Annotated in this window: 90 protein-coding genes, 4 tRNA genes, 2 rRNA genes and 2 pseudogenes (1 of these 98 running past the window's edge); 51 read left to right on the top strand and 47 right to left on the bottom strand. The window is 41.6% G+C overall.

The window, feature by feature from the left end; translation table 11 throughout:
• From KJK34_RS05125 to KJK34_RS05145, 5 genes are all read left to right on the top strand, one after another.
• Positions 1 to 108, top strand: a 23S ribosomal RNA gene (locus tag KJK34_RS05125); the annotation flags it as partial.
• Positions 109 to 297: 189 nt separating this feature from the next.
• Positions 298 to 406: ribosomal RNA gene (gene rrf / locus KJK34_RS05130) — 5S ribosomal RNA — on the top strand.
• A gap of 248 nt (positions 407 to 654) precedes the next feature.
• Positions 655 to 3,915 (top strand): T9SS type B sorting domain-containing protein, encoded by a 3,261-nt coding sequence (locus tag KJK34_RS05135; protein WP_223052797.1) that lies wholly within the window; start codon positions 655 to 657, stop codon positions 3,913 to 3,915.
• A gap of 184 nt (positions 3,916 to 4,099) precedes the next feature.
• Positions 4,100 to 4,318: a hypothetical protein gene (locus KJK34_RS05140; protein WP_223052798.1), complete on the top strand. Its 219-nt coding sequence runs from the start codon at positions 4,100 to 4,102 to the stop codon at positions 4,316 to 4,318.
• A gap of 176 nt (positions 4,319 to 4,494) precedes the next feature.
• Positions 4,495 to 5,841, top strand: a complete 1,347-nt coding sequence (locus KJK34_RS05145) for a sigma-54-dependent transcriptional regulator (protein WP_223052799.1) — start codon at positions 4,495 to 4,497, stop codon at positions 5,839 to 5,841.
• 413 nt (positions 5,842 to 6,254) lie between these two features.
• On the opposite strand, the pseudogene KJK34_RS05150 reads toward KJK34_RS05145, so the two are convergent.
• Together KJK34_RS05150 and KJK34_RS05155 are read right to left on the bottom strand one after the other, a co-directional pair.
• A pseudogene (locus KJK34_RS05150) lies at positions 6,255 to 8,252 on the bottom strand (ATP-binding protein); the annotation flags it as partial.
• Positions 8,253 to 8,322: 70 nt separating this feature from the next.
• Positions 8,323 to 8,658, bottom strand: a complete 336-nt coding sequence (locus KJK34_RS05155) for a helix-turn-helix domain-containing protein (protein ID WP_223052801.1) — start codon at positions 8,656 to 8,658, stop codon at positions 8,323 to 8,325.
• A 307-nt stretch (positions 8,659 to 8,965) separates the two neighbouring features.
• Here KJK34_RS05155 and KJK34_RS05160 point away from each other — a divergent pair, with 307 nt between their 5' ends.
• Entirely contained in the window at positions 8,966 to 9,310 is a 345-nt protein-coding gene (locus tag KJK34_RS05160; protein WP_223052802.1) for a hypothetical protein, read from the top strand.
• A gap of 12 nt (positions 9,311 to 9,322) precedes the next feature.
• Here KJK34_RS05160 and KJK34_RS05165 read toward each other — a convergent pair whose 3' ends face one another.
• A complete protein-coding gene (locus tag KJK34_RS05165; RefSeq protein ID WP_223052803.1) occupies positions 9,323 to 10,465 on the bottom strand; it encodes an acyl-CoA dehydrogenase in 1,143 nt (380 codons plus the stop codon).
• An 87-nt stretch (positions 10,466 to 10,552) separates the two neighbouring features.
• Here KJK34_RS05165 and KJK34_RS05170 point away from each other — a divergent pair, with 87 nt between their 5' ends.
• Positions 10,553 to 11,626, top strand: a complete 1,074-nt coding sequence (locus tag KJK34_RS05170) for an anhydro-N-acetylmuramic acid kinase (RefSeq protein WP_223052804.1) — start codon at positions 10,553 to 10,555, stop codon at positions 11,624 to 11,626.
• On the opposite strand, the gene KJK34_RS05175 is transcribed toward KJK34_RS05170, so the two are convergent.
• The gene (locus KJK34_RS05175) at positions 11,623 to 12,303 is read right to left on the bottom strand and encodes a response regulator (RefSeq protein WP_223052805.1); all 681 of its coding nucleotides are present in this window, start codon (positions 12,301 to 12,303) and stop codon (positions 11,623 to 11,625) included. The genes KJK34_RS05170 and KJK34_RS05175 overlap by 4 nt on opposite strands.
• Before the next feature lie 107 nt (positions 12,304 to 12,410).
• On the opposite strand from KJK34_RS05175, the gene KJK34_RS15310 reads away from it, so the two are divergent.
• From KJK34_RS15310 to KJK34_RS05205, 6 genes are all read left to right on the top strand, one after another.
• Positions 12,411 to 13,136, top strand: a complete 726-nt coding sequence (locus tag KJK34_RS15310; RefSeq protein WP_223052806.1) for a LytR/AlgR family response regulator transcription factor — start codon at positions 12,411 to 12,413, stop codon at positions 13,134 to 13,136.
• Between the two features lie 190 nt (positions 13,137 to 13,326).
• Positions 13,327 to 13,491 (top strand): hypothetical protein, encoded by a 165-nt coding sequence (locus tag KJK34_RS05185; protein WP_223052807.1) that lies wholly within the window; start codon positions 13,327 to 13,329, stop codon positions 13,489 to 13,491.
• 68 nt (positions 13,492 to 13,559) lie between these two features.
• Entirely contained in the window at positions 13,560 to 15,596 is a 2,037-nt protein-coding gene (locus tag KJK34_RS05190; protein WP_223052808.1) for a tetratricopeptide repeat-containing sensor histidine kinase, read from the top strand.
• A 69-nt stretch (positions 15,597 to 15,665) separates the two neighbouring features.
• Positions 15,666 to 16,892 (top strand): Glu/Leu/Phe/Val dehydrogenase dimerization domain-containing protein, encoded by a 1,227-nt coding sequence (locus KJK34_RS05195; RefSeq protein ID WP_223052809.1) that lies wholly within the window; start codon positions 15,666 to 15,668, stop codon positions 16,890 to 16,892.
• Between the two features lie 59 nt (positions 16,893 to 16,951).
• Positions 16,952 to 18,166, top strand: coding sequence for a bifunctional folylpolyglutamate synthase/dihydrofolate synthase (locus KJK34_RS05200; protein WP_223052810.1), 1,215 nt, complete (start codon positions 16,952 to 16,954; stop codon positions 18,164 to 18,166).
• 94 nt (positions 18,167 to 18,260) lie between these two features.
• Positions 18,261 to 18,335 (top strand) — tRNA-Val (locus KJK34_RS05205).
• Positions 18,336 to 18,419: 84 nt separating this feature from the next.
• Here the strand turns inward: KJK34_RS05205 and KJK34_RS05210 are convergent.
• Complete coding sequence (locus KJK34_RS05210; RefSeq protein WP_223052811.1) at positions 18,420 to 18,743, bottom strand: nuclear transport factor 2 family protein; 324 nt, start codon at positions 18,741 to 18,743, stop codon at positions 18,420 to 18,422.
• Positions 18,744 to 18,764: 21 nt separating this feature from the next.
• Entirely contained in the window at positions 18,765 to 19,547 is a 783-nt protein-coding gene (locus tag KJK34_RS05215) for an SDR family oxidoreductase (RefSeq protein ID WP_223052812.1), read from the bottom strand.
• 136 nt (positions 19,548 to 19,683) lie between these two features.
• Here KJK34_RS05215 and KJK34_RS05220 point away from each other — a divergent pair, with 136 nt between their 5' ends.
• The 3 genes from KJK34_RS05220 (at position 19,684) to KJK34_RS05230 (ending at position 21,519) form a co-directional block, all read left to right on the top strand.
• The gene (locus KJK34_RS05220) at positions 19,684 to 20,040 is read left to right on the top strand and encodes a winged helix-turn-helix transcriptional regulator (RefSeq protein WP_223052813.1); all 357 of its coding nucleotides are present in this window, start codon (positions 19,684 to 19,686) and stop codon (positions 20,038 to 20,040) included.
• 139 nt (positions 20,041 to 20,179) lie between these two features.
• Complete coding sequence (locus KJK34_RS05225; protein ID WP_223052814.1) at positions 20,180 to 20,914, top strand: helix-turn-helix transcriptional regulator; 735 nt, start codon at positions 20,180 to 20,182, stop codon at positions 20,912 to 20,914.
• Between the two features lie 71 nt (positions 20,915 to 20,985).
• Complete coding sequence (locus KJK34_RS05230) at positions 20,986 to 21,519, top strand: dihydrofolate reductase family protein (RefSeq protein WP_223052815.1); 534 nt, start codon at positions 20,986 to 20,988, stop codon at positions 21,517 to 21,519.
• Positions 21,520 to 21,762: 243 nt separating this feature from the next.
• Here KJK34_RS05230 and KJK34_RS05235 read toward each other — a convergent pair whose 3' ends face one another.
• Positions 21,763 to 22,224 (bottom strand): GNAT family N-acetyltransferase, encoded by a 462-nt coding sequence (locus KJK34_RS05235; RefSeq protein WP_223052816.1) that lies wholly within the window; start codon positions 22,222 to 22,224, stop codon positions 21,763 to 21,765.
• A 40-nt stretch (positions 22,225 to 22,264) separates the two neighbouring features.
• Positions 22,265 to 23,146, bottom strand: coding sequence for an ACP S-malonyltransferase (gene fabD / locus KJK34_RS05240; RefSeq protein ID WP_223052817.1), 882 nt, complete (start codon positions 23,144 to 23,146; stop codon positions 22,265 to 22,267).
• Positions 23,147 to 23,260: 114 nt separating this feature from the next.
• On the opposite strand from fabD, the gene KJK34_RS05245 reads away from it, so the two are divergent.
• Complete coding sequence (locus KJK34_RS05245; protein WP_223052818.1) at positions 23,261 to 24,895, top strand: hypothetical protein; 1,635 nt, start codon at positions 23,261 to 23,263, stop codon at positions 24,893 to 24,895.
• A 28-nt stretch (positions 24,896 to 24,923) separates the two neighbouring features.
• Here the strand turns inward: KJK34_RS05245 and KJK34_RS05250 are convergent, their stop codons facing one another.
• The 5 genes from KJK34_RS05250 to KJK34_RS05270 all read right to left on the bottom strand — a co-directional run bounded on the left by KJK34_RS05250 (position 24,924) and on the right by KJK34_RS05270 (position 29,852).
• Positions 24,924 to 25,583, bottom strand: a complete 660-nt coding sequence (locus KJK34_RS05250) for a YiiX/YebB-like N1pC/P60 family cysteine hydrolase (protein ID WP_223052819.1) — start codon at positions 25,581 to 25,583, stop codon at positions 24,924 to 24,926.
• A 35-nt stretch (positions 25,584 to 25,618) separates the two neighbouring features.
• A complete protein-coding gene (locus KJK34_RS05255) occupies positions 25,619 to 26,122 on the bottom strand; it encodes a DUF4878 domain-containing protein (protein WP_223052820.1) in 504 nt (167 codons plus the stop codon).
• 77 nt (positions 26,123 to 26,199) lie between these two features.
• Complete coding sequence (gene purT / locus KJK34_RS05260; RefSeq protein ID WP_223052821.1) at positions 26,200 to 27,369, bottom strand: formate-dependent phosphoribosylglycinamide formyltransferase; 1,170 nt, start codon at positions 27,367 to 27,369, stop codon at positions 26,200 to 26,202.
• A gap of 171 nt (positions 27,370 to 27,540) precedes the next feature.
• Positions 27,541 to 28,728 carry a pyridoxal phosphate-dependent aminotransferase gene (locus tag KJK34_RS05265; RefSeq protein ID WP_223053201.1) on the bottom strand — a complete coding sequence of 396 codons (1,188 nt, stop codon included), beginning with the start codon at positions 28,726 to 28,728 and terminating at the stop codon, positions 27,541 to 27,543.
• Between the two features lie 29 nt (positions 28,729 to 28,757).
• On the bottom strand, positions 28,758 to 29,852 hold the full coding sequence (locus tag KJK34_RS05270; protein ID WP_223052822.1) for a fatty acid desaturase family protein: 1,095 nt from the start codon (positions 29,850 to 29,852) through the stop codon (positions 28,758 to 28,760).
• A gap of 111 nt (positions 29,853 to 29,963) precedes the next feature.
• Between KJK34_RS05270 and rsmG the strand changes: the two genes are divergently transcribed.
• Positions 29,964 to 30,593, top strand: a complete 630-nt coding sequence (rsmG, locus tag KJK34_RS05275; protein ID WP_223052823.1) for a 16S rRNA (guanine(527)-N(7))-methyltransferase RsmG — start codon at positions 29,964 to 29,966, stop codon at positions 30,591 to 30,593.
• A 511-nt stretch (positions 30,594 to 31,104) separates the two neighbouring features.
• Here the strand turns inward: rsmG and KJK34_RS05280 are convergent.
• The 4 genes from KJK34_RS05280 to KJK34_RS05295 form a co-directional block, all read right to left on the bottom strand.
• Positions 31,105 to 31,491, bottom strand: coding sequence for a DUF1801 domain-containing protein (locus tag KJK34_RS05280; RefSeq protein WP_223052824.1), 387 nt, complete (start codon positions 31,489 to 31,491; stop codon positions 31,105 to 31,107).
• Between the two features lie 66 nt (positions 31,492 to 31,557).
• Entirely contained in the window at positions 31,558 to 33,183 is a 1,626-nt protein-coding gene (pruA, locus tag KJK34_RS05285; protein ID WP_223052825.1) for an L-glutamate gamma-semialdehyde dehydrogenase, read from the bottom strand.
• Positions 33,184 to 33,295: 112 nt separating this feature from the next.
• Positions 33,296 to 33,682, bottom strand: a complete 387-nt coding sequence (gene apaG, locus KJK34_RS05290) for a Co2+/Mg2+ efflux facilitator ApaG/CorD (RefSeq protein WP_223052826.1) — start codon at positions 33,680 to 33,682, stop codon at positions 33,296 to 33,298.
• 102 nt (positions 33,683 to 33,784) lie between these two features.
• Positions 33,785 to 35,056: a type IX secretion system plug protein gene (locus KJK34_RS05295; RefSeq protein ID WP_223052827.1), complete on the bottom strand. Its 1,272-nt coding sequence runs from the start codon at positions 35,054 to 35,056 to the stop codon at positions 33,785 to 33,787.
• A gap of 161 nt (positions 35,057 to 35,217) precedes the next feature.
• On the opposite strand from KJK34_RS05295, the gene KJK34_RS05300 reads away from it, so the two are divergent.
• Positions 35,218 to 38,025, top strand: coding sequence for a M16 family metallopeptidase (locus KJK34_RS05300; protein WP_223052828.1), 2,808 nt, complete (start codon positions 35,218 to 35,220; stop codon positions 38,023 to 38,025).
• Here the strand turns inward: KJK34_RS05300 and KJK34_RS05305 are convergent.
• Genes KJK34_RS05305 through KJK34_RS05335 form a run of 7 tightly spaced genes read right to left on the bottom strand, consistent with a single transcriptional unit; the run spans position 38,022 to position 45,243 of the window.
• Entirely contained in the window at positions 38,022 to 38,789 is a 768-nt protein-coding gene (locus tag KJK34_RS05305) for a class I SAM-dependent methyltransferase (RefSeq protein ID WP_223052829.1), read from the bottom strand. The two genes, KJK34_RS05300 and KJK34_RS05305, sit on opposite strands and share 4 nt — an antisense overlap.
• A 28-nt stretch (positions 38,790 to 38,817) precedes the next feature.
• Entirely contained in the window at positions 38,818 to 39,207 is a 390-nt protein-coding gene (locus KJK34_RS05310) for a GxxExxY protein (protein WP_223052830.1), read from the bottom strand.
• A 53-nt stretch (positions 39,208 to 39,260) separates the two neighbouring features.
• Complete coding sequence (gene map, locus KJK34_RS05315; RefSeq protein WP_223052831.1) at positions 39,261 to 40,079, bottom strand: type I methionyl aminopeptidase; 819 nt, start codon at positions 40,077 to 40,079, stop codon at positions 39,261 to 39,263.
• 42 nt (positions 40,080 to 40,121) lie between these two features.
• The gene (locus KJK34_RS05320) at positions 40,122 to 41,519 is read right to left on the bottom strand and encodes a TolC family protein (protein ID WP_223052832.1); all 1,398 of its coding nucleotides are present in this window, start codon (positions 41,517 to 41,519) and stop codon (positions 40,122 to 40,124) included.
• Positions 41,520 to 41,522: 3 nt separating this feature from the next.
• Positions 41,523 to 42,896 (bottom strand): HlyD family secretion protein, encoded by a 1,374-nt coding sequence (locus KJK34_RS05325; RefSeq protein WP_223052833.1) that lies wholly within the window; start codon positions 42,894 to 42,896, stop codon positions 41,523 to 41,525.
• A gap of 5 nt (positions 42,897 to 42,901) precedes the next feature.
• Positions 42,902 to 44,563 (bottom strand): peptidase domain-containing ABC transporter, encoded by a 1,662-nt coding sequence (locus KJK34_RS05330; protein ID WP_223052834.1) that lies wholly within the window; start codon positions 44,561 to 44,563, stop codon positions 42,902 to 42,904.
• Positions 44,560 to 45,243 carry a TetR/AcrR family transcriptional regulator gene (locus KJK34_RS05335; RefSeq protein ID WP_223052835.1) on the bottom strand — a complete coding sequence of 228 codons (684 nt, stop codon included), beginning with the start codon at positions 45,241 to 45,243 and terminating at the stop codon, positions 44,560 to 44,562. The genes KJK34_RS05330 and KJK34_RS05335 overlap by 4 nt, the downstream gene beginning before the upstream one ends.
• 150 nt (positions 45,244 to 45,393) lie before the next feature.
• On the opposite strand from KJK34_RS05335, the gene KJK34_RS05340 reads away from it, so the two are divergent.
• Positions 45,394 to 46,668: an acetyl-CoA hydrolase/transferase family protein gene (locus tag KJK34_RS05340; RefSeq protein ID WP_223052836.1), complete on the top strand. Its 1,275-nt coding sequence runs from the start codon at positions 45,394 to 45,396 to the stop codon at positions 46,666 to 46,668.
• Positions 46,669 to 46,834: 166 nt separating this feature from the next.
• Here the strand turns inward: KJK34_RS05340 and gpmI are convergent, their stop codons facing one another.
• On the bottom strand, positions 46,835 to 48,352 hold the full coding sequence (gpmI, locus tag KJK34_RS05345) for a 2,3-bisphosphoglycerate-independent phosphoglycerate mutase (RefSeq protein ID WP_223052837.1): 1,518 nt from the start codon (positions 48,350 to 48,352) through the stop codon (positions 46,835 to 46,837).
• A 5-nt stretch (positions 48,353 to 48,357) separates the two neighbouring features.
• Entirely contained in the window at positions 48,358 to 50,748 is a 2,391-nt protein-coding gene (locus tag KJK34_RS05350) for a DUF5916 domain-containing protein (protein ID WP_223052838.1), read from the bottom strand.
• Positions 50,749 to 50,985: 237 nt separating this feature from the next.
• On the opposite strand from KJK34_RS05350, the gene KJK34_RS05355 reads away from it, so the two are divergent.
• Positions 50,986 to 51,696, top strand: coding sequence for a murein L,D-transpeptidase catalytic domain family protein (locus tag KJK34_RS05355; protein ID WP_223052839.1), 711 nt, complete (start codon positions 50,986 to 50,988; stop codon positions 51,694 to 51,696).
• Positions 51,697 to 51,700: 4 nt separating this feature from the next.
• Here the strand turns inward: KJK34_RS05355 and KJK34_RS05360 are convergent, their stop codons facing one another.
• The gene (locus KJK34_RS05360) at positions 51,701 to 52,138 is read right to left on the bottom strand and encodes a GNAT family N-acetyltransferase (RefSeq protein ID WP_223052840.1); all 438 of its coding nucleotides are present in this window, start codon (positions 52,136 to 52,138) and stop codon (positions 51,701 to 51,703) included.
• 129 nt (positions 52,139 to 52,267) lie between these two features.
• Here KJK34_RS05360 and KJK34_RS05365 point away from each other — a divergent pair.
• Positions 52,268 to 52,340: transfer RNA gene (locus tag KJK34_RS05365), tRNA-Gly, on the top strand.
• Positions 52,341 to 52,437: 97 nt separating this feature from the next.
• On the opposite strand, the gene KJK34_RS05370 is transcribed toward KJK34_RS05365, so the two are convergent.
• Positions 52,438 to 53,826, bottom strand: coding sequence for a dipeptidase (locus tag KJK34_RS05370; protein ID WP_223052841.1), 1,389 nt, complete (start codon positions 53,824 to 53,826; stop codon positions 52,438 to 52,440).
• A 145-nt stretch (positions 53,827 to 53,971) separates the two neighbouring features.
• Here KJK34_RS05370 and KJK34_RS05375 point away from each other — a divergent pair.
• Positions 53,972 to 54,053: transfer RNA gene (locus KJK34_RS05375), tRNA-Leu, on the top strand.
• 33 nt (positions 54,054 to 54,086) lie between these two features.
• On the opposite strand, the gene KJK34_RS05380 is transcribed toward KJK34_RS05375, so the two are convergent.
• Positions 54,087 to 55,097, bottom strand: coding sequence for a helix-turn-helix transcriptional regulator (locus tag KJK34_RS05380; protein ID WP_223052842.1), 1,011 nt, complete (start codon positions 55,095 to 55,097; stop codon positions 54,087 to 54,089).
• 181 nt (positions 55,098 to 55,278) lie between these two features.
• Here KJK34_RS05380 and KJK34_RS05385 point away from each other — a divergent pair, with 181 nt between their 5' ends.
• The 3 genes and pseudogenes from KJK34_RS05385 to KJK34_RS05395 all read left to right on the top strand — a co-directional run bounded on the left by KJK34_RS05385 (position 55,279) and on the right by KJK34_RS05395 (position 60,420).
• Positions 55,279 to 56,661 carry an RtcB family protein gene (locus KJK34_RS05385; protein WP_223052843.1) on the top strand — a complete coding sequence of 461 codons (1,383 nt, stop codon included), beginning with the start codon at positions 55,279 to 55,281 and terminating at the stop codon, positions 56,659 to 56,661.
• A gap of 201 nt (positions 56,662 to 56,862) precedes the next feature.
• Positions 56,863 to 57,636 (top strand): annotated as a pseudogene (locus tag KJK34_RS05390) (BspA family leucine-rich repeat surface protein); the annotation flags it as partial.
• A gap of 216 nt (positions 57,637 to 57,852) precedes the next feature.
• A complete protein-coding gene (locus KJK34_RS05395; RefSeq protein ID WP_369075503.1) occupies positions 57,853 to 60,420 on the top strand; it encodes a BspA family leucine-rich repeat surface protein in 2,568 nt (855 codons plus the stop codon).
• Positions 60,421 to 60,488: 68 nt separating this feature from the next.
• Here KJK34_RS05395 and KJK34_RS05400 read toward each other — a convergent pair whose 3' ends face one another.
• The gene (locus tag KJK34_RS05400; protein WP_223052846.1) at positions 60,489 to 61,313 is read right to left on the bottom strand and encodes a ferritin-like domain-containing protein; all 825 of its coding nucleotides are present in this window, start codon (positions 61,311 to 61,313) and stop codon (positions 60,489 to 60,491) included.
• A 26-nt stretch (positions 61,314 to 61,339) separates the two neighbouring features.
• Entirely contained in the window at positions 61,340 to 62,098 is a 759-nt protein-coding gene (locus tag KJK34_RS05405) for a ferritin-like domain-containing protein (RefSeq protein WP_223052847.1), read from the bottom strand.
• A gap of 430 nt (positions 62,099 to 62,528) precedes the next feature.
• On the opposite strand from KJK34_RS05405, the gene KJK34_RS05410 reads away from it, so the two are divergent.
• Positions 62,529 to 63,551 (top strand): LacI family DNA-binding transcriptional regulator, encoded by a 1,023-nt coding sequence (locus KJK34_RS05410; protein WP_223052848.1) that lies wholly within the window; start codon positions 62,529 to 62,531, stop codon positions 63,549 to 63,551.
• 40 nt (positions 63,552 to 63,591) lie between these two features.
• On the opposite strand, the gene KJK34_RS05415 is transcribed toward KJK34_RS05410, so the two are convergent.
• From KJK34_RS05415 to KJK34_RS05425, 3 genes are all read right to left on the bottom strand, one after another.
• A complete protein-coding gene (locus KJK34_RS05415) occupies positions 63,592 to 64,911 on the bottom strand; it encodes a serine hydrolase domain-containing protein (protein WP_223052849.1) in 1,320 nt (439 codons plus the stop codon).
• Positions 64,912 to 64,957: 46 nt separating this feature from the next.
• Positions 64,958 to 67,789, bottom strand: a complete 2,832-nt coding sequence (polA, locus tag KJK34_RS05420) for a DNA polymerase I (protein ID WP_223052850.1) — start codon at positions 67,787 to 67,789, stop codon at positions 64,958 to 64,960.
• A 64-nt stretch (positions 67,790 to 67,853) separates the two neighbouring features.
• Entirely contained in the window at positions 67,854 to 68,432 is a 579-nt protein-coding gene (locus KJK34_RS05425; RefSeq protein WP_223052851.1) for a flavodoxin family protein, read from the bottom strand.
• Positions 68,433 to 68,620: 188 nt separating this feature from the next.
• Here KJK34_RS05425 and KJK34_RS05430 point away from each other — a divergent pair, with 188 nt between their 5' ends.
• Both KJK34_RS05430 and KJK34_RS05435 read left to right on the top strand, forming a co-directional pair.
• On the top strand, positions 68,621 to 69,850 hold the full coding sequence (locus KJK34_RS05430) for a metallophosphoesterase (RefSeq protein ID WP_223052852.1): 1,230 nt from the start codon (positions 68,621 to 68,623) through the stop codon (positions 69,848 to 69,850).
• Positions 69,851 to 69,924: 74 nt separating this feature from the next.
• On the top strand, positions 69,925 to 70,221 hold the full coding sequence (locus tag KJK34_RS05435; RefSeq protein ID WP_223052853.1) for a thioredoxin family protein: 297 nt from the start codon (positions 69,925 to 69,927) through the stop codon (positions 70,219 to 70,221).
• On the opposite strand, the gene KJK34_RS05440 is transcribed toward KJK34_RS05435, so the two are convergent.
• From KJK34_RS05440 to KJK34_RS05450, 3 genes are all read right to left on the bottom strand, one after another.
• On the bottom strand, positions 70,218 to 70,859 hold the full coding sequence (locus KJK34_RS05440; protein ID WP_223052854.1) for a polysaccharide deacetylase family protein: 642 nt from the start codon (positions 70,857 to 70,859) through the stop codon (positions 70,218 to 70,220). The two genes, KJK34_RS05435 and KJK34_RS05440, sit on opposite strands and share 4 nt — an antisense overlap.
• Positions 70,860 to 70,930: 71 nt before the next feature.
• Positions 70,931 to 74,212 carry a glycosyltransferase family 117 protein gene (locus tag KJK34_RS05445; RefSeq protein WP_223052855.1) on the bottom strand — a complete coding sequence of 1,094 codons (3,282 nt, stop codon included), beginning with the start codon at positions 74,210 to 74,212 and terminating at the stop codon, positions 70,931 to 70,933.
• A gap of 91 nt (positions 74,213 to 74,303) precedes the next feature.
• Positions 74,304 to 77,576 carry a glycosyltransferase family 117 protein gene (locus KJK34_RS05450; RefSeq protein WP_223052856.1) on the bottom strand — a complete coding sequence of 1,091 codons (3,273 nt, stop codon included), beginning with the start codon at positions 77,574 to 77,576 and terminating at the stop codon, positions 74,304 to 74,306.
• A gap of 146 nt (positions 77,577 to 77,722) precedes the next feature.
• Between KJK34_RS05450 and KJK34_RS05455 the strand changes: the two genes are divergently transcribed.
• Positions 77,723 to 77,793 (top strand) — tRNA-Gln (locus tag KJK34_RS05455).
• A gap of 51 nt (positions 77,794 to 77,844) precedes the next feature.
• On the opposite strand, the gene KJK34_RS05460 is transcribed toward KJK34_RS05455, so the two are convergent.
• A complete protein-coding gene (locus KJK34_RS05460) occupies positions 77,845 to 78,690 on the bottom strand; it encodes a universal stress protein (protein WP_223052857.1) in 846 nt (281 codons plus the stop codon).
• A gap of 183 nt (positions 78,691 to 78,873) precedes the next feature.
• Between KJK34_RS05460 and rimP the strand changes: the two genes are divergently transcribed.
• The 3 genes from rimP to infB are packed head-to-tail and all read left to right on the top strand — an operon-like array spanning position 78,874 to position 83,491.
• Complete coding sequence (rimP, locus tag KJK34_RS05465; RefSeq protein WP_223052858.1) at positions 78,874 to 79,338, top strand: ribosome assembly cofactor RimP; 465 nt, start codon at positions 78,874 to 78,876, stop codon at positions 79,336 to 79,338.
• Between the two features lie 17 nt (positions 79,339 to 79,355).
• A complete protein-coding gene (gene nusA, locus KJK34_RS05470) occupies positions 79,356 to 80,597 on the top strand; it encodes a transcription termination factor NusA (protein ID WP_223052859.1) in 1,242 nt (413 codons plus the stop codon).
• Between the two features lie 53 nt (positions 80,598 to 80,650).
• The gene (gene infB, locus KJK34_RS05475) at positions 80,651 to 83,491 is read left to right on the top strand and encodes a translation initiation factor IF-2 (RefSeq protein ID WP_223052860.1); all 2,841 of its coding nucleotides are present in this window, start codon (positions 80,651 to 80,653) and stop codon (positions 83,489 to 83,491) included.
• Positions 83,492 to 83,556: 65 nt separating this feature from the next.
• On the opposite strand, the gene KJK34_RS05480 is transcribed toward infB, so the two are convergent.
• Positions 83,557 to 83,940, bottom strand: a complete 384-nt coding sequence (locus KJK34_RS05480) for an SPOR domain-containing protein (protein WP_236937595.1) — start codon at positions 83,938 to 83,940, stop codon at positions 83,557 to 83,559.
• A 212-nt stretch (positions 83,941 to 84,152) separates the two neighbouring features.
• On the opposite strand from KJK34_RS05480, the gene KJK34_RS05485 reads away from it, so the two are divergent.
• From KJK34_RS05485 to KJK34_RS05525, 9 genes are all read left to right on the top strand, one after another.
• Positions 84,153 to 85,490: a c-type cytochrome gene (locus KJK34_RS05485; protein WP_223052861.1), complete on the top strand. Its 1,338-nt coding sequence runs from the start codon at positions 84,153 to 84,155 to the stop codon at positions 85,488 to 85,490.
• A 33-nt stretch (positions 85,491 to 85,523) separates the two neighbouring features.
• On the top strand, positions 85,524 to 88,577 hold the full coding sequence (locus tag KJK34_RS05490; RefSeq protein WP_223052862.1) for a TAT-variant-translocated molybdopterin oxidoreductase: 3,054 nt from the start codon (positions 85,524 to 85,526) through the stop codon (positions 88,575 to 88,577).
• Positions 88,578 to 88,612: 35 nt separating this feature from the next.
• Entirely contained in the window at positions 88,613 to 90,034 is a 1,422-nt protein-coding gene (nrfD, locus tag KJK34_RS05495) for an NrfD/PsrC family molybdoenzyme membrane anchor subunit (RefSeq protein ID WP_223052863.1), read from the top strand.
• 6 nt (positions 90,035 to 90,040) lie between these two features.
• Positions 90,041 to 90,565, top strand: coding sequence for a DUF3341 domain-containing protein (locus KJK34_RS05500; protein ID WP_223052864.1), 525 nt, complete (start codon positions 90,041 to 90,043; stop codon positions 90,563 to 90,565).
• Between the two features lie 6 nt (positions 90,566 to 90,571).
• On the top strand, positions 90,572 to 91,117 hold the full coding sequence (locus KJK34_RS05505; protein ID WP_223052865.1) for a c-type cytochrome: 546 nt from the start codon (positions 90,572 to 90,574) through the stop codon (positions 91,115 to 91,117).
• Positions 91,118 to 91,143: 26 nt separating this feature from the next.
• Positions 91,144 to 92,628, top strand: a complete 1,485-nt coding sequence (locus KJK34_RS05510) for a quinol:cytochrome C oxidoreductase (protein ID WP_223052866.1) — start codon at positions 91,144 to 91,146, stop codon at positions 92,626 to 92,628.
• 19 nt (positions 92,629 to 92,647) lie between these two features.
• Positions 92,648 to 93,832, top strand: a complete 1,185-nt coding sequence (locus KJK34_RS05515; RefSeq protein ID WP_223052867.1) for a cytochrome c oxidase subunit II — start codon at positions 92,648 to 92,650, stop codon at positions 93,830 to 93,832.
• A 30-nt stretch (positions 93,833 to 93,862) separates the two neighbouring features.
• Positions 93,863 to 95,671, top strand: coding sequence for a cytochrome c oxidase subunit I (locus KJK34_RS05520; RefSeq protein ID WP_223052868.1), 1,809 nt, complete (start codon positions 93,863 to 93,865; stop codon positions 95,669 to 95,671).
• Between the two features lie 87 nt (positions 95,672 to 95,758).
• A complete protein-coding gene (locus KJK34_RS05525; protein ID WP_223052869.1) occupies positions 95,759 to 96,061 on the top strand; it encodes a GNAT family N-acetyltransferase in 303 nt (100 codons plus the stop codon).
• A 2-nt stretch (positions 96,062 to 96,063) separates the two neighbouring features.
• Here the strand turns inward: KJK34_RS05525 and KJK34_RS05530 are convergent, their stop codons facing one another.
• Positions 96,064 to 96,633 (bottom strand): DUF1287 domain-containing protein, encoded by a 570-nt coding sequence (locus KJK34_RS05530; protein ID WP_223052870.1) that lies wholly within the window; start codon positions 96,631 to 96,633, stop codon positions 96,064 to 96,066.
• A gap of 96 nt (positions 96,634 to 96,729) precedes the next feature.
• Here KJK34_RS05530 and radC point away from each other — a divergent pair, with 96 nt between their 5' ends.
• The 6 genes from radC to KJK34_RS05560 all read left to right on the top strand — a co-directional run bounded on the left by radC (position 96,730) and on the right by KJK34_RS05560 (position 101,448).
• Positions 96,730 to 97,428 carry a RadC family protein gene (radC, locus tag KJK34_RS05535; protein WP_223052871.1) on the top strand — a complete coding sequence of 233 codons (699 nt, stop codon included), beginning with the start codon at positions 96,730 to 96,732 and terminating at the stop codon, positions 97,426 to 97,428.
• Positions 97,429 to 97,542: 114 nt separating this feature from the next.
• Positions 97,543 to 98,172: an ABC transporter ATP-binding protein gene (locus KJK34_RS05540; protein WP_223052872.1), complete on the top strand. Its 630-nt coding sequence runs from the start codon at positions 97,543 to 97,545 to the stop codon at positions 98,170 to 98,172.
• A complete protein-coding gene (locus KJK34_RS05545; RefSeq protein WP_223052873.1) occupies positions 98,169 to 99,527 on the top strand; it encodes an ABC transporter permease in 1,359 nt (452 codons plus the stop codon). Before KJK34_RS05540 ends, KJK34_RS05545 begins: the two co-directional genes overlap by 4 nt.
• On the top strand, positions 99,520 to 100,014 hold the full coding sequence (locus tag KJK34_RS05550) for a hypothetical protein (protein ID WP_223052874.1): 495 nt from the start codon (positions 99,520 to 99,522) through the stop codon (positions 100,012 to 100,014). The genes KJK34_RS05545 and KJK34_RS05550 overlap by 8 nt, the downstream gene beginning before the upstream one ends.
• Complete coding sequence (locus tag KJK34_RS05555; protein WP_223052875.1) at positions 100,014 to 100,703, top strand: YjjG family noncanonical pyrimidine nucleotidase; 690 nt, start codon at positions 100,014 to 100,016, stop codon at positions 100,701 to 100,703. Before KJK34_RS05550 ends, KJK34_RS05555 begins: the two co-directional genes overlap by 1 nt.
• Before the next feature lie 4 nt (positions 100,704 to 100,707).
• Entirely contained in the window at positions 100,708 to 101,448 is a 741-nt protein-coding gene (locus KJK34_RS05560; protein ID WP_223052876.1) for a hypothetical protein, read from the top strand.
• Between the two features lie 29 nt (positions 101,449 to 101,477).
• On the opposite strand, the gene KJK34_RS05565 is transcribed toward KJK34_RS05560, so the two are convergent.
• The gene (locus tag KJK34_RS05565) at positions 101,478 to 102,755 is read right to left on the bottom strand and encodes a replication-associated recombination protein A (protein ID WP_223052877.1); all 1,278 of its coding nucleotides are present in this window, start codon (positions 102,753 to 102,755) and stop codon (positions 101,478 to 101,480) included.
• Between the two features lie 97 nt (positions 102,756 to 102,852).
• Here KJK34_RS05565 and KJK34_RS05570 point away from each other — a divergent pair, with 97 nt between their 5' ends.
• Entirely contained in the window at positions 102,853 to 103,725 is an 873-nt protein-coding gene (locus KJK34_RS05570; protein WP_223052878.1) for a hypothetical protein, read from the top strand.
• A 49-nt stretch (positions 103,726 to 103,774) separates the two neighbouring features.
• Entirely contained in the window at positions 103,775 to 104,596 is an 822-nt protein-coding gene (locus KJK34_RS05575; RefSeq protein ID WP_223052879.1) for a rhomboid family intramembrane serine protease, read from the top strand.
• 1 nt (position 104,597) lies between these two features.
• Here KJK34_RS05575 and rlmB read toward each other — a convergent pair whose 3' ends face one another.
• Positions 104,598 to 105,335, bottom strand: a complete 738-nt coding sequence (gene rlmB / locus KJK34_RS05580; RefSeq protein WP_223052880.1) for a 23S rRNA (guanosine(2251)-2'-O)-methyltransferase RlmB — start codon at positions 105,333 to 105,335, stop codon at positions 104,598 to 104,600.
• A gap of 288 nt (positions 105,336 to 105,623) precedes the next feature.
• Between rlmB and KJK34_RS05585 the strand changes: the two genes are divergently transcribed.
• Positions 105,624 to 108,362, top strand: a complete 2,739-nt coding sequence (locus KJK34_RS05585; RefSeq protein WP_223052881.1) for a fibronectin type III domain-containing protein — start codon at positions 105,624 to 105,626, stop codon at positions 108,360 to 108,362.
• A 73-nt stretch (positions 108,363 to 108,435) separates the two neighbouring features.
• Here KJK34_RS05585 and KJK34_RS05590 read toward each other — a convergent pair whose 3' ends face one another.
• The 5 genes from KJK34_RS05590 to KJK34_RS05610 form a co-directional block, all read right to left on the bottom strand.
• The gene (locus KJK34_RS05590) at positions 108,436 to 108,942 is read right to left on the bottom strand and encodes a lipid-binding protein (RefSeq protein WP_223052882.1); all 507 of its coding nucleotides are present in this window, start codon (positions 108,940 to 108,942) and stop codon (positions 108,436 to 108,438) included.
• 13 nt (positions 108,943 to 108,955) lie between these two features.
• Entirely contained in the window at positions 108,956 to 109,711 is a 756-nt protein-coding gene (locus tag KJK34_RS05595; protein WP_223052883.1) for a BT_2262 family domain-containing protein, read from the bottom strand.
• An 18-nt stretch (positions 109,712 to 109,729) separates the two neighbouring features.
• Positions 109,730 to 111,220 (bottom strand): SusD/RagB family nutrient-binding outer membrane lipoprotein, encoded by a 1,491-nt coding sequence (locus KJK34_RS05600; RefSeq protein ID WP_223052884.1) that lies wholly within the window; start codon positions 111,218 to 111,220, stop codon positions 109,730 to 109,732.
• Between the two features lie 11 nt (positions 111,221 to 111,231).
• Positions 111,232 to 114,384 carry a SusC/RagA family TonB-linked outer membrane protein gene (locus KJK34_RS05605; protein WP_236937596.1) on the bottom strand — a complete coding sequence of 1,051 codons (3,153 nt, stop codon included), beginning with the start codon at positions 114,382 to 114,384 and terminating at the stop codon, positions 111,232 to 111,234.
• Positions 114,385 to 114,525: 141 nt separating this feature from the next.
• Positions 114,526 to 115,343 carry the end of a BamA/TamA family outer membrane protein gene (locus KJK34_RS05610; protein ID WP_223052885.1) on the bottom strand. 850 nt of this gene lie beyond the right edge of the window, so 818 of the gene's 1,668 nt are visible here — the last part of the coding sequence; its start codon lies off the right edge, out of view; its stop codon occupies positions 114,526 to 114,528.

The raw sequence follows: 115,343 nt of genomic DNA on the forward strand, positions 1-115,343 counted from the left end.
ATGAGATTTCTTTTAAGGGTCGTGGAAGATGACCACGTTGATAGGCTACAGGTGTAAAGGCCGTAATGCCAAAGCCGAGTAGTACTAATAACCCGTAAGCTTATGTACGCCTTTCCTGCCCCGCAAGGGGCAGGGAAACACTTTCTACAGCAACAAAACACTTTATTCTTTATCGCAGTATGTTAACATATTAGCCATTAGTAAACAGGCAAGAGGCAATAGCCACAAGCCGGATACTGATGGACAAAGCAAAGAGTACTGCTGCCTGTTGGCAAATGGCTCTTGCCTTGAAAAACTTAAGGTGATTATTGCGGCGGGGCTCACCTCTTCCCATCCCGAACAGAGAAGTTAAGCCCGCCTGCGCAGATGGTACTGCATCTTGTGGGAGAGTATGTCATCGCCTTTCTTTTGAAAACCCTATCCAGTACGGATAGGGTTTTTTGTTTTTAGGCTTACCTGCATTGCCTAAAGCCTCAGTTTATTTCGTCTTTTAGCAAATCAAATTATATTATAAGATTTCAATGTTTCAACTTATCCTATGCTATTTAACGATTTGATAAGCTAACATGACGATATTTTGATACTATCGCTATAACTCTTGCGTTAAAGTTTTATAAATTTGCTAAATTTAAATTTGGTAACGGTTAAGGGGGAATGATAAAAAAATGGTTTGTATCAGTATTTATACTGCTAATGGGTTTAAACTCATTCGCACAGCTTGACGACTTTAGTTTAGATGTTGCTGTAGCTGATGAAACCTGCGATGATAATGCATCACTCACCTTTACAATTACAGGTGCTACGCCGGGTTCAACTTTTCTTTACACGGTATATAAATTACCAGATGTGGTAAATCCTGTAGAGGTTACTAATGCAGATACTGTTACCAATCTAGACTCGGGAACCTACCTTGTTGTTGCTGAACAATCTCTAAACGGGGAATCTCTTTCTGTAGAACAGGAAGTAGTTATAGAGAATGCAATAGAACCACTTACCTACACCATATCATCTTTTAGCCAAAACTGTACAACAGGAGGTGTTGTAACAATAACAACAACATCGGGTACGGCTGCTGAATATGAAATCATCTCCGGGCCTGAAACAAGGCCGTTACAAACATCAAATGTTTTTCAGGATTTACCTGAAGGGACATATAATATAAGGGTTTTTGATGTATGCGGCCAGGGTGTGGTAACTACTTACACACTTGTTTTAGAGGCTGCAACTCCCGTAGTTTCTGCGCCACAGTTTGAAGATGTAATTACAACCGGCTGTACATCGGCTATTATAACAAACACAATTAGTTATCCGGAAGGTGTTGCAATTAGTTATCCATTAACGGTAACCTACACAATTTATCCACCAGACGGAACTGAAATAACAGATACTGTTATCTATAATGAAGGTGTCCCGAATTTACTGGAGTTGGAATATCAACTTGATCTGTACCCGGGAGAACAATTTACCTACGATATCTCTATTACAAATAGCTGTGGTAACCAGTATGGTAATACAGGTATGGTGGTTAATCCGCTGCCCGAAATTTCAAATAATTTAGTATCACTGCCGTGTGGCGAATATTATCTGACACTTAGTGTGCTTCATTATTCTCCGCCATTTACTATAGACCTGCAGTCTGATGCGGAAGGTTTTAATCCTGTAAGTTATAATCCGGCTCATCCCGGCCCCTTTAATGAAGGCTCTTTAACTTATGGAGGTGAGGGTAACCCCATACCCGAAGGCAACTATACAGCTACTATTACAGATGCCTGTGGCAGGACGGCAAGTTTAGAATTTTCTGTTGATGTTGAGAATCCCGTTATATCAGCTACAGGCAGGAATAATGGTTGCTTCTCCGAATTTGGGCGTATCATAATAGGAATTGCTTCACGGGAAATTGTTTCAGCTGAAATAATTGAAGGGCCTCCCGCTTATATAGAGCAAAACCCGCAGCCTTTTCCGCATGACGTCTCTCCATCAATAAACTCTGCAGGGAGGCTGGTTGTAAATAATCTGCCTGTAGGCGACTATATTGTCCGGATAACAGATGATTGCGGGCAGGTGCATGAAGTACCTGTAAGTGTTCCCGTTTTTGTGGAAAGGGATTTTACAGGAACTACACAGGCTGATTGTACCATTGGTTTTGGTTCCTTAGAAGTATCAAGTGGCAACGGCGCGCTAACAGCAATAACACTTATTGATGCACCGGATGAATATGAACCCGATACACCTGTAGATATATCTGAAGCAATAAATTCTGTTACGGGAGATTTATACCTTGACAGCCTGCCGGAAGGTATTTATGTATTTGAAGGTACAGACGTTTGCGGAATAGTGCGTACGGTAACTGTAAATGTAGTTGGTTACCAGCCTGATGACACACCATTTACTTTTGATCCTAATTGCGGCTCTTTTGATATACTGATGTCTGATACAGATAATATTTCGGTATCACCTACCTATTGGCTCCAGGAGCTAAATACAGAAACAGGCGAGTGGGGACATCCTGCTACAGGCGTGCCCTATCCTGAAGGCACCATACCTACAGAGGATAATTCGTTTCCTCTGGCGAACAACCAGACTACATTTAATTTAACTTTTGCGGGAGATTTCAGGATTATTAAGGCGTTTGAAAGTTTTGGCAACGGTAACCAGGCAAAAAACTGTATAATAGAACTCGGTGCTTTTAATTACCTTAACAACCCGCGTATAAACAGTTTCTTTAAACTTAACTGTAGTGGTAACCCAGACGATATTTATATAGATGCTGATGGAATAGCACCACTAAATTACTTTTTGATTGACCCCGACACAAACCAGATACTACTGGATAATGGCACTAATAATATATTTTCGGGGCTTGCACCGGGTACATATACATTTCAGGTAGAAGATGATTGTGGTAATGTATCTACTAAAACACAGAATATAAATATTCTTCCCGATCTTGTTACTGCAAATCAGCCCGCTAACCTTTTTGAATGTGTGGAGCCGGGAGAGGAACTCAATTTTGAATTTGACCTTTCGCAGCAAAATGAAGCTATACTCGGAAACCAGCCCGCGAACTCTTATACTATTACATATCACTTAACGCTTGCTGATGCAGAAAATGGCACCAATGCCATTTCTGAACAGTTTGAACTCACACAACCTTCTGTTACGATATATGCGAGCCTTGTGCATAATCGTATAACGGTTTGTAATGATGTAGTTTCCTTTACACTAACAATAGCGGAAAACCCTGAGCTTGATATAGAACAGGAATATTATTTGTGCGAAGGCAGCTTTGTAACGGTATCTGCAGGAAACGGATATGATTCTTATTTGTGGTCAACTGGAGAAACATCTTCTTTTATACTTGTGACTGAACCCGGAGAGTATAGTGTTACTGTTACCAATAATAACTGTTCGGCTGCTGCACAGGTTGTTGTAACGCTTTCGGAACCTGCTACATCTGTATGGGTAGATACAGAAGATTGGACTGTAAACAATAATAGTATAAATGTTTCGGCTGCCGGTAATGGGCAGTATGAATATTCGCTTGACGGTATAACATATCAGGCAGTAGGCACATTTACCGGCCTCGAACCCGGTATTTATACTGTTTATGTTCGCGATATAAACGAATGCGGAATTATTGAACAGGAGGTAGTACTGCTAAACTATCCTAAATTTTTTACACCGAACGGAGACGGTATCAATGAAACATGGAGGATACCTTTTTCATGGTTTGAAGAAAATCTTACAGTTGTTGTATTTGACCGCTTCGGCAAGGTAATAACTTCTTTTGATTCTGAAAGCCCCGGTTGGGATGGAACTTACAACGGCAGGCGTCTTCCTTCTACCGACTATTGGTTTTTGGTAACACGTGAAGACGGGCGTGTACACAGAGGCCATTTCTCAATGGTGCGATAGTGTGGAATTTCTACACATTTAATGTTGATTTTATAAATTTCTCTACAGTTTAAAAATTGTCAATCTATTTCACAATGCTTTGTTATCTGTTGATATATAAGGTATTATCATCATTTTAAATAATGATGTATGTATTGGTATGGTTGTTTCATATACTTAAGCAAATCACCTGACAATTTGTTTTATGAAAAGTATATTGATAACCGCAACACTGATTTTTGGCATTTCTGCAAACGCTGCACGAATGATGATGACTGCTAACCCTTTAAACATCAACACAAGAAAGCAGCGTATGCTGGTAAAGATGAATGCCTACCAGGTACCCTCAAATCTGCTGAAATATTTAAATATAAACAGCCACATGTTTTCAGTTTCTGAAATCGTGGCGACTAACCGGGTGTGAGAACCCATTTATGTAACAAAAGAACCATTAGAATTAAAGTTGGATGTAAGCATATAGTAAGGTGATGAGAAGAATTTTTATTCTTCGACAAGAGGAGACGTAACAGTCTCCTTTTGTTTTTATTAACATACCGAACGATGTAAAACGCTTACATTTGCATATAATAAAATTTCCCTATGAGTGCCGAAATACTGGTTATTGACGATGACACCGCTTTTTGTGTTATGCTGAAAACTTTTTTACAGAAAAAAGGTTTCGCCGTAACCAATGCTTTTAGTGCAGGCGAGGCGCAGGAAATTATCAGCAAGAAAACATTTGATGTAGTGCTTACCGACATCCGTATGCCTGATAGCAGCGGCTTGGAAATACTTAAACATGTTAAGCACAATGCACCCGCCACTCAGGTAATTTTAATGACAGGATATACCGATATTAAAACAGCTGTGAATGCTATGAAATCGGGTGCGTTTGATTATGTGGGCAAGCCTATAAACCCCGATGAAATATTGCACACCATTAAGCAGGCATTGGGTAAAAACGAAACTAAGGTCACTGCAACACCACAGGCAGGTAAAAAACCTTCGAAAGCAGCAGCCGAACTTCCATACGTGAAAGGGATAAGCCGGGAAGCGGAGCGTTTATACGAACATATATACCTTGTTGGGCCAACAAATATGTCGGTACTTATAATTGGCGATAGTGGTACTGGTAAGGAATATATAGCCCATTCTATACACAAGCAAAGCAGGCGGGCCGATATGCCCTATATAGCCGTTGATTGCGGCGCCATACCCAAAGACCTTGCATCAAGCGAATTCTTTGGGCACATTAAAGGCTCGTTTACGGGGGCTGTTAATGATAAGACAGGGCATTTTGAAGCTGCAAATGGCGGAACGCTATTTCTGGACGAAGTGGGCAACCTGTCTTATGAAGTGCAGGTGCAGTTACTGCGTGCCCTCCAGGAACGTAAAATTAAGCCTGTAGGCAGTAATAACGAGCTAAGTGTAGATATACGTGTAATTGCGGCAACAAACGAAGATTTGGCAGAAGCTGTAAAGCGGGGCGATTTCAGGGAAGACCTTTATCACAGGCTTAACGAGTTTTGCATAAGGGTGCCACGCCTTGCCGAGCGCACAGATGATATTATGATATTTGCCCATTACTTTTTATCTCAGGCGAATGAAGACCTTGAAAAAGAGATAGAAGGATTTGACAGCGAAGTCGAGGAGCTTTTCCTAGCGTATGACTGGCCGGGTAACCTGCGTGAAATGAAGAACATTATAAAACGCTCTGTTTTACTGGAAAGAGGCAGGCAAATAACACTTGCCGTGTTACCGCCCGAAATGCAGGAAGCAGCCAAAGCGGCAAGCTCTCTTGCAGGCTACAGTAAGGCTAATGAAGAGCAGGCTATAATGGAAGCATTAGAGAAAGCCAACTACAACAAATCTAAAGCGGCAAGATTACTTGATATTGACAGGAAAACGCTTTATAATAAGCTCAAGCTATACAATATCGACCTTTAGGCCACTTCTTCCTGAAGCATAGCCAGCAGCTCATTAATCTTTATTTCAGCTTTTTGTATAAGGGTTTCAATTTGCCCTATTGGCATTTCCTGTGCGTTATCTTCTATAGGTATAAGCAGCCCTGCAATAGCGTTAGCTTCCATCTGCCTTAGCATTGGTATCATTTTATGGGCCGTTTCACCAAGAGATTGCCGGTTGTTATCGGCAGCTGCTTTCTTTAGCGTTTCAATATTCTCTTTTGCACTATCGCTAAAGGTTTCCAGTATGGCTTTTAAAGATTCGTTGTCATCTCCGGTAAATTGGCGCAGGCTTTTAAGGTTATATAATGGGCCGTTGTCGTCATGGTGGCGTAGCTGTTTTTTAGCGGCAGGAATTGCTTTATTTCCAAAAATATTAGATATAAGGGCTAACAAAGTTTCAAGCTGCACCGGTTTAGGGTGGCTTGCGGTAAAACCTTTTCCAGTAAAGTCATTCTCAGTTAGATCACGCTTTCCGGAAAGCGCAATTACAGGCATTGTGGCAATGGTTCTATTATCGTGCTGCCTTACCAGCTTCACAAGATCGAAACCATTCATTTGTGGCATCTGTATATCAGTAAGCAGAAGGTCATAATGCTCCTGTTCCAGGTGTGCAATAACTTCCGCAGCATTAATTTCTGTTACTACTGTTACAGGATATTGAGAAAATAATTCCTGCATCAGGGTTAGCTGCATCGCATCATCATCTGTAATTAGTATCTTTTTCCCTTCGAGATATTTTGTTATATCTTCAGTAATTTCTTTTTCGGCAGTAGTATTTCCTGTTTCGCATGGCACACAGGGTATCATGATGGCAAACAAAGAACCTTTGCCTTCTTCGCTCTCAAGGTGTATGGTGCCGCCCAACAGTTCAGTTATCCTTTTAGAAATGGTAAGGCCAAGCCCGGTGCCGCCAAATTTCTTTTCTATGCCACTGTGTGCCTGGGTAAATTCCTTGAATACATCATCCTGTTTTTCTTTGGCTATACCTATGCCTGTATCTATAACAGAAATATTTATAAAACCATTTTCCAGCCTGCCGGTTACCTCTACAGATCCTTCCTGCGTAAACTTCACGGCATTGCCTACCAAATTGGTAATAACCTGTTTAATACGGTAGGGGTCGCTGATAAAGTTGCGGTTCAGTTCTTCATCTATATCCCAGTTAAGCTCTATATTTTTATTTATGGCAATGGGCTCCAGTACGCGGCAGGTAGCCTCTATTGCATTTTTCATATTGAAGCTCACTTTTTCTATAGATATGCTGTTGTTTTCAAGTTTAGAAAAGTCGAGAAGGTCATTAACCAGCCTCAGTATAAAGTCAGCCGATTCTTTAATATTAGACAGGTACTGTTTTTGCCTTTGGGGCATTTCAGATTCTTTAAGCAGGTCATAAAAACCTATTATGCTGCCAAGTGGTGTGCGTATGTCGTGGGTAACAGTAGCCATAAGCATGCTTTTGCTGCGCAGCAGGTTTTCATTTTCTTTGTTAAGTACTTCAAGCTGCCTGCGGTAATTCTGGTTGCTGGTTAGGTCGCGTATAATTACCCAGGCCAGTGCGAGCAGGATAAGAAAACTGGCTGCACCTACCCACGCCATAGTATCGGCGGTTTTGGCAAGCGCGTTTCTTGATTCTTTAATCTGGTCGTATGAGTTTTGCAGGAAATCATTCTCTACAGATGAAAGTATCACCCTTAGCTGGTCTGATATTACCCGGCTTTCATCCAGCAGCTTTTGTTCTTTTTGTAATAGTTGGTATTGCAACAGGTCATCCCTCCGGATGAGCCTGCGTAGCACCTTGTCAAAAACAATGGCAAGGGAGTCATTACTCATCTGCAGCTTACGGATAGAATCGAGCTGTTGCTGTGTTAAAAGCGAATTGGCAAGGTTTTCCCACTGGTAGCGTCGTGATACCGGTACAGGCTTGAGTGTGCCCCTTACCGAATCTTTTGCGTTATAAATGCTGCTTATAGCGCTCCTGAAAGTATTTTTCCGGTTATACTCCTTCCTGTAATTGATTATCTCCTGTACGCTGTTCTTTTTGCGTTCCAGCAGCATTTGCACTGTATCAAATTTTTGTACCTGTGCAGGCTCAGCTTCACTTTTTATAGTTTCAATTTCGCGGTTAACGCTGTCTAATGCCTGTGTATATTTGTCAAAATCTTTAGGGTCGGCGGTGAGTATGCTGTTCCTGGCAAGTGATTCTGATGCATAAAGGCTTGCAAGGGTATTGCTGATTTTTAATATTTTGCGGTTATCGCTGTTGCCGGTATCAGGTGCGGCAATTTTAGATATTTCGGTATATACAAACCAAACGGATACAACCGCTGTAACAAACAGCAGGATGTATCCGCCTATAACTTTATATTTTACAGCCTTTGGCTTTTGTACCATATACTAAAGGTAACAGTTTTTTCTGTATAGAAAACGGCAAAGGCAGGGTAAAAGTATTGCTGTTGTTTCCTTAGCTTTTTACTATTACCCTTAAAAAGCTTATTTCTTCTTTAAGGTGCTGTATCTCTGCCCTCAGGCTTTCTACCAGTATGTCATAAACTTCTTTGTTACCCTGAGCCATGCTGCCGTTTTCGCCGCTGCCGGCGTCGGTTTCGTTAAAAAGCGCAGAAATACTTATATCCAGGATGCGTGCTATTTTTAAAAGTTTTACCACGTTAAGCCTCCTGTCATCTTTTTCAAGGCGGCCATAGTTACTTTGTGTAACATCAAGTTGTACCGCCATGGCTTCCTGAGTAATTCCTTTTTCCTCTCTCAGCCTTTTGATTTTTTGCCCGATTACGTTCATTATGTATTAGTTTAGATGTGTTTAATTAAAATATAACTACCTATTAAGGTTTTAGCTTGAATGGAAATCCTAAATTTGAATATAATTCAGATTGTAGCTATTCAGGCTGCCTGTAAGGCTCTTACAAAAAAGCACGTATCTGCTCATTTTTGTTGTATAAAATTAGCAGACTGGCAAAGTAAATAAAACTTCATTGCTTTATTTTCGATATAAAGCAGTGTTTAATCGATAAAACACAAATAAAATATGAATAGATAATTACTTTTTGATAGTCAATTTTTAATTCTGAATCTTAAATACTGATGTTATGGTGATAAATGTATATGATAACCAAAAAGGCTATTGCCAAATGTTGCAGGATATAGCCCCAAACGGAATAAAGTTTAAATGCATTGGTATGAACAGCCCGGCCCCGGCACCCAAAGGGAGCCTTGTTATTTTCTTTCTTTCGGATGAGATAGAGTTTATGGATTTTGTGAAACTTTACAGTCCCGAAATTAACTTAATACTTTGCGGTAACGGTAATGTGAGCAGTAGTATAACAAAGCTGGCTAACATTAAGTATGTTGATATAAACCTTACCAGAGAAGATCTTATTGAAGCCCTGCTGCATGTTGTGCAGGAGTATAAATTAAAAACCCCCGTTGAGTAACGGGGGCCTTTCTTATTCTGCTATTATAGCTCTCGAAATTACTATTTTCTGTATTTCTGATGTGCCTTCATAAATCTGGGTTATTTTGGCATCACGCATAAGTCTTTCTACATGGTATTCTTTTACGTAGCCATTACCGCCGTGTATCTGTACGGCTTCTATGGTAGTGTCCATCGCAACCTGAGAAGCATAGAGTTTTGCCATTGCGCCGCTTAGGTCATAGTTTAGGTGATTATCTTTATCCCACGCGGCTTTAAGGCAAAGGTGGCGTGCAGCTTCTATCTGTACTGCCATATCAGCAAGCTTAAAGGCAATTGCCTGGTGGTTGCATATCTCTGTACCAAAAGCCTTACGCTCTTTAGAATATTTAAGGGCAAGCTCATAAGCGCCTGATGCAATGCCTAATGCTTGTGATGCTATACCAATACGGCCGCCGGCAAGGGTTTTCATGGCAAACTTAAAGCCGAAACCATCTTCACCAATGCGGTTTTCTTTAGGTACCTTAACATCGGTAAACATTAAAGAGTGCGTATCAGACCCACGGATACCAAGTTTTTGCTCTTTAGCGCCTATTTCAAACCCTGGCATTCCTTTTTCTACTATAAGGGCGTTTATGCCCCTGTGCCTTTTATCAATATCGGTTTGTGCAATTACAAGATATACATCGGCTGTGCTGCCATTGGTAATCCAGTTTTTGGTACCGTTAAGCAGGTAATGGTCGCCTTTATCTATTGCTGTTGTTTTTTGAGAGGTGGCATCACTGCCCGCTTCCGGCTCCGAAAGGCAGAATGCGCCTATAATTTCGCCTGTTGCCAGCCTTGTCAGGTATTTTTGCTTTTGCTCTTCTGTACCAAAAGTCTGAAGCCCCCAGCATACCAGTGAATTATTTACAGACATTACCACAGATGCCGAAGCGTCTATCTTAGAGATTTCTTCCATAGCGAGCACATATGATATAGTGTCAAGGCCGCTGCCGCCATACTTAGGGTCAACCATCATGCCCATGAAGCCAAGCTCGCCCATTTTCTTTATCTGCTCAGTCGGGAAAATCTGCTTTTCGTCCCTTTCTATCACACCGGGCAGCAATTCAGTCTGGGCAAAATCCCTTGCAGCCTTCTGTATCATCAGGTGTTCTTCGGTAAGTTTAAAATCCATAAGTATATTAGATAAGTTTTTGTTTTATTGTGCCCAAATGTAACGATTAATTGCTGAATTTTCAACAGGATTATTTACTTTTAGCCTATGAAAAGCGAGAACTATAACGTTTTAGGAGTTATGTCGGGCACTTCGCTGGATGGTATTGACCTTGCGCATGTTAGACTATCTGTAACCGATAATAAATGGAGCTATGCCATACATGAAGCAGAGACTGTTCCGTATCCTGACGAATGGGTTGTGAGGCTTAAAGAAGCAGTTAATTATAATGAAGATGCCCTTTTAGCCTTAGATGATAATTACACCATTTTTTTAGCAGGAGTTATTTCTTCTTTCATAGTTAAGCATTCATTAAATGATCTTGATGCTGTTTGTTCCCACGGGCATACTGTGCTGCATCAGCCTAAAAAAAGGATCACCTTACAAATTGGCAACAAACCTGCATTGGCAAAACTTACAGGATTAAAAATAATTTGTAACTTCAGGATTCAGGATGTGCAAATGGGTGGGCAGGGCGCCCCTTTAGTTCCGGTAGGCGACAGGCTTTTATTCAGCGATTATGATTTCTGCCTTAACCTTGGTGGGTTTTCTAACATTTCTTTTGAAGATAATGGCAGCCGAATTGCTTATGACATTTCTCCTGTAAATACCGTACTTAATTTTTATGCAAACCGGCTCGGCCTGCCGTATGACAACGGGGGCGCTATAGCACGTTCGGGCAGTGTAGTTCCGTCTTTACTGGATGCACTTAACGGGCTCGATTATTATAAGAAAAGTTATCCTAAATCATTAGGTTTTGAATATGTTAGGGATGCAGTGCTGCCGCTAATGGAAGAGAGCAGTGCCGGCATTCCTGAAAAGCTGCGTACGTTTACAACACATGTTGCCATGCAGCTTGCAAAAGAGATTTTGACAATTAAACCCGCAGGTAAACTATTTATTACGGGCGGGGGCGCTTACAGTAGCTTTCTTATTGATCAATTAAAGACAATGTTGCCTGATGTTGCTGTTGTAATTCCTGACGATAAAACCATTCAGTTTAAAGAAGCACTGATATTTGCGTTGCTTGGAGTATTAAAGCTCAGGGGCGAAATAAATGTTTTGGCAAGTGTAACGGGTGCACCAAATAACCATTGCTCGGGTTATATTTTTGAGCCTTAAATAATGCCTATTTTTTTAATGGCTTCTATAAGTTCATAGTCATCACCACCCTTGCCCTGAAGCAGCATGTTCTTCATCCTCGCCTTGCGTTTTTCTATGGCACTTAAAGACAGCGGTACATAATTAGGTATATTCTTGGTGAGTATTCCCTCGCTAAGGCGCATTAATATCTGTTTATCATAACTGTCGAGCTTAAAATTATCAAACACCTTTTCCTTTAACGACTTTACAATTTTATTGCTCAGGTAGGTATCGCCATTTTCAAATACAATTTTAAAGGCATTAAGAAATTCATCAATATCTATATCGCTCTTGCACAGAATGCCTTGCGGGTTTATTTCTTTAATAAGCCTGTCAACAAGCGCTGCCTCGCTGTGCATGGTCAGTATAATTATAATACATTCGGGTAATGTATTCTTTATCAGCAGGCCAAGGTCGAAGCCGGAAAATATATTTTTATCAGGATAGGGTGGCAGGCTCAGGTCGAGATAGGCAATATCAAAGGGCTTTCCTGATTCATTAGATTCCATTATAAGCCTGTAAGCCTCTTCACAATCCAGCGCTTTTGTGAACACCAGGTTGTAGCCTTCAAAATTTTCTTCAGACAGCACATTTATATACCCGTTAACTGTCATAGGATGGTCGTCAACGATCAAGATATTAAGGTCCTGCTGCATAAATTAGGTTTAGTTGTCTGGCAAATTTAACAAATTTTACGGTTTTACCGTAAAATTAACATTTCAATAATTTCTAATTTGCAAAAAAATTTTTTCAAAAATTTTACGTGCAGTATTCTTACCTTATTATAGATGATAACGAAGCACATGTACAGGAAACCCTTTCGGCATTTGAGGGTTTCCCGGAATATTATTGCGTAGGTATTGCAGGGAATAAGGCAGATGCAGTAAATAAAATACTGGAGCTGAAGCCGCATATCGTTTTTCTGGAAGTTAACCCTAAAAAGAAAAACACAGGGCTTTCGCTTGCAGTAATTACAGATCTTTACCAGTACCTCGACAGGCTTCCGTATTTTGTAATACTTACTGCCACGCAAAAATTTGCCTTTGATGCCATTAAGGCCGGGGCACAGGATTACCTGCTAAAGCCGCTTGACCGTTTCGAACTGCGCAAAACACTTTTCAGGTTCCAAAAAACCAACCCTGAAACGGTTAATGATACTATTTGTATTCGCTCTTATGGTGACTACCAGTTCATATCGTTACATGATATAGTTTACCTGCAGGCAGATAATAACACTACCGACTTTTATCTTACCAGCGGCAGGAAACTCACGGCCTATAAAACGCTTAAGCATTATGAAGCTAATTTGCCATTATTCTTTTATCGCATACATAACAGTTATATTGTAAATAGCAACCATGTGTCGAGAATAAATACAGGCAAATCGTTATGCTACCTTAATAACGGTGAAGTATCTATCTCTTTTTCCAAAACTTTCAAGGACAACATAGATACGATTATACGAAAAATAGCTCCTGAATATTTATAAAAAGGCTATTGACCACGAAAATCAGTCGAGTTACTCGCAGACTTGGGTAATCTACAAAACACCTTGTAAATCATGGTGATAGCCTGATTTATGCCCCTATATTTGTATCAGAAATAACAACTGCAGTGTTATTCTAAAAACGAGAAAAAATTGAATATAACACACATCTGACACAAAAATTTTGAATATCATGAAAAAAAATCTTCTTATCTTAGGTTTAGTAGCTTTCTTAGGTCTTTCTGCTGTATCATGCTCTGCTGACGACAGTTATGTAAATGATGATTCTCAGTCGAATTATATACCGCCGGTAGATAACGGTGATAAAGAGTTCCCTAAACCACCAATGAAACCGTAACTAAAAAGTTATTATAAAATATATTATTTTTGAGGGCAATGGTACTGATAACCATTGCCCTCAAAAATTTGAATACATTCTTAAAAATACTACTTCTTTTTGTTCTTGCGCTTATTGCGGTGCATTGCAACTCGCCCGAAAGAAAAGCACAGTTTAAAACAAAAGCAGGCAGTTATCTTGATAAATCACAAAGTCCCGAACTTTCTGCCGAGCAGCAGATTGATTATATAGATTCGGCTTATGCCGAGTTATCTTCAGGAAACCAGATAGATTCTTTAACGCAATTTTTATACAGGCGCACAATTGCTGCTTATTACAACCAGCAGCGCTATGACAGGGCTATAGCCGTGGGTACAAAAGCCTATAATCTTGCTGAAGAAGCAGGAGACACGCTTGCAATGGCCGACATGCTGTACCGGAAAGGCGAAGTTTATTTTGCACAGGGCCTTAATGACACTGCTTTTATTTTTTATGACCAGGCAGAAAAGCTGTACCAAAAAATAGGCAGTGATGAAAATAAAGGTGAAATACTGCTTAACAAAGCTTTTATATATTATTATATTGGTGAATATGTTCTAAGTGAGGTTAAAGGTATACAGGCACTTACAATACTTCAGAATCAGGATAAAACAATGGCTGTTTATAGTGGTAACAATCTTATTGCCACATCTCTTGAAGAGCAGAACAACACAGAAGAGGCTATGGCTTACTATAACAAAGCCCTAAAGCTGTTAGGTAAGCTTAAAGAAGAAGGATATCCTGCTTCACTGATAGATTATTACCGTGCTTCTACATATAATAATATGGGCGGCGTATATATAAAAGAAGAGGAATATGCCGATGCAATTTCGTTATATACAGAGGCCTTGGAGTATGACGTTATTAAGACCGATTATCCGCCTTTATATGCGAAGCTCCTTAATAACCTTGCATATGCTAAGTTTAAACTTGGCGACCATAAAAACCTGCCCGAACTGTTTTTCAGGTCGCTAAAAATTCGTGATTCTTTAGATTTACAGGCAGGCGTTGTAGCAAGTTATATTCATTTGGGCGAATATTATGCCTACCAAAAAGATACCGCTACAGCACTTTCTTATTTAGAAACCGCCTACAAATCTGCCAAAGATTTGAAAAGCCATTTTGATATACTCAACAGCCTTAAATTACTATCAGAACTGGATAAAGAAAAAGGGATATACTACTCCAGCCGCCGCTTTATTGTGAGTGACAGTCTGGCCGAAATTGCCCGGTCAAACAGGGAAAAATATGCCAGGATAGAATATGAGACTGATAGATTAATGGATGAAAAAGAAGCCCTTGTAAAGAAAAACAGCTTTATAATAGGTGTTTCGGCAGTTATACTATTATTTATCGCGGCTATATTCATAATATATTATCTTAACTCGCGTAACAAAGAGCTTTTGCTGGTGCAGGAACAACAAAAAGCAAATGAGGAGGTGTACCAGCTCATGGAAGAGCAGCAGCAAAAAATAGATATGGCCCGCAAGGAGGAGAAAGACAGAATTGCCATGGAGCTGCATGACGGGATACTCAATAATATTTATGCTGTAAGGCTAAACCTGGAATTTATCAATAAAAAAGCAGATGAAGAATCTGTAGAGAAACGCAAAGGGTTTATTAAAGAGCTCCAAAGTGTTGAAACGGAGATAAGGGCTATATCGCACGACCTTAGCCGTAATGCAATGCTGGTTAACCAAAAGAGCTTTGAAAGTGTTTTGGAATATATGATTACATCTCAGAAGAATGATTTCGAAACCTTATTTGAAGCTGATATTGATAAAGATATAGACTGGGACAGCCTTTCGGGTATCTTTAAGGTAAACATCTACAGAATAGTTCAGGAAACGCTGCAAAATATAAACAAATATGCCAAAGCAAATTTTGCAAGGGTAGAAATTAAGGAAGAGGATAAAACAATTGTAATAGTGGTTACTGATGACGGTGTTGGTTTCGATCCTAAAACTGTAAAGGGTGGTATAGGCATCAAAAATCTTAAAAAGCGTGTAGCTTCTTTAAATGGTACTTTAGATATTACTTCGAAACCCGGAGAAGGCTCTGCAATAAAGGTCGTGTTTCCTCTTTAAGTGAAAAAATTAAAGAATTCACAAATATTAGTTTTATATATTTGTGGCAATTAAACAAAACAACAACAAATGAAAGATTTACTTAGTAAATTCGAAAATAAACAACCTGAAATTGTATTTAACTGGAAAGACAGCGAAACTGAAGCAGAAGGGTGGACAGTTATAAATTCTTTACGCGGTGGTGCTGCCGGTGGCGGTACCCGTATGAGAAAAGGGCTTGATATGAATGAAGTACTTTCGCTCGCTAAAACTATGGAAGTGAAGTTTACAGTATCAGGGCCGGGTATTGGCGGTGCCAAGTCAGGCATTAACTTTGACCCTGCCGACCCGCGTAAGAAAGGGGTTCTTCAGCGTTGGTACAAAGCGGTTTCACCACTGTTGAAAAGCTACTATGGTACTGGTGGTGACCTTAATGTTGATGAAATTCATGAGGTAATACCTATGACGGAAGAGTGCGGTGTTTGGCACCCGCAGGAAGGTGTTTTTAACGGTTACTTTAAGCCTACCGAAGCTGACAAAATAAACAGGATAGGCCAGCTTCGCCAGGGAGTAATTAAGGTTATTGAGAACCCGGCTTTTTCTCCGGAAGTAAATAAAAAATATACCGTTGCCGATATGATTACCGGTTATGGCGTTGCAGAGGCAGTGCGTCATTTCTATACTATTTATGGCGGAGATGTTAAAGGTAAGAAGGCAATAGTGCAGGGCTTTGGTAATGTGGGTAGCGCAGCAGCTTTTTACCTTGCCGAGATGGGTGCAAAGGTTATTGGTATTATAGACCGTGACGGTGGTGTTATCAACAAAGAAGGCTTTAGCTTTGAGCAGATAAGAGAATTGTTCCTTAACAAAGACGGAAACAAGCTTGTTGCCGAAAATATGATTCCGTTTGAGCAGATAAATAGTGAAATATGGACTGCCGGTGCAGAGATTTTTGCTCCGTGTGCAGCTTCAAGGCTTGTAACAAAAGAGCAGGTAGAAGCCATGATAGCCGGGGGATTAGAGGTTATATCCTGCGGTGCAAACGTGCCATTTGCCGATAAAGAAATTTTCTTTGGGCCAATAATGGAAGCAACAGACAGCAAGGTCAGCCTTATACCAGACTTTATCTCAAACTGCGGTATGGCAAGGGTATTTGCCTACTTTATGGAGAAAAAAGTGAGCATGACAGATGAGGCCGTATTTAACGATACCTCCGAAACTATAAGAAAAGCAATAGAAAATGTACATGCAAAGAACAGCAGCAAGGTAAACATCAGTCGTACTGCTTTTGAAATTGCATTACAACAGTTAGTATAACTTCTTTAAGAAAATAGTAATTTTAATGGCAGGATTTAAGTTCTGCCATTTTTTTATTTATGAATTATCAGGAAACCACCCAATGGATGTTCAGCCGGCTGCCAATGTACCAGCAACAGGGGGCATCAGCTTATAAAAAAGACCTTACCAATACAATCCTGCTTGCTGCCCATTTAGGCAACCCCGAGCGAAGGATTAAAACAATTCACATAGCCGGTACAAATGGTAAAGGCTCAGTGTCTAACATGTTGGCATCAATATTACAGGAGGCAGGCTATAAAACAGGGTTGTACACATCGCCACATTTAAAAGACTTCAGGGAGCGAATAAAAATTAACGGGCAGGATATCTCTGAAGAGGCTGTTTGTAGCTTTATAGCTCAAAATAAAGTTTTTTTTGAGGAAAACCAGCTCAGCTTTTTTGAAATGACAGTAGGGCTTGCCTTTGATTATTTTGAGAAAGAAAATGTAGATGTAGCCGTTATAGAAACCGGTATGGGCGGCAGGCTCGATTCTACTAACATTATTACGCCGCTGGTTTCAGTCATAACCAATATTGGTTTTGACCATACCCAATTTCTGGGGAATACTGAAGAAGCCATAGCAGGCGAAAAAGCAGGTATTATTAAAAACAATATTCCGGTTGTTATTGGTGAATATACTGATATCACAAAAAAAGTTTTTACAGTTAAAGCGCAGGCAACAGGTTCGGACATATATTTTGCACAAGATGAGGTTATAGCAGATTACCCTTCAGATCTTATTGGGGCTTATCAGGCTAATAATAAAAAGACAGTGCTAAAAACAATAGCTTTACTACAAAAACATTTTAATATCACTGAAGATAATATCAGGAATGGCTTGCTTAATGTAAAGCGCAATACGGGCTTTATGGGCAGGTGGCAGCAAATTAATGATAAGCCTGTCGCTGTTTGCGATACTGCACATAATGCACATGGTTTAAAAATTGTTGTGCAACAGCTACTGCAGCAGCCGTTTGAAAAATTACATATTATTTTCGGCGTAGTTAATGATAAAGACCTTACTGATATATTGCCTTTATTACCCAAAGCTGCCGAATATTACTTTTGCCGTCCTGATGTTCCGCGGGGGCTGGATGCAGAGGTTTTACAAGAAAAGGCGGCTGAGCAGGGTTTGAGAGGAGAAGTATATGCCTCGGTTACAGCGGCATACAAAGCAGCTTTAAGTAATGCATCGGCTGATGATTTTATTTATGTGGGCGGGAGTACATTTGTTGTAGCAGAAATTTTATAATTTTTTAAAATTATGTTTGCAAATACCAAAAACTGGGCTATATTTGCACTCGCAATACGGAACTGATAACAGCAAGGTATAGCAAAACATATTGGGGCGATTAGCTCAGCTGGTTCAGAGCACCTCGTTTACACCGAGGGGGTCGGGGGTTCGAACCCCTCATCGCCCACAGAAAGACAAACAAAGCCATTGGATTCCAATGGCTTTGTTATTTTAAATAAACTTATAGTAACAGTTACACTCTCTTTTAGGTTTAATCGGTTACTTTTAAATGCTGAATTTGCCCTTCAGCAATATCAAAGTGAAATTTTAGCGTGATAGGGCTTCCTGGAAATGTTCCTGAACATTCTGCAGTTAAGATGCTTGTTGTGCCGCTTTCGTTATATTCCAGTGGCTTCATCACCGATTGGTAATTTTTATTTGAATGATCAATCCATTGCTCAATTTCAATTCTTCCTCTATGCATTTTGCCTTCGTCAAACACTACAGCTGTTTCTGAAAACAGATTGGCATACGTCACAGCGTTAAATTCGTTCTGTGCTTTAATTAAGTCTGCTACTACTTTTGGTAAGTTCATGGTCATTATTTTTTAAGATTATTAAATTGTTGGTACAGTACCGCCATCGATTACATATTCAGCTCCTGATAAATAACTGGCTCTAGGAGAAACAAGAAAACCAACTAATTCAGCTACTTCTTCCGGCTCAGCGGGTCTGCCGTATGGTATTCCGCCCAATGCATCCATTACACCTTGCTGTGCTTCTTCTATAGTGCTATTGGCGTTTCTTGCAATCTCAGCTAACCAAGCTTTCGATGCTCCCGTATTGATCCATCCAGGAGAAACAGTAAGCACCCGAACACCTTTAGGTGAAACTTCATTCGATAAACTTTTACTATAGTTTCTTAATCCTGCTTTTGCAGCCGCATAAGGCAAAGTGGAGTCATACAGTGGCAGTATTCCTTGGATAGAAGCTATATGGATAATAACTCCGTTTTTTCGATCTATCATTTGAGGTAAAAACCCTCTGTCCAGTCGAACCGGAGCAAGCAAATTAGCCTGTATTGTTGATTCCCAATCTTCATCAGATAATGCAGTAAAGCCACCGGCAGGTGTTGTTGAGGAACCAAGATTGTTCACCAAGATGTCAAGCCTTCCATAAGCCGACAGCACTTCGCTGACCACTTTTTGCGTTCCTTCTGCTTTACTCAAGTCAGACGGAATGAAATGAAGTTTATTGTTTTCTTTTTCCGGTGCGTTCCTTGCAGTGATAATAACTGTTGCTCCAGCTTGTAGCAGTCTTTCTGCAATGGCTCTTCCGGCTCCTTTTGTGCCTCCTGTTACTAAGGCAATCTTACCTGATAACTCATTCTGATAATCCATATGGTATGGTATTTTAAATTTCTATTGTACAAATCTCGGAAGTATGTTATTTACTCACAATTAAGGAGTTACGATTCATGGAGGGATAAATTATTCCCCTATTGTACATATAGGAACATAGGATTACTTTTGTACTATGTATGAAAGAAAAATAAAACCGAACTTAAACTGCGGGCTTGACCTAATAGGTGAAGTTCTTTATGGCAAATGGAAGATACGTTTGCTTTGGTTTATTAATGAAGGTCATAAAAGACCAAGTGAATTGCAGCGTAAAATACCGGATGCTTCACGCAGGGTTTTAAATATTCAGCTGAAGGAGTTAGAGCAACATGAACTTGTCTCAAAAATTATTTACCCTGTTGTGCCTCCTAAAGTCGAATATAATCTCACAGATTTTGGAAAAACACTAATTCCTGTAATTTCAGCTATTGGAAATTGGGGAGAGGAGCATGAAGAACGTTTACGATCACTTATTTTAAAAAGTTTAGATTAAATTAAGATGTAGAAAAACTGATACTCATTTTGTTTTACTGTCAGTTAAATATATCTAGATTGAGGAAGAAATATAATACTTTGTATCGAGCATTTATAACTTTTTAGCATTGTATTGAACTACACACCAAAGAACACAGATGGAATACAAAATAATAAAACCGCATAAAGATTTAAATCCCTTTATTCATTTCTATTGGGAACTGAAGGGGAACAATGTTGAAACCCAAAGGGAACGGGTTTTTCCAGATGGCTGTGCTGGTATACTAATAAATTTGGGAGATACTTGTTTGACAGACAACGGCTCGGTTTCTATGGAGTTTGGAAAAACCTATATAGTCGGTGCAATGAATTCATTCAAAGACAGTTTTATTAAGAGCGATACACATTTGTTAGGTGTATGCCTAAAACCTGCAACTTTTGCTAATTTCTATAGTTATGCTTCGCAAAACGAGTTGACCAACAACACCATTGAATTTGAAAAATACAATGCATTTGATATTAATAAAATATGTGACACCCCATTTTATTATTTTGACCATTTCTATTCTAAAAGAGTAAAGAGCAAACACAATCAATTACAGCCAGTTATCAATGATATACATTCAACAAACGGGCAAATTAGCATTTACGAACTATCAAAAAAAAACTTCACAACCGTAAGACAACTCGAGCGAAATTTTAAAAAACATATTGGATTATCACCAAAAGAATATTCAAATATTATTCGATTTCAGAATGCTTTACGTTTGATCAGAAATTCCAAACAAGATAGGAGCTTATTGGATATAGCTTTTGAATGTGGGTACTATGATCACTCACACCTTAGTAATGAAATCAAACGTAATACCGGACTTTCGCCGTCACTTCTTTAATTTGTCGCTTTTTTACAAAGTATAATTGTCTGTCAAAAAATAAATTTGCAGAAACGTTAAATTTAAACCAGATGCGAAAAATATCACTTTTCATTGCAATGAGCTTAGACGGTTACATTGCAAAACCAAATGATGATCTAAGTTTCCTGAAACTTGTAGATAAAGAAGGAGAAGATTATGGCTATTTTGAATTTATATCCAATATTGACACAATAATTATTGGTAGAAGAACCTATGATTATGTATTAAAAGAGATTGGCTCATCTCATTACGACAACGGACAAAGAGATGTTTATGTCATGACAAGAACTGCAAGACCACAGGTGGGGAGAACAATCTTCTATACAGGAAACATAAGCGAATTAGTTAAACGATTAAAGTCTGAAAATGGAAAGAATATATATTGTGACGGGGGAGCTGAAATAATAAATGAACTACTGAAGCACGACTTAATAGATGAATTTAAAATTTCGGTTATCCCAATTTTATTAGGTAACGGAACAAGACTTTTTAAGGACGGAAGACCTGAACAAATACTTGAGTTCGTAACAGTAAAATCATTTGAAATGGGATTAACGCAATTAGAGTACAAACGAAAAAAATAAACAACGAACTGTATACATATTTTGGGCCGAAACGTAAAATTCTGGAGGGATCCTTCGGTTGATGTTTTTTGCTCTAGTTGAAAGTTTCTGCTTAGATTCCTTGCCAAGACATAAAGCCCCAGAGCTTCACCACTTATTTTATATTTTCAAAAATGTCAAAATCGGCACAACATGTTCTATTGCATTCCCTGACAGCCCACAGCAAAACCAACAAGCCATTGATTTCAATTTGCTAAAATCGTTTTATAAATACTTCCGCATATTCTCATTAAAATAGGTAAAACCATTTTTGAGAAACAAAGCTCCGGCATTTTCATTCATTGTCCAATGGTTAAGCCTGATTTGATTAGTGTCATTTTCCTTTGCAAATTCTTCAGCTTTTTGTAGTAAGGCAGTTGCTATTCCTCTGCCACGGAAGTCTTTAAGGGTTCCAATCTGGTCTATAATTAAAAAATGCTGCGCATACTGAAATGGGTTTTCCGGGAGCTCTTTAATAAAGAGTAATATATAACCTACCGGTTTATTGTCAAAGTAAGCAATAAATGCATATCCGCTATTGTTAAGCGCCTCTTTGTAAAACGGCAATACTGCATCTTTATCATACTGTTTAAATACATCGGGATAAAGCAAATGATGATGTTCCTGTACTTCCCTGTTCAGGGATGCCAGTAACTCATAGTCGTGGGTTTGATGAATATGTATCATTAATAAAAATCCCGCAAAAGCGGGATAAGTTAGTTGTTATTTATGATGCAGCGCCTGTACTTACGCTGCTGTCAATTTTCTTAACCAACCCTTGTAATACATTACCTGGGCCAACTTCAATAAATTCAGTTGCACCATCGGCTACCATGTTTTGCACGCTTTGCGTCCATTTAACGGGGGCGGTTAGCTGCTTTATAAGGTTTTGCTTTATTTCATCGGGAGCTGTTACCGCTGTTGCAGTTACATTCTGGTACACCGGGCAGACAGGCTGCTTAAAAGTAGTTGCTTCTATAGCGGCTGCAAGTTCTTCACGGGCAGGCTCCATCATAGGGGAGTGGAAGGCACCGCCAACAGGCAGTATCAGGGCACGCTTAGCCCCGGCAGCCTTAAGGGCCTCGCAGGCACGCTCTACAGCAGGTGTTTCGCCTGAAATTACCAGTTGCCCCGGGCAATTATAGTTTGCCGCAACAACCACGCCTTCTGTAGCTTCGCAAATATCTTCAACGGTCTTATCATCAAGATTAAGCACCGCAGCCATTGTAGAAGGTGTTATTTCGCAAGCCTTCTGCATAGCCATCGCACGTTGCGATACCAGTTTAAGGCCATCTTCAAAAGTCATGGCTCCGGCAGCAACAAGTGCCGAAAATTCACCAAGCGAATGGCCCGCTACCATATCCGGCTTAAAGCTGTCCCCAAGTGTTTTTGCCAGGATAACCGAGTGTAAAAATACCGCAGGCTGTGTTACTTTCGTCTGCTTTAGTTCGTCAGCCGTACCTTCAAACATTATATCGGTTATACGGAATCCTAATATATCATTAGCCTGTTCAAAAAGCGCTTTTGCTTCGGCTGAGTTTTCATATAAATCTTTACCCATTCCGCTAAACTGGGCGCCCTGCCCCGGAAATACATAAGCTTTTTTCATATCTTCAATGTTAGTTTGTATTAGCAAAAATAGCTTTTTTTAATGTAGTACCAATTTTTGCTAAAAATGTAACAATGTCTTACTTTTAGATACCAATACTATAAATAGCAAACCATGAAACGTTCCGTAATAATCATTACAGTTTTATTTTATATTTTTTGTGTAGTATATTTAGGTATGCCGGTGCTTCAATACGGCTTTGTCGGCCTGCCGTTTGCACTGTTGGGGTTAGTGTTGTTGGTAGCTTTGCTTACGCTGCAGACAGAAACACGCAACAAAAAAACTACATTTAAGTTTTTCCCTGCCCACCGCATTTTGGGCTTACTTATACTGGTGCTTCTCACCTATGTAACCATAGTGCCTTTTATAACATCTTCACCAATGCTGTATGCGAAAGATTACAGACAGTTGATAGGAGAGGTAAAAGACGGTAAAGAGATATCAGACCACATTGCGCCACTCGCCATTAATAAGGTGCGCGTGGTAGATGAAAGGCTTGCTTATCTTTTAGGCGAAAAAATACTGGGCTCTGACCCAGCTTTGGGTAGTAAAACGGAGTTAGGGCACTTTACTATCCAGAAAGTGGGAGACGAGTTATACTGGGTGGCGCCCCTGCTGCACAGCGGTTTTTTTAAATGGATTAATAACAGTGAGGGTACTGATGGCTATGTACTTGTTTCTGCCACAAATGAGCGTAATGTAAAGCTGGTACAGTCGCTTAACGGTAAGCCCTTGAAAATTAAATACCAGAGCGAGGCTTTTTTTATGAGCCAGATGGAACGCTACCTGTACTTTAACGGATATGCTACTGCCGGCCTGGACGATTATACATTCGAGATTGACGACGAAGGCAAGCCGTACTGGGTAGTTACCAAATATGAAAAACGGGTAGGCTTTGGCGGAAATGATGCCGTTGGTGTGGTAACGCTTGATGCCCAAACGGGAGAAATAGTCGAATATCCTGTAGATAAAACACCTGCCTGGGTAGACCGCATACAACCACAGGAATTTATAGAGGAGCAATTAAATGATTGGGGGGAATATGTGCACGGCTATTGGAATTTTGCTAATGAAAACAAGTTACAGATAACCGAAGGGTTAACACTGGTATATGGTGAGAACGGCACGCCATACTGGTACACCGGGCTTACATCTGTAGGGAAAGATGAATCGGCGGTGGGGTTTGTGCTTGTAGATACCCGCACAAAAGAAACCACATATTACCACCAAAGCGGCGCAACCGAATATGCAGCACAACGCTCAGCAGAGGGTAAAGTTCAGGAGAAAGGGTATACTGCTTCGTTACCCGTGCCTTATACTATTAATGGTATACCTACTTATGTAATGACACTTAAAGATGGTGGCGGGCTTGTAAAAATGTATGCTATGGTAGCTATTAACGACTACACTATTGTGGGTGTAGGTAATACTATGGGAGAAACCATGATGGCATATAAAAATGTGTTCAATATGTCTGACAGCCGTATTAATCCACAGTCGGCAAGTGACAGGAATCAGCTTAATACTGTTGTAGAGCGCATACAAAGCGATATAAAGAACGGTAACAGCTTTTATTACTTTACGGTAAATGGCTCGACAAAAATATTTGTAGGCTCATCAGTGCTTTCTAACGAGTTACCTGTAACAAGGGTAGGCGACAGCATCAGTATTTCTTTTGATACGGATACAGAGGAGGTAATAAATGTTTCAAGTTTCGATAACCTGAATATGGGAAGTAAAAAGAAATAGGGATGCGCTAAGTTATTGAATTATATCCTCAGTTACTGTACTGGTTGATGATAATGTCAAAATAATCAGTGCTGTACATAGGCATCATCGAGTAAAAGAACTTTTCGCGCTCTTCTGCCAGTGTTGGCGGTGAGGCTACTTTAAGGTCTTTCTCAAGAATTTTCCATATAAGCTCCGTGCAATACAGTTCATTATCATCATCAAATTTACCATTATGGTCAAAAGGGATTTTTTGAGAGAGATAATATTTGGCACGTTCGGCAATTTTTCCGCCGCAAACAGTGTCGGCATGTTTGGTGCGTGTCACAATAATTTTTTCAGGCGCGCAGTATAGCAGGAAATCCTGTAGGGATTGTTTTTGTATGCCATCAAAATCACTCACATCAGAAGAAAGGGAATGGATAACAAAAAGGTCACCATTCTCTTTTATGATTATTCCGGCATGGGTAACGTCAATGTCACCGTCATTTAAATGCTCTGATACATAATCGCTGAAAAAGCCAAAGCCCCTTCGCAGTATAAAATCGCCTTCCTGTATCAGGCTAATCTCTTCATTACTAAGGCGCGTAATGCTCCTGTTTTTAGTTTGTTCCCGTATTTCAGACTTATGGTCGAGCCAGAAAAAACATTTGTAGGCAGCGGCTGAAAAACAAAAAAACATTACCAGCCAAAAAAGAAACTTTTTCATCGGTAATGTTTTTAAGTTATACAAGAGGTAAAAGCTTACTGGATGCTGTCGCCTTCCATCATTTCCATATCGCCTTCCATCTCCATATCGCCTTCGCCTTCAGCGCCTGCAGGAGCGTTACCTTCTTTGTTCATGCTTTCTTTATCAATAGAAACTTTCCACTCATCGTCAATCTTGGCAAGTGTAATTTCTTTTTCTTCAGCAGTAGCGGCATCCTGTCCTTCTTCTGTTTCTTTATACTTAACAGTAGCTTTGTCGCCTGCTTCGTTTACTTCAGATGAAATGATATCAATATTTACTTTTTTGTCTTTAAGCTGTTCTTTTTGGTCTCCGGCAAGGTTTTCTGCCATAGTTAAAAGCGAACCTGTAGGCTCATCGGCATATTTTTTTGCCTCTTCAAATTCACCTTTGCTTACATGCTGTAAAAAGCTTTTAGCTACGCCTTCCGGCCCGCTGCCACCAGAGCATGATACGAATAATGACATAGACATTACTGCCAAGAAAAGCATTAGTGGATTTCTTTTAAAAGATTTTCTCATAATTGTTTGATGTTAAAGTTTCGGTAAAAATAGGATTATTTTATTGCGGATAACCCAATGGCGAAATTATTTATCAACTATTTTGAGGAAACACATACCAGTGCTGCCGCTGCCTTTGCTTTTTGGGTAACAGTATCTGCCGCTGTTTGCAGTGTGTCATAGGTTAGCGCAACACCCATCCGGCGGTATGGCCTTGTTGTGGGTTTACCGAATATCCTGAAATCGGTTTTTGGCAGGGCAGCAATCGCTTCAAGACCTGTATAAAACGGGTTTTCTCCCTTCTCAGATGCCAGTATAACAGCGCTTGCGCCGGTGCGCTCTAAAGTTATTTCTGCAATGGGCAGGCTTAGTATGGCACGCAGGTGTAACTCGAACTCATTAAAGTTTTGCGTGCCTGCCAGTGTTACCATACCTGTATCGTGCGGGCGAGGTGATAGCTCACTGAAATATACTCCTTCGTCCGTCAGGAAAAACTCAACTCCAAAAATACCTGCACCGCCAAGCGCTTCTGTCACTTTGCGTGCCATATCCTGCGCTTCGGCTATGTCTTTATCCGATACCTGTGCGGGCTGCCAGCTTTCCTGATAGTCTCCGCGCTCCTGCCTGTGGCCTATAGGCGGGCAAAAAAGCGTAGGGTTATTGTTCTGGGTTACAGTAAGCAGTGTAATCTCTGAATTGAAGTTAACAAAGGCTTCTACAATAACTTCAGTAACGTCTCCACGTGAGCCTTCTACGGCATACTGCCAGGCTTTCTCTATATCGGCTTCACTTTTTATAGTGCTTTGCCCTTTACCCGAAGATGACATTAAGGGTTTAACCACACAAGGAATGCCTACTGCCGCAACGGCGTCTTTTAATTCAGCCGCTGAGGTGGCATAGCGGTAATTAGCCGTGCGCAGACCAAGTTCTTTTGCAGCAAGGTCGCGTATGGCTTTGCGGTTCATGGTAAAGTTAGCCGCCTTAGCCGATGGCACAACGGTTATACCCTGTTTTTCGTAATCATAAAAACGTTCTGTTCTTATAGCTTCTATTTCGGGTACTATAAAATCGGGTTTATGCTTTTCTACAACAGCATCAAGCGCGGTGCCATCCAGCATGTTTATAACTTCAAACCCATGAGCTACCTGCATTGCCGGCGCATTTGCATAACTATCTACCGCAATAACTTTTTGTCCCAAACGCTGTGCGGCAATAACAAATTCTTTTCCAAGCTCTCCTGAGCCTAATAGTAATATCTTTTTTTGCATCGTTGTGTTGTTGAGGTTAAATTAAAAGGGGCTGTCTCAAAAGTACTTTTATCAGTACTTTGTCATTCCGACGATAGGAGGAATCTTAACGAAATCAACCATTTAAGATTCTTCACTCGCTATCGCTTCGTTCAGAATGACACTTTTGAGACAGCCCCCCGTTATTAAGTCTTACTCTGTAACTGCAGCTTTTATCCTTTGCAGGGCTTCTTTAAGCTGCTCTTCGCTTGTGGCATATGATATGCGGATGCAGTCGGGGTTACCAAAGGCATCACCTGTAACGGTAGCTACATTAGCATGCTCTAACAGGTACATTGAAAAGTCATCGGCATTATTTATAGTCATGCCTTTAAGCGTTTTGCCGAAGTAGTAGGAAATATCAGGGAAAACATAAAATGCACCTTCGGGTATATTGTTCTTAAAGCCGGGAATATCGTTCATCAGGTTAATCACCAAGTCCCTGCGGCTGTGGAAAGCCTCAACCATATGCCCCAGTACTTTAGGGTCGGCATCTACGGCGGCTATGGTGGCACGCTGGGCGATACTGTTTGCACCGCTCGTTACCTGCCCCTGCATTTTAGTGCAGGCCTTGGCAATAAATTCAGGAGCGCCAATATAGCCAATGCGCCATCCGGTCATGGCAAATGCTTTGGCAACTCCGTTTACGGTTATGGTCTTATCAAACATTCCCGGTATGGCGCCTATACTGAACGAACCACCTGAAAAATTAATGTGCTCATAAATCTCATCTGATACTACGTAAATGTCGTGCTTCTTTAAAACCTCGCAAAGCGATGTTAGCTCTGCCTCGCTGTAAACCGAACCACTCGGGTTGCACGGCGAGCTGAACCACATCATTTTTGTTTTTGGCGTAATGGCTTTCTCAAGCTGTTCAGCAGTCATTTTAAAGTCGGTTTCTACCGATGTAGGCACTACAACCGGCACACCGCCCGAAAGCTTTATCATTTCATAATAACTAACCCAATAAGGTGCAGGCAGTATAACCTCGTCACCATCATTAAGCATTACCTGCGCAATATTGTAGAGGGACTGCTTGGCTCCTGTAGAAACCACAATTTGAGATGGTTTGTAATCAAGGCCGTTATCCCTTTTAAACTTGCGGCAAATAGCTTCTTTTAAATCCATGTAGCCATCAACGGGAGGGTAAGTGCTGTAGTTATCGTCTATAGCCTGTTTTGCGGCTTCTTTTATAAAATCGGGTGTATTAAAATCAGGCTCGCCAAGGCTAAGGCTTATAATGTCTTTGCCCTGTGCTTTAAGTTCCCTGGCTTTTGCAGCCATGGCAAGTGTTTGTGAAGTAGCTAAATTATTGATCCTGTCTGATAGCACATTCATAATTGGTGTGTTGAGTTTTATTGGTTGTATTATTAGTTAATTGCAGGTTTCATGCCCAGTTCTTTAAGGTGCCTGAAGTGTGCGGCAACAGCCTCGCGCATTGTTTTAAACTCATGGTAGGGCAGGTTATGCTCACGCGCTGTTTGTTTTACTATTTCAGCTATTTTGCTGTAGTGTACATGGCTTATATGCGGAAAGATATGGTGCTCTATCTGGTGGTTTAGGCCGCCTGTAAACCAGTTTACAATCCTGTTTTTAGGAGCAAAATTTGCAGTAGTATACAATTGGTGTATTGCCCATGTGTTGGCCATTTCACCATTTTCGTCTGGTAGCGGGTTCGCTGTTTCTTCAACCACGTGTGCCAACTGGAAAACAATACTTAATATTAACCCTGCGGTATAGTGCATAACAAAAAAGCCGATAAGCACCTTCCACCAGGTAATGCCAAGCAGCATCGGTACAACCAGCCATACCAGAGCATATAGCAATTTGGTTATTACCAGTACTGTCCACTGTTTTACAGGGCTGCGGAACTCGCCATAAGAAAGCCCTTTTTTAATATAACGGCGCATTTGCTTAATATCGGTAGTTATAGCCCAGTTAAAGGTTAATAACCCATACAGGAAAACCGAATAATAATGCTGGAATTTATGGAACCTCCTCCATTGGGCAGTATGTGTAAAGCGGATAATGCGCCCTGCATCAAGGTCTTCATCGTGCCCGTGTATGTTGGTATAGGTGTGGTGCAACACGTTGTGCTGAACCTGCCAGTTGTAAACATTCCCGGCAAGCAGGTACATACTGCTGCCCATTATTTTATTAAGCCATGTTTTGCTTGAGTAAGAGCCGTGATTGGCATCGTGCATAACATTCATGCCAATACCTGCCATGCCCACGCCCATTACTATGGTAAGCAGCAATTGTGCCCATACGGGTATGTTGAGCGTAAGCAGTATAAAGTAAGGTGCCAGCAGGGCAGAAAACATGACAAATGCTTTCAGGTGCAGCTTCCAGTTACCGGTCTTTTTTATATTATTTTCTTTAAAATATTCGTTGACACGTTTATTTAATGTCCTGAAAAATTTCAGGGAGTCGGTTTTCGAAAAAACGGGGGGATTTATATTCATATAGTATTCAAAATCTTAAGAGTCCAAAGTTAATTATTATCGGGTTTGCAACCATCACAATTAGGGCAATTTCTTTTTTGAAATGCTTACTTTTGTGCAAAATATGCACACATGGAAGAAATACTGAAGCAGTTCCCTAATCTTACGGAAAAGCAAAAGCAACAGTTTGAAATGCTTGGCCCGCTGTACAGCGAGTGGAACGCCAAAATAAATGTTATTTCGCGCAAGGATATAGAGGAACTATATACCCGCCATGTGCTGCACTCGCTTGGTATTGCAAAAGTAATGCCGTTTAAGCCCGGTGCAAGGGTTATGGATGTGGGTACCGGGGGTGGCTTTCCTGGCATACCGCTTGCCATACTATTCCCTGAAACCGAATTTTATCTTATAGATATTATTGCCAAAAAGATAAAAGTAGTGCAGGAAGTTGCAAACGCCCTGGGTTTAACCAATCTAAAAGCTGAGCAAAAACGCGCCGAAACCGTTAAAGGCGGATTCGATTTTATTGTGAGCCGTGCCGTTACCAATATGCCCGACTTTGTAAAGTGGGTGAGGGGTAAGGTAAAGAAAGACCAGAACCACGATTTGCCAAACGGAATATTGTACCTGAAAGGCGGTGACCTTACCGAAGAACTTCAGGTGTTCCAGAGGGTGACGCTTTATAATTTATCAGATTATTTTACCGATGAATTTTTTGAGACGAAAAAAGTGGTGCACTTGGCTATGAAATATAAGGTTTAGTATTGGCTTTTTTACTGCTGATTAATGCTAAAGTAATTACATTAAAACATGTTAAGCCACAAATTAGGCTAATGCCATAATAATACGTTTGATAACTGTCAATCATGTAGAGAAGAAGCGCAGTTATTGCGCAGGCAAATAGTATAGACAACAGCAGTTTTTTGGTAAGATTGATTTTGTAAAGACCGTATAGCAGAATTAAAAGCAGAGCAGCATATAGCATAGCTACTACTATATAAATAAAATTGTCGATGTTAATACCTGCAATCATTACTACAATCACAAACATTATCCCAGTAATGAAAATAAAGGCGAAGGATTTAACAACTTGCCAAATACTGACCTTCGAAAGAAATGTTGTGCTTAAAGCTAAATATAAGCAGTGTATAGTGTAGGTTTGGATAATTTGCCTTTTAAAAATTGTGTTTTCAAGATAACTTGTAAAGTAAATCAGGAAGGCACTCAAGATTACAGTGATAAGAACTAGAGTCCATTTATTCATAGATTAAAACTATTTCAACCGTTCCAGCACACCTTTCCGTTTTACAATGTTCTTGTAATCCCATTGTATGTCACGAGCTTTTTCAAGCCAGCGTTGCAGGTCGGTAGTGTTAATTTGGCTCACATCAGTATAGCGCTTTTCGGCAGCTTTAAACTTGCCTTCGTTTTGCATTTCCGGCTCGTTAAACGATTGCCCGCTCCAAAACAATAGCCTTACGCTGTCTTTTAACTTGCTGTAACCTGCAACAGGGTTACCGTCTAAAAACCAAACGGGGTGGGCATGCCATATTTTGCTTTCTGCTTCGGGCAGGGCCTTATCTATTTCTTTGTACAGAAGGTCGCATATAGATTTGTTGCTGTCGGTTTGTTGGTTGTTGTAGTCTTCAATAGTTTGCATAACAATGGATTTACAGCTAAGATATAAAAAAAGCTCCTGTATTGCAGGAGCTTATCTGTATGTGGATTATCCTAAGAAAGGATACCTGTAATCTGTTGGCGGAACAAATGTTTCCTTGATTGTTCTTGGCGATACCCAGCGCAATAGGTTAAGCACGCTCCCGGCCTTATCGTTCGTGCCTGATGCCCTTGCGCCACCAAACGGCTGCTGGCCTACAACGGCACCTGTAGGCTTATCGTTAATATAGAAGTTACCTGCGCAGTTTTCAAGTGCTTTGGTAGCCTGCTCTATAGCATAGCGGTCCTGACTGAAAATAGCGCCTGTTAAAGCATATGGCGATGTTTCATCTACCAGTTTAAGGGTTTCTTCCCATTTAGTGTCATCATAAACATGAACTGTAAGTACAGGGCCAAACAGCTCTGTGCACATGGTGTCATATTTTGGGTTAGATGTCTCTATAACAGTTGGCTCTATAAACCAGCCTTTTGATTTATCATAACCGCCACCCACAACAATTTCGGCGTCATTTGCTTTTTTAGCGGCATCAATATAAGAAGCCAGTTTATCAAAAGAACCTTCGTGTATAACCGCCGAAACAAAGTTGCTCATATCTTCGGTAGAACCCATTTTCATCGACTTAACGTCTTTTACCAAAAGTTCTTTTACCTCAGGCCAAATTGATTTTGGAATGTATGCTCTTGAAGCAGCCGAACATTTCTGCCCCTGGTATTCAAAAGCACCGCGCGAAAGTGCTGTAGCCACCTGTGCCGGTATAGACGACGGGTGCGCCAGAACAAAGTCTTTACCCCCCGTTTCGCCCACTATGCGCGGATAGGTTTTATATTTATTAATGTTTTGCCCAATCTTGCCCCATATACCGTTAAATACGGCAGTAGAGCCGGTATAATGTACACCTGCAAAATCGGCATGGTCAAATACAGTATCACTTATTTCGGCTGCGTTGCCCTGCACCATGTTAATAACACCGTCAGGCAGTCCGGCAAGTTTAAATACTTCCATTATTACGTTGGCGCTAAGCATCTGGCTGGCGCTTGGCTTCCATACCACCACATTACCCATCATGGCAGGGCTTGCCGGCAGGTTACCTGCAATGGCAGTAAAGTTAAATGGTGTTATGGCGTATATAAAGCCTTCCAGCGGGCGGTACTCCATACGGTTCCAAATACCGTCAGACGATACAGGCTGCTCGGCATAAATCTGGGTCATGAACTCTACGTTAAAACGAAGGAAGTCTATAAACTCGCAAGCGGCATCAATTTCTGCCTGATGTACCGTTTTAGCCTGGCCTATCATGGTGGCGGCATTAATTTTTGCCCTGTAAGGCCCTGCAATAAGCTCGGCAGCCTTAAGGAAGATAGAAGCGCGGTGTTCCCACGAAAGGGATGCCCATTTTGTGCGGGCTTCAAGTGCTGATTTTATAGCTTTTTCCACGTGGCTTACATCGCCTTCATGGTATTTCCCTACCGATTTTTTATGGTCAAAAGGAGGATTGATGTCCCTTGTCTTTCCGGTACGTATTTCTTCGCTGCCAATGTACAGGGGTACATCAACAGTGCTGTTATACATTTCCTTAAAAGCGGCAGCTACCTGCTCTCTTTCTTTGGTTCCCGGGGCGTATGATAGTACGGGCTCATTATAAGCTTCCGGCACATTATAAATTCCTTTTGGCATACTGTAAAAGTTTTAAAGAATTAAAAAATTTTCTGAGTAATGCAAATATAAGGCAAAATACCATATGCTAATTGCCGATAGTGCAGGGAAATGCCTCTAAAAATGAAAATGATTAATTAAGCGCAAACGGAGCACTAAGCCTGAAGGTAGGTACTATTACCCTGAAAGAGCGGGTAGAGGTAAAATTGATCATGCTGAAATAACCCCTCATCGCGCCGAATGGTGATGACAACAGGCAACCTGAACTGTAGGTGTGCTTTTCACCCGGTTTTAATACCGGCTTTTTACCGATAACACCTTCGCCGTCCACAATTTCCATATCGTTCAGTGAATCGAATATTTCCCAGTGGCGGGTGTTTAGCTGCACCGAATCTTTACTTTGGTTCTCTATGGTAATCTCATAGCTAAAGGCAAATTGTATCCTGTAGTTTTTAAAGTACGTGCCTTCAAAACTGGTGGAAACAGATATTTTTATGCCTCTTGTTATTTGTGATACCATGTCCTTGCGGATTTTTCTTTTTTCAAAGTTACAAATTTATACAGTGCGGGGCTAAGTTCCAAACATTAAATTAATTGTAACGCTGTATTAACTCTTTGAGCGTTAATTAATAATGTTTTCTGAATTGGCTGTGCCCATACCTATAACCCTGTCATAGCGGTCATTATTCTGCCTGTAATATACCAGCACGTGGTAGTCGTTCTCTGTCTGGAAAAAATTACCGTCAACAGCGTTCTTGCCATCTACATTGCCGCGCTTGTCGGCTACAATATACATAAAGTTATTAAAACCCTGTTTTACCATAACCGCTTTTTCATAAAGCGCCGTTTCTTTATTATACTCCATTTTATATTCATCGGTCTTGGCATAGTTGTTAAACATGCCGCCGATATAAATATCCTTATTCTCAAAAAACGTTGGTGCACTCAGGCTGAAAAATACCCATGAGTAATCTGACTCCAGCCATATATTGGTAACATTAAGCCTGATGTTATTGGTTACAAAATTACCGTTAATATCGGGGTAGTAGGTATAAGGCCGGTTAGCCCTTGCTTCATTCGTATAAAGAATGGTGTTATATATTTCGCCTCCTGTAATCCGCAGCACATTGTTTACCGCATTACGTATGTCCTTATTATCAAAGTAATGGTATTCATTACCCGCCCAGAACTGGGTTTCTTTGTCATATTTATAGATAAGGTCGTTACCAATGGTATATTGTGGCTTTATATTGAACAATGCATTGTCAAAACGCCCGTTCTGGAACAATGCCACCTGGACATTTTGCAACGGACTCTGAAATACAAAAGCATTTGTTTTAACGGCAAAATCAAGGTTATGCTTTTCATTGATATCGTCCATGTCACGCGATCTTTTTATCTGTAGCGGTACAGATACCTGGTCTTCATAAATAATAAACCTGCGCGAAAAAACCACTTCACGGTTGTCGTTAAGTATTTTAAGGATATAATTGCCGCTAAGTAGTATCTGCGTAAACTTATTGGGCAGGCTCAGTGTGTACCTGCTGAATATTTGCAGCGTATTAAAAGAGTTGTCATAAATCTGGATACGCTGGTTATCAAATCCTGAAATATAATCGTTAACCGTTAGTTGTGTAGATGGTGTCCAGTTATAGTTGCAGTGTGTAATGCTGTAATAATAATTGGCCTCGTTACCAAAAAGGTCATCAAACGTTAGCTGAAAGCCTTCGCCAAGCCTGAAAAACGGATATACATTCTGGTCACCTTTCCTGAAAGATACAGTCTTTATGTTATAAGGCGGGGCTATTTCCTGCTGTACCTGCGCATTTATTATAAAAGGTATAAAGAGTAATAACGCTATAAAACGAAGTTTATATGCAACGGCTTTTGTCATTGCTGAATAATTTTTATTAGGTGAACGTAAATATAGTAAATAAATTATATTACAATATAAACGGCTATGGCAATAAGGTTTATTGCTAATCTTCAGCAGGCTTAACACAATATTACATTTTTTTTATAGTTTTATAAGACAACCAATTAATTCCATTCAATATGAAAAACCTTAAGTTATGGCTTTTTGTGTTGCTGGCGCCCGTTATGGCAAATGCGCAGCAGCTTAAAGGCAACGATCCTATTCCGTTAGACCCTAATGTAAAAACCGGTAAGCTGCAAAACGGGCTTACTTATTACATCAGGAAAAATAATAAGCCTGAAGATAAAGTGGACCTCCGCCTCGTAATTAATGCAGGTTCTATCCTCGAAAATGATGACCAGCAGGGGCTTGCGCACTTTATGGAGCACATGTGCTTTAACGGCACAAAGCGTTTTCCGAAAAACAAGCTGGTCGATTACCTGCAAAGTATTGGCGTAAAATTCGGGCAACACCTTAATGCCTATACCAGTTTTGATGAAACTGTTTACTTTCTTCCTATACCGTCTGACGATCCTGAAAAACTTGAAAAAGGATTTCAGGTACTCGAAGACTGGGCATTTAACGCCGTGCTTACTCCTGAAGAAGTTGATAAAGAACGCGGAGTTGTACTGGAAGAATACCGCCTTGGCCTGGGTGCCGAAAAACGTATGATGAAGCGTTTTATGCCTAAAATGATGTATAACTCGCATTATGCAAATCGTTTACCAATTGGCCAGAAAGAGATACTTGAGAATTTTACTTATGATAAAATCAAAAGTTTTTACAAAGATTGGTACAGGCCTAACCTGATGGCTGTAATAGTAGTTGGAGACATAGATGTTGCAGAAATGGAAAAGAAAATAAAAGACCATTTCTCGTCTTATCAGAACCCTGTAAACGAAAGGCCGCGTATTACTTTTGATGTACCCAACCACGAGCAGACATTTGTTTCAGTAGAAAGTGACAAGGAAGCTTCCTTTGCACAGGTGAGGCTTATATATAAAGATTATGACAAGCCTAAAAAGGTAATAACAATAAACGACTACAAGCAAAATATTAAAGAGAACCTTTTTGCAGGGATGCTTAATAACAGGCTGCAGGAACTTACCAATACACCCAATCCGCCGTTTACATACGGCTACAGCTACCATGGCGGTACATGGGCACGCACTAAAGAAGCGTACCAGTCATTCGCAATGACACAGGAAGGCCAACAGCTTGATGCATTGAAAGTACTGGTAGAAGAAAATGAGCGCGCCAAGAAATACGGCTTTAGCGAAAGCGAGCTTGAGCGCGTTAAAAATGAATGGCTTTCTTACCTTGAAAACAGCTACAACGACAGGGACAAAACCGAATCGGAAAGATTTGTGAGCGAATATCAGGCACACTTTCTTGAAGAAGTACCTGCACCGGGTATAGAGTGGGAGTTTGCAACTTTTAAGCAAATACTTTCTGATATAAAAGTAGAAGACCTGAACGGGCTTACTGAAAAGTATATTAAAGATGACAACAGGGTGGTAATATTTACCGGCCCCGAAAAAGATGGTGCTGTAAAGCCTACCGAAGAGCAGGTACTGGCGGTAATCAATAAAAACTATAATGATTTAAAGCCCTATCAGGATGAGCCTGTGGCAGAAAGCCTGTTGCGCAAAGAAGTAAAGCCGGGAAGTATTGTAAAAAAAGAGAACAATGCCAAACTGGGCACTACTACACTTCACCTTTCAAACGGGGCGAAAGTTACGTATAAGAAAACCGACTTTAAAAATGATGAAGTATTGATGAAGGCAGTAAGCTTTGGCGGAAGCAATCTTTTTGATAATGATGTTTATAAGAAAACACAATGGGCAGAAGGCGCGCTTACCGAAGCAGGCTTCAGCGGCTTAAAGCTTAATGATATCAATAAATTCATGACGGGTAAAATAGCACGCGTATATCCTTACATAAGTGATGTTACCGAAGGCATGCAGGGCAGCAGCACACCTAAAGACATGGAATATATGTTCCAAATGGTACATGCTTACTTTACCGACCTTAATTATGATGAAGAAGCGTATGAAGGCTATAAGAAAAAGCAGTCTTCGTTTTATGAAAACATGGCGTCTAATCCGGACTTTTTCTTTTCGCAGGAGCTGTTTGGTTTTCTTTATCAGAATAACCCAAGGTATAATGGCATAATACCAACAGAAAAAACCTGGGCAGAAACCAACTATAAGCTTTGCTACGACAAATACAAAGAGCGTTTTGCCAATGCAGGCGATTTTGAGTTCTTTTTTGTAGGCAATATAGATGCTAATGCTCTTGAAGAATATTCTGCTAAATACCTGGCATCTCTTCCGTCTTCCGGTAAAAAAGAAAAAGCGATAGACAATGGTTACAGGATATTGAGCGGCTCACACAAAAAAGTAATAAATAAAGGTACAGACCCGAAAAGCAGGGTTATGATCAGGTTTAGCGGAGAAACAAAATACTCTGCTAAAGAAGCCCTTGCTATGGAGGCTCTTGGCGAGGTGTTAACCATTAAGCTAACCGAGGAATTAAGGGAAAATGAGAGTGGAGTATATGGAGTGGGAGCAAACGGCAGAATGTCGAGTGTACCTTATGGTTCTTATGGTTTTTCTATCTCATTTCCGTGCGGGCCTGAAAATGCCGAAAAGCTTACCGAGTCAGCTTTAAGGGAACTGCAAAAAATGATAGATAAAGGCCCGGAGGAAAAAGACCTTGCCAAATATAAGGAAGCTGAAATGCTTGAATATAAAAAGAGCATTAAAGAAAATGAATATTGGGCAGATAATTTCCAGAATGCTTATGTGAGAGGCGCTAATCCTGAGGAAATACTTAAAAAAGAAGAAAAACTTGCAGCGCTTACCGTTAAAGACCTTCAGGCCGTTGCTAAAAAGTATATGACAAAAGACAAAGTAATTGCCATACTTATGCCTGAACAGAATTAATCTTTATAGCATACAGGAATTATTTCACCTTTAGCAAGACAAAATCGCTCCGCATCTGCCGGGGCGATTTTTTTTGTATAATCTTCTTCCACTACCCTGAAGCCAATGCTTCTTAATTTATCAAAATAATCGCGGCCATAAACGCGCACGTGGTCATACTGCCCGAATATCCTCGCACGTTCTTTAGGATCGGTTATGCTGTTATCTTCAAAGGTAACGTCACGGCTCAGGTCCTGCGGTATCTGGAAGATGCCCATACTTCCGGGTTTCATAACCCTGTAAAGTTCCTGCATTGCCTTTGTGTCGTCCGGTATATGCTCCAGCACGTGGTTGCACAAAATAAGGTCGTAGCTGTTATCTTCAAAAGGCAGGTTACAGATGTCTGCTTTTACATCTGCCAGCGGAGAATATAAATCAGTTGTAGTATAGTCAAGGTTTTTTTGGTTGCGGAAGCGTTTGTAAAATGCCTGCTCCGGCGCAAAATGCAGTACTTTTTTAGGTGCAGTAAAAAAATCTGTTTCGTTTTTCAGGTATAACCACAACAGCCTGTGCCTTTCTAAAGACAGGGTGCTTGGCGATAACACATTATTACGCTGGTGCCCGTAGCCATAAGGTAAAAAGCTGCGGAAGCTTCTGCCGTCTATAGGGTCGGTATAGCGGTTACCTTTAAGTGCAAGCGCCAATACAGGGCGTGCCACATAGCTAAGCCTTATCAGCAAAGGCCTCGGTATTGTGTTGAGTAATAATTTAAAGAGTTTTTTCATTTTGTATCGCAGAGATGCACAAAGTTCCTCAAAGATTCTCAGAGGTATTAATGAACCGTTTTATACCTCCGTCTTTTAGTATTTTGGTGTGGAAGTTAAGAAGCAACCCAATCGGATAGTTTCCAAGTTTAAGATATGTAAGCGTTTGTGCAAAATGTACATCTGTAAAACATTCTACAGTTTTTAATTCCAGCACAAGCTTGTTTTCTACCAGTAAATCTATAGGGTAACCATGATCCAGCTTTATTTCTTTATAAATTACAGGTACAGCTTTTTGAGCTTCAACCTTCAACCCGGAGTTTTTTATCTCATAGTGCAGACACTCACAGTAAGCAGATTCAAGAAGGCCGGGTCCTAAATGACGATGCACCTCCATGGCAAGGCCTATTACAGTATGAGTCATCCTGTTTATTTCCATTCTCTTTTTCTCAGTGGTTTTCTGTGAAATCTCTGTGAAACTCTGCGAAATAATTAAACCGTCAATGGCTCACGCCTGAATTCATTTTCTTCATCGCTCTCTATGCCCAGTGCTTTGTAGATATAGGCATAGGTTGAAAGCAATTCGGGTTTGCCGTCTATAAGGGCAACATCATGTTCAAAGTGTGCACTTGGCTTACCGTCACGCGTTACAATTGTCCAACCGTCTTTAAGCTGTTTTATGTTTTTAGTGCCCATATTTATCATAGGCTCTATGGCAACTACCATACCTTCAATAAACAATTTGCCCCTGCCACGCTTACCGTAATTTGGCATCTCCGGGTCTTCGTGCATTTTGCGCCCAAGTCCGTGCCCTACCAGTTCACGCACTACGCCATAGCCGTGTCCTTCTGTATATTTCTGTATGGCATACCCCACATCTTCTACCCGGTTGCCTAACCTGAATTCACGTATGCCCACATAAAGCGATTCTTTTGTAACCTGAAGTAGTTTGCGGGTTTCTTCTGCTACTTCACCGATTTCGAAAGTATAAGCATGGTCGCCGTAAAATTCATTCTTCAGCGCACCGCAGTCAACAGATACTATATCACCTTCCTCAATGGGTTTATTGGTAGGCAGCCCGTGCACTACCTGGTCATTAACGCTGGTAAGCAGGGTAGAAGGGCATCCGTACAGGCCCAAGAACCCGGGTACCGCTCCGTGGTCACGAATAAAGGTTTCGGCCATTTTATCCAACTGAAGCGTTGTAATGCCAGGTTTAATTTCCGATGCTATCATGCCCAGTGTTTTAGATACAATCAGGGCACTTTCGCGCATCAGCTCAATTTCTTCTCTGGTTTTTTGTACAATCATCTCAAACTTTTTCAGTCTGCAAAAGTAACCAAATTAAATTACTTAATCCGGGTTAGCCAGTACTTTAAACAATTCTGCGTAAGACATAAAGTAGCGGTTTTCTATATTTATCTGGCTTAACCGCGCACTCACAAGATTGTTTTCGCGGCTGTTGATGAGGAATATAGAACTCTCTCCGAAAGAGAAAAGCCGTTCTTCAGATGTAAGCATAGTGTTATAGCTTGCCACAAGCCCGTCTATTTCCTGCTTTTGCCTTTGCAGCGAAGCAATCTCTGTTTGCTGGGCTTCAATTTTATTTTTAAGCCTTACCCGCTCGCTGCTGATTTCAAATTGCATATCCTGCAGCTTTAGCTTGGCGAGCCTTAAATTTCCCCTTTCTTTTCTCAGGAATATAGGGAAAGAAAAGTTAACCCCAACTTTATAATTCTCAAACCGGTATTCATCAAAATAAGAAGGCTCTGAAAGGTAATGATAACCCACATCAATTTTTGGTAATAGCTGGTTGGCCTTAAGGCGGCGTTCTACCTCCAGTATATTTGCTTTGTTTTGAAGCGCATTTATTTTCGGATGATTCTCTACCAGTGAAGGGTCTGGTGTCAGGTTGTTGATTTTTAAAGTTTCGGGCAATGTGGCTATGAGGTTTTCCTCCGGGGCCACATTATCGTTAAGTTCTACCGGAACATCTTCAATCCAAAGATAATTTGCAAGTTCCAGCCTTGCCTTTGCCAGTTTCAGTTTGGCATCCTCAAGCCCAAGCTTCCTGTTTCTTATGGTTATGCCGGCTTCTACGCTGTCTATGGCAGGAGAAGCCCCCTGTTCTATTAATGATATAACGCCTTCATATCGTTCTGCTGCATAATCAAGGTAATTTTGATATAACAACGTTTCACTATAGGTTCTTTTCCAGTTAAAATAAGCTTCAGATGCCTGGTAAAGCACCTCAACTGCCATTAGCTTACGCTCGGCTTCGCTTATCTGTAACTGGAATTTTGCAGCCCTTACATCGGCCATCCTTTGGTTAATGAACAGTCCCTGCCCCAGCGGTACCGTTACGCCCAAAGATGTTAGGCCCGAGTTTGGAGTTGTGTTCTGCGGGTTGAGGTAAACACCCTCGCTGTTATCAAAAGCTGCTTTTATTTCTATGCCATACCAGGTAGGGATTTTAAAGCTGCTGTTTAATATTGAGTAATACTCAGTATCTTTAAATTCCTTTGCGTCATAGTCGACCTCTATCTTGGGGTCGAAGCCGCCGCGTGCAGCCATAAGCGCTGCCTGGGCTTTGTTAACCTCAAGATTTGCCTGCTTAACCACGGGGTGGTACTTCTTTACATACCCAAGGAATTCGTTAAAGGTAAGCACTTCTTCGTTAAATTCCTGTGCATGGGCTGTAAAGCCTGCAAACAGCAAAAAGAGTGTATATAGCTTTAAATGTAATTTCATTCTTTACTTCTTTTCTTTAGTGCCCTCATCTTTGCCGCCGGGAGCATCACCTGTATTTTGCGGCTGGTAGTAGTTTGGCGGGAAACCGTTAAGGTTACGCCATATTTCATACCAAATCGGCACATTCTCCAATAATGCAATGGTTTGTGCCCCTGCGCCTATGCTAAGCTGCTTCGGCCATCTTTCTTCCTCATTGTCCGGTGCAATCAGTATCCTGTATTTGCCGTTGGCGCTTATAAAGTTTTCTATGGCTACCACCCGCCCTCCGAAAGTACCATAAGAAAGCCCCGGCCATCCGGAAAATACTATGGTAGGCCAACCGTCAAACCACACCCTCACCTTAGCGCCTTTGTGAATCAGCGGAAGGTCTATCGGGTCAACATACGTTTCCACGGCAATATCATATCCTGCAGGCATTATACTCACTATAGGTGTACCTTCTTTGATGGTTTCACCTATACCCGCAGTTAGTGCACGGTTTACATAGCCGTCCTGTGGTGCCCTTACATAGTACAACCCGTTACGGATGCTGTAATTAACATACTGGTTCTGGAGCTTTGTTACCTGTGCCTCGGTATCATACTGGCTGCTCATGGCTGTGAATTTATCACTGCTGGCCTTGGATATTTTCTCGGCATATTCCGCAATAAGCCTGTTAACCTCTACTTTTGCATTAATAAGCTCGTTCTTTGCCGCAATAAATTTATTTTCCTGGGTAATTATCTTAGCTTCAGCTTCCTGTAGTTTAAGCCTTTTCTCTTCTACATCGGTTAGCGGCCTGAGTCCCTCTTTGTTTAACTGCAGCGAACGATTAAACTGCGTTTCTGCAATACGGAGCTGTGTTTTAACGGCTTCAAGGTCCATACTGTCACTTTTTACTTTCAGTTGAGCCTGCCTTATCTTGTTACGCGCCTGTTCCATTTTAAGCCCACGCTCAGTGCCTAAAGATGCTATCTGTGTATCGAGCGCATTAACCTTGCTGTCATAACTTTCGGCTGCCATTTGCTTGGCCTCTACCTGTTGCTTTGTGTTTTCTACAAGGTTAGGGTCAAAGTATTCTTCTTTAATCTCCGATATAAACAGTATGGTGTCGCCTTTTTGCACATAATCACCCTCCTGAACGTACCATTTTTCAATTCGTCCTGCAATAGCGCTGTGTACTGTTTGCGGCCTGTGGTCAGGTTTAAGGGTGGTTACATAGCCTCCGCCTCTTATGTTCTGCGTCCATGGCAGGAACAGGCCAATTACCGATATGATGCAGATACCCACTATAATTTTGTTCAGTATTTTATAGTGCGGCCTGGTGGCAAGGTTATTAACCGTTTTATACCTTTTGGAAAGTATCTCTACCTGGTTATTGTTTGATATATTTAGCATGGTGATTACAGTTTTAGGTCTTCTGCTATTTTACCGTTATCCATTATAACCTGTCGGCTGCACTTCGATTTCCAGTAATGGTTAACCGACGATACTATTACCGTCCAGTTATGCTCTTCTGAGAAGAGAAAGTCTATAATAGCTTTCGCCGAAGGCTCATCCATTTTATCGGTTGGGTCTTCAAGGAAAAGTATTTTAGGTTCGTGCACTATGCATCGTGCCAACAGTACTTTTTGCGAGTTAGATGCCGATAGCTGCCTGCCGTCAGGGTAAAGTATGGTATCAAGCCCCTCAGGCAACGTTTTTATAAACGGAGTGAGGTTCACACTGTCCAGCGCCCATTTTAACTTTTCTTCCGTAATATTAGGATCGTTAAATGTTATATTTTCCCGTATGGTGCCTTCAAAAGGGCTCTCGCCCTGCATTACAAAACCGATTACCGACCTGTAGTAGTCTTTATTTATCTTGTTGTAACTGCCATCGTTAATGTAAAATGCACCGTTATCAGGCTGCAGGAAGCCGGAGAGTACCCTTACCAGCGTGGTTTTACCCGAGCCGTTTGCACCGCTTACATATAATTTTTCGCCCTGCTCTATGCGCAGGTTAATATTATGCAGGGCATCTTTATCAGATTCGGGGTAGCGGTAGCAAAGGTTATCAGTCTCCAGTACAATATCCGACTCGGCTGTAATGCCGTTAACAGACTCTGTTGACTGCTCAAGCTCCATATCGGTAACAATACCTATTTTTTCTACCGAGGCAAGCACATCATAAAAAGTTTCCAGCCCGAGTATTATTTTTTCTACTGAGTTTATTACCAAAAGGATGATGATTTCGGCGGCAACAAACTGCCCGATGTTCATTTGCTGGCCAAGCACAAGGTAACCCCCTATTGACAGAAGCCCGGCAGTAATGATTACCTTAAAAAGTATCAGTTGCAGGAATTGCTTTTTTATAACGCCAAAGTGTTTCTCCCTGTAGCAGATATAATCATTTACAAGCCCGTCGTTACGGCACAGCGCATAATCAAAGTTAAGTGATTTGCGGAAGCTGTTGTTGTTGCGGGCTATTTCCTGCAGCCAGTAAGCAACCTTATATTTAAAGGTAGACTCTTTAAGGCTGGTTTGCAAACCCTGTGCAAAAGAGAATTTAAAGATGAGGTACAGCAACAGCACCAGCAGCACACCAAACAGGATAAAGAACGGGTGGTATAATGACAATAGTATGATACCAAAGCTTATCTGTAAGAGAGCGGTACTGAAATCAAGCAGCAGTTTTGATGTACCTTTTTGTATGGAAAGCGTATCAAAAAAACGGTTGGCTATCTCGGGCGGGTAGCGGTTATACAGTTCATTGAATTTAATTTTAGGGAGCCTGTAGGCGAATTCAAAAGATGAGCGTACAAATATTTTTTGTTGCAGGTTCTCTGTTATGCGCAGCTGCATTAAAGAGAGTATGCCGCCAAAGGCCACACCCAGCGTTACCACAAAAATAAGTACTATCCAGGATACGCTTATCTGCCCGCTCTGTATAAAGTTAATGATGGCCTGTATGCCCAGTGGCAAAGAAAGGCTTATCAGCCCCGCAAATGCAGCATAAAAGAGTATCTGGTACACGTCTTTTTTGTCCAGCTTCAGCAGGTTGTAAAATCGTTTCAGGGGTGTCATTGTTTTTCTTCGTTTAAGATGCCTGTAACCAGGTGCAGGTAAAAATCTGCCGGCGTTGTGGTTACATTGCAATTGGTTATAGTGGTAAAATGGTCTTTAAGGAAGTGCTGGTGCAGCGCGCCCTGTGTTACCGTGCTGGCAAGGCTCTCGGCAAACGGGTACTGCGGGTTCACTTCCTTTATATACTCTGCAATTCGCTTAATAACCCTTTTGTAGATAATAAAGAAACCTTCACGGTTCTCTTCATCCACCTCTTTGGTTAAAAACGTTTTGCTGAATTCAGCAATAATTATGCGGTTAAGCACCGATTCATTTACGTGTTCTGTTGTCTGGTCATCCTCTACCTTCTCTGTAACAATGGTAATGGCTCTTTTTAGTTTGTGGCACGGGTCTTCCATGTTGGCGGTGCCAAGTATCAGCCTGTACTCCATCCAGCTCCAGTACCACGACGACAGGTATATCAGCAGCTTGTGCTTGTTTTCAAAATAGCGGTACAGGGAGCTCTCATTACTGCCTATGCGCTCGCCCAGTTTCTTAAATGTAAAATCGTCAAACCCAATCTCATCAATAAGCAGGATACTTTCTTTAATAATGTTCCTGCCCAGTACCGACGTTTCAGGGTCCTTTACATAAATCTTTTCATTTACCTGTATTTTCAGGTTCGGTAGAATACTTTGCATCTTCAATCAATTTCCATGCAAATATAATAGTATTGCTATTAAATATACAAGTTTAACTTTTATTTATAAATTGTTAAACTTATTGTAATATGAGAAAAATCATGTTTTACCCCTTTTTGCAACGGTAACTTTGCATAAATATTTTTAGGTATGGGTAAATATGTTAGTGCGGCCGAGGCCGTATCAGTTGTTAATCCGGGCAACCGTGTTTATGTTCAGGCGGCCGCCGCAACCCCCACGGTACTTACAAAAGCCCTTGCGGCACGTGCGGCAGAGTTAAGGGATGTAGAGGTGTGCCACCTCCACACAGAAGGCGAGGCGCCTTACGCAGACCCCGCACTGAAAGACAGATTTCATGTAAATTCTTTTTTTATCGGTAAAAATGTGCGGCATACGCTGGCAGCAGGTAACGGTTCTTATACACCGGTATTTTTAAGCGAACTGCCACGCCTCTTCCGTAAAAATGTGTTGCCGCTTGATGTGGCTTTTATACACGTTTCGCCACCCGACAGCCACGGCTATTGCTCGCTTGGCGTATCGGTAGAGGCATCTGTTGCTGCTATAGAAAATGCAAAGTTTGTGGTAGCTCAGGTTAATCCGCAAATGCCGCGCACTTTTGGTGACTCGGTTATACATGAATCTGAAATTGATTTTCTTGTGGAAGCCGATATGCCTATATACGGGCACGAGCCGGATGCCATAACAGCGCAGGAAGCAAAAATAGGCGAGTATGTTGCCTCTTTAATTGAAGATGAAAGTACACTGCAAATGGGGATAGGCTCTATACCCAATGCCGCGCTTGCCAATTTAAAAAACCACAAAAATCTGGGCCTGCACACTGAAATGTTTAGTGACGGGGTTATTGACCTTATAGAAGGTGATATTATCAATTGTAACTATAAAGGCACTGTGAGAGGCAGGGCACTGGCTACTTTTTTAATAGGCTCTAAAAGGCTGTATGATTTTGTGAATGATAACCCTTTTATTGAGATGCGCGAATCATCTTTCGTAAATGATTCGTCCGTAATACGTAAAAACAAGAAGATGGTGGCTATAAATTCTGCCATTGAGGTTGACCTTACCGGGCAGGTTTGCGCCGACTCTATTGGCTGCCGTATGTATAGTGGTGTGGGCGGGCAAATGGACTTTATAAGAGGCGCAGCCCTTAGCGAAGGCGGAAAGGCTATAATTGCACTTCCATCGGTAACCACAAGAGGGGAGAACCGCATTGTGCCTTTCCTTAAACAGGGGGCAGGTGTGGTTACCACACGCTCGCACGTGCAGTATATTGTTACCGAATATGGTATAGCCGACCTGTATGGCAAAACCCTGAAACAGCGTGTGGCGGCAATGGTAAATATTGCCCACCCCGACCACAGGGAGGCAATAGAACGTGCTTATTTTGGCGTTACCAAAAGTTGTTAGTTTAGTAGATTTTTTAAAATAGTAGTTGTAAAAAAGCCTGCAGGTATGCCATAAACCTGCAGGCTTTATTTTTTATGGATTCCATTTCGACGAAAGAGAAATTTTAAAACTGAATTTTCACAATGCTGCTCTTTGTACCAAAATGAAAATATAAATACATTTAAGGCTACACAAGCGAATGCCTTGTCATGGCCTCAGGCTGCGGTATGCCCATCATTTTTAATATGGTTGGAGCAATGTCGCCCAAAACACCGTCATTAACTTGCTTAATTTCATTATCTACTACAATAATAGGCACAGGGTTAGTAGTGTGTGCCGTGTTAGGGCTGCCATCAGGGTTTACCATAGTATCGCAGTTGCCGTGGTCGGCAATAACAATTGTAGTATAGCCATTGGCAAGTGCAGCCTCTATTACCTGGCGGGCACAGTCATCAACGGCTTCGCAGGCTTTAACGGCGGCTTCCATTACCCCGGTGTGGCCCACCATGTCGCCATTGGCAAAGTTAAGGCATACAAAATCTGTTTCACCTTTGTGCAGTTCCGGCACCAGCGAGTCTTTAATATCATAGGCGCTCATCTCCGGCTGTAGGTCATACGTCGCTACTTTTGGTGATGCACAAAGCAGGCGTTTTTCTCCATCAAAAGGTGCTTCGCGCCCTCCCGAAAAGAAAAACGTTACGTGCGGATATTTCTCTGTTTCGGCTATGCGTATCTGTTTTCTCCCATATTTTGATATAACCTCGCCCAGTGTTTCTGTAAGGTTGTCTTTGTCATAAATAACATGGATGTTTTTAAAGGTATCGTCATAGTTGGTCATGGTCACAAAATAAAGGTTCATTTTGTGCATGTTAAACTCATGGATGTCAAACTGTGTTAGCGCTTCTGTTAGCTGCCTGCCCCTGTCGGTACGGAAGTTAAAGAAGATAACCACATCATCCGCCGCTATGGTTGCAATTGGGTTGGTACCATCCTCTGTCATTACTATCGGCTTGATGAATTCATCCGTTACACCCTCATTGTAGCTTTCCTGTATGCTGTCTATGGCGTTTGTGCTTGGTATGCCCAGCCCGTTAACCAGCAGGTCATAAGCCAGCTTAACACGCTCCCAGCGCTTATCGCGATCCATTGCATAGTAACGCCCTATAACAGATGCCAGCTTAACCGGCATGGCTTTTATATAATTTTGAAGGTCGGCAACAAAGCCAAGCCCTGATTTTGGGTCAACATCGCGCCCGTCGGTAAAAGCGTGTACAAATACTTTATCAAGCCCGTACTCCTGAGTGGCATTGATAAGCCCTTTTAAATGATCTATATGCGAATGTACGCCACCGTTTGAAAGCAGCCCCAGCAGGTGTACTTTTTTGTTGTGCTGTTTTGCATAGGCAAGTGCATCTGCAAGCGCTTTTTCTTTAGCAAGCGTATTTTCCTGCACGGCAAGATTAATCTTTACAAGATCCTGATACACAATACGCCCTGCGCCCAGGTTCATATGCCCCACTTCGCTATTACCCATCTGCCCTTCGGGAAGTCCCACATTAAGGCCGTCGGTGCGCAGGGTGGCGTGTGGGTAGTTGTGGTACAGGCTGTCTATAAAAGGTGTATTGGCTTGGTCTATAGCCGAAACTTTAGGGTCGGGCGACATACCCCAGCCATCCAGTATCATTAAAATTACTTTCTTGTTCATAATAATTAAATCCAGTTTTTGGCAGCATTGTAATCTATATAATAGCGTAGGCTTAAAGAAAAAATGCTGTTGAGGTTATTGCTAAATAAATAATCAAGGTTTTTGCTGTAATTACGGTTTACATATTCAAACTGCCCTACCGCGTTATTGCGGTACAGAAACGAAAGCTGGCTGCCCGGTGCAAACCACCAGGTGTAAGACAGGTCGAAATTCCAGTTGTTATACGTAAAGTCCCTGTTTTCGTTAAAGGTAGTATTTTCCGTCAGCATGCCGTCGTCCTGCAATGTTAAATACTCCAGATTTTCGCCATACGTCCAGTAATGGCGGGCGGTAAGGTTAATAGTCATATTACTGTTTACAGAATATTTACCCGATATGCTGTTGGTAATAGTTGTCCTGTCGCGGCGGGTAAAGACGATATCGTCGCCTTCAAAAGCTATCCAGCCTTTGTTATTAGTATCCAGCCCGTAATTAAAGCTGTATATCATCTGCATGCGGTTGCTAAACCGGTAGCGTGGGCTAAAAGTCAGGCCGTAATAGTTACGGTCTCTTTCATCACTAAGCCATATTTGCGGTTCTATGTCAAGTGCAAATTTGCGGTTGTAGTTAGAAGAAAAGTATATATAAGCAAACACGCTCTTGGGTACTTTAACAAACCTGCCCGTTATGCGCGGTTCATAAAAATCATACAGGTCAAAAGGCACTACCTGCACGCCATAGCCGATGTAGTCATTTTTTCGTGTGGTAGAGTTTACGTTTACCTCGGCATAACCGTTTTGCAGCCTGTTAGTATCATTATGAAACTCTGCATATACATTGGTGTTTACCGAAAAAGTATTAAACAGTTTTGTCGGGTTTAATATACGGTAGCTGGCATTAGCATTAATGTTATAGTAATTAGTGGTAAATATTATCCCTAAATCGTTATTATCATAATCTTCAGATACATAAAAACTTGATAAACCGTAGCGGTATTTGCCACTGGTTTTGGAAGCGCTGATATAAGAGCTGTAACCATTTTTACTTTCGATGTCATTTACCGTACTGTACTTAAAATTGCCTGAAAGGTTGTAGGTGTTTTCGCGGGTGTTAAGGTTATAAACCAGTGCGCTCACGTTGGCATCCCTAAAGCTGCCCTCACGCATAACATTGGTATTGGTAAAAGATACCGATGAGTTTTTCCTGAAGCGCTGGTCTAAAACCAAAATGTTATAGTTGGCTACCGGCTCTACAAGCTGTTTTCTGCTGGTATTGGTTTCGGTATTGCGAAGCGTGGCATAAGTCCTTTCTGTTATGGCATTCATTACGCCTATGCCCAGCCCATTGTTGGTGCGTCCTGATATTTTCAGTGCATTTATAAGATTTACTTTGGCAGGTACTTCTGTTACCTCTTCCCCTTCGGCTGGAGTAACTGTTCCCGTTGGCGGCCCGCCGATGCGGCGCGTGTATAAAAGTCCGCCTTTATTAAAAATATCGGTACCCTCTGTAAAGAACGGGCGGTTCTCGTTAAACTGCTGTTCAAAAGGACCCAGGTTGAGCACCACCTCATCAAATGCGGCCTGCCCGAAATCGGGTATTAAAATAGCATCAAGCGTAAACGAGTCATTAATACCATATTTTATGTCCATTCCGGCTTTAAAAGTGGTTTCTGTCCCTGCTTCATTATCATTTACATAAACTGACGAATAGGGAATAAAGAACAGGCGTGTAGGTGGCTCAATATTGTTTATACCGGTAAGTAGCCCTGTCTGAACAATAGCCGAACCGATATTGCGGTCTATTGGGTTCCAGAAAAATTTTTGCCTGTTCTGGCGTACTTCCCTGTAAAAGTTTAGCCCCCAAAACTGTTCCTTCTCATCAGAAAAGCGTATAGCTGCATAAGGTATTTTCATTTCCACTACCCAACCGCTATCGGTTAAACTTACACTGCTGAACCAGATGGCATCCCATGAATAATCCTCCCCATTTTGGGTGGCAAGGCAGTCAAGCTGTGTTCCTGCAGCGCTCACAAAAAACCTGAAATCCTGTTGCCCGTCATTATAACCATTTATAAAAACCCCGAAATGGTCGGCTGTCTTAAAGTCGTCCCGCAAGGCTATTTCCCGCATTATATTTTCAGGATTATCTTGCAGTACCGCGCCAAAATAAACTGCTTCATCATCATACAGCACCTTAACTGTTGAGCGCTTGTCGGCATCTTCAGGTTTGCCGTTATCAGGCTCATACATTACAAAGTGAGAAGCTTCCTGTGCATTTGCCCATGCAGGTTCGTTTAAAACTCCATCAATAGCGATATTATTAGTAATCCTTACAGCCTCTAATGTACGTTTTTGGCCATAGAATGTGGCTGTAAATGTTAAAAATATTGATAATATGCTGATTTTTAGGATATTCATATACTATGGTATGGTGTTTGCACCTTATTAGGTGAGCGTGTAAAATTAACTTTTTATTATTAGGAATACAATAGGGTTAAGCATTGCACGTTACTGAATGAGAGGAAGTAACAGTTCTATATACTGTTATGAATGAAAATGTTAAACTATTGATTTTAACAGTGTTGTAATTTTTTCTTTAAGTTTCCTTTACTTATTTTAGCAGCCTGTAAAATCGGATAAACCTACTGCACAACTATGATTAATAATTTTTTTACGTCGATTTTCTTTTTATTGTTTTCGCTAACCAATCCGGGTACTAATACTGAAGTTCCGGTTGCTGCGGCTAAAGCGGCTGTTACCGCCGAAACTGCTGTCACCGCTATGGATGTTTATAATGGCATTGATGCCAACGGGCTTTCTATGCCTGAATTTGAATGTTTTTCTAAAGCGCTTGCCGGATACAATAAGCTGACTGAAAAGGGTGCCATAAAAAAGCACCTGCTTACCGTTATTGACTTCAGCAAATCATCTAACAGCAAAAGGCTGTGGATTATAGATATGGATGCCAACAAGGTGCTTTACAATACACTGGTAGCCCACGGAAGGAACAGCGGTAATGAGTTTGCCACAACTTTCAGCAATGAGCAAAGCTCTAACAAAAGCAGCCTTGGTTTTTATGCTACAGGTGAACTTTATGTGGGTAAGCACGGACAGTCTTTGCGCCTTGACGGTTTAGAGAAAGGCATAAACAGCAACGCCCGCGCCCGCGCCGTAGTAATGCATGCCGCTGATTATGTGAGTGAAAACTTTATTAAGCAGCATACCCGCCTGGGCAGGAGCCTTGGATGCCCTGCGCTACCAAACAACCTGAATAAAGAAATTATTAAGCTTATTACAGGTAAATCGTGCCTGTTTATTTATCACCCAACCAAGTCATACCTTAAAACAAGCAAATTATTATCATAGATAATTACAGGCGTTTGTACATTACATAATGTGTACCAACACTGGGAATATCAAACGGGCTGCCTGTAATATGGTAGCCTGTTTTTTTATAGAATCCTGTTGCGGCTTCGCGGGCATTGAACCATATTAAATTGCCCCCGGCTTGTTTTACGTATTCTTCTGCATGTTGTACCAAATGTTCCCCAATGCCTTTTTTTTGGTGCTGTGGTAAAACAGCCATTCCTCTTATCTGGAACTGAAGCTCATCTGTAAAGGCAGGGTTTGCAGCCCTGAATACCGATATTACCCCCGCAATATCCTCATTGTCATACAGGCCAAAATGTGCTGTTGTTTCAAGATCATCTCCTGCAAAAATACAGGAATCTTCAGGCAGGCCCGGCCTTAATACCGGGTGCCTTACAGGGAAAGTTTCGCGCGAAGTTATCTTTTTTAGCTGCTGCATGAGTATTTTACTTTTGATAACAAATTAATAAAGAATATTTTAAGTTGAGGTGCATAATTGCCCTTAAATATTTTTGCTAAAATGCTTGCAACTACAAAAAGTTATTGTTTATATTTGCACCACAATAATGCGGAAGTAGCTCAGTTGGTAGAGCTCCAGCCTTCCAAGCTGGTTGTCGCGAGTTCGAGCCTCGTCTTCCGCTCTTAAAATAAACCCGGTCTGTAAAGCCCGGGTTTTTTATTTGTAGCCACTAAAGAAAAATCCGCCACAATGGGCGGATTTTTTTAGTATACTGAGAATTACTTACTCATCGCTGTAAAATGCTTATAGAATAGCGGAATAGTCTCAATCCCCTTCAGGTAGTTAAATATACCATAGTGCTCGTTAGGCGAGTGTATAGCGTCGCTGTCAAGCCCAAAGCCCATCATGATGGTTTTGCTTTTCAATTCTTTTTCAAATAAAGCAACAATAGGTATGCTGCCGCCTGAACGTACCGGTATCGGCTTAATGCCGAAACTCTCTTCATAAGCCGCGGCCGCCGCCTGATAGCCTATACTGTCTATTGGCGTTACATAAGCCTGCCCGCCGTGATGCGGGGTTACTTTAACCCTTACACCTTTAGGCGCAAGGCTTTCAAAATGTTTGGTGAACAGTTCTGTTACTTCTTTCCAGTCCTGGTCAGGAACCAGGCGCATTGATATTTTTGCATATGCCTTGCTGGCAATAACCGTTTTGGCACCTTCACCGGTATAACCACCCCATATACCGTTAACATCAAGTGTGGGGCGTATAGAGTTGCGCTCGTTTGTTGTATAGCCCGCTTCTCCGTAAACATCTTCAATGTTTAAGGCTTTTTTGTAGGCATCTAACGAAAAAGGCGCTTTTGCCATTTCGTCACGCTCTTCGCGGCTTAACTCTTCTACTTTATCATAAAAGCCGGGAATGGTTATATGGTTGTTTTCATCATGAAGCTGCGCTATCATTTTAGCCAATATGTTTATAGGGTTGGCTACCGCCCCTCCATAAAGGCCTGAATGCAAATCGCGGTTTGGCCCGGTAACTTCTACCTCAACATAACTAAGCCCTCTTAGTCCGGTTGTGATAGACGGCTGGTTGTTGGATATCATGCCTGTATCAGAAATCAGGATGACATCATTTTTAAGTTTTTCCTGGTTGCGCTCTACAAACCAGCTAAGGCTTGGAGAGCCTACTTCTTCCTCGCCTTCAATCATGAATTTTACATTGCACGGAAGGTTGTTCGTGGCAACCATATATTCAAGGGCTTTTACGTGCATAAACATTTGCCCTTTGTCGTCACACGCACCACGGGCAAATATGGCGCCTTCAGGGTGTATTTCTGTTTTTTTAATGACCGGCTCAAAAGGAGGGGAGTCCCATAGGTTTACCGGGTCCGGCGGCTGCACATCATAATGCCCGTAAACAAGCACTGTTGGCAGGCTGGTATCTATTATTTTCTCGCCATATACAATAGGGTAGCCCGGGGTTTCGCAAAGTTCTACTTTATCGCAGCCTGCTTTTTCAAGGCTTTCTTTTACTGCCTCGGCAGTATTAATAACATCTTGCGAATAGGCGCTGTCAGCGCTTACAGATGGTATTTTCAGCAATTCAATAAGCTCGTTTAAAAATTTTTCTTTATGCTCTTTTACGTAGCTTTTAATGTTATCCATTTTAAAATTAGTGATATAGGGTTGTTGGTCAAAAATACATAAAAAATATTTAGAATATTTTTCACCAAAAAGCTTGCTTTGTATTAAACTATGCGTATATTTGCACCCACAATAATGAAGCACAATATCGAGTTCGTTATTACCTGCGGGTGTGGTGAAATTGGTAGACACGCCAGACTTAGGATCTGGTGCCTCACGGTGTGTAGGTTCGAGTCCTATCACCCGCACAACAAAAAGCCTCTGATTTTCAGAGGCTTTTTTTATTGGTATAACTTAACAGCATTCTGCAGGTTGTTTTTAATTCTTTTTCGTAGCAGTCGGGGCTTTATAACTTCTATACATTCACCAAAACCTAAAATTAAACGTTCCAGTTCATAATTAATATGTACATCCAGTTTTACAATAATGCTTCCGTCATTTAACTTCCCTACAGTTTCCTGTGTGTGGTGCAATGGCTTGGTTAGCACATAAGGTGCATTGCTCCTGTCAACTTTTAAATGAATTTCCTCAACATGTTCTTCGGGCAATACTGTAACGCCGATAGTATTTTTATAATACTCCTCTCCGTTAAAGTTAATATCCAGGTAAGGAATGTTTAAATCATAATCTACCTTTTCAATCCTGTCAAGTGCAAATGTAACTATCGGCTTTGTTGCAGACGTTTTACCCACCAAAAACCATCGGTTATTAAATTCTTTTAAAATAAAAGGATGAAAAACAACCTCTGATGCTTTCCTTGCTTTGAACGATTTATAAGTAATGCGCAACACTATTTTTTTAAGTATAGCCTGGTACAGTACATCAAGGTGTTCCAGTCCTTTCAGGTTATCATTTTTATCCAGGTAAATTATAGGAGCCTGCTTTGTTTTCTCAATATATATCTTGTCTTCCAGCCTTTGTATTATACCACCTAATTCAGAAAATAAAGAAAAGTCCTTAAACTGCTTCAGCATTTCTACTGTTTCCGTAAGCACATTCATATCATTTTCATTAAGCGGTATATCAGTTATGGAATAATCCGGGTCGTCATATTTATAAAACCTTTTGTCATGAACCACAATTGGTGCATTATAGCCCAGTTTATCACTGCGCATTATCTGTATATCCATCTGCACTGTGCGTTTGCTCACGTTTACATCCCTGCCTTCATACTCATACAGCGCATCAGAGCACGCTTCAATAAGGTCATCCAGTGTCCAGTTGCGGTTGTTGTTCTGCAGGCATTTATCTATTGTCCGGTATCTTATTAGCGCATTTTTATTGGTAGCCATTATTTTTTTTTGGAAAAATAAGCATATTTTTTTACTGCGCAAGAAGGCTGCGCACATCGTTTAAAATCTTTGTACACGGAAACAAACAGTTTCTTATTGATTAAACAATGGGAGTAGCGCTCCGCCGGACAGGGAGTCGGCGGGGCTTCACGAAAGGAAAATTTAGAAAAGAAATAAAAATATGGAAAGTAAAACAAACATTACCGGAAACGAACTTATCGAAATGGGCTTCAGGTCAGGAAAGTGGATGAAAGAAGCACTTGAGCATATTAACACCAATCAACTTGAAGGCGACGCTTTAGCAAACTATTTGGAGCAGTTTAAATTGCCTCCCGCAATAGATTTGCATACTGAAGCAATACCGTTCTCTGTTAACATTAAGGCTGGTGACGAACTGGAAGAAGTGAATGTTAACAGTGTTGTAGAGTCGATGAATGCCTTGATGCGAACACCTACTTTGGTAAAAGGGGCTATTATGCCCGATGCCTGCCCTACGGGGCCCCTGGGTACAATTCCTGTAGGCGGGGTTGCTGTGGCAAAAAATGCAATACATCCGGGTATGCATAGTGCCGATATTTGCTGCTCTGTAATGCTTACGGATTTTGGAAAGACTGACCCTAAACTGGTTTTAGATGCTGCACATAGTGTTACGCACTTCGGGCCTGGCGGGCGTTCAAGAGAAAACCAGTTCAGATTTCCTATGGATTTACTTGCTGAGATTGAAGATAACTTCTTTTTGAACGACCCAAAAGGTATCTCGGCAGCAAGGTCACATTTAGGTACTCAGGGTGACGGTAATCACTTCTTATTTATAGGAATCTCTAAAAACACAGGTAATACTATGATGGTTACGCATCACGGTAGCAGAGGTTTTGGTGCAAACTTATATGACAAAGGTATGAAGGTAGCCGAACGTTTCAGAAAAGAACTATCGCCTGAAACATTAAAGCAAAATGCCTGGATACCTTTTGATACCGAAGAAGGACAAAAATACTGGGAGGCCTTACAGATAGTTCGTAAATGGACAAAATTAAACCACGAGTGCCTGCATGATGCAACATTAGAGCGTTTGGGTATAGAAAAACAAGACAGGTACTGGAACGAGCATAATTTTGTGTTTAAAGATGGCGACTTGTTTTACCATGCTAAAGGCGCAACACCGCTTGATAAGAAATTTATGCCCGATATCACAGGACCGCGATTGATTCCACTAAATATGTCGGAACCCGTTTTGATTGTAGAAGGCGAAACAACCGAAGGTAACCTTGGCTTTGCCCCTCATGGTGCAGGTAGAAATATAAGCCGTACTCAACATAGAAAGAGTAAAACGGGAACATTTCAGGAAATTTTTGAAATAGAAACACAAGGGCTTGATGTGCGGTTCTTCTCAAACGAGATTGATATTACAGAGTTACCGAGTGCATACAAAAATGCAGAAACTGTGAGAAACCAAATGGAAGAATTTGGTTTAGGAAAAGTAATCGATGAGGTATTGCCTTACGGATGCATTATGGCTGGCGACTGGGAAAAAAATGCTCCCTGGAGAAAAAAGAGAAGAAGATAATAAGAGCCCCTTTTGTTCAGGGGCTTTTATTGTTCTCATTTATATTATAAATAATTTTTTAATCGTTTTTAAATTCGTTAAGTTGTTGAATTTGTGGTTTTTATTTTAATATTTTGATTGTAAATTATATTCTGCGGATAAAATAAAAGCTATATTTGGAATAGATTATTGAACAATTACCAACTTAAATCTATCCACATTATGAAAAAGCTTTACCTGTTTATTCTTCTTAATATTACTTATTTGGCCTATAGCCAAACTGAATTCATAACCCAGTGGCAGGTATCTACAGATCTGTCCATTACTGTTCCTGTTGTTGGCACAGATAATAATTATACAATTGATTTTGGAGATGGTACTGTACTGACAAATCAAACCGGTGCGGTAAGTCATTCATTTCAACTGCCGGGTATATATACAGTTACCCTTTCCGGTGATTTTAATCAAATCCGGTTTGCAGATTATTCTCCTGCCAATGCCGAAAAGCTTAGGGCTGTAACGCAATGGGGTAATGCTGAGTGGTCTAGTATGAACAGTGCATTTTACCGATGTGTTAACATGGCAATAACAGCAACTGATAGCCCCAATCTTACACAGGTTACTGATATGAGCTATATGTTCTTTTTCTGTAAATCTCTTAATCAATCATTAAATAACTGGGATGTATCAAATGTTGCTTTAATGAAATATACATTTTATTATGCAACTTCTTTTAACCAGCCACTGGATAATTGGGATGTATCAGGAGTTACGAATATGGACAGCATGTTTTTTTCAGCAACATCATTTAACCAGCCACTTAATAGCTGGGACGTGTCTTCTGTAAACAGGATGTACCGTATGTTTTATTATGCCACATCATTTAATCAGCCTTTAGATGGATGGATAACGGGTAATGTTGCTGTTATGTAAATGTTTTATAAAGCTTCGTCATTTAACCAGCCACTTCACAACTGGGATTTCAGCAGTATCCATAATATAATCGGGTTCTTAGATTATAGTAATCTTGATCAGCAAAACTATGATGCTTTGTTAGAGCGTTTCGAGCAACTTAACCTGCAAAACAAACAGTTTGGAGCCCAGGGCATAGAATATTGTAATACTCATATACGGGATATTTTAATAAGCAGGGGATGGATTATTACCGGAGATGTATTAGGTACAAACTGTCCTGATCTTGATTCATTTATAATGACATGGCAGGCTGGTGGTAATAACTCTATTGCGGTACCTGTTGCAGGAACTAATAATGATTATACGATTGATTTTGGCGATGGAACAATTCTTACACACCAAACAGGGCCTGTATCGCATATTTATTCTGCACCGGGTGTTTATACAGTAACTCTTTCAGGAGAATTCAGCCAGATAAGATTTCAAAATGTTGACAGCAGTTATGCAGTTAAACTACTTACTGTAGAGCAATGGGGAACTACGCAATGGACAAGTATGCAGGGTGCTTTCAGAGGATGTACAAACCTTACAATAACAGCTTCAGATACACCCGATTTAAGCCTTGTTACAGATGCCGGATTAATGTTTGCAAATTGCAGTTCTCTTAATCAATCCCTTAATAACTGGGATGTGTCTAATGTGCAAAATATGGAAGCAATGTTTTCATCTGCATCGTCATTTAATCAGCCTTTAGATAACTGGGATGTATCGAATGTTATAAATTTCAACGGCATGTTTAGTAATGCTGCCTCTTTTAACCAAAATATAAATAACTGGGATGTTTCCAACGCAACTTCTTTGGCGGCAATGTTTACCGGTGCATCTTCTTTTAATCAGCCGCTTTCTGACTGGGATGTTTCTAATGTTGTAACTACCGCAGCTATGTTTATGAATGCATACCAGTTTAATCAGCCTATTGGCAACTGGGATGTTTCTGGTGTTACAGATATGAATGAAATGTTTTATTATGCCACATCATTTAATCAGCCCCTTTCTGACTGGGATTTCAGCGGTATAACTACAGTGCCCGGTTTTCTTTATTTTATAAGGTATAGCGCACTTGATACGGCAAATTATGAAATACTGCTGCAACGGCTTTTAGATTCTGGTTTAATAGGCAAACAATTAGGAGCTTATAATTTACAGTACTGCCCTTCGGCTGCGCGATATTCACTAATTAATGACAAAGGTTGGACCATTTTTGGAGATATCCTGAATACAGGCTGCTCTTCTTCGCCATTTATAACCACATGGACTGTTCCCGCCAGTTCGAAGTTTATAACCCTGCCTGTTAAAGGAACTGGAAATAATTATACTGTAAATTTTGGCGATGGTACTGTTCTTACAGGCCAAACTGGCCAGATATCTCATTCTTATCCTTCCGCAGGAACCTATACTGTAACTATGTCAGGCGATTTTCATAGGCTTCAGTTTGAGTTAGGGTCTGTTAATGCTACTAAAATAAGGACTGTTGAACAATGGGGTAGTGTTAAATGGACAACAATGTTTTATGCTTTTGCCGGATGTAAAAATTTAAAGATTCCGGCTGTAGATGCTCCTGATCTTTCAGATGTTACTAATATGAACTATATGTTTTTTGACTGTGATAATATGAATGAAGATATAAGTGGTTGGGATGTATCTAATATAACTACAATGCAGGGTTTGTTTGCATCATGTAAAATATTCAACAAATCTGTAGAAAACTGGGATGTATCCGGTGTTACAAATATGTATAGCATGTTTGCAGGTGCTCTCGCATTTAACAAACCGCTTAATGGCTGGGATGTATCCGGTGTAACCGATATGGGATATATGTTTAATGGTGCAACTTCTTTTAATCAGTCCCTTAACAACTGGGATGTAAGTAATGTTACTAAAATGAACTGGATGTTTGCTGAAGCTGAAGTATTCAATAAACCTATAGGCAGTTGGGACACTTCTTCGGTAACAGATATGACAAGCATGTTTGATTATGCACTTATGTTTAATCAGCCAATAGGTAATTGGGATGTGTCTAACGTTACAAGATTATACCGCACATTTGCCGGATGTAGTGCCTTTAACCAGAATATAAATAACTGGAACGTATCAAATGTTACTACTCTATATGGAACATTTTTATTATGTACTGCTTTTAACCAACCTTTAAATAACTGGGATGTAAGTAATGTTACAGATATGTATACAACATTTTTAAATGCGAGCTCATTCAATCAGCCATTAAATAACTGGAATGTGTCTAACGTTACGTCAATTTCTTCTATGTTTAGTAATGCATCATCTTTTAATCAGCCGCTGGATGAGTGGAATTTTAACCCGTCTGCAAACTACTTTAGTTTCATTAATAATTCCGGACTTAACATTGAAAATTATGATGCTTTACTACAAAAATTTCTTCAGCTTGGGTATCAAAATAAAAATCTTGGTGCTGTAAATCTTGAATATTGTGACCAGGCTGCTCATGATGCATTAATAAATAGCAAAGGATGGGTAATTAGCGGGGATAATGTAAGCAGCGACTGCTCTCCTGTAACCCCTTTCAGTGCTTTAGGTATAAATGAAAGTTACAACATGCTTTATATGACATTATATCCTAACCCAGCAGATAATCAGGTGAGCCTTAATTTTAGAGAGGGTATCATACCGGATTCTGTATCTGTTTATAATATGGAGGGCAGGCTGCTTTTACAGCTTGATTCTGATTTTAAAAATATAAATCTTGAAAATTTCAGTGCAGGTACCTACATAGTTAAAACCAACGCAGGCGGTAGAGTATCAGAACAGTTATTGGTTAAAAAATAAGCAAAGCCCCCTTGAACAGGGGGCTTCATATTAACCTAACTTAACTTAACACTATACTCTCTATATTGTTATTGTACTATAAACAGGTTTGCTATGTTAGTGGCCTGTTGCCCTGTAAGTGGCTCATCATACGATTCTGAACCTGCTATGGCAGGTATTGCCGGGCCGTTTGTTTCCTGCACGTTGGCAGTGTTAAAACCTAACTGGTTTGTGTTGGCTTCACCTGCATATACAGCATCTGCTGCTGCAGGGTGTCCGCCTTCATCATTACCCGGTATCCAGCCTTTAAGCCCCCTTAGCCTTCTTACCTGGCTTGCGTGGCGTGCCTCTACAGAGTGTATCTGCAATGCGGCTGTAAGTAATCCGGGTTCTGTAATAAGGTTCGCTGCCTGCCCTTTATATGCCCTTACGCCGGTGTCTTCAAAAGCCTGAGATAAGGCAAGGAACTGGTCATAGTTATTAAAAGGGTCAAATGTTCCGTTTGCTGTAAAGTCGAACGTAGGTTTTGCCGGGGCATCAGTATCAAGAGCTCCCATCAAAAATTCTACGTGTGCTGCTTCATGCTGCGAAATCTGCTCAAAAACAGCCCTGTCAGCACTTGGTATAAGTCCGTTGGTGTCTAGCGCTGTAGCGTAAAACTCATCCTCAAGATATTCAAGTATCAGCGCCAGCTGAAGCGCAGATGTAGGTGTATCTGCAGTTGCTGACAAAAATGCCGAAGATGCAGCATTTGCTTTTTGTGTAAACAGCATAGACGCAAGCCCGAATGGTACGGCTGCCATAGCTGCATTAGATCCTAATTTGCCAAACTGGCTGAAACTTTCCCTGCGTGAGCCTTTTGCGTTTAAAAAACTATCGTTGGTAAAAGACTCTATAAATTTTATAATGTTCATGATTTTGCTTTTTTGAAGGTTACTTACTATTCCAGGTACATTGCTGTGAAAGGAGTTGTTATAAACTCAAGATCTGACACGGCACTGATAATTTGTGACGGCATTTGTGCCGGATCAAGCCCATTAGCATCTACAATGTCATCGCCTGCAAAAGAAGCTGAGCCCGGGTTTAGTAAATCCCTGATAGCAGCGGCATGCCTTGCCTCAACCGAAACTATTTTACCGGCAATAACAAGATAATCAGGTGTTGTTAAATACCTGCCCGCGCCGTTGTATGCAGATACTCCTGTATCCTCCAGCGCTTTTGCAGTGTTAAGTACTGCAAGCCTGTCATTAAAGTTAAGGCCTCCATAGTTAAACTGAAGGTCAGGTAAAACGCGGTCCGGTTCATCCTGAAGCACGCCTGAAATGGCTGTCCTGAAAAATTCCCTGTGCACCACTTCGTGGTTGTAAAGGTCTGTAAGTATCTGCTGCTCTTCGGCGTTAAATGTAGAGCCGAAGCTGTTGCTGTTTACAACCCTTGTGTAAAAGTCAGCCTCAAGCTGCTCAAGTGCATAGGCATAGGTTAATATACCTAAATCACCTCCGCCAAGGTCAAACACACCATTCCTGATGCCCGGTAGCTGGTTAGCGTCGGGGGTGTTTCCGCCGCCACCGTCGTCGTCATTATTACATCCTACTAATAATAAGCCTGTACCTGCTACTGCAAGCCCGCCAAGTTTAAGGAAGCTCCTCCTGTTGTGCAGGCCTGTCCTCACTTCCTTTACTTCAACTTTCTTTTTCATAATACTAATTCGTTAATGGGTTAATAATTATCAGGTGTGGTGTTTTTCGGCTTCAATGTTTTCAAAGTTACCTTTACTTACGAAGGTAAATTGTTAACGGTTTTTAAGAAGCTGTAGAAAAAAACTTATTTTAAGAAAAATTTAATAATTGCTTAGCAGGTTATTTATCAGTATATTTATTTATAGGCAGGGGTAGAGGCTATAAGTGAACTTATTGTGATAACAATTAGTTAACATTAACATTCGTGGTCTTTTATTACAACATTAACTTTTACGGTTACATAATTTGTCACACTACCTTATGTTATTGTAAAACAATACTTACACATTTTAATAGCCACATGCTAAGTATTTAACTTTTTGTGAATAATTATAAATATCGTTTCGTAAAATTTTTCGTTACTTTTACATTGCAATAATTTTCGGAAGTATGAAACAAAAGGCCACACTAAAGCAAATAGCCAAAGAGCTTAATGTATCGGTATCAACAGTATCTAAAGCATTAAGTAACAGTCCTGAAATAAGTGAACCCACTAAAAAGCGGGTACAGGAGTTTGCCAAGCTCAAAAATTATAAGCCCAATAATGTGGCAGTAAACCTAAAAAGTAAAAGGAGCCGTACCATCGGGGTTATAATACCTAACATACTTAACCCGTTTTTCGCTAAAGTTTTTAGTGGTATAGAGAAAGCAGCTAACGACAGGGGCTATAATGTAATTACCTGCATCAGTAACGAATCGTTAGAGAAAGAAGTACACGCTATGGATATGCTGAGTAACGGTACTATAGACGGCTTTATACTTTCTATTGCGGAAGAAACACAGGCAGTTGGCGATTTTAAGCACTTTAAAGAAGCAATATCTGATGATATACCTATTGTTATGTTCGACAGAATATCAGATGAGGTAAACTGCGATAAAGTTATTGTAGATGATTTTGATTCGGCTGTGCATGCCGTAAACCACATGATAAAGCTTAAGTGTAAAAATATTGCGCTACTATCTACTATTGATAACCTTAGTGTTGGTAAGCTGCGTGCCGAAGGCTATTATAAAGCGCTTGCCGATAATAACATAAGCGTTAACGACAATATAACCATACTTACCGATAACACCGAAGATTTTGATGAGAAGCTGCAAACGCTGTTCGATAAAAAAATTGATGGAATTTTTGCCCTTGATGAGCATGCCTCTGTAATGGCAATGAAGGCAGCTATAAAAAAAGGTATTAAAATACCGGATGAGTTGAATGTAATAGGCTTTGCCGATGGCGTATGGTCACGCAGGTTAACGCCAAGCCTTAGCACCGTGAGCCAGCACGGGCCCGAAATTGGCGATGCGGCAGCCAACATGCTGATAGACCGACTTGAAGCGAAAGAAGGGGAGGAGCCTGAATACCAGACTAAAGTTATTAAAACCGAATTAAGGCAGCGGGACTCTACCAGAAAACTTTAAGGATAAAACGTATAAAAACCAAAAAGGAGTAATCGCAAGATTACTCCTTTTTAAATTCTGTTTCAGTACCACCCTGATAGATGGTAAAGCCATTATCTTTAAATATTATGTTTATACCTGCGGGATTAAAATTAAATTCAGTCTCGCTTGCCGGGTTTAGCGGAAAAGCCCCCTGGCCTGTAGCCTGGGCCATAAGCACACCATCTGTATATTTAATATTTATTTTCAGCGGCACTCCCGGCGATGCATAAGTACCTTCATATCCTTTTAAAATTTCAGGTGCAACCGTAACAGTTTTAAGGTTAGGGAAACGGTATGGCAGCTTATAGTAAATGCTGAGTATGCCTATCATTATTTCATTGCCGTCATAATTGTCTCCGTTTACGTTTAAGGCTATCGCAAGCCCATCTTTAGGGTAATAGCCTAACGAAGAGGTAAAGTTTTCTATACCGCCGTTGTGGCCGTAAAAGCGGCGTTCACCAAACGGAAAGCTGAAAATACCCTTGCCAAATCCGTAGTCAAACTTCAGCATTTCATCCAGTGATGCTTTTTTTACAAGCTTACCTTCAAATAAAGCCCTGATAAATTTAGTAAGGTCGGTTGGCGTGCTCTGCATGGCGCCTGCCGCCCCCGCCGCCGATTCATTCCATTCCTCATGCCTTTCCCATTCGGTGCCGTTAAAGTGGTAAGAATAGGCTTCGTTGCGGCGCGGGTTTATTTTGCCAAAATAGTAGGTGTTTTTAAGCCCAAGCTTTTTTACTATCCTTTCTTCTACAACATCTTTATATGGCTTTTTAAGGATGTCTTCTATGATATACCCTAAAAGCAGGTAGTTTGTATTGCTGTAATCTGCTGTAGAGCCGGGGCTGAAAGCAGGCTCATAAGCCTCAATCCTTTTCAGCATTGCCTTTCGTGGCTGGAACGCCGTTACATAGCTGCCAAAAATACTGTCGTTTGTATAATTGTACAGCCCGCTGGTATGGTTAAGCAGGTTGGTAATGGTTATGCTGTCGGCATTTTTAATATTCGGGAAGAACTGCGATAGTTTCGCATCAGGCATCAGCTTCTTTTCTTCCATAAGCTGAAATATAACCACAGATGTGAACATCTTGGTTATAGAGCCTATTTTATATTTTGTATCGGCATTTGCCTTAATTTTATTCTCTGCATCGGCATAGCCGTATGCCCTTTCAAAAACTACTTTGTCTTTTTCGCGGATGCTGACAGAACCCATAAATTTATTATTGGCAGCGAAGTAAGATAACAGGCTGTCTATCTTCACAAAGCGTGGCTCCATAGGCTGTGCAAAGGCAGGGGCAGCCATAACAAAAGCTATAATCAGCAGTATGCTCTTTTTCATCATTTAAGTTTTTATAATTAGACTACAGTTGCGCTGTAACGTTACATTAATGCGCCTCAAGCCAGTTTTGCCCGGTACCCATTTCTACCACCAGCGGCACATCCAGCGGAAATGCATTTTCCATTTCATGCTTAATCATTGGCTTTATGCGCTCTGTTTCGCTGTTATGCACATCAAACACAAGTTCGTCATGCACCTGCAATAGCATTTTGCTTTTCCAGCCTTCATTAATAAGGCGCTTGTGTATGTTAATCATCGCAATCTTAATAATATCGGCGGCGCTACCCTGTATAGGGGCATTAACAGCATTACGCTCTGCCGCGCCGCGCACTACCGCATTTTGCGAGTTGATGTCTTTGAGGTAACGCCTCCTGCCTGATATGGTTTGCACATAGCCGTTTTCCCGCGCAAATTCTACCTGGCTATTAATGTAATCGCGCAGGGTAGGGTAGGTTTTGTAATAAGCATCTATAAGTTCTTTTGACTCCGAACGACTTAATGATGTCTGGTTGCTCAACCCAAATGCAGAAACGCCATACACAATACCAAAGTTTACCGTTTTAGCATTGCTGCGCTGCTCTCTCGTAACTTCTTCAAGCGAAACGTTGAAAACTTTTGCAGCCGTACTGGCATGGATATCTTCATTATTCTGAAACGATTTTACCATTTCCGGGTCGCCGCTAAGCGCGGCTATAATACGAAGCTCTATTTGAGAGTAGTCGGCAGAAAGCAATGTGTAATTTTCATCGCGTGCTATAAATGCTTTCCTGATCTGCCTGCCGCGTTCGGTGCGTATAGGTATGTTTTGCAGGTTAGGGTTGTTACTGCTGAGCCTTCCGGTAGCGGCTACCGTTTGCATATAATCAGTATGCACCCTGCCTGTGGCAGGTTCTACCTGTGTGGGCAGTGCATCTACATAGGTGTTTTGCAGTTTTACGAGCTGCCTCCAGTCCAGTATGTCCTGTACTATAGGATTGTCTTTAGCGAGATATGATAGCACTTCTTCGCCCGTAGCATACTGCCCCGTTTTGGTTTTCTTTTGTTTGGTTCCGCCAATTTTAAGCTTATCGAATAATATATCTCCAAGCTGTTTGGGCGAGGCAAGGTTAAACGATTCACCTGCGGCTTCATATATTTTAAGCTCGAGCCCCTTAATGTCATTTGTCAGTACTTCAGAGAGCTGTTTCAGGTAAGCGGTATCAAGGTTTATGCCCTCATGCTCCATCGCTGCAAGTACCGGCATAAGCGGAATTTCTATATCATCAAAAAGTTTGCGGGTAAGCGTCTGTTCCAACATGGGTTCAAACACTTCTTTAAGCTGCAGGGTTATGTCGGCATCTTCAACGGCATATTCTTTAATAAGCTCCAGCTCAACATCGCGCATGCTTTTCTGGTTCTTACCTTTTTTACCGATAAGCGCCTCAATTGGCATTGGCGAATATTTCAGGTATGTTTCGGCAAGTATATCCATGCCGTGGCGCATATCAGGATTGATGAGGTAATGCGCAATCATAGTATCAAAAAACTTTCCTTTTACGGTTATACCGTAGTTAGAAAGCACCTCTATATCATATTTAAGGTTTTGGCCTACTTTCTCGATTTCCTCACTTTCGTAAAACGGTACCAGCTTTTGCAGCAGTTCTTTTGCTTCATCGCGGTTGGCAGGTACGGGAATATAGAATCCCTTACCTTTCTCCCAAGAAAATGACAGCCCGACAAGCTCTGCCGTAAGGGCACATATACCGGTAGTTTCAGTGTCAAAGCTTACGCTCTTTTGCTGCATCATGTCGCGCATTAAAAGGCTGATGCCCATATTGCCCTGCACTACCTGGTAGTTATGGTCATAAGTATCAAGCTTTTTGTAAAAGCCTGGGTCAAACTGGGCATGCTCATCTGCTGCGCCCTCATTAAAAAGAGAAAACTGCTGGTCCTGTTTGGTTATTGTTTTAGTAGGTGTATAGCCTTGTGTATTGATTTCGTCGAACTCCTCGCCATGAGAGAACAGCTTATGGAATTGCTCTGCCATCCTCCTGAACTCCAGTTCCTGAAACAGGGCTTCCACTTTTTCGGTGTCAGGCTTGCTCAGTTCGTAATCATGTTCATCAAAGGTTACATTACAATCGGTGATAATAGTAGCTAACTTTTTAGATAAAATGCCCTTTTCGGCATTTGCCTCTATGTTTTCCTTCATTTTCCCTTTAAGCTGGTGCGTGTTGGCCAGCAGGTTCTCCATAGAGCCGTATTCTTTCAGCAGCTTTTTAGCGGTTTTTTCACCTACACCCGGCAATCCCGGAATGTTATCTACAGCATCGCCCATCATGCCCAGAAAATCAATTACCTGTTCGGGGCGCTCAATTTCAAAACGCTCAAGTACTTCGGGCACACCCCAAATCTCTATGCCGTTGCCCATGCGTGCGGGGCGGTACATAAAGATGTTTTCGCTTACAAGCTGTGCAAAATCTTTATCGGGAGTTACCATATAAACCTGGTAGCCCTGCTTTTCGGCCTGCTTTGCAACTGTGCCTATAAGGTCGTCCGCCTCGCAGCCTGCCATTTCTATAACGGGTATGTGCATGGCTTTAAGTATTTCCTGTATATACGGAATGGCAATTTTTATGGCTTCGGGTGTTTCGTCCCGGTGCCCTTTGTAGTCGGCAAACATTTCGGTCCGCACTGCGCTGCCTTCTTTATCAAAAGCAACGGCGAGGTGGTCGGGCCTTTCCCGTTTAATTACATCCAGCAATGAGTTCATAAAACCCATAATAGCAGAAGTATCCATGCCTTTGGAGTTTATCCTCGGGTTTTTAATAAATGCATAATAACCGCGGAATATAAGCGCATAGGCATCGAGCAGGAAAAGTCGTTTTTGCTGTGACATGAAAAATTTATTTGCCTGTAAAAATAAGCAAACCCGCTTTAATAGCCATGCGTTGCAACAGGTATTACTTTACATACCCTGCCAGTTGCTTAACCATTTGCTCTGCTGTTTTGTCATACTCCTTGCGGTATTTTTCCAGCAGCTCTTCTTTTGGGGTGTCTTTGCCTTTGGCGTGGCCTTCCCACAAAACAGTTAATGATGTAAACGGCGGCAGCCCTATACCCAAAGCATTATAAAAATTGGCAGTGTTGGCAATAATATGTTCGGCGCCATCGCTGTCGCCTGTAACGATAATGCCTCCTGCCTTGCCCTGAAGTTTAGATGTATTGCCTTCCATAATTTCATCATGAAGCTCATCCATCCTCTCAATTACCATTTGCATCTGAGAAGAATGGTTGCCCCACCAAACCGGGGTTGCAAATACAATTATATCGGCTGACAGTACTTTTTCAAGTATGGCAGGCCATTCGTCCCCATCACCCATGTCAGAGTAGGTACCGGGAAGAATAGTATGATTGACAAGCTTGATGATCTCGCTTTCAATATTTTGTTTTTTAAGATGCTCCGCAAAAAATTCACTAAGGGTTTCGGTGTTGCTGTTGCCCTCTTTTTTTAGGGTTGCAAGTAGTATAACTGCTTTCATTTCAGGTGGTTGTTTTGTTATTTCTCAAATATAGCCAACTGTTTGTAAAGAAAATCTTAATATAAAGGTATTTATATCCTAATATTATCCGCGGTAACAAAATCAGGACATATTCGTTTATATCTTTGCCGACAGTAATTTACGGCACATTTTGTGCAGACTGTCAGTATCACTTTTAGGAAAAACATATGTTTCGCTGGATATTATTTTTTGTGTTCGTGATTTTGGTTGAGGTATATGCATTTCAGGCTATACGTACCGTAACACGGCTGAGATGGGTGCTTTATGCGTACCAGATCATATCTTTTATCATCATCATGTATATTGCTTACTCCTTTACGCAGTTTGACAGGAGTGTGGGGCAGAACAAACAGACGCTGTTTACTTTCGGGCTGCTGCTGCTTACCTATGTACCCAAAATGGTTATTGCAGTGGTTATGTTTGGAGAAGATATAGTGCGCTTTTTCTTCGGACTTATGCGCGAATTTCTGGGTAACAGCAATGAGTCGTTCCTTATCGAGAGGCGCAAGTTTGTGAGCCAGGCGGCACTTGGCCTTGCAGCAATTCCTTTTATATCATTGTTATACGGAATGACAAAGGGTAAGTATAACTTCCAGGTAAGGAGAAAGACACTTTATTTTGCCGACCTGCCCGAGAGTTTCGACGGTATGACCATCACGCAGATATCGGATGTTCATAGCGGCAGTTTTGATAACCCCGATGAAATTAGCCATGCTATAGACCTTATCAATGAGCAAAAATCGGACATCATTCTTTTTACAGGTGATATTGTGAATACCCACGCCGAAGAAATGCACCCCTGGATAGAAACTTTTAAACGTATCGAGAACCCGCCGCTTGGCAAATTCTCCGTACTGGGCAACCATGATTATGGCGAGTATGTAACCTGGCCTACCAATAAAGATAAAGAAGATAACTTTAACGCTATTAAAGACCTGCACCGCCAGATAGACTTTAAGCTGCTGCTTAATGAGCATGTAAAGCTTGAAAGAAACGGCCAGCAGATAGCGCTTGTGGGTGTGGAGAACTGGGGGCATAACTTTAAAAAAGCAGGAGACCTCGGTAAAGCATCTAAAGGGTTAACGCCGGAAGATTTTAAAATATTGATGAGCCACGACCCATCTCATTGGGAAATGGAGGTGAAGCAAAGCCACAACAACTATCACTTAACCCTGAGCGGGCATACACATGGGTTGCAATTTGGGATTGAAATACCCGGACTTATAAAATGGAGTCCTGTGCAATATGTTTATAAGCAGTGGGCCGGGCTTTATGAACATTTGGGCAGGTATGTTTATGTTAACCGTGGTTTCGGGTTTCATGCGTATCCGGGCAGGGTGGGTATATGGCCCGAGATTACAGTGCTGGAACTAAAAAAAGGCGAAAAAATAGCGTAGGTTGATAAAATTGTTATATTTGTGTAGTTTTAATCGGAATACAAAAGCTTTTTGGTCGGTTTAAATTTAAATTTATGTCAAAATTCGGCGAATTAATCAACTCAAGGGTACCGGTCCTTATTGATTTTTATACAGAATGGAACGAGCCTTCGGTTTCGATGCATCCTGTAATGCGCGATGTTGCCGCAGCGCTTGGCGACAGGGCGAAAGTGATAAAAATTGATGTGGACAAAAACCAGGAACTGGCCGATGCCCTCAGGATTAAAGGGCTTCCTACATTAATGATATACAAAGACGGGCAAATGGTATGGAGGCAATCAGGCGAGCTTGATGCCAATACTATTATTGCACTGGTACAGGAACAGCTTTAGTTTATCCTGTCAAAAACAAATCCTCTTTCTTTCAGGTATTTTATACTTTCCGGCAGGGCATGCTTAAGGTTAGGGTATGCTTTTTCACTGTCATGAAATATAATGATACTGCCTTGGCGCGTGTTCCTGATTACATTTTGCAGGCACTTTTGGGGCGTTATGCTCCTGTCAAAGTCGGCGCTTAGCACATCCCACATTATTATCCTGTAGCCCATACCGCGCACAGCTTTAGCCTGTGCTCCCTTCATTTTGCCGTATGGCGGCCTGAAAAGCTTTTCAGTGCCATTTGGATACAGCTTATCAATAATACTTTCTGTAGCTATTGTATTTTCAAGATATGTGTCGTTTTTGGTATTCCACCCGTTAAGGTGGTTATAAGTATGGTTACCTATTGAATGTCCTGCTGCAATTACTTTTTTAAATAGTTCAGGATGCTTTTCTATGTTATTCCCAATGCAGAAAAAAGTAGCCTTTATGTTATGCTCTGCAAGTACTTCAAGTACCCATTCTGTAATTTGTGGAGTAGGTCCGTCATCAAAAGTAAGGTATATCTTTTTTTCATGGTTGGGTAAGCTCCATACAAAGCCGGAGAACCATTTTTTAATCAGCAGGTTTGTTTTTACCCAGTACATTTTCATAAGCCAAGCCAAAAAAAGAATGCAGTACTTTTTTAGTACTGCATCCAAATGTAATATTTCCTGTTTGATTGTTACTCGCTTTCGCGTTTAAAGCGTGCAAACATTTTGTTATACTTATTAAAGTCAGCTTTTTCATTATTGTACATTTCCATATCGCCCTCTTCTTTCATAATAAGCAGCAGGCTCCTGTAGCGCTCAATATCGGTAATGATATCAATATGGTAATCGTTTTGTTCTGATATCTTTAAGCTGTTAAAGAAGGTAAGGCTTTGCTGGTATTTACCTATAAGCGTGTCAAGCAGTTTTCTTGCGGCTTCTTTATTGCCTGTCTGGTAGTAGCCCGATGCAAACGGCTCCAGCAGAGTATAATAACCATAGTATTCTACAGGCATTTTTTCCATGGCAAGGTCTATTATCTTTTTAGCCTTGTCGTCTTTGCCTTCCTCAATAAGTTTTTCCATCAGCCTTGCAAGGTTGGTACGGTAAGTTATACTATTCTTCCTTGTTTCAGGGTCATGGTAAATATCGTGGCTGCCACTGTTGCCCCAGTCCCAAGACATTACAATGTCATACATCTTTTCTGTATCTATGTAACCCATATCAAGCGGGCTTCCGTCTTCCGGTATCGGAGTGCGGAAAGGCACCAGCTTAAACACAAGGCCATCCAGTTGCAGGTAATCTTTCATCCACAGATAATCGTCATCACCAAAGCTGCCTCCTGTAAAATAGATAGGGCGTTTCCAGTCGTTATTAGCCAGTATATCAAGCATCATAAGGCGGTTTTTGTAAAGTGCATCACCTTTAATGTTTATATCGATATACGGCACTATAGAATCATACATGGCAGGGTTAACCGATTTGCTTTTTATAACATTTTCACGGTTAACGTTAAGCCTTATTTTGTTGGTCCTGTAGTAGTTTACACTGTGGCCGTTGTTCAGTTCTTTTTTGGTGCGCGGGTCGTCCGATTTTATAAAGTCAAGGAACTGTTTGATATCCCACCTTGCGTCTGTTTCCGGTATGTACAGCATATAATCGCGTGTACCCTGTACATACTGGTCATGCGTGAATGATATCGGCATTGGCTCGCTCTCATACGCCTTACGCTTCATCTGGTCAATATACCAGTCGGTCATGAACAGGCTGGTGTTAACTATGCGGATATCGGTACGGAAGCCCTCTACTTCCTGTGCATACCACAGCGGGAAGGTGTCGTTGTCACCAATAGTAAAGAGTATGGCGTTTGGTTCGCATGATGATAGGTAGGCTTTTGCCATTGCAAGTGCTGTGTAACGCCCTGAGCGGTCATGATCGTCCCAGTTTTGAAAACCCATAAGTACAGGCGCAGCCAAAAGGCATACTATCGTTACTAAAGGCGCAGCCACTTTTGCCGAAATGTATTTTGAAATACCCTCAAATATGGCATAAACGCCAAAGCCAATCCAGATACAGAACACAAAGAAAGAGCCTACAAGCGCATAATCCCTCTCGCGCGGTTCAAACGGACGCTCGTTAAGGTATATTTTTAGCGCAAGCCCTGTAAACAGGAACAGCACCAGCAACACATAAAAACTCTTTAAGTCTTTAAAAGCATGGTAGCCTAATCCTACAAGCCCCAATATAAGTGGAAGCATGTAGTACACATTACGGCCTTTGTTTTCTTTCTGGTCGTCTGTAAGTTCATCCTGGTTGCCCAGCCTTATGCTGTCGTAGGCCTTAATGCCGCTTATCCAGTTACCGTCAAGGTTGTCATAACGCCCCTGTATGTCATTCTGCCTTCCGGCGAAATTCCATAAAAAGTATCTCAGGTACATATAATCGAATTGGTACACGAACATATATTTCATGTTATCCATGAACGAAGGCTTTTCTACAAGCAGGTACTGCCCGTAGGTAGTAAGGAATTTATTATAATCTTCTATATCTGCCTGGCCTGAGCGGAAAGCAGCCTTAAAGTTGCTTACTTCCTCTTCAAGCCCGCCCCTTATCTGGTTTACCGCCTGTGCATAATCTTCAGGACTTAATACTTCCGGGTCAACACCATACTGCATTAGTTCCCTGTCATAATCAATGTTCGGGTCTATCCTGAAATCTAATGTGTTAGAGAAACGCATGTAGTTAGCGGCATGGTCGGCACTCCACATACGCGGCATAAAGCCTTTGTGGCGGTCATCTGTATTTTGTTTGGCGTTCTTGTAATTATTTACAATTACATATTTACCCGTTTTATAATCCCTCTGGTAGTTGGGCTTTTCATCTTCATACGGATTTACCGGGTCTAACCCTGCATAAGCATCAGAATACATTGGGCCATAGAAAAGCTTTTGCTCACCATACTGCTCCCTGTTGTAGTAGGCCAGTACCTCGGCAGCATCCGAAGGCTTGTTCTCATTAATAACCACGTTGGCGTTAGCCCTTATCGGCAGCATCATCCAGGTAGAAAAACCTATAAGGATGAACAGTATGCAAAGCAATAGGGTGTTATAAAAAGGTAACTGCTTTTTTTGTGTATATCGTAATCCGAAATAAAAGAAGGCTATGATAACAAGGGCTATAAATATGGTGCCCGAGTTGAATGGCAGCCCCATATTGTTTACCATGAATATTTCGGTTTTACCGAAAAGTGCCATGGTATAAGGCAGTAAAAGCTTAAATATAAAAAGTAATATGGCTACAATAACCACATTGGCAATAAGGAAGTTCTTTACAGTAACATCACGGTAATTCTTAAAGAAGTAGATAAAGCCTATGGCAGGTATAGCAAGCAACGCCATAAAGTGTACCCCAAACGAAAGTCCTGTTACCAGCGAAATGATAAGCAGCCATCTGTTGCCACGCGGCGTGTGCATATCCTGCTCCCAGCGCAGGCCAAGCCAGAACAGCAACGCGATGAATAATGATGCCATGGCATATACCTCTGCCTCTGTGGCATTGAACCAGAAGCTGTCAGAAAATGTAAAGGCAAGCGCACCTGTAGCCGCAGCGCCCAAAATAGCTACTGCACTGTTATTACTGAATTCTGAAAAACGCTCTGTAATGGTGCGAAGCAGTATAGTTAGCGACCAGAACAGGAACAATATGGTAAATGCACTGGATACTACCGATACCATATTAACCATAAGCGCTACTGTATCAGGCCCTGTGGCAAACATGGCAAAGAAAGCACCCATCATCTGGAAAAGCGGCGCTCCCGGCGGGTGGCCCACTTCCAGTTTGGCGGCGGTTGCTATATATTCGCCGCAATCCCAAAAGCTAAGAGTAGGTTCAACGGTTACAGAATATACTATCAGTGCTATGGCAAAAACAGTCCAGCCAAGCACGGTATTCCATTTTTTAAAGTTGAATGTTACCATTTAAAATGATTTACAGTATGTGTATTTTAGTACTGCAAAGAAACTATTTTTTTGCGTAAGGTTTGGGTTCAGCGCTTTTTTTTATGCCTGCCTATTCATTTTTACGCCCAAACCGGCCGAACATTTTGTTGTAACGGTTAAATTCTTCCTTATGTTCCTCATAAAAAGAAAGGTCGTTATTTTCTTTCATGATAAGGAGTAAGCTCCTGTAACTTTCTATATCGCGTATTATGGTATAATACAGTTCATCCTGTAAAGGTGCCTTTAACGATTTATAGTATGTCAGGTTCTCCCGGTATTTCTGTATGAGTGTTGTCAACAGGTTCCTTGCTTTGGTTACACTACCGGTGCGGTAGTAGCCATCGGCAAAATCTTTATCCATAAAATAGCTGCGGTAGCGTGCTACAGGCATTTTTTCCAGGGCAAGGTCAATTATTTTTTCAGCCTTTTCAGGGTTGCCTTCTTCAATAAGCGTGTCTGACAGGCGGGCAAGGTTGGCTTTATAGCTAACGCCAGTGCGCAATGTCTGTGGGTCGAGGTAAACATCAGGATTGTTGCTGTTGCCCCAGTCCCATTTCATTACAGTATCATACATTTTCTCAGAATGTACCCTGCCAAGCTCGAACGGGTTATCTTCGGGTTTTTCTGTCTTTACCGGAACGAGCCTATAGGCCATGCCTTCCAGTTGCAGGTAGTTGTCCATCCATGCAAAATAATCGTCTTCAGGGCTGCCCCCGGTAAAGTAGATAGGGCGCTCCCAGTTATTGTTGTTGATAATATCCAGCATGATAAGGTTGTGCTTGTACAGCACATCAGGGAGGTCTATGTCTATATACGGAACAATATCATCATAATAAGCCTCTGGTACTACCTTATTTTTTATGATACTTTCCTTATTTACCGGAATACGTATTTTGTTAGTAGGATAATAGTTTACCCTGTGCCCGTTTTGCAGCTCTACGGTAGCGCGCTCATCATCAAGAGATATAAATTCCATAAAACTGGCGAGGCTCATCCTGTCGTCTGTCTTTTTGTTGTAGAGCATAAAGTCACGTGTGCCGTCCCTGTACTGGTCGTGCAGCAGCGTTATGGGCAAAGGTGTAGAATCATAAGCCTGTCGTTTCATCTGGTCAATATACCAGTCGGCAGGCAGGTAGGTGGTGCATACCACCCTTACATCAGTACGGTAGTTTTCTATTTCCTGCGCATACCAAAGGGGGAAGGTGTCATTATCACCAACTGTATATAAAATGGCGTTGGGTGCGCAGGAGTCAAGGCACGCTTTTGCCATTGCCAGAGTGGTATAACGCCCGGATCGGTCATGGTCATCCCAGTTTTCGCGTGCCATTAAAACGGGGCAGCTAAGCAGCGTTACGGCAAATACCGCCGGAATAGCAACTTTAGGCTTTAAAAATTTAGCAGCAAACTGCAATAAGGCAAATACACCGAAACCTATCCAGATGGCGAAAACGTAGAAAGAGCCGACTAACACATAATCCCTTTCGCGTACCTCAAACGGACTTTCGTTAAGGAATACTTTTATGGCAAGGCTGCAAAACAGGAACAGTACCAAAAGCACGTAAAAGCTCTTAGCGTCTTTACGGGCATGATACAACAAACCGACAGCCCCAAGCAGCAACGGGATAAAAAAGTATGTATTCCTGCCTTCGTTATTAAGCATATCGGGAGCCAGTTTTTCCTGGTTACCCAGCCTTAGCCCGTCTATTGCTTTTACGCCGCTAATCCAGTTGCCGTTTAAAATATCGGCTTTGCCCTGAATATCGTTTTGCCTTCCGGCGAAGTTCCACATAAAGTAACGCCAGTACATATAACCAAACTGGTAGCTGAACATATAGCTGATGTTCTGCATCAGCGTAGGCTTATCAACAATCAGGTAGCGGCTGTAATTTTTAAGGAACGAGTCAAGCTCCTCATTGCCTGCATCACCTTTTCGGTATGCGGTTTTAAACTCCTGTATAATATTATCAAGTTCATTCCTTAATCCTGCTGCGGCTGTAGCAGTATCTTCAGCGCTGAGTTCAGCTATATTAATGCCGTAATAAGGCAGTTCGCCCTCAAAATCATAGTTTGGGTTAACCCTGAAATCAGGCGCACCGGCATAAGCCATATAGTTGGCTGTATGCTTTTCTTTAGAGAGCCTCGGTAGAAATCCCAGATGGCTTCTGTCGAATTGCTGCTTTGCATTTTTATAGTTGTTTATTATAACATACTTTCCTGTTTTATAGTCCCTTTCATAATTGGGTTTGGCATCTGTGTAGGGCATGTCGGCATCAAGCCCGGCGTAGGCCTGGGTGTACATAGGCCCATAAAATACTTTTTGCTCCGGGTACTGCTCACGGTTGTAGTAGGCAAGCAGGTCGGCGGCATCTGTGGGCGGGTTTTCGTTAATGGTAATTCCGGAATTAGCCCTTACCGGCAGCATCATCCACGATGAAAAGCCGATGAAAACAAACAACAGGCACAGTACAAGGGTGTTATAGAGTGGCAGCTGTTTTTTACGGGTATATCTTAACCCGTACCAAAATATGAAACCTACTGCCAGAAACATGAGCACCGTACCTGAATTAAACGGTAGCCCTATGCTGTTAACTGCAAAAATTTCGGCTTTTGCAAAAAGTGTCATAGTATAGGGCAGGAGCATCATAAATACAAACAGCAATATACCTATAACTGCTATATTGGCTACAGCAAAATTTTTGAATGTTATGTTTTGATAGTTTTTAAAATAGTAAATAAGCCCTATTGAAGGTATGGTTAGCAATGCCAAAAAGTGCACCCCGAAAGAAAGCCCGGTAAGCATTGCTATCAGCAACAGCCAGCGGTTGCCGTTTGGCGTGTGCATGGCTTCGCCCCAACGCAAACCTGCCCAGAAAAGCAAGGCTATAAACAACGATGCCATGGCATATACTTCGGCTTCGGTGGCATTAAACCAAAAGCTGTCGGTAAAAATAAAGGTAAGGCAACCCGTTGCGGCACTGCCCAGTATGGCTATACTGTTTTGCTTGTGTGTATTTTTTAATACATTTAAATTTTTGAGCAGGAGCGTAGAAGACCAGAACATAAACAATATGGTGAACGCGGATGAGAGTACCGAAACCATATTTACCATAAAGGCTATATTTTCCTGGCCTGATGCAAACATAGCAAAGAAAGCGCCAATAAGCTGGTATAACGGAGCGCCCGGCGGATGCCCCACCTGCAGCTTTGCGGAAGTGGATATATACTCGCCGCTGTCCCAAAAACTAAGGGTAGGCTCTACTGTAAGGGTATAAACAACGAGTGCCGTAAAAAATAATATCCACCCAAGTAGTATGTTCCATTTTTTGTAGTTTAATTGCTCCATAGGCTGTAAATTAACTGGTTAAGTTTGTCGTGAAAAAACATGGTTATTCTTACAGAACGCAAAAAACTATTTTTTAATATTTTTTTCTGTCAAAAATTTGGTTTAATAAATTTATGTGCTACATTTGCACCCGCAATGAGCAAGATTGGTCCATGGTGTAATGGTAACACTACTGATTTTGGTTCAGTCATTCTAGGTTCGAGTCCTAGTGGACCAACAAAAAACCTCTCAGGAAACTGAGAGGTTTTTTTGCTTATAAGAGGTAAAATTATATCTTGAAAGTTACCACCGGTTTCATGGAGTGGTTTACCAGGTCTTCGCTTATGCTGCCGTTAAAAAAGTGTGCAAGTCCCTGCCTGCCGTGTGTGCACATGCCTATCATGTCGGCATTAATATGGTTTGCAAAATGCAGTATTCCTTTTTCTACGTTCACATCGTTATAAATATGCAGGTCAACATTGTTTATGCTAAAGCCTGCTGCAAATTCCTGCATGGTTTTCATAGCAGCGTGAGTAGATTTAAAATCGTTCGGTGTGTTAATGTAAACCAAGTCAAGTTCCATATCAAAAGTGTTGGCGAAATCAACCACCTGGCTGAACGGTTTCCTTATTTCTTCAGAAAAATCAGAAGCAAAAACAAATTTTTGCGGGCTAAACTCGCCTTCGTCTTTCTTAATAACCAAAACAGGTATGTTTGATGTTCTTACTACCTTTTCAGTGTTAGAGCCAATAAACATTTCCCTGAAGCCGCTTGCGCCGTGAGAACCCATAATTATCAGGTCTATATTGTGTTTTTTGCTTTGCTTTATAATTCCTTCAAAAGCCCTGTCAAACTGAATTGCTTCTACAACCGGTATGCCTTCAAGGTAGGGTGCGTTAAGCACTTCTTCAAAACGCTCACGGGTTTTTTCCATAAAAAACATAACCTCCGGCACTCCTGTGCTGCTGCCTACGGCGTTGCTCTCGCCAATACCGTCATCGCTAATGTGCGAAGGCAGTTCCAGCATGTGCAACAGGTATATTTCGCTGTTGTTTTTGCGTGCAATTTGTGCGGCAACTTTAAGTGCATGTTCGGCGTGTTCAGAGAAGTCTGTAGGGACTAAAATTTTTTTCATAATGATTGGTATAGGTCTAATATTAACAAATTATGCGTGTACTTTTAACATTATAAAAGTAAGAATTAATTTTGCATTATACAATGATTTTCAAGATATAAAAATAATTAGTATATTTGCGCCATTATTTCACAGAACAGTAAATAATGAGGGGGCGGAAGTCCCCTCTTTTTCATAAAAAATATGACATTTAAAGAGAAAGTAAGCAACCTGTTGGATGAAGCGCTTAAAGAGCGCCCGGAGCTCTTTCTTATTGAGCTAAAGATAACCGAAGCCAATAAAATAATGGTAACGCTGGACGGTGATAACGGAGTTAACCTGCAGGATTGCATAGATGTTAGCCGCGCCATAGAGCATAACCTTGACAGGGAAGAGCATGACTTTTCGCTTGAGGTGGCATCAGCAGGGGCAACAAGCCCTCTGATAAACAAAAGGCAGTACAAAAAAAATATTGGACGCACGCTCAAAGTTACCACCCAGACCGAGAAGATTGAGGCCGAGCTTACCGGTGCAACAGACGAGCATATAGTACTGGAGTGGAAAGCCCGCGAGCCTAAAAAGGTTGGAAAAGGAAAGGAGACCGTACAAAAAAGAGCCGAAGTGCCTTACGGAGATATAAAGGAAGCAGTAGTTGTAATAAAATTTTAAAAAACAAGATAGTTGGTATGGAGAATATCGCATTAATTGAATCGTTTTCTGAATTTAAGGATGATAAGCTAATAGATCGCGTTACCCTTATGGCGATACTGGAAGATGTTTTCAGGAACGCCTTAAAGAAGAAATATGGTTCTGACGATAATTTTGATATTATTATCAACCCGGATAAAGGTGATATGGAGATTTGGAGGAACCGCGTTGTGGTTGCCGATGGTGAGGTGGAAGACCCTAATCAGGAAATTTCGCTTAGCGAAGCCAGGAAAATAGAGCCCGATTTTGAAGTTGGCGAAGATGTTTCGGAAGAAGTGAAGCTTATCCAGTTGGGCCGCAGGGCTATACTTGCACTGCGCCAAAACCTTATCTCTAAGATACACGAACACGATAATACCAACTTATACAAGCAGTTTAAAGATATTATTGGTGATATTTATACCGCTGAAGTGCACCATGTTCGCCCAAAAGCTGTAATTTTGGTGGATGATGACGGAAACGAAATAGTGCTTCCTAAAGAAAAACAGATACCTTCTGATTTTTTCAGGAAAGGCGACAACGTGCGCGGCATTATAGAGAATGTAGAGCTTAAAGGCAACAAGCCGCAGATTATAATGAGCAGGACGTCTGAAAAATTCCTTGAAAAACTGTTTGAGCAGGAAATTCCGGAAGTGTTTGACGGGCTTATAACGGTTAAGAAAGTAGTAAGGATACCGGGAGAGAAAGCAAAAGTAGCCGTAGATTCTTATGATGACAGGATAGACCCTGTGGGTGCCTGTGTGGGTATGAAAGGATCTCGTATTCACGGTATAGTGCGCGAGCTTGGTAATGAAAACATTGATGTTATCAATTATACCAACAATACGCAACTGTATATATCGCGCGCCCTTAGCCCTGCTAAAATATCATCTATAAAAATTGATGAAGAAAGCAAAAGGGCAGAGGTTTTCCTTAAGCTCGAAGAGGTTTCTAAAGCCATTGGCCGCGGCGGGCATAATATAAAGCTTGCAGGCCTGCTAACGGGTTATGAGCTTGATGTAATAAGGGAAGGAAGCCCTGCTGAGGAGGAAGATGTTGAACTAACAGAATTCTCTGACGAGATAGAAGGATGGATAATTGATGAGTTTGCCAAAATAGGTCTTGATACTGCCCGTAGTGTACTGAACCACGATGTTCAGGACCTTGTAAGGAGGACAGACCTTGAAGAGGAAACCATAATGGAAGTTATCAGGATTTTAAGGGAGGAGTTTGAAGAATAAGTTCAATAAAAGACTAAACACACAACGATAGAAGATAATATTAAAAGGATTTTATGTCTGAAGAAAGAGCAATAAGAATTAATAAAGTTTTAAGGGAATTAAATATTTCGCTGGACAGGGCTGTGGAATACCTTAAGGATAAGGGGTATTCTATAGAGGCGAGCCCTAATGCCAAGATTTCCGGTGAAGAACGCGATACCCTTTACCGTCAGTTCTCTGCTGACAAGGGTAAGAAAGAGGCTTCTCTTGAGGTGAGTGAAGAAAAGAGGAAGGAAAAAGAGGCGCTTCGTATGGAGAGGGAGCGTGAACTGGAAGAAAAAAGAAAGCAGGACGAAGAAAAGCAAAGGCAGGAAGTTATTAAAGCAAAAGCTTCACTATCGGGGCCTGTGGCTGTTGGCAAAATAGACTTAAATCCTAAAAAAGCTCAGGAAACTTCTTCAGACGCACCTGCAGCACAAGACCAGCCTAAAGCCGAAACACCTGCCCCTGCAGAACAGCCGAAAGCTGCAGAACAGCCAAAGGCAGAAGAGCAAAAGCCTGCTATTACTCCTAAACAGGAAGAGCCTGTAAAACAGGAGCCTAAAAAAGAGGAGCCTGCTATAAAACCACAGCCAAAAATTGTAGCACAGGCACCGGAGGCCAAAAAGCAACAGGAGACGCAGCAGGAAAACCAGCAGGAAGATAAGATTGAAACACAATACCAAAAGCTTTCGGGTACTACTTTTACCGGGCAAAAGATTGACCTTTCTCAGTTTGACAGGCCTAAAAAGAAGAAAGAAGACCAAAAGCGCGATGGTAATAAAGGCAATGCAGGCAATAACCAGCAGGGCAATAATAAAAACAAAAGAAAGCGTATTACCCCTAAGCCACAGGGTCAGGGTCAGCAAGGCCAGGGCCAGCAGGGTAATAACAGACCGGGCCAGGGTAACAATAAACCGGGCGGAAATAAGTTTACAAAACGCCAGGCTATAGTTGCTAAAGTAGAGCCTACCGAAGAAGAAGTTAAAAACCAGATTCGCGAAACGCTTGAAAAGCTACAGGGTAAAACCACAAAATCTAAAGCGGCTAAATACCGTCGTGATAAGCGTGAGAGCCACCGCCAGCGTACCGATGATGAGCAGCGTATACTTACAGAAGGCAGCAAAACCCTTAAAGTTACAGAATTTGTAACAGTAGGTGAAATTGCTACCATGATGGATGTGCCTATTACCAAAGTAATATCAGTATGCATGTCTTTAGGTATCATGGTAACCATGAACCAAAGGCTTGATGCCGAAACACTAACCATTGTGGCTGATGAATTTGGCTTTGATGTTGAGTTTATAACAACTGATATTGAAGAGGCCAAAGAAGTGGTTGAAGACAGGGAGGAAGACCTTGAGCCTCGTGCACCTATAGTTACGGTTATGGGTCACGTTGACCACGGTAAAACCTCGTTACTTGACTACATTCGTGAGGAGAACGTAATTGCAGGTGAATCAGGGGGTATAACCCAGCACATTGGTGCTTATGGTGTAACGCTTGAGAACGGACAGAAAATTACATTCTTAGATACACCGGGCCACGAAGCGTTTACCGCTATGCGTGCGCGTGGTGCACAGGTAACCGACATCGCAATTATTGTTATTGCCGCGGACGATGATATAATGCCGCAGACAAAAGAAGCGATAAACCATGCACAGGCAGCAGGAGTTCCTATCATCTTTGCTATTAACAAAGTGGATAAGCCAACTGCAAACCCTGAAAAGATTAAAGAAAGGCTTGCCGGTATGAACTTACTGGTAGAAGACTGGGGCGGTAAAATACAATCGCACGATATATCTGCAAAAACAGGTCTTGGTGTTAATGATTTGCTTGAAAAAGTATTGCTGGAAGCAGAAATACTTGACCTAAAAGCCAATCCGGAAAAACCGGCAGTTGGTACAGTTGTAGAGGCTTTCCTTGATAAAGGCCGTGGTTATGTTGCTACAGTGCTTGTACAGGGCGGTACCCTAAGGGTGGGCGACTATGTACTTGCAGGTAAGCATCACGGTAAGGTAAAAGCAATGCACGATGAGCGCGGGCACAACATTAAAGAAGCCGGCCCATCTACACCAATATCAGTACTTGGCCTTGACGGTGCCCCAACAGCGGGTGACAAGTTCAGCGTATATGAAGATGAGAAGGAAGCGAAGCAAATTGCAGCTAAGCGTACTCAGCTAATACGCGAACAATCGGTACGTACACAAAGGCATATTACCCTTGCCGAAATAGGCAGGAGGATTGCCCTTGGCCAGTTCAAGGAGCTTAACATTATCCTTAAAGGTGACGTGGACGGTTCAGTAGAAGCATTATCAGATTCATTCTCTAAGCTTTCTACCGAAGAGATACAGATCAACATTATTCACAAAGGTGTTGGTGCAATAACTGAAAGTGATGTGTTGCTTGCTTCTGCATCAGATGCCATCATTATCGGCTTTAACGTTCGCCCAATGGCAAGTGCCAAATCGCTTGCTGAGAAAGAGGAAATTGACATAAGGAACTACTCTATCATCTATGATGCTATTGATGATGTTAAGGACGCTATGGAAGGTATGCTTTCGCCTGAACTTAAAGAAGAGGTTACAGGTACTGCCGAAGTGCGTGAGATATTCAAGATTTCTAAAGTGGGAACCATTGCAGGATGTATGGTTACCGATGGTAAGATATTCAGGAACTCTAAGATTAGGCTTATCCGTGACGGTGTGGTAATCTATACAGGTGAACTTGCCACGCTTAAACGCTTTAAAGATGACGTTAAGGAGGTTTCTAAAGGATACGATTGTGGTATGCAGATTAAGAACTATAACGACCTGCAACAGCTTGATGTAATTGAAGCATTCCAGGAAGTTGAAGTTAAGAAAACACTTAAATAAGAATAAGCTATATATAAAAAATGCCCGCTGAATCAGCGGGCATTTTTATTTTATATTTTGACGAACTACTTGTTCGGCTTTATTAATAATGCATACGGAAATTTCTCTTTTACTTTTGCAAGCATCCGCTCTGCATCAATTCGTGAGTTAAAGCTGCCCACCCATACTTTATAAGTAGGACTTTCAAAAACTATAGTGCCGTCGGTATCGCTAAATTCCCTTTTAAATTCAGAAAGCGCTTTCCTTGCTTTATCGTTTTCACCATAAAAAATCTGTATTTTATACTTATCATTTACAGTTATCGATGCATTTACTTTCCTTTTCTCATTTAATAGCTGCACAAACTTTTCATCCTGTGTTACGGTAACATCCTGTGCGTGTATATATCCGCTTGACTTTATTAGGAAAAAAGCCACAAATAAGCATCTTCTGATTTTTAATTTTCTCATAATGAATAGTGTTTGCCACAAAAGTACAACATATTGTTTTACCTGCATTCTTCAGGTTTATTTAGAATTGTTATAAATTGATTATTAACATTTATTTAAGGTTTGAGAATAATTCTTAAGTCGTATTTTTGTGGGAGTTTTTAAAAAACTATAACATTTTGTTGTATATACATTAAAAACTGTACCAAAAATAGTCGATAATCATTTTTAATATGAAAAAAGTGGGTAACCATACTTCGATTTCAAGAATTATAATGTTCTGTCTGGCGTTCTCGCTGTCCTTTTCCCTTTCTGTATTTGCACAGGATGCTGCTCCTGCCGATGCGGCAGCCGCGCCTGCTGATGCTGCCGGAGCCGACGCGGGTGCGGGAGATCCTGCAAAGGGTAAAGAGTTGTTTAACACGCTTTGTGCGGCTTGTCACAAGCTTGATGCTAAAGCTACGGGTCCTGCCCTTAGAAATGTTGCTGAAAAACATGACAGGGAGTGGCTGTATAGCTGGATAAAGAACAGTAGTGCCATGATTAAAGCAGGCGATCCTGTTGCGGTTAAGCTTTTTAATGAAAATAACCAGGCGGTAATGACGCCGTTTCCGCAGTTGTCTAACCAGGATATAGATAATATTCTTGCTTATACTTCTCAGCCTGCTGAAGTTCCTACTATAGCTCCGACTACTGGAGGTAGCCCGGTTGCAGCTGATAATGGTATAAACAATGTGCTTATTTTGGGTGCTCTTGTTTTAGTGCTTGTGGTGCTTATCGTGATGCTAGCACTGGTTAACAAAACCCTTAAAAGAGTTGCTGCTGCAAATGGTATTGAGGTTGAGAAGCCTGAATCGTCAGTGTCATTATGGCAGGCATATGCTAAAAACCAGTTTCTTGTACTGGTAACTGCAATCCTGCTGCTGCTTTCTGCTTCATACTTCCTTTACGGTTACCTGATGCAGATTGGTGTTGACCAAGGGTATGAGCCGATACAGCCAATTCACTTCTCGCACAAAATACACGCCGGCGATAATGGTATAGATTGTAAATACTGCCACTCTTCTGCAAGGGTAAGCAAGCACTCTGGTATACCATCGCTTAATGTGTGTATGAACTGCCACAAAAACATTGCAGAATTCCAGGGAGATAAAGATTCAACTTATGTAGAATATTCTAAAGAATTCTACACTGCTGAGATACAAAAGTTATATGATGCAGTGGGTTGGGATAAATCTACCCAAACCTATACAGGCAAGCAAAAACCGGTAAAATGGGTAAGGATACACAATCTTCCTGACTTTGTTTACTTCAACCACGCTCAGCACGTTTCTGTAGCTGGTGTAGAGTGCCAGACATGCCACGGCCCTGTAGAGACTTTTGAAATAATGAAGCAGCATTCTTCACTTACAATGGGCTGGTGTATTAACTGCCACCGTGAAACTGACGTGAAGATAGAAGGTAATGCTTACTACGAAAAAATCCACGACGAGCTTGCCAAAAAATATGGCGTAACCAAGCTTACAGCTGCCAATATGGGCGGAACAGAATGTGGTAAATGTCACTATTAATCAATTTTAAAGAAGCTAATATCTATATATAACATGGCATCAAACAAAAAATACTGGCAAAGTGTTGAAGAGCTGAAAGAAAACAGTTCTATTGTTGAGACGCTAAGAAACAATGAGTTTGTTGAGGAGATACCGACTGACGAATTTCTTGGTAACAAAGAAGCTTTGTCATCATCAGCAACAAGCCGTCGTGACTTTTTAAAATATGTAGGGTTTAGTACTGCTGCAGCTTCGCTTGCAGCGTGTGAAGGCCCTGTTATCAAATCGATTCCTTATGTTGTTCAGCCGGAAGAAATCATCCCGGGTGTAGCAGATTATTATGCTACAACAATGGCAGATGGTTTCGACTTTGCAAATATCGTTGTTAAGACCCGCGAGGGCAGGCCTATAAAAGTTGAAAACAACTACCTGGCAGGAGGCAAGATAAGGCCAAATGCAAGGGTGTATGCATCTGTACTTTCTTTATATGACAGTATGCGCCTTAAAGAACCTATGGTTAAAGGCAAGCCTGCATCATGGGAAGAGGTTGATGCCGAAGTGAAGAAAAGCCTTGACCAGGCTGCGGCTTCAGGCGGGCAGGTAGTACTTTTAACCGGTACCCTTGCAAGCCCTGCAACAGAAAAACTTATTGCTGAATTTGGTGCACGTTATGCCAACTTTAAGCATGTAATATATGACGCTGTTTCAAGCAGCGCGGCGCTTGATGCCTTCCAGTCTGTTTATGGCGAAAGGGCTCTTGCCGATTATGATTTCTCTAAATCAGACCTTATCGTTTCTGTAGGTGCCGATATACTTGGCGACTGGCAGGGCGGTGGCTGCGATACCGGATATGCCGAAGGCCGTATACCTAAAAACGGTAAAATGTCTAAACACATCCAGATGGAGGCAAATATGTCTTTATCGGGTGCTAATGCCGATAAGCGTATCCCGATGACGGTAACTGAGCAGAAGTATGCGCTTGTTGAGCTTTATAATGCAATTACAGGTTCTTCGGTTAGCACACCGGCATTTGCTGCAAAAGCAGAAGTTGCAAAAGCTGCACAGCAGCTTAAATCGGCTGGTTCTCGCGGTGTAGTTGTTACAGGTTTAGATGATACTGATGCACAATTATTAGTGCTTGCCATTAATAACGCACTTCAGTCTGCCGCATTTAACCCTGCAGGTGCCCGCCTTGTTAGAAAAGGTGATGCAAAAGCAGTTGCGCAGCTTATAAATGATATGAGGGCCGGATCGGTTCACACGCTTATTACAAGCGGTGTTAACCCGATGTACACACTTGCTGACAGTGCTGCATTTGCAGATGGCCTTAAAAAAGTTAAAATGTCGGTAGCCTTCACTATGAAAGAAGATGAAACAGCTACCCTTACCACTATAGCGGCTGCAGCCCCTCATTACCTTGAGTCATGGGGAGATGTAAGCATAGCAAAAGGTTACTACAGCATCATCCAGCCTACAATCCGTCCGTTGTTTAAAACAAGGCAGCTTCAGGATTCGTTACTTGCATGGATGGGTAACTCACAATCTTTCTACGATTACCTAAAAGCTACTGCTCCTGCTTATGCAGCAGGCAAAACCTGGAACCAACTGGTTCATGACGGTGTTGCTGTAGCTGAAACTATAGCTCCTGCAGTTGCCAATGGCGCTGACTTTAGCGGTGCGGCTTCTAAGCTTGCTCAGGCTAAAAAGGCAGGTGAACTTGAGCTTGTACTTTATACTAAAACAGGTATGGGCGATGGCCAGCAGGCTAATAACCCATGGCTGCAGGAATTCCCGGACCCAATCACAAGGGTGTCGTGGGATAATTACCTTACCGTTTCGAGGGCAGATGCCGACAGGCTTGGCCTTGAAAACTATAACGTGGCAAACGGCGGACTTAACGGAAGCTGTGTTACGATAGAAGTTAACGGTAAAAAACTTGAAAAAGTTCCTGTAATAATACAGCCGGGCCAGGCTAAAGGAACAGTAGGCCTTGCTTTTGGTTACGGGCGTAAAGAGGCTATGAAGCCTGAAATGGTGGTAGGTGTAAATGCTTATACACTATATAATAACTTTAATACTGTTCAGCCCGCTAAAATCACTAAAGAAAGCGGCGACCATGAATTTGCCTGTATACAGTTACAAAAAACACTGATGGGCAGGGGTGACATTATTAAAGAAACAACCCTTAAAGATTATAATACTAAAGATGCTGCTGAATGGAATGAAGTTCCGGTAGTATCATTAGACCATAAAGAAGTACCTGCTGCTACTGTAGACCTTTGGGAATCTTTTGACAGGACAGTAGGACACCACTTTAACCTTTCGGTAGACCTTAACGCCTGTACAGGTTGTGGCGCGTGCGTTATTGCCTGCCACGCCGAAAACAACGTTCCTGTTGTTGGTAAGAGCGAAGTAAGGAGAAGCCGCGATATGCACTGGCTGCGTATTGACAGGTATTACTCATCTGAAGATACATTTGCAGGTGATGTTGAAACTAAAGAAGCTGCAAACGGTTTATTTGACTCTATTGAGACTTTCAGGGAAATGGAAGACCCGGCAGAGAATCCGCAGGTAGCATTCCAGCCTGTATTCTGCCAGCACTGTAACCATGCGCCTTGCGAAACGGTATGTCCGGTTGCGGCAACATCTCACGGCCGCCAAGGGCAAAACCACATGGCTTATAACCGTTGTGTGGGCACCCGTTACTGTGCAAACAACTGCCCTTATAAAGTGCGTCGTTTCAACTGGTTCTTATACAGCAAGAACGAGGAGTTTGACTACCACATGAACGATGATCTTGGCCGTATGGTACTTAACCCTGATGTAAACGTACGCTCGAGGGGTGTTATGGAAAAATGTTCTTTCTGTATCCAGATGACACAGGCTACCATACTTAACGCTAAGCGCGAAGGCCGCCCGGTAAGGAAAGATGAGTTCTATACAGCATGTTCTGAGGCTTGTGGCTCCGGTGCAATGGTGTTTGGCGATATCAACAACCAGGAAGATACAGTTGCACAGCTTCAGGAAAGCGACAGGATGTATCACCTGCTGGAGCATATTGGCACTAAGCCTAATGTATTCTATCACGTTAAAGTGAGGAACACCTAATCAATAGTTATTAATTAAGAAACATTATAAAGGATATGTCGTCTCATTACGAAGCACCCATTAGAAAACCTTTAATTATAGGTGACAAAAATTATCACGATGTAACAGTTGATGTTGCAAGGCCGGTGGAAGGCAGGGCCAACAAGCAATGGTGGATAGCATTTTCCATTGCTCTTGCCGCTTTCCTTTGGGGTGTAGGTTGCGTTGCTTATACAGTAGGAACCGGTATCGGTACATGGGGATCTAATAAAACAATAGGCTGGGCTTGGGATATTACCAACTTCGTTTGGTGGGTAGGTATCGGTCACGCCGGTACACTTATCTCTGCGGTACTGCTTTTATTCCGCCAAAAGTGGAGGATGGCCATCAACAGGTCGGCCGAAGCGATGACCATTTTCTCGGTAATACAGGCAGCTATGTTCCCTGTATTCCACATGGGCCGCCCTTGGCTTGCATACTGGGTAATGCCAATACCAAACCAGTTCGGTTCACTTTGGGTTAACTTCAACTCCCCGCTACTTTGGGACGTATTTGCAATCTCTACTTACCTTTCGGTATCACTTGTTTTCTGGTGGACAGGTTTATTGCCTGACTTTGCAATGCTTCGCGACAGGGCTATAACGCCTTTCACAAAAAGAATATATTCAACTCTAAGTTTCGGATGGAGCGGCCGTGCTAAAGACTGGCAGCGTTTTGAAGAGGTGTCTCTTGTACTTGCCGGCCTTGCTACGCCACTTGTACTTTCGGTTCACACCATCGTATCATTCGACTTTGCCACATCGGTTATACCGGGCTGGCACACAACCATCCTTCCTCCATACTTCGTTGCGGGTGCAATTTTCTCAGGATTTGCAATGGTAAACACACTTCTTATCATTATGAGGAAAGTGTCTAACCTTGAGGCTTATATTACCATACAGCATATTGAACTTATGAACATCATTATCATGATTACAGGTTCGATAGTAGGTATAGCTTATATAACAGAGTTATTTATTGCATGGTATTCAGGGGTAGAGTATGAGCAGTATGCCTTCCTTAACAGGGCAACAGGTCCTTACTGGTGGTCTTACCTGCTGATGATGACGTGTAACGTGGTATCTCCACAGGTAATGTGGGTTAAGAAGATCCGTACCAGCATCATGGCATCCTTTATAATCTCTATTGTGGTAAACATAGGTATGTGGTTCGAGCGTTTCGTGATTATCGTAACATCGCTTCACAGGGATTACCTTCCATCTTCATGGACTATGTTCCAGCCAACATTTGTAGATGCAGGTTTCTACATCGGTACAATAGGTTTCTTTTTTGTACTATTCCTGCTGTACTCAAGAAGTTTCCCTGTAATTGCACAGGCAGAGGTTAAATCGATCATGAAAACGTCAAGCGAGAAATATAAAAAGCTTCACGAGCAACACGGTCACGACAATCATTCACATTCAGAACATAATCATTAAGAGGTCATGAGTAATAAAGTTATACATGTTTTATACAATGATGATGATATCCTGATGGACGCAGTAAAGAAAACGCGCGCAGCTCATCATCACATTGAAGAGGTTTACACCCCTTTCCCGGTGCACGGGCTTGATAAAGCCATGGGCCTTGCCCCAACAAGGATAGCTATTGCTTCTTTCCTCTACGGTTTGGTTGGTTTAAGCGTTGCTACCACCATGATGCGTTACATGATGATTATTGACTGGCCGCAGGATATTGGAGGTAAGCCAAGTTTCAGCTATATACAAAACATGCCGGCTTTTGTACCGGTAATGTTTGAGATGACAGTATTTTTTGCTGCCCACTTAATGGTTATAACATTTTACCTTAGGAGTAAGCTTTGGCCATTTAAAAAAGCTGAGAACCCGGATGTAAGGACAACGGATGATCATTTTTTAATGGAAGTTGCTGCTCACGGCGATGTAGACCAGCTTGTTTCTTTCTTTGAGAATACAGGAGCTGTGGAAGTAAAAGTAATAGAAAAGCATTAACAGATTATGAGAGCGTTTTATAGAACAGCATTATTGGTAGTTGCAGCCTCGGGGCTAACGGCATGCTTTAATAAAAAGGAGCCGAATTACCAGTATTTCCCGAATATGTATGAAGCCGTGCCATATGAAACTTATTCTGAAGTTTCAGCTTTTCCTAACGGTAAAGAAGGGCAGTACCCTGCACAGGGCAGCATCCCGAGGGGTTTTACTCCTTATGAGTATCCTAATACCAACGAAGGTTATGAAATGGCAAAAGCTAACCTGAAATCTCCGCTGGATTCTGCATCTGTAGATTTACCACAAGGCGAGCAGCTTTATACTATTTACTGTGCAATTTGCCACGGTGATAAGGGAGACGGAAAAGGAACCCTGGTAAAGAGGGAAAAATTTCTTGGTGTGCCTAACTACAAAGACAGGCAAATTACAGAAGGAAGTGTATTCCACGTAATAACCTACGGTCTTAACTCCATGGGCTCGCATGCTAACCAGCTTTCTCAGGAAGAACGCTGGCAGGTTACCAGCTACGTGCTTAAATTAAGGAGCGAATTATAATTTGTAGAACACTGAAAGCATATAATATGTACACATTTTCAAGTAGATTAAAAACTTTTTCCTTAGTCCTTATCGTGCTGGGTATACTTGGCATAGGCTATAGTTTTTTAACTGCACCTAAAACTATTGAAGACGTAGAAAAAATACTGAAAGAGGAGGAAGCTGCACATGGAGGACACCATGGCGCTGCCGCTCATCCTGATGCCGAAGCAACAGTGCACGATGCTGAGCTTACACCAGGTGAAGGCGGGCATCAACATACAACTCAGGAGCTTCATGAAACCGTTCCTCAGGGTGACCACGCTGTAGAGCATGCCATACATGACGACAGGGGGCACATGGAAAATTTAGAAAAGCACGTTACGGCAAGCCATGATGCAGAAGCTGCACATGCAGATGAGCACCATGAACATTTAGAGCACGTACTGCACCAGCTTCAGAACAAGCCCTGGTCTGCAGTATATGTAGCTGCCCTTTTCTTTATGCTGCTTTCGCTTGGCGCGCTTGCTTTTTATGCTATACAAAATGCAGCACAGGCCGGTTGGTCTCCTGTTCTTTTCAGGGTTATGGAAGCTATCTCGGCTTATTTAATACCGGGTTCTGTAATTGTGTTTGTTCTGCTTGTATTCGGTGTACTGCATTTTCACCATATTTTTATATGGATGGATGAAGAAGTTGTCGCTAACGACCATTTGCTACAAGGTAAAACAGGTTACCTTAACGGGCCTTTCTTCCTGATAAGAGCAGCTCTTTTTATGGGCGGATGGATACTTTACCGCCAGTATGCAAGGAAAAACTCACTGCTTCAGGATGATGCTACAGATAATACTTATTATAAGAAAAACTTTAAGGCGTCTGCCGGATTCCTTGTTTTCTTTATCGTAACAGAATCTATCATGTCATGGGACTGGATCATGTCGGTTGACCCGCACTGGTACAGTACATTATTTGGCTGGTATGTGTTTGCAAGCTTCTTTGTAAGCGGTATTACTGCAATAGCTATGATTACACTTTACCTTAAAGCTAAAGGATATCTTGAGTATGTTAACACAAGCCACATACACGACCTTGCCAAGTTTATGTTTGGTATCAGCGTGTTCTGGACATACCTTTGGTTCTCTCAGTTTATGCTTATGTGGTATGCCAATATACCGGAAGAGGTTACTTATTATGTTACACGTATAGAAGAGTATAACCTTCCGTTCTTTGGTATGGTAGCCATGAACTTTGTGTTCCCGGTTCTTATACTTATCAACACCGACTTTAAACGTTTATCATGGATAGTGGTTATGGCGGGTATTATTATCCTTTGCGGTCACTACCTTGATTTCTACAATATGATTATGCCTGCAACTGTGGGAGACCGTTGGTTTATCGGCGCAGGCGAAATAGGTGCTATACTTCTTTTCCTTGGCCTGTTTATATTTGTAGTATTTACGGCATTAACCAAAGCGCCTCTTCTTGCTAAGCGCAACCCATTGATGGAAGAGAGTAAGCATTTTCATTATTAATATTTAAAGAAATAAACAAATGACAAGTTTATTGATAATTGCAGTTTTAGTTTTATTAGGCATTGCAATATGGCAATTAACTAAAATATTCCACCTGACACAAATTGGGTCTTCCTCAAACACAGAAAACAGTGAGGTTGCTAATGACAGGGATAATAATGTGAATGGTTACCTGATGTTTGCCTTTGTAGGGTTTATATACATCTTTACAATATACTCTCTTGTTAAATGGGGTAACCTTGCACTGGGTACACCGGCTTCAGAACACGGACCACAATATGATAACCTTATGGCTATCTCTATGTGGATTATATTTATTGTACAGATAATTACGCAGTTCCTTTTACATTACTTCTCATTCAAATACAGGGGTAACGAAAAGAAAGTAGCTTTTTACTATGCAGATAACGATAAACTTGAGTTTATCTGGACCATTATACCGGTTATAGTTCTTGCAGGGCTTATCCTTTACGGCCTTTATGCATGGACTAACATCATGTTCCTTGATGAGGAGAAAGATGATGCCATATATGTAGAAGTATATGCAAAGCAGTTTAGCTGGGAAGTGCGTTATGCAGGGCCGGACGGAATGCTTGGTAAAGCTAACGTAAGGTATATAGAAGGTGTAAATACTATGGGTATAGACCTTAGCGACCCTGCGGCACAGGATGATATCACCACAAATGAGCTTCACCTGCCAAAAGGTAAAAAAGTTATATTTAAGTTCCGTTCTCAGGATGTACTGCACTCTGCTTATATGCCACACTTCCGTGCGCAAATGAACGTTGTGCCTGGTATGGTAACTCAGTTTGGATTTACCCCGACCATGACTACGGAAGAGATGCGTAATGACCCGCAGATAATAGAAAAAGTTGCGAACATAAATAAGATAAGGTCTGCAAGAAGTGCAGAGCTTACTGCAAAAGGAGAGTCGGCTTTAGACCCTTATACTTTTGACTATATATTACTTTGTAATAAAATTTGTGGTGCATCTCACTATAACATGCAAATGAAAATTGTTGTTGATACAGAAGCTGACTTTAATACATGGCTGAAAGGCCTTAAGCCTCTTTCGGTTGCTGTTAAGGAAGCACAGCAGGATGCCGCTGCACCGGCAGCGCCTGAAGCTCCTGCAGCAGAAGCTGATACTACCGCCACAGTTGCGGCAGACTCAACAATGGTAGCACAATTAATCAGGAAATAATCTTTTTTAATATATTCAAATTAAAAAAATATGTCAGCAGTAGGACACGAAATACACGGAGATCACGGTCATCATGATGCTCACGAACACCACCACAAGGATACTTTTATAACAAAGTATATCTTCAGCATCGACCATAAGATGATTGCCAAGCAATATCTTATTACCGGTATTATCATGGGTATCATCGGTATCATGATGTCAATATTATTCCGTATGCAGCTTGCATGGCCGGAAGAGTCATTCACAATGTTCAAGATTTTCCTTGGCGATAAGTTTGCTCCAAACGGCGTAATGCGTAACGATATTTACCTTGCTCTTGTTACAATACACGGTACTATAATGGTATTCTTTGTATTAACGGCAGGTTTGAGCGGTACCTTTAGTAACCTTCTTATTCCGTTACAGATTGGTGCCAGGGATATGGCTTCCGGTTTTATGAACATGCTTTCATACTGGATGTTCTTTATCTCTTCAGTTATAATGGTTTTATCCCTTTTTGTTGAAGCAGGCCCTGCATCTGCAGGTTGGACAATCTATCCGCCACTATCTGCATTGCCACAGGCTATACCCGGCTCAGGTGCAGGTATGACGCTTTGGCTGGTATCTATGGCAATATTCATTGCTTCTTCACTAATGGGTTCACTTAACTATGTTGTAACAGTTATTAACCTGCGTACAAAAGGTATGTCTATGACAAGGATGCCGCTTACTATATGGGCATTCTTTATCACTGCCGTTATTGGTATATTATCATTCCCGGTACTTCTTTCAGCAGCATTACTTTTATTGTTCGACAGGAGTTTTGGTACATCATTCTTCCTTTCAGATATTTTTATCGCAGGTGAAGTATTACATTACCAAGGAGGTTCTCCGGTATTGTTTGAGCACCTTTTCTGGTTCCTTGGCCACCCAGAGGTATATATTGTACTTCTTCCTGCCCTTGGTATTACATCAGAAATTATTGCAACCAATGCCCGTAAGCCAATTTTTGGTTACCGCGCCATGATTGCATCTATACTTGCAATTGCATTCCTTTCAACTATTGTATGGGGTCACCACATGTTCATCTCGGGTATGAACCCGTTCCTTGGTTCGGTGTTTACCTTTACAACACTACTTATTGCAATTCCTTCGGCAGTTAAAGCATTTAACTATATTACAACGTTGTGGAGGGGTAACCTTCAGCTTAACCCAGCCATGTTGTTCTCTATAGGCCTTGTATCTACATTCATAACAGGTGGTCTTACAGGTATCATACTTGGAGACAGTACACTTGACATCAACGTTCACGATACGTACTTCGTGGTAGCCCACTTCCACCTTGTAATGGGTATCTCTGCCCTTTATGGTATGTTTGCGGGTATCTACCACTGGTTCCCGAGGATGTTCGGCAGGATGATGAATAAAAACCTTGGTTATATCCACTTTTGGGTAACAGCAATATGTGCTTATGGTGTATTCTTCCCGATGCACTTTATAGGTATGGCTGGCTTACCAAGACGTTATTATACTAACACTGCTTTCCCGTTATTTGACGACCTTCAGGATGTAAACGTGCTTATAACAATGTTTGCAATAATAGGTGCGGCATTCCAGCTTGTATTCCTGTGGAACTTCTTCTACAGTATATTTAAAGGTAAGAAAGCGCCTATGAACCCTTGGAAGTCTAACACACTTGAGTGGACTGCACCGGTAGAGCACATGCACGGTAACTGGCCGGGCGAAATACCTGAAGTTTACAGGTGGCCGTATGACTACAGCAAGCCAGGCCATGATGAGGACTTTGTTCCGCAAAACGTTCCGATGAAACCAAACGAAGAGCAACTACACCATTAATAGCTTTTCGATAGATATAGAAGCCCTTCTTGTTAAAGAAGGGCTTTTTTAATTGGTAAATCTGTATCTTTATAAAAAGAACGTATTATGAGCACAGCCAAAGACACTACATTTAACGTTAATGAGCAGCAAAGCCGTTATGAGCTGCACGTGGGAGAACATACAGCTATCATTGATTATATTAAGAAGGATGATGTCCTTTTTATGAACCATACCGAAGCGCCGCAGGCATTAAGAGGTACAGGCGCAGCAAAGAAACTCGTGGAGAATGCACTACAGCATGCTGCGAACCGTGGGTATAAAGTAGTGCCTAACTGTTCTTATGTAGCCAAGTATATTACGGAACACCCCGAATGGAAGGCTGTCCTTGCAGACAAAACTGCTATGTAATATTATTTTTTATAGCGGTAATGCCCGGATATGTCATACAGAAAAAGGCAATCTTCCAATTCCTGCCCGCGGCCTACATTATGTACTATCATATACCGCTTGCCATCTTTTGCTTTTTTATTTACCACAATACCTATGTGCGGCAGGCTGGGTGTGATCATCCATGTTACTATATCCCCCGGTTTATAATCTGCTGCATTTTTTGTTACGGGTAATGATGTGCCTTTTCGTGAAAAAAATGTTTGCAGGTTCGGTACGCGCCTGTGGTCTATATTGGTATCAGTTGATTTTAGCCCCCAGTTTTTTGGATACTTAGAAAAATTGGCTTTCATATCTTCGTGCACTTCCTTCTGCAAATCTATCCCCAGTTTTCTGTAAGCACGTATTACAACATCGGTACATACACCTGTATTCTTCGGTACATCTCCATTAGGATAGGGTATCTTTACGTAATCGCCGATATAAGTTACATGGTCTTTGGTGAGCGACAGTGCAGCGTCAGAAAGTCGCGCATAAAAACTATCCTGAACAGGTAGCGTTACCAGTAAAAATAATAAAGCGAAATATTTCATCTTCAATTGGTTTGTAAATAAAAACGTAATAATATTCAGGTGTAGTATACTGTGGTTTTAAAAAATACTTACTTTAGCAGGATATCCTGCTGACTGATGGAAGAAACACAAAGCCCTTTTTCGATAAAATACTGGGCAGAAGACGATAAACCACGTGAAAAGCTGATGCTGAAAGGCAAAGCTGCACTTAGTGACGCGGAACTTATTGCTATACTTATTGGCTCCGGCAGCCGTAACGAAAGTGCTGTAGAGTTAAGCAAACGCATACTTGCCAGTGCAGATAACCAGCTTGGGGCGCTTGGTAAGCTTTCAATCCAGCAGCTAATGCAATTTAAAGGCATTGGTGAAGCCAAAGCTATCAGTATTGCTGCCGCAATGGAGCTTGGTCGCAGGAGACGTGATGAGAGCGGCCCCGATTTAAAGCAGATAACAAGCAGCCGTGCCGTTTTTGATATCATGCAGCCCATAATTGGCGAACTTCCGCATGAAGAATTTTGGATCATCTACCTGAACAATTCCAATAAGGTAATATACAAAGCGCAACTAAGCAAAGGCGGTATAACAGGCACATTGGTAGATGTGCGCCTGGTTTTTAAAACAGCATTAGAGCATAACGCAGTTTCTGTTATACTGGTTCACAACCATCCATCGGGGGTGCTAAAGGCGAGCGAAGCGGATAAACAAATAACCCGCCAGCTTAAAGCCGCAGGCCACGCCCTTGATGTAAAGGTGCTTGACCATGTAATTATAACCGAAAAAAGCTACCTGAGCTTCACGGATGAGGGAATACTATAATGCTTTTTTAAGCTGTATGATTTCGCAGATATAAATTATTACCGGCAGCACATCAAAGTACTTTTGTTTCCTCTGTAAATTCGCTAACTTGCAGTCATAATAAATGTTTACTGCATGATAAGCACAAAAAACATAGCCTTTTCATATGGAAAAGGTACATCATTTAATTTTCCGGATATTGTTGCGCAAAAGGGCAGCACGTTGCTCATAACAGGTGGCTCGGGTAAAGGTAAAACTACCCTGTTGCACCTTTTGGGAGGATTGCTAAAACCGCAATCAGGCGAAATTAATATAGACAATACTAATATTGCTGCAATGCCCGATGGCAGGCTGGATAACTTCAGGGGCAAAAACATCGGCTTTGTTTTACAACAGGCATACTTTGTAGAATCGTTAACCGTACTCGAAAATGTAGTGTTGGCTTCATGGCTGGGTACAGGCAGGCAGGCAACAGAAAAGGCAAAGGCACTATTGGTGCAGCTTGGCCTTCAGGATCAGTTAAACAAGCTGCCATCCCGCCTTAGTATAGGGCAGCAGCAAAGGGTTTCTATTGCAAGGGCGCTGATAAACGACCCAAAACTGCTTTTGGCAGATGAGCCTACATCGAGCCTTGATGATGAAAATGCACTTACGGTTGCAGATATGCTCGACAGGCTCGCCCGTCAGTTTGGCACAGCACTAGTTATAGTAACGCACGACCAAAGGCTAAAAGACCGTTTTCTTAACCAAATTAACTTATCATGATTACCAAAATAGCCTGGAAAAATATTTGGTTTAAGCCACTCAACACGCTGCTGAGCATCATATTGCTGACGGCAAGTGTGGCTATTATAACCCTACTGATTTTATTGCAGGAACAATTCGAAAAGAAATTCAACAGTAATGTAGAGGGGATAGACCTTGTAATGGGGGCGCAGGGCAGTCCGTTACAGTTAATACTCTCAGCCGTTTACCAGGTAGATGCACCTACGGGTAACATCAGCTACACTGAAGCTAAAACATGGATGGACAACCCTTTTGTAGAGACCGCCATACCATTGGCTTTTGGCGATAACTACAATGGATTTAAAATAGTGGGAACTACACCAGCCTACCTTGAGCATTATGGTGCTAAAATGGCACAGGGTAAAATTTTCAGGGAAAACTTTGAAGTAGTAGTTGGCAGCGCAGTAGCCGAAAAGATGCAGTTAAAGATTGGCGATGAATTTTTTGGGTCTCATGGTGACAGTGCGGAAGGAGAAGTACATGACACACATGCTTATACCGTTACCGGTATCGCCGCTAAAACAGGTAAAGTAGTAGATAACCTTATTTTATGCACAATACCAAGTGTATGGGCTATTCATGACCATGGGCATGACCATGAAGGAGAGAATGCCCATAATCACGAGCATGCAGAGGGCGAGGCTCACGACCACAATCATGAAGCTCATGCTCATGAAGGAAGTGATGCACATGACGATCACCACAATCACGCTGAAGCTCACACACACGACCGTGAACATGACCATGACCACGATCATGACCATGAAGCTGAAATTAGCGAAGCAGGTAAAGAAATAACTGCTGTACTCTTAAAAATGAAAAACAAGCCTGCCCTGTTGTCGTGGCAGTACATGATACCCATGAATACTAAAATGCAGGCGGCATCTCCTGGTAAAGAAATAAACCGCCTTTTCAGCTTGTTTGGGATAGGGTTACAGGCACTACAGTACCTTGCTTACGGCATTATGCTGATTTCAGGCATCAGTATATTCATAGCTTTGTTTAATACGCTAAAAGAGCGCAAGTATGAGTTTGCCCTGCTAAGGGTAAATGGTGCGAGCCGTACTGAGTTATTATCTTTAGTATTAATAGAAAGCCTTATTTTATGTGTTACGGGCTTTGTGTTTGGAACGATTGTTGGAAGGATTGGTTTGGTTTTAATATCCGGATCGTCTGAAGAGGAGTTTAAAATGTCTTTTAATCCTTTTACCTTTGTGTGGGATAAAGAAGGATATTTATTCCTGCTTACAATAGCTGTGGGAATTATTGCGGCGCTGATACCGGCAATTAAAGCCTATAGTCTCAATATATCTAAAACACTTGCAAATGCGTAAAACAATTTTTATACTTACAACACTTTTATTTGCCGGATTTATGCTTACATCGGCAGTTACACCATCATCATATTCAAAAACGGATAAGGCATTATATACTACAGCCGTTGCCGATACCCTTTCCTGGAAGTTGCTGGGGCAGATAAAATATGTGAAGAGAGTGACGGATGACTATCCTGAAGGCGTAATGTTCCCGATTGTAAATACAACCCTGAAAGCAAAGAACAAGAAGCCTATAGTAATGAGTGGTTTTATTATCCCCATAGATAATAAGACTTACGCGCTGAGTAAGAACGTATTTGCTTCCTGTTTTTTTTGCGGACAGGCCGGGCCGGAAACCATTATGGGCATAAAGTTTAAAGACCCTTTTATCAGGCTTAAAACCGACCAGTATGTAACCCTGCAGGGAAATTTCCGTTATAATGACAGTGATGTTGACGATTGGATTTATCATATAGATAATGCTGTAATTGTAAAAGGCAGATAATGCGTATAGCCGGGAAAAAGACAGTTTTTTTTGACCTCGACCATACTTTGTGGGATTTTGAGAAAAACTCTGCGCTTGCATTTGAAACCATACTTAAAAAGCATAAAGTAGGGGTAGATGCGCAGGTTTTTGTGAAAGAGTATGTGCCAATTAACATGAAGTACTGGAAACTGTACCGTGATGGGCACATAAGTCAGCAGCAGCTTCGCTATGGCAGGCTTAAAGATGCTTTTGATACACTGCAATATGATATGGATGATGTACTGCTTGAGTTGTTATCTGAAGATTATATTGCACATCTACCTACTTTTAATCATTTATATGAAGGGGCAACAGAACTTTTAGAATACCTTAAACCAAAGTACAGCCTGCATATAATTACAAATGGTTTTCATACCGTACAGGAAGGCAAACTTAAAAATGCCGGAATACTCCATTATTTTACAACAGTTACCAACTCTGAGCTGGCGGGGTGCAAAAAGCCGCACCCGGATATTTTTGAATATGCCATAAAAGCTGCCGGGGCAGAGAAAGCAACAAGCATAATGATAGGTGATTGTATAGAAGCCGATGTGCAGGGTGCAATCAGTTGCGGGCTTGATGCCATATATTTTAACGAGTTTAATAAAGAAGCGCACCCATCGGTAGTACAGGTGCAGCACCTTTCCCAAATCAAGAACTTACTTTAAAGCGATGAAAAAATTACTTTTTTGCTTATTGATGCTATGTGCCGTAACTGGCTTTGCACAGGACCTGAACAGCTATAAATATGTTGTAGTGCCGGACAGGTTTGAACTGCAAAGGGCGACAGGCGAATTTAACCTGAACAACCTTGTGGCGATGATGTTTGAAAAAAATGGCTTTACTGTTTACAGGGGGCAGGAACTGCCTGATGAATTAATTATGAACCGCTGTAAAGCGTTGTATGCTGATTTAGCAAAAGAGTCGAACATGCTTAAAACAGGGGTAATAATTAAGCTGAAAGACTGTAAAGGTAAAGAAGTTTTTGTTTCTGAAAAAGGAGAGAGCAAGCAGAAGAATGTACAAAGGGCATATTATGAAGCGTTACGCGAAGCATCAGCTTCGGTGGAAGCACTGAATTATCAGTATAATGGCGAAACTGAAACTGTAACCATACAAACACCTGTGACTAAAACGGAAACGGTTACGGTTTATGTGCCTTCTGCCACTCCGCAGGCAGAGCAGGTTGTAAATATTGATATGTTGTTTGCACAGCCTATTGCCAATGGCTATCAACTGGTAGACAGTACCCCTAAAGTAGTGCTTAAAATATATAAAACCTCTCAACAGGACTCATTTACTGCAGTAGGTGAAGGTAAAAATGGCGTTGTTTTTAAGAAAGGTAACGACTGGTTTTTTGAATACTACCAAAATGACAAATTAATAAGCGAAAAGCTAAATATCAAGTTTTAGTCATAAAGCTTTATTCTGACTTCTGAATTTTAATATCCGTACTTATCGCGCCAGCGGTTTTTTAAAAATTCCCTTGTGCTGTTTTCGCGGCTGTTTTGCCCCGGGTCATAAAATTTTGTCCCGCTGATATCATCAGGTAAAAATTCCTGGTCGGCAAAATTATTATTGTAATCGTGGGCATATTTATATTCATCACCATAGCCCAGTTCTTTCATTAGCTTGGTAGGAGCGTTGCGAAGGTGCAGCGGTACAGGCAGGTCGCCTGTTTGCCTTACCACCTGTTGTGCTTTGCCGATAGCCATATAGCTTGCATTGCTTTTAGGCGATGTGGCAAGGTAGACAGCACACTGGCTCAGTACAATCCTTGATTCAGGGTAACCTATAGTGCTCACCGCCTGAAAAGTATTATTAGCCATGATAAGTGCAGTTGGGTTGGCATTGCCAATATCTTCACTTGCCAGGATCAGCATACGGCGGGCAATAAATTTCAGGTCTTCACCACCTTCAATCATCCTTGCAAGCCAGTAAACCGCTCCGTTAGGGTCGCTACCACGCATTGACTTTATAAAAGCGGAAATTATGTCATAGTGCTGCTCACCTGTTTTGTCATATAAGACAGTATTTTTTTGGGCAAGCTGCATTACCCTTTCGTTGGTAATAACAATATCGTCTCCTTCAGATGCATTCACTACAAGCTCAAAAACATTCAGCAGCTTACGCCCGTCCCCGCCCGATAGCCTCAGTAACGCCTCAGTTTCCTTCAGTTCAATATTTTTCTGCTTCAGCACCTCATCTTTAGCCATGGCGCGGTGCAGCAGCGCTTCAAGGTCTTCACGTGAAAAGGCCTCCAGTACATATACCTGGCAACGCGATAGCAAAGCCGGTATCACTTCAAAGCTCGGGTTTTCGGTAGTGGCGCCAATAAGTGTAACCCAGCCTTTTTCTACTGCTGCAAGGAGCGAATCCTGTTGCGATTTGCTAAAGCGGTGTATCTCATCGATAAATAATATAGGATTTTTAGTTGTGAATAACCCGCCGCTTTGCTTGGCTTTTTCGATTACATCACGCACTTCTTTTACCCCTGAATTAATAGCACTAAGCTCATAAAACGGGCGTTTAGATTCGTGTGCAATAATTTGTGCAAGCGTGGTTTTGCCTGTTCCCGGTGGCCCCCAAAGTATTAATGATGGTATAATGCCACGGCTTATCTGGTGCGTTAATGAGCCGTTAAGCCCCACCAGGTGCAACTGGCTTATATATTCTGATAACTGCTGTGGGCGTATGCGTTCTGCCAAAGGTGCTTCCATAACGTAAAATTACAGATTTGGTTGAAATCTGCATGTTTTAAAAATGCTAAATACTACTTTGCAACAACAACCGTTGTATTAAACCAGCCAATACATTATGAAGATAAAACTACTATTACTGCTGCTGCCGTTAGCAATACAGTTACACGCACAACAACAAACGTTACGATTTATAGAGCAGGGTACAGGTAAGCCGGTTACAGATGCAGATGTTTATACCGATTCTGTTTTTGTAGCGCCTACTAATTATAATGGCAATGTAAAGGTTGATATGCAGTATAACTTTAAAACTATTATTGTAAGCCATATTAATTATGCAACACGTGTCATTCCTAAAGATTCTGTTGCTTTGCGCAGGGTTTTCGAATTAAAAAAGAACAGCAATGTACTTAATGAAGTTTTAATAGATATCAAATCCGGTAAAGATACGCTGGCTCCGCTCCACCTCAATTTTTCGTATGGCGATAAGGTTGCAAGGCTTATTGAAGCCCCTGCCGGCAGGCTGATAACAAAACTGAAGTTCAGGGTAACCAACGGTAATAATTCAGGTGTAAAAGGCCTGAAGTTTCTTCCCTTTAAAGCCAATGTATATGCTTTAGATACAATAACAAACATGCCGGGTAATCCCTTACTTGGCAAAGATATACTGGTAGAAAATAAAGAAGGGAACAAATGGGTCACAGCAGACATCAGCAGCTATAACATCAGGATTCCGCCACAGGGAGCCTGCATTGTCTTTATTATCCCTGCCTATGAAGACGGCCTATATGAAACTTTCTGGATACAATCTAAAACAGGGCTTATATCTGCCGTGCCTAATTTAAAGCATAAAATTCGGTTTACGAAAGGCAACTCTTTTATATATACTTCTTTTATTCCGAATGAATATGGCGAACTGAGCGGAAAGGAATGGCGCGCAGTGGGTAAATGGGATTATGTTATTGAAGCGGAAACAGTAGTAGCTAACTGACATTTTAACAGTAAATTACTTTTGGTTAATTTTTTGAAGCGGTAGCTGCATGACCAATAACGACAACCGCTTTACTTTTTCTGCATCCGTGTTTACATGGCCTTTACTGGGTGTACTGGTATTGTGGCTTATATACTGGATAGAGGTAAAATTCCATATATATTTAAACCATTACGGTGTATATCCGCGTACGCTTAAAGGCATGCGCGGAATACTTTTTAGCCCGTTTCTGCATGGCAGCCTGGAACATTTATATAATAATTCTGTGGCACTTGTAGTGCTTATAGCCGCACTACGATTTTTTTACCGCAGGCACGCATTACAAATTATAGGTTATGGTATAGTATTGTCGGGTTTTATAACGTGGCTGATAGGGCGGGAATCGTACCACATCGGCGCCAGTGGGCTGATTTATGTGCTGGTGAGCTTTATGTTCTTTAAAGGAATACAGACCGGTTATTACAGGCTGGTAGCACTTTCGCTCACCATAATAATGTTATATGGCGGTATGATATGGTATGTTTTTCCTGATGTGGATGAAGGCATATCATGGGAGGGGCATTTGGGCGGTTTGGTTACCGGGTTTTTATTTTCAAGATTTTATGATTCGCCTGATTACCAAAAACCGATTGTATATGACTGGCAGCGCCCTGACTTTGACCCGCAGCAGGATGCTTTTATGAAGCGTTTTGATGAGAATGGTAACTTTGTTAATCCGCCAAAGCCTGAACCTGAACCGGAACAAGAAACAGATTCAGGTAATGCAATACCCCATTCTGCAACCATACCCGGAATTACAATATTGTACCAATATAAGCCTGTACAGCAGCAAGCTCCTGAAAATAATCCTGAAAAAGAAGAAGGTGCGTAAACTACATACGCTGCCTTACTGCCTCATATAAAAAGGCACCGCATGCAACCGATACATTTAGCGATGATATGCTGCCATACATAGGCAGCTTTGCCTTTTCATCGGTTATTTTAAGTACCGAAGGATTTATACCCCTGTCCTCACTACCCATAACTATGGCAACGGGTGCGGTAAAATCAATATCATATATTGTGTCGTCGGTTTTCTCTGTGGCAGCAACGGTTTTAATACCGCATGCCTGCAAATGGAAAATAGCATCTTTAATATGGGCTACTTTGCATATAGGCACATTAAAAACAGCCCCGGCAGATGTTTTAACGGTATCACCGTTAACAGGTGCGGCGCCTTGCTTTTGTACGATAATACCGTTAACGCCTGTACACTCTGCAGTTCGGATTATTGCGCCGAAATTGCGCGCATCGCTCAGCTGGTCGAGTATCAGGAACAGCGGGGTCTTCCCGCTTTCCAGCACACTTTCGGTTAAAGTTTCAAGGTCATGAAACGCCACCGGCGATATACTTGCCACGGCGCCCTGGTGGTTATTGCGTGTAAGCCTGTTAAGCTTTTCAACAGGAACATAGCTAAAGTTGATATTATGTTGCTTTAAAACCTTCATCAAATCGCGCATAAGGTCGCCCTGTGCGTCTTTCTGAATAAAAACCTTATCTACTTCTTTTCCTGAATGTATCGCCTCTATTATGGCGCGTATGCCGAATATCTGGTGTTCCTTATTTTCCATGCTGCAAAGATAATGGTTAGCATCAAGATTATAATTTTTTATTGTTTTAAGATTAAATCCACCTTCGTTTATTTTTTGTGCAGGTATAATTTATAATTATAGAAAGACAAGGCATAAAAGGTTTCAGTTATATCAGTCAAGCTGTTTTTACAGCATAACGCAAATATAATCTGCATAACAATTCGCTTTCTATTTCATAATGCTACTTTAAAAATCAGCTAATATCCTTAGCGTTTGTAACAGGTACTTTTGGGCATATTTTTCTAAACTTTATTCACACAACGCAACATGAAAAAATTTTACTTCCTGCTTGTGCTTTTAAGCAGCCTGTTCTTAAAAGCACAAACATTAAATCCGTATTTACAGGCAGCGACACCTACATCCATTTATGTTAACTGGAAAACGGATGGCAACACAGAATCTATAGTAGAGTATGGCAGCAGCCCGGAAAGCCTTACCACAACTGCTACAGGAAACGCATCTGTATTTTCGGACACAGGTTATCCTGCAAACTATTACTACCATACAGTAAAGGTTGACGGGCTTGAACCTAACACGAAATACTATTATCGTGTTAAAACGGGTGCATTAACCTCTGATGTCTATTCTTTCCGCACTATGCCGCTTGCAGGGCAGGCCGCTACCGCAGACGGGCACCTGCGCTTCCTTATCATGGGCGATAACCAGATGCGCAACGTGCCAAGGTTCGACTCGCTTGTTTCTGCCGCAAAAAGAAAAATTGCACAGAAGTGGGGGCTTTTAGCCGACCCTTCGGATAATATTGCCCTTACAGTTATGGTGGGCGACCAGGTAGATGTCGGTACGCTTGATCATTATGAAAACGTACACTTTAAGAAAAACAAAGCGCTATCGGGCTACCTGCCGATACAAACGCTTGTGGGTAACCACGAGACTTATGGTACCCTTGCCATGCAGGCCTATTATGACCACTATGTGCTTGACGAAATGTCGTATCAGGGTATATCATCTGGAACAGAAAATTATTATGCCAACCAGGTTGGTAATGTGCTTTTTATAGCACTTGATACAGAACATACCGGATTACAGCAGCTTACATGGGTAAACCAGGTACTTGCCGCAGCTAACGAAGACGAAACGGTTGACTGGATAATATCATTGGGGCACAGGCCTTACCAGGCAGAGCAATACATAGGCGATATTTCGCAGTGGGTGCGTAATACCGTTATGCCTGTACTGGTTACTTCTCCAAAGCACATACTGCACGTAGGGGCGCACCACCACCTGTACCACAGGGGGCAGCTTAAAAATACGCCAACCTACCAGATTATTTCAGGTGGTGTGGCATGGGACCAATACTGGGGTATGGCTGCCGAAGCCAACTATGAAGATGTACAGAAAACCATCTCTAACTGGATGTACCAGATTGTAGATGTAGATGTAAACAACGGTAATTTTGATGTTGAGTCATATTCAATTGGCAGCGTGTACCAATGGAAAGACAATGAGCTTATGGATGAGTTCCATCATTATAAAGGCTTGCCTGCACCGGCAAAGCCCGAAATTGTAAATGATTTTGATGGTGGCGATGTAGAGCTTCCCCTTACTATAGAAAGTTCCCCTTACACTACAACATCTGAAGAGCTGCTTAACAGTACCCAGTTTATGATTGGTAAAAATGCTGAATTTGAAATCCTTGAAAAAGATGTTTACCGCGACTTTGAAGACCTTTACGGGCCGGTAGGCACACAGGTAGATACTTCTGCAAACGTGATGGAGGGTGTAGATATTACTAAGCTAATTATTGCAGAAAATGAAATACCTAACGGGCAGTATTTTGTTAAAGTACGCCACAGAGACCGCAACCTTTCATGGTCTGAATGGAGTGAGGTAAAATCATTCAATGTTACCAACAGTAGCTTTGCCAATACGCTAATACAGCTTGACACAATTGCTTATAATGTGAATGAGCCAATCAGCGTATCATTTTCAGATACTCCGGGCAACGGTACCGACTGGGTAGGCCTTTATAAAGTTGGGCAGACACCGGGCAGCGCCAGCCCATCGCAGGCATGGCAATATACGAATGGCCAGACAAGCGGCAACATTACGTTTAACGGGCTAAGCCAGGTGGGCAGGTATTATGCTACATTAATGGAAAACGATACATATAATGAAATTGTTGAGAGAAAATATTTTTATGTAGGCCCGTTTGTAACGGTGGATACCGACCAGAATGTGTATGAATCAGGCAACCCTGTAACCGTAACTTTTGCCAATGGCCCTGCGCTTACAAACGACTGGATAGGTATTTATAAGGTAGGCCATATACCCGGCAGTATCAACTCTACGCAGTGGGAGTATGTGTATGCAGCCGAAGGTGAATTAACATTCGAAGGGCTTGCAGACGGTTATTATTTTGTGCAGTATTTCCTTGAAGATGGTTATGACACGGTAGGGCAGAAGGTGTTCTTCCAGGTGGGAAGCCAGATTACCCAGCTTGCCATAAACAATACCATTTATAACCTGAACGAAAATATTATAGCCACCTGGACAGACGCTCCCGGTATTATTAAAGACTGGCTGGGTATTTACCACGAGGGAGACGAGCCTAATGTTGACCCGCTGGTAAGCTATACGTATTTTGATGGCCAACCGGAAGGAAGTAAAATAATTCCTGATGAAAACATGCCAACCACGCCGGGCGAATATTTTATTGTAATATTTACTGACGACTCTTACAATGAAGTTTCTAACAGGGTAACCTTCCAGATTTTAGATGATACCGCAGGCTTAGATGAGTTTAGCAGCCAGAATGCAGTAATGGTTTATCCTAACCCTGTTAAGGCAGGAGAGAAAACGTATATTAAATGTAAATATCCGATTGACCAGATTGATGTTTTTGATATGACAGGTAACCTGTTTTATACTTCAGAGAACATCAACGATTATAACTTCTCTTTGATTAACCAGAGCCTGCCAACAGGAGTATATATATTGAAGATACACTCTAACAAAGTATATAATGTAAAAGTGATTGTTAATTAGTAATTCCGTTTTTAAGACAGAAAAGCCGCCCACAAGGGCGGCTTTCTTAATTATAATAAGAAGCTATTGCTAACTATTCTTCTTCTACAAAACCTGTTCGCCTGTATCCTGAAAATGAAAGTACTGATTCAGGGTCATAACTAAAAGTAGCTTTAAAGTAAATACTGTCAACAGTTGCACCGGTTGGCGATGTTGCGGCATTCCTCATTATCTTGCCTTCTGTTATAGTAAAAGTGGTACCCGGATCCTGAAAGTTTTCCTCATCAGTAACACTAAAGGTTAAATCATCAAGATTTATGTTTACAATGCCACCAAGCCACCAGCCGTTCTGCTGGTCGTTAATATACATTGTTTCATCAGAGCCTGTACCGGTATTATAGGTTTTGTGCAATGCATGGGCTACAAGCAAATCGCCGGTTGCATCATCGGTAATATCTATAAACCATTCACCGCTCATGGCCTGTACAGGGGTTTCCCCTGCATCATAATCGTCATAGCCCTGGTCATCACAAGATGTAAAAGCCGGCAAGGCAAATACACAAAGTAAAATGGCTGTTATTTTTATTTTAATGTTTTTCATATCTGTTTGCATTTTAAGGTTGAATTTGCTCCAGGTGAATTTCAAACGTATAACCTTCCCATGATACTACCATATCGATGGTTTTAGCTTCCTGGTCTACAGAAAAAGAATCTATAGTAGAATTACCTCCAAAAGCTATATTGGTTTGTGTTCCCGGTGTAGAAAAATCGTTTGCTGCTATATCATTAGCTATTATTACACCACCCGGATTAATATAGTCTGTGCCATAAGCACGTCCGATGTCATAGTAGCCTCCAAGAGCATCTGATATTTCGAATGTATTTTCACCTGTCTGCCATATAAGCACATATCCCATATTGGTATATTGTGCAGATGCAGTTCCATCCCTTACAACTGTAGAAAGGTATGCACCTGCAATACTGGTTTCAAAATCACCTGTTTCGGTAACTATTATATCCCTCATCTGCGATGCACTAAAACCGTCCTGGTTTTCGGCACTGTATCTTGCAGAATAAAAATCTCTCGGATTGTCTGTAGAATTCGGGTCAAACAGTTCTCCTGTAAAATGTCCGCGGGTGTAAGAAGTTTCTACATCCAGTTCGGTGCCGTCTTCTAAAGCTACTGCGCCAAACTCTTCATATGTTTCGCCGGGAGCCAGTACATACGGATTCTTATCATCATTATTAGGTGTGATAACAGCATAGTTAGTCACCGTAGATGTTATAGGGTCTTCCGTACTACAGGCATTCAGGGCAAGTAACCCTGTAGCCGCCAGTGCGTAAAACTTTATTTTATATAATGCTTTCATGTCAATTTACTTTTTTAGTTATTCGGGTTTTTGGTCCCACCAAACATTTTCGGTGATGGTTGCCCTTTGTGTAATGTTAGGATTCCTGTTTACTTCGTCATCAGGGTAGAATAATATGCTTGGTACAGTAGTACCACCCAAAACAGAAATAGATGACGGTATCCTGTTGCCTTCAGTATAATCCTGTGTGCCTTCCTCAACAACCTCAGGGAATTTGGTGCGGGTTGTTTCAATATACGATTCGATGTTATTGATATAAGGTAAAGATGCCCATTTCTGAACCATTATCTGCCTTATATTTGCTTCTATACTACCGGCATCTGTATATTCATAAGCGCCTCCTGCACCGGTTAACGCTGAAGGGTCTGCATCATTGCTCAATCCGAAATATTCTTTATACGTGTCAAAAGAAGCTTCTACAGCCATGTCATACATTTCCTTAGCACCTGTACCGCCGCTATAGCGCACCAGCGCCTCTGCCTGTAAAAAGTAACTTTCGGTAACGCTCATAAAAAACACAGGTGTAAATGGCCCAACATTTGGCCTTGCATAAGCCTGTGCAGTATCGTTAAAGTCATTACCTGTTCCCTGCTCTATACCAAGGTAAGTGCCGGCACTGCTCGCCCTGTAAACTGCCGAAAGCCTTGGGTCGCCGTTACCTTCATAAAACAATAGCAGTGTGTTGCTTGCTATGTGGTTAACATCACCCAGACCGGTTTGGTCAAACTGTACTTCATAAAACGGATTTCTTTTGTCATCCGTATCGGCAAAGTTAGAAAAGGCAGCATCTTCAGTAAGAAAATTGCCTTCAGCTATAAGTGCGTTAACCGCGCCGGGGTCAGCCATTGATGTATAGGCCATCCTCAGGTACATTTTAAGTTTCAGTGTATTAGCAAACTCTATCCACCTGTCCATATTGCCGCCATAAATAACATCCTGCGAGGCTACTTCGGCCTCTGTAGGGTTGGTGTTATAAGCAGCAACGGCAGCATCTATCCTGTCCAGCAGGTCGGCATATACTTCTTCTCCGGATGTTAATGCCGGGGTTATATTACCCGACTCCTGCTGTAAAGCTTCAGTATAAGGTATATCATCAAAAAGATCTACCAGCAGCTGATAGGTATAAGCCCTTAAAAGTTCTGAAATAAGAGCCGAAGCAGTATCGCCAGCCGCATCAGATTCTTCTTTTACATACTTCAGGTCATTCAGGCAACCTGAATATAACTCCGTCCAGAACCTGTTGGCATAACCTGTGTTAAGGTTATACTGGTCTATACTTTCATACTGGCTCGCACTGGGCGACTGTGTGTGGTATTGTGCATAAAAACCGCCCAGGTTGGTAAGCTCATCGCCTACTACCATGGCAAGCGATGCCTCTGCTGAGGTAAGCGCAAGCCCGGCATTAATTTCATTAGGCGTGTTAGGGTTGCGGTTAATATCCAGGTCTTCATCGCAGGATACAAACAGCCCTATAGTTGCTATTAATATTACTTTATATATACTTTTCATAGTTTTTTATTTTAAAAATTAGCTTTAAGGCTAAAGCCAAGGCTTCTTGTTGAAGGGTTTGCAGAGAACTCACCAAACTGTCCTGCCAGCTGTGTACCGAATGTAGAAACCTCAGGATCTATATACTGGTTGCTTGCCGGTGTCCACAGGAACAGGTTACGCCCAATTACAGAGCAGGTAAGCCCTTGTATAAATGTGCCTTCAAGATATTTTGTTGGGAACCTGTAGCTTAGCACTACTTCACGCAGCTTTATGAACGACTTATCTATTACCGTAGCCCTTGCAAGTGCATCTGCCCTGTAATAATCGTCCATGTGCTCCCTGTCAACCGCAGTTGTATTTTGCGAGTAGCTTACTTCTCCCGTGCTTTCATCAATAACCCTTACAACAGAGTTTGGCACGATAAACGGTTGCCTGTCGTTATACATGGTGGTTATAGAGTTACCTGTAAACCTTGTAATATCGGCTGTACGCGAGTACATAAGGCCACCCTGCCTTATGTCAAAGGTAAAGCCGAGGCTTATGCCTTTCCATTCAAAGTTGTTGGTTATACCCATAGTATAATCATACTGTGTATCACCATATACTTCTTTGATAGGAGAAGCAATTGGCACACCATTGGCATCAACCACTATGTTTCCGTCAGGGTCTCTTTCAGGAACGTAACCCTGTATGAGGCCTACGGTCTGGCCAGGCTTGGCTATATACTCAAGGGTGCTTAAACCGCCAAGCTCTACCTGTTCGATCCTTGGGTCAAGTTCTTCAAGTTTAGTGTCGTTAGTGGTAAAGTTCACTGAGGTATCCCAGTTAAAGCCATCCCTGTTTTTAAATATAGAGAAGTTAACCAATGCTTCTATACCTTTATTAGATATGGTACCAAGATTGGCAACCTGGTTGGTATAACCGGTACTTGGCGCTAAAGGCAGCGGAAGTATCTGGTTTTCTACCCTTGCATCATAGTAAGTAGCATCAATGGTAATCCTGTTATCGAACAATGAAAGCTCCATACCTACTTCAAACTCTTTTCTCCTTTCCGGTTTCAGGTCAAGGTTAGGAGCACGGTTACCTACTTCATAAGCATTTAAGCCGTTGATAGGGAAGGTAAGGTTACCAAATGTTCCTACGGCAGAACCCTGTACAAAATCAGCATATACCTGGTAAGGGTCTGTGTCGTTACCACCTTCACCATAACCTACCCTTAACTTACCATAATTGATGATGTTGTTAATCTCCGGGAATGTCCTTGAAAATACCCAGCTTGCATTTGCACCTGCATATAGCGAAGACCTGTTTGCTTCCGGCAGGGTGGAGTACCAGTCGTTCCTTACGTTTCCTGTTAAGAACAATTGTTCTTTATAAGAGAATGTAGTGGTATTGTAAAGTCCGTACAGTTTTTGCAGCGAACGTGTGTTAGCTACCGTTGGCACCTGCGAGCTGTTAGCAAGCGAGTAAAAATCAGGAATGTCCTGGCTGCCCACATTAGCGGCAAGCTGCATGCCTTCGCGTGAATTAATGTTGAAACCAAAAGTAGAAACTACACCAAAGTTATCATCTATATCAAAATCAAGATTGTATAGCAAGTCGTGGTTAAGCTGCTTGAAGGTGCTGCTTGCCTCATAATAGCTGCCCGGATACTCTGTAGAAGAACCATCGTTAGGGCTTCCCGGAGCTGCATCTACACGTGCTTCCCAAATTCTTGTTACATCGCTGTAGCTGTCTACACCAAACCTGTAAATAAAGTCAGACCAGTTATTTAAATCATAAGCAAGCTCTATAGAAGCATATACCCTTTCTTTATTGTAATCAGAACCATTTTCGTTAAGTGTAAAATATGGGTTGGTTACACCATAAGGCGTATAATAGTTAGACACATTATGGAAAGGATTGTTATAGTCGGCAAACTCTGTAATAGGAATGTCGTTTGGTATCTGCAACAGGTTATTATATACTGTTAAGCCCTGGCCTGTAGCAACAGAACTACCTTGTGTGTTTACATAGTTCATGCTCGCATTAATGGTAAACTTGTCGATTTTAGTTGTACCGGTAAGTGATACGGTATTCCTTTCATAAGAGTCGGCATCAGTTGGGTAAATACCATCCTGCTGCGCATTGGAGTACGATAAGCGTACGCTGCTTTCTCCTGAACCGCCTGATACCGCAAAGTTGGTTAACTGCGAAACACCTGTGTCAAAAAAGTTTCTAAGCTGGTCTTCCTGAAAAGAATAAGGCTTTAAAAGCTGGCTGTTGTTTACAACATTGCCCCAAACACGTGGCTGGCCGTCAAAACGGGGGCCCCATGAACCATTTTCGTTCAGGTAATGCACGCCATCCCATCCCTGTCCGTAGGTAGACTGGTACTTTGGTGTCCTTAATACCTGGGTAAAGAATGTTGTGGTGCTAAAGTCAACCGATAGCTTACCTGCCTTACCTTTTTTGGTAGTAATAATAATAGCACCGTTTGCTGCCCTTGCACCATAAAGTGCCGAAGCAGCTGCACCTTTAAGTATGGTCATGCTTTCAATGTCGTCCGGGTTAATGTCCGAAGAGCCTCGCCCAAAGTCATAACCGCCATCAAGGTCGTCAGAGAAGTTTGTGTTGTTATTAATGGGTATACCATCAACTACATAAAGCGGTTGGTTATTTCCGCTTAAACTGCTGTACCCCCTTATAACAACACTTGAAGACGCTCCCGGGTCTGTAGAAGCATTAGATATTACAACACCTGCCACTTTTCCCTTAATCGCATCCGAAATGTTGTTTTGAGAACCTTCGTTAATCTCATCAGAACGAAGGGTGGTGGTTGCCGCACCCAGCGAAGATTTTTCCCTGCGGATACCTACTGCCGTTACCACAACCGTTTCCAGTTCGGTGGCAGAGTCCTCAAGCATCACATCAATTGTAGTGCTTGTTGCAGGGCGTTCTTCGGTAGTCATGCCAATATAGCTGAAAACCAGTACTTGGTCTGGCGCTGCCTGTATTTCATACTTACCGTCAAAATCGGTTTGTACACCTGTAGCAGAACCCTTAATCACTACATTGGCACCGGGTATAGGGAACCCGGTCTGGTCGGTAACAGTTCCTGTAACTGCCCTCTCCTGTGCAAATGAAATTTGCATTGTTAACGCTATGAGGAGCGTTAACAAACCATCAAGTTTTCTTTTCATTGAGTAATAGTTTTGAGATGTTAGTACTCAAATATCACATGATGGTTTTGGTAATGCAAAGCATTTAAGATTACGTTTTGTTAACTTTAATATTACTTTAGGATAATATTTTGCTGAGCTTAACATTTTAACAAGGGATTGTTAAAATACAGCTTTAAAACTGAGGTGTACTATAGAGTTAGATAGTTTTATCGACTGGTTGCCGGTACTGCCGTTTGCATATATTATATTGAAGAGGCCGTTTTTTGTGAGCAGCCCAAATCCAAAGCCAAGGCCCAGCAGGTTATCATTCAGGTTAGAGGTTTTGTCCTGAAAATATCCGTAATCTGTAATCGAATAAATATACATATTAGGTGCCAGTACATACCTGTACTCGGCAAGCAGTGCAGAGTATAGGCTTGCCTGCAGGCTGTTCTCGTTAAACCCCCTTACCGAATTTATGCCCCCAAAACGGTAAAGCTCATTAATTATATAGGTATCACTGTCAAGGTAATAGCTTTCATTGCGTATTGCAATAATATTCCGCTTGTTAAGGTAAAGATTATGCGAAACATCTGCCTGTAAAAAGAACTGGCCGGTATCAGTAGCCCTGCTATTGCGGCTGCCAACACCACCTTTAATCATTATGCGGGTTTTTTCAGGGAACAGGTAATCATCAAAAGTATAACCGGTATGCTCGTAGGTTGAGGTCCAGAAGGTACTGCTGTAATCGCTCAGGGTGGTGTTGTCAAGATTTTGTATATCTACCGACTGGGTGCGCCTGTAGCCCAGAAAAAGTTTAGAGTTATAGCTAAAATAATATCCGGCATTAAGGTCTGTAACGGTATTTTGGAAGGTGCTGTCCTGCTTGAATATATTGAGGCTGCCTTTTAAGCCTATGGGGCTTTTAAAAACATAGGGCAATTCTAACTGGGCGTTAAACGTAGTCTGCTCATCGCCATTGTTTTTCCAGTACAGGT

This window comes from Flavobacterium coralii (genome assembly GCF_019891545.1).
Taxonomy (GTDB): domain Bacteria; phylum Bacteroidota; class Bacteroidia; order Flavobacteriales; family Flavobacteriaceae; genus Flavobacterium; species Flavobacterium coralii.

Bases quoted from the DNA above. Each gene is read 5' to 3' on its own strand.
- KJK34_RS05135 (WP_223052797.1), top strand. From the start codon at position 655: ATGATAAAAAAATGGTTTGTATCAGTATTTATACTGCTAATGGGTTTA.
- KJK34_RS05140 (WP_223052798.1), top strand. From the start codon at position 4,100: ATGAAAAGTATATTGATAACCGCAACACTGATTTTTGGCATTTCTGCA.
- KJK34_RS05145 (WP_223052799.1), top strand. From the start codon at position 4,495: ATGAGTGCCGAAATACTGGTTATTGACGATGACACCGCTTTTTGTGTT.
- KJK34_RS05155 (WP_223052801.1), bottom strand. From the start codon at position 8,658: ATGAACGTAATCGGGCAAAAAATCAAAAGGCTGAGAGAGGAAAAAGGA.
- KJK34_RS05160 (WP_223052802.1), top strand. From the start codon at position 8,966: ATGGTGATAAATGTATATGATAACCAAAAAGGCTATTGCCAAATGTTG.
- KJK34_RS05165 (WP_223052803.1), bottom strand. From the start codon at position 10,465: ATGGATTTTAAACTTACCGAAGAACACCTGATGATACAGAAGGCTGCA.
- KJK34_RS05170 (WP_223052804.1), top strand. From the start codon at position 10,553: ATGAAAAGCGAGAACTATAACGTTTTAGGAGTTATGTCGGGCACTTCG.
- KJK34_RS05175 (WP_223052805.1), bottom strand. From the start codon at position 12,303: ATGCAGCAGGACCTTAATATCTTGATCGTTGACGACCATCCTATGACA.
- KJK34_RS05185 (WP_223052807.1), top strand. From the start codon at position 13,327: ATGAAAAAAAATCTTCTTATCTTAGGTTTAGTAGCTTTCTTAGGTCTT.
- KJK34_RS05195 (WP_223052809.1), top strand. From the start codon at position 15,666: ATGAAAGATTTACTTAGTAAATTCGAAAATAAACAACCTGAAATTGTA.
- KJK34_RS05200 (WP_223052810.1), top strand. From the start codon at position 16,952: ATGAATTATCAGGAAACCACCCAATGGATGTTCAGCCGGCTGCCAATG.
- KJK34_RS05210 (WP_223052811.1), bottom strand. From the start codon at position 18,743: ATGAACTTACCAAAAGTAGTAGCAGACTTAATTAAAGCACAGAACGAA.
- KJK34_RS05215 (WP_223052812.1), bottom strand. From the start codon at position 19,547: ATGGATTATCAGAATGAGTTATCAGGTAAGATTGCCTTAGTAACAGGA.
- KJK34_RS05220 (WP_223052813.1), top strand. From the start codon at position 19,684: ATGTATGAAAGAAAAATAAAACCGAACTTAAACTGCGGGCTTGACCTA.
- KJK34_RS05225 (WP_223052814.1), top strand. From the start codon at position 20,180: ATGGAATACAAAATAATAAAACCGCATAAAGATTTAAATCCCTTTATT.
- KJK34_RS05230 (WP_223052815.1), top strand. From the start codon at position 20,986: ATGCGAAAAATATCACTTTTCATTGCAATGAGCTTAGACGGTTACATT.
- KJK34_RS05235 (WP_223052816.1), bottom strand. From the start codon at position 22,224: ATGATACATATTCATCAAACCCACGACTATGAGTTACTGGCATCCCTG.
- fabD (WP_223052817.1), bottom strand. From the start codon at position 23,146: ATGAAAAAAGCTTATGTATTTCCGGGGCAGGGCGCCCAGTTTAGCGGA.
- KJK34_RS05245 (WP_223052818.1), top strand. From the start codon at position 23,261: ATGAAACGTTCCGTAATAATCATTACAGTTTTATTTTATATTTTTTGT.
- KJK34_RS05250 (WP_223052819.1), bottom strand. From the start codon at position 25,583: ATGAAAAAGTTTCTTTTTTGGCTGGTAATGTTTTTTTGTTTTTCAGCC.
- KJK34_RS05255 (WP_223052820.1), bottom strand. From the start codon at position 26,122: ATGAGAAAATCTTTTAAAAGAAATCCACTAATGCTTTTCTTGGCAGTA.
- purT (WP_223052821.1), bottom strand. From the start codon at position 27,369: ATGCAAAAAAAGATATTACTATTAGGCTCAGGAGAGCTTGGAAAAGAA.
- KJK34_RS05270 (WP_223052822.1), bottom strand. From the start codon at position 29,852: ATGAATATAAATCCCCCCGTTTTTTCGAAAACCGACTCCCTGAAATTT.
- rsmG (WP_223052823.1), top strand. From the start codon at position 29,964: ATGGAAGAAATACTGAAGCAGTTCCCTAATCTTACGGAAAAGCAAAAG.
- KJK34_RS05280 (WP_223052824.1), bottom strand. From the start codon at position 31,491: ATGCAAACTATTGAAGACTACAACAACCAACAAACCGACAGCAACAAA.
- pruA (WP_223052825.1), bottom strand. From the start codon at position 33,183: ATGCCAAAAGGAATTTATAATGTGCCGGAAGCTTATAATGAGCCCGTA.
- apaG (WP_223052826.1), bottom strand. From the start codon at position 33,682: ATGGTATCACAAATAACAAGAGGCATAAAAATATCTGTTTCCACCAGT.
- KJK34_RS05295 (WP_223052827.1), bottom strand. From the start codon at position 35,056: ATGACAAAAGCCGTTGCATATAAACTTCGTTTTATAGCGTTATTACTC.
- KJK34_RS05300 (WP_223052828.1), top strand. From the start codon at position 35,218: ATGAAAAACCTTAAGTTATGGCTTTTTGTGTTGCTGGCGCCCGTTATG.
- KJK34_RS05305 (WP_223052829.1), bottom strand. From the start codon at position 38,789: ATGAAAAAACTCTTTAAATTATTACTCAACACAATACCGAGGCCTTTG.
- KJK34_RS05310 (WP_223052830.1), bottom strand. From the start codon at position 39,207: ATGGAAATAAACAGGATGACTCATACTGTAATAGGCCTTGCCATGGAG.
- map (WP_223052831.1), bottom strand. From the start codon at position 40,079: ATGATTGTACAAAAAACCAGAGAAGAAATTGAGCTGATGCGCGAAAGT.
- KJK34_RS05320 (WP_223052832.1), bottom strand. From the start codon at position 41,519: ATGAAATTACATTTAAAGCTATATACACTCTTTTTGCTGTTTGCAGGC.
- KJK34_RS05325 (WP_223052833.1), bottom strand. From the start codon at position 42,896: ATGCTAAATATATCAAACAATAACCAGGTAGAGATACTTTCCAAAAGG.
- KJK34_RS05330 (WP_223052834.1), bottom strand. From the start codon at position 44,563: ATGACACCCCTGAAACGATTTTACAACCTGCTGAAGCTGGACAAAAAA.
- KJK34_RS05335 (WP_223052835.1), bottom strand. From the start codon at position 45,243: ATGCAAAGTATTCTACCGAACCTGAAAATACAGGTAAATGAAAAGATT.
- KJK34_RS05340 (WP_223052836.1), top strand. From the start codon at position 45,394: ATGGGTAAATATGTTAGTGCGGCCGAGGCCGTATCAGTTGTTAATCCG.
- gpmI (WP_223052837.1), bottom strand. From the start codon at position 48,352: ATGAACAAGAAAGTAATTTTAATGATACTGGATGGCTGGGGTATGTCG.
- KJK34_RS05350 (WP_223052838.1), bottom strand. From the start codon at position 50,748: ATGAATATCCTAAAAATCAGCATATTATCAATATTTTTAACATTTACA.
- KJK34_RS05355 (WP_223052839.1), top strand. From the start codon at position 50,986: ATGATTAATAATTTTTTTACGTCGATTTTCTTTTTATTGTTTTCGCTA.
- KJK34_RS05360 (WP_223052840.1), bottom strand. From the start codon at position 52,138: ATGCAGCAGCTAAAAAAGATAACTTCGCGCGAAACTTTCCCTGTAAGG.
- KJK34_RS05370 (WP_223052841.1), bottom strand. From the start codon at position 53,826: ATGGATAACATTAAAAGCTACGTAAAAGAGCATAAAGAAAAATTTTTA.
- KJK34_RS05380 (WP_223052842.1), bottom strand. From the start codon at position 55,097: ATGGCTACCAATAAAAATGCGCTAATAAGATACCGGACAATAGATAAA.
- KJK34_RS05385 (WP_223052843.1), top strand. From the start codon at position 55,279: ATGGAAAGTAAAACAAACATTACCGGAAACGAACTTATCGAAATGGGC.
- KJK34_RS05395 (WP_369075503.1), top strand. From the start codon at position 57,853: ATGACATGGCAGGCTGGTGGTAATAACTCTATTGCGGTACCTGTTGCA.
- KJK34_RS05400 (WP_223052846.1), bottom strand. From the start codon at position 61,313: ATGAACATTATAAAATTTATAGAGTCTTTTACCAACGATAGTTTTTTA.
- KJK34_RS05405 (WP_223052847.1), bottom strand. From the start codon at position 62,098: ATGAAAAAGAAAGTTGAAGTAAAGGAAGTGAGGACAGGCCTGCACAAC.
- KJK34_RS05410 (WP_223052848.1), top strand. From the start codon at position 62,529: ATGAAACAAAAGGCCACACTAAAGCAAATAGCCAAAGAGCTTAATGTA.
- KJK34_RS05415 (WP_223052849.1), bottom strand. From the start codon at position 64,911: ATGAAAAAGAGCATACTGCTGATTATAGCTTTTGTTATGGCTGCCCCT.
- polA (WP_223052850.1), bottom strand. From the start codon at position 67,789: ATGTCACAGCAAAAACGACTTTTCCTGCTCGATGCCTATGCGCTTATA.
- KJK34_RS05425 (WP_223052851.1), bottom strand. From the start codon at position 68,432: ATGAAAGCAGTTATACTACTTGCAACCCTAAAAAAAGAGGGCAACAGC.
- KJK34_RS05430 (WP_223052852.1), top strand. From the start codon at position 68,621: ATGTTTCGCTGGATATTATTTTTTGTGTTCGTGATTTTGGTTGAGGTA.
- KJK34_RS05435 (WP_223052853.1), top strand. From the start codon at position 69,925: ATGTCAAAATTCGGCGAATTAATCAACTCAAGGGTACCGGTCCTTATT.
- KJK34_RS05440 (WP_223052854.1), bottom strand. From the start codon at position 70,859: ATGAAAATGTACTGGGTAAAAACAAACCTGCTGATTAAAAAATGGTTC.
- KJK34_RS05445 (WP_223052855.1), bottom strand. From the start codon at position 74,212: ATGGTAACATTCAACTTTAAAAAATGGAATACCGTGCTTGGCTGGACT.
- KJK34_RS05450 (WP_223052856.1), bottom strand. From the start codon at position 77,576: ATGGAGCAATTAAACTACAAAAAATGGAACATACTACTTGGGTGGATA.
- KJK34_RS05460 (WP_223052857.1), bottom strand. From the start codon at position 78,690: ATGAAAAAAATTTTAGTCCCTACAGACTTCTCTGAACACGCCGAACAT.
- rimP (WP_223052858.1), top strand. From the start codon at position 78,874: ATGACATTTAAAGAGAAAGTAAGCAACCTGTTGGATGAAGCGCTTAAA.
- nusA (WP_223052859.1), top strand. From the start codon at position 79,356: ATGGAGAATATCGCATTAATTGAATCGTTTTCTGAATTTAAGGATGAT.
- infB (WP_223052860.1), top strand. From the start codon at position 80,651: ATGTCTGAAGAAAGAGCAATAAGAATTAATAAAGTTTTAAGGGAATTA.
- KJK34_RS05480 (WP_236937595.1), bottom strand. From the start codon at position 83,940: ATGAGAAAATTAAAAATCAGAAGATGCTTATTTGTGGCTTTTTTCCTA.
- KJK34_RS05485 (WP_223052861.1), top strand. From the start codon at position 84,153: ATGAAAAAAGTGGGTAACCATACTTCGATTTCAAGAATTATAATGTTC.
- KJK34_RS05490 (WP_223052862.1), top strand. From the start codon at position 85,524: ATGGCATCAAACAAAAAATACTGGCAAAGTGTTGAAGAGCTGAAAGAA.
- nrfD (WP_223052863.1), top strand. From the start codon at position 88,613: ATGTCGTCTCATTACGAAGCACCCATTAGAAAACCTTTAATTATAGGT.
- KJK34_RS05500 (WP_223052864.1), top strand. From the start codon at position 90,041: ATGAGTAATAAAGTTATACATGTTTTATACAATGATGATGATATCCTG.
- KJK34_RS05505 (WP_223052865.1), top strand. From the start codon at position 90,572: ATGAGAGCGTTTTATAGAACAGCATTATTGGTAGTTGCAGCCTCGGGG.
- KJK34_RS05510 (WP_223052866.1), top strand. From the start codon at position 91,144: ATGTACACATTTTCAAGTAGATTAAAAACTTTTTCCTTAGTCCTTATC.
- KJK34_RS05515 (WP_223052867.1), top strand. From the start codon at position 92,648: ATGACAAGTTTATTGATAATTGCAGTTTTAGTTTTATTAGGCATTGCA.
- KJK34_RS05520 (WP_223052868.1), top strand. From the start codon at position 93,863: ATGTCAGCAGTAGGACACGAAATACACGGAGATCACGGTCATCATGAT.
- KJK34_RS05525 (WP_223052869.1), top strand. From the start codon at position 95,759: ATGAGCACAGCCAAAGACACTACATTTAACGTTAATGAGCAGCAAAGC.
- KJK34_RS05530 (WP_223052870.1), bottom strand. From the start codon at position 96,633: ATGAAATATTTCGCTTTATTATTTTTACTGGTAACGCTACCTGTTCAG.
- radC (WP_223052871.1), top strand. From the start codon at position 96,730: ATGGAAGAAACACAAAGCCCTTTTTCGATAAAATACTGGGCAGAAGAC.
- KJK34_RS05540 (WP_223052872.1), top strand. From the start codon at position 97,543: ATGATAAGCACAAAAAACATAGCCTTTTCATATGGAAAAGGTACATCA.
- KJK34_RS05545 (WP_223052873.1), top strand. From the start codon at position 98,169: ATGATTACCAAAATAGCCTGGAAAAATATTTGGTTTAAGCCACTCAAC.
- KJK34_RS05550 (WP_223052874.1), top strand. From the start codon at position 99,520: ATGCGTAAAACAATTTTTATACTTACAACACTTTTATTTGCCGGATTT.
- KJK34_RS05555 (WP_223052875.1), top strand. From the start codon at position 100,014: ATGCGTATAGCCGGGAAAAAGACAGTTTTTTTTGACCTCGACCATACT.
- KJK34_RS05560 (WP_223052876.1), top strand. From the start codon at position 100,708: ATGAAAAAATTACTTTTTTGCTTATTGATGCTATGTGCCGTAACTGGC.
- KJK34_RS05565 (WP_223052877.1), bottom strand. From the start codon at position 102,755: ATGGAAGCACCTTTGGCAGAACGCATACGCCCACAGCAGTTATCAGAA.
- KJK34_RS05570 (WP_223052878.1), top strand. From the start codon at position 102,853: ATGAAGATAAAACTACTATTACTGCTGCTGCCGTTAGCAATACAGTTA.
- KJK34_RS05575 (WP_223052879.1), top strand. From the start codon at position 103,775: ATGACCAATAACGACAACCGCTTTACTTTTTCTGCATCCGTGTTTACA.
- rlmB (WP_223052880.1), bottom strand. From the start codon at position 105,335: ATGGAAAATAAGGAACACCAGATATTCGGCATACGCGCCATAATAGAG.
- KJK34_RS05585 (WP_223052881.1), top strand. From the start codon at position 105,624: ATGAAAAAATTTTACTTCCTGCTTGTGCTTTTAAGCAGCCTGTTCTTA.
- KJK34_RS05590 (WP_223052882.1), bottom strand. From the start codon at position 108,942: ATGAAAAACATTAAAATAAAAATAACAGCCATTTTACTTTGTGTATTT.
- KJK34_RS05595 (WP_223052883.1), bottom strand. From the start codon at position 109,711: ATGAAAGCATTATATAAAATAAAGTTTTACGCACTGGCGGCTACAGGG.
- KJK34_RS05600 (WP_223052884.1), bottom strand. From the start codon at position 111,220: ATGAAAAGTATATATAAAGTAATATTAATAGCAACTATAGGGCTGTTT.
- KJK34_RS05605 (WP_236937596.1), bottom strand. From the start codon at position 114,384: ATGAAAAGAAAACTTGATGGTTTGTTAACGCTCCTCATAGCGTTAACA.